The sequence below is a fragment of the Pseudomonas sp. S36 genome, from assembly GCF_016647875.1.
Classification (GTDB): Bacteria; Pseudomonadota; Gammaproteobacteria; order Pseudomonadales; family Pseudomonadaceae; genus Aquipseudomonas; species Aquipseudomonas parafulva.
This window is the reverse complement of record NZ_JACVVG010000010.1, coordinates 1-113,945: the sequence shown is the minus strand read 5'-3', so window position 1 is coordinate 113,945 and position 113,945 is coordinate 1. Positions and strand designations below refer to the sequence as shown.

Here is a 113,945-nt window from a genome sequence, read left to right as displayed (position 1 = left end):
TGTGGTGGGGCCTTGGCAAAGCAGGGGTTGATGAGGTGGCATCTGTTCGTGCGTCATGCTTGCGCTCCTGGCCGAAGGAAGGTGATGGTCAGGCGTTCACGCCCCAGGTAGGTATTGGCCACTTGTTGCAGGGTGGTTGCGTCGATGGCTACCAGCCGAGCTGCTTCGCTGTCGACCAGGCTGGCGGGTTGACCGGCCGCCGCTACCGAGCCAATGCGCTCGGCCTGCGAGGCGGGGTCTTCAAGGGTGAATAGCCGCCGTGCCAGCATGCCCAGCTTCAGGTGCTGCAGTTCACTGCTGGTCAGCGTCAGGCTGCGTAGCTGGTCAATTTTCTGGTACACCGCCTCGGCGGCCTGCTCAGGGGTGGCGTGGGTGGTATTCACATAGGCAGCAACGGTAAGCAGCGTGTCCCCGCGTACCAAGGGGTCATAATTCACTCTTACACCTGTAAGTACACGCTGGTCCCGCACCAGTTCGCTGTAGAGCCAAGAGCTGGCGCCTTGCCCAAGCAGCTCACCGATCAGTTCGAGGGCCGCGGTGGTGGTTTCGTCGGGTGCCGTGGCGCAGCCAGGAACGTTGAACGACATGAACAGGCCATGGGCGAGCCCCGGCAAGCTGACGGTGTGCGTGCGCGCCTGTAGCGCGTCGTCGTGCCTGGGTGCCGGGCAGTCTGTGACAGGCCCACTGATCAAGGGTGAAAAGTACTTGTCCACAGGCCCGCGCAGCGTTGCCAGGTCGATATCGCCGACCACCACCAGGGTGGCGTTGCTCGGGCGATACCAGGTGCGGTACCAGGTACGCAGTTGCTGCAGGTCTAGGCTGCCCAGGTCGGCTGCGTTGCCGAAGCTTGGGGCTGCATAGGGGCTGTTACCGTGTGCCAGTGCCTGGTGGTGGTCGAGTGCTTGCTGGGCTGGCTGTGTATCGAGCTTGAGGCGGCGTTCGTCGACGATCGCCTTGGCAGCCCGGGCCAGGTCAGAGGCGTCGAAGGTGGCGCTGTGCATGGCATCGGCCATGATCTCCAGCGCCACCGGCAAGCGTGTTACGGGTAGCGAGATCTCGTAAGCGGTCGCATCCAGGCGGGTGCTGGCATTGGCCCGGCCGCCCAGCCGTGCGACGACGCGGGAATAATCCCCGGCCGCGAGCTTGCTGCTGCCTTCGAAGATCAGGTGTTCGAGCAGGTGTGACAGGTTGGTGTGGCCTGCCGGTTCGTGGCTGGTGCCCACGTGGTACCACAGTTGCACAGCGGCAAGCGAGGTTCCGTGCTGCTGGCGAAGGTAAACGGACAAGCCGTTTTCCAGGGTGAAATGCTGAAGAGGGGAAGGGGTGGCAGCTGCAAGAGACGCAAGTGCCTCGGGCACCCCTTCGAGAGGGGCCGGCGCAGGTGAGGGTAGTGGCATGGCTGAAGTGCTCGGGTGGTTGGAAACCCCAACAGCTTCAGCCAATGGCGCGCCCTGCCTGCGCTAGATAACTAGCCCCGCTGCCACAGTGCGTAATGCACCTGGCCGGTTTTTTTCTCACGGTGCAGGCGCCAGCTGGCAGGCAGTTGCAGGCTGGACGGCGCCGCTTCGCTCTCGGTGTACACCCATGCCTGCTCGCGCAACCACTGGTTCTGCTCCAGCAGGTTGCAGGTTTCAGCCAGCAGTTGCTGGTGGAACGGCGGGTCGAGGAACACCACATCGAATTGCTGTTTGGCCGGTGCCTGCAGGTAGCGCAGGGCGTCGGTCTGCAGGATCTGCCCCCGTGGGCAACGCAGAAGCTCCAGGTTGTTTTTCAGGTTGGCGATGGCGGCCGGGTTGCTGTCCAGCGCCACGGCATCCTCGGCCCCGCGTGACAAGGCCTCGAGCACCAGGGCGCCGCTGCCCGTGAAGGCATCCAGTACCCGGGCCCCTTCGATGTAGGGCGCCAGCCAGTTGAACAGGGTTTCACGTACCCGGTCGGGGGTTGGGCGCAGGCCTTCGCCGTCAGGCACCGCCAGGCGCCGGCTGCGCCATTGGCCGGCGATAATGCGCAGGTGGCCCGAGCCTTTGCTCTGGCCCGGCTGCGGGCGGGAGGGGTGGATCTTGGCATTAGTGCTCCGGTACCCCGAGGGCTGGCTCGGTGGGTTTGTCGGTGGGGGCAGGCAACGGCTTTTGCGGCACGTTCGGGCCGACGGTGACGATCACCAGCTTGTCAGCGGCCAGGTGCCGGTTCATGGCGGCCTTGACCTGCTCGACGGTCAGCGCCTGGGACTGCTGCATGAAGTCCTCCAGCCAGGTCAGTGGCAGGTTGTAGAAGCCAATGGCGCCCAACTGCCCGACGATGCTTTCGTTGCTGGCATTGGACAGCGGGAAGCTGCCGGCCAGCTCGCGTTTGGCGTCGTCCAGCTCCTGCTGGGTCGGGCCCGTGCTGAGGTAATCGGCAAGAATACCCTGAACCAGCTTCAGCGTCCCTTCGCTAAGCTCGGCACGGGTTTGCAGGTTGATCATGAAGGGCCCGCGCACCTGCATCGGGCTGAACGCTGAATACACGCCGTAAGTCAGGCCACGTTTTTCCCGCACTTCGCTCATCAGCCGCGTACCGAACGCGCCACCGCCCAGGATCTGGTTGCCCAGCGAAAGCGCCGGCCAGTCCTTGTCCTGGCGGTCGATGCCCAACTCGGCCAGCATCAGGTGGGTTTGCTTGGAGGGGAAGTCGATGTGGGTGAGCCCGGCCTTGGCGTCGGCTGGCTGGGCCGGGGCGGGCAATGCAGGGCCTTTCGGCAGGCCGGCGGACACCTGGGCGGCGATGGCTTCGGCTTCGCTGCGGCTCAGGTCGCCGACCAAGGCGATGACCGCGTTGCCTGGGGTATAGGCCTTGGCATGGAATGCACGCAATTGTGCAAGGCCAAGGCTGTTGATGCTCTCAGGGCTGCCGTCGCTCGGGTGCGCGTAGGGGTGGGTACCGTAGAGTTTTTCGAACAGCGCCTTGCCCGCGATTTTACCCGGGTTCTGCTTGTCGTACTCGAAGCCCGCCAGCATCTGGTTCTTGATGCGTTTGAGGGCCTCTTCAGGGAAGGTGGGCTTGCCCGCGACCTCAGTGAACAGCTTCAGTGCAGGTTCACGCTTGTCCTTGGCACTGAGGCTGCGCAGCGAGGCCACGGCCATGTCGCGGTAGGAACCATTGCCGAAGTCCGCGCCCAGGCCCTCGAAGCCCTGGGCGATGGCGGTCACGTCCTTGCCGGCCACGCCTTCATTGAGCATGGCGTTGGTCAGAGCTGCCACCCCGGGGGTGGCGCCATCCTGGCTGCTGCCAGCGGCGAAGGTTACGCGCAGGTCGAACATGGGCAGTTCGCGGGCTTCGACGAACAGCACGCGTGCGCCCTCGGCCGTATTCCAGTGCTGAATGTTCAGCTGACGACGGCTGGGGGCCTTGCCGTCGAGCTCAGCCAGCGATTGCAGCGTATTGGCCGGGCGGGCCGCCGCGGTGTCGGGCTTGGCCGCCTGGTCGGCCAGGGCCGGGGCGGCCAGCACGGTCGCCAGCGCCAGGGCACGTATGCCCGTGGCCAGCAGGGTGGGGCGTGATGCGCGGCGGTCACTCATGGGCGGACTCCTCGGGCAGTACATGGGCAACGCTCAGGCGTTCGCGGGTGAAATAGGTGCGCGCGGCGTTCTGGATGTCCTGCGGGGTGACGCGCTTGAGCTCGTCCAGCTCGCTGTCGATCAGCTTCCAGGACAGGCCGACGGTTTCCAGCTGGCCAATGGTGGTGGCCTGGCTGCTGATGGAGTCGCGGTCGTAGACCAGGCCGGCAATGACCTGGGCGCGTACCCGCTCCAGTTCCTCGGCGGTCGGCGGGGTGGTCTTGAGTTCATCCAGCAATTGCCAGATGCCTTTTTCGACGTCGGCCAGGGTCTTGTGCTTCTGCACGTTGGGGGTGGCCGAGATCAGGAACAGGCTGTCGCCGCGGGTGAAGGCGTTGTAGCTGGACGATGCGCCAGCCACCAGCTCCTGGCCGCGCTCCAGGCGGGCAGGCATGCGCGCACTGTAGCCACCGTCAAGCAGCGCCGAGATCAGGCGCAGGGCATGCACCGTGCGCGGGTCCTGCGCGGTGGGCAGGCCTGGCACGTTGAAGCCGTAGATCAGGCTGGGCAACTGGGTGCGCACATGCAGGGTCAGCTGGCGCTGGCCAGGTTCGGCCAGTTCCAGTGGCAGCTTGGCGGCGGGTACGGTGCGCTTGGGGATGGCGCCAAAGTACTTCTGCGCCAGGCCTTTCACCTCATCGGCGGTGACATCGCCCACCACCACCAACGTAGCGTTGTTGGGGGCGTACCAGGACTCGTACCAGTGGCGCAGCTCTTCGACCTTCATGCGCTCAAGGTCGGCCATCCAGCCGATGGTGGGGGTGTGATAGCCGCTGGCAGGGTAGGCCATGGCGCGGAACAGCTCGAATGCCTTGGCATTGGGCTGGTCGTCGGTGCGCAGGCGGCGTTCTTCTTTGATGACCTCGATTTCACGGCTGAACTCGTCGGCCGGCAGGCGCAGGCTGGCCAGGCGGTCGGCTTCGAGTTCCAGGGCCACCGGCAGACGGTCGCGGGCCAGCACCTGGTAGTAAGCGGTGTAGTCGTCGCTGGTGAAGGCGTTTTCTTCGGCACCCAGGTCGCGCAGGATACGCGAGGCTTCGCCCGGGCCGATTTTGGCACTGCCCTTGAACATCATGTGCTCAAGCGCGTGGGACAGGCCTGTCTGGCCGGGGGTTTCGTAGCTGGAGCCAACCTTGTACCAGATTTGCGAAACCACCACCGGGGCACGGTGGTCCTCACGCACGACCACTTTGAGGCCGTTGTCGAGGATGAATTCGTGGGTGGGTTGCACATCGGCGGCGAAGGCCGCGAGCGGCAGGCACAGTGTGCCGAGCAACAGGCCTGCGGCGCGGCGGGCTAGAGCATTCATACGGTGTTTAACCTGTTCGGCGGCCCGCTGGGTTTAGCGTCGGCAGGCCAGGAGGTGCTAGGATACTGATCCGGTTGCCTGGCGACCATGCCTGTCGCCGTTCTGGCTTGCAGGACATCAAGACAAAACGTTGCGCATGAACCAGCCGGCTTCAAGATAGTCTGTTCTGCGTAGAAAGAATTCCCGATGCGCCATAGCTGGCCCATCGCTACCCTGAGATAGCCGTCTCCATGTTTGGTTCCAACGACGACAAGAAAGCGCCGGCCGAGGCCAGCGAGAAGAAAGGCCTGTTCAGCTGGTTTCGCAAGAAGCCGCAGCAACCTGTCGCCGAACAGCCGCAAACCCCAGAACCGCCGTCCGCCGAGCCGCATGCTGGCGAGCCGGTAGCGCCTGCCCCGGTTGCCGAGCAGCCACAGGAAGCGCCGGCCGAGCCCGTCGCCCCGGCGCCGCAGCCTGCCACGCCCGAACCGCAACCTGTCACCCCCGCACCGGTCGTTTCACCGCCTGCGCCAGCGCCCGTGGCACCTCCCAGCGTGCCCGCCGAGCCTGAGCAGGCTGCACCCGTTGTGCCTGCGCCGGTTGCCCTGCCAGCTGTCGAAGCGCCTGGCACGCAGCCCGTCGAGCAGGCCGCGCCCGTCAGCAACCTGGTGTTGCCCGTGGCCGAAGAGCCTGTGGCGCTGGTGCCGGACCTCGAGCCCAAGGCCCCGCCTGCCATCCCCGAGCGCCAGGCCCCCGAGCCTGCCGCCCCCCTTGCCGTCGAAGTGGCTGAAGCCCAGGTAGATGCGCCTGCCGAAGTGGCAGTGGCTGCCCATGTGGAAGCCGCGAAGCCCGGCTTCTTCGCCCGCCTCAAGCAGGGCCTGTCCAAGACCAGCGCCAGCATTGGCGAAGGCATGGCCAGCCTGTTCCTGGGCAAGAAGGTGATCGATGACGACCTGCTGGATGAAATCGAAACCCGCCTGCTAACGGCCGACGTGGGTGTGGAAGCCACCTCCACGATCGTGCAGAACCTGACCCAGAAGGTCGCCCGCAAGCAGCTGGCTGACGCCGATGCGCTGTACAAGTCGCTGCAGGAAGAGCTGGCTGCGCTGCTCAGGCCGGTTGAGCAGCCGCTGGTGGTGCAGGCGCAGAACAAGCCCTACGTGATCCTTGTGGTCGGTGTGAACGGCGCCGGCAAGACCACCACCATCGGCAAGCTGGCCAAGAAGCTGCAACTGGAAGGTAAAAAGGTCATGCTGGCGGCGGGTGACACCTTCCGCGCCGCTGCCGTGGAGCAGCTGCAGGTGTGGGGTGAGCGCAACAAGATCCCGGTCATCGCCCAGCACACTGGTGCCGATTCAGCTTCGGTGATTTTCGATGCCGTGCAGGCTGCCAAGGCCCGTGGCGTCGACGTGCTGATCGCCGATACCGCCGGCCGCCTGCACACCAAAGACAACCTGATGGAAGAGCTGAAGAAAGTGCGCCGGGTCATCGGCAAGCTTGACCCCGAAGCGCCTCACGAGGTGCTGCTGGTCCTCGATGCCGGTACCGGCCAGAACGCCATCAGCCAGGCCAAGTACTTCAACCAGAGCGTCGAACTGACCGGCCTGGCCCTGACCAAGCTGGACGGCACGGCCAAGGGCGGCGTGATCTTCGCCCTGGCCAAGCAGTTCAAGCTGCCCATCCGCTTCATCGGTGTCGGTGAAGGTATCGATGACCTGCGCACCTTCGAAGCCGAGCCGTTCGTCAAGGCTCTGTTCGCCGAGCGAGACTGACCATGATCCGATTCGAACAGGTTGCCAAGCGCTATCCCAATGGTCATGTGGGGCTGCATGAGCTGAGTTTCCGGGCGCGCCGGGGCGAATTCCTGTTCGTCACCGGCCATTCGGGCGCCGGCAAGAGTACCTTGCTGCGCCTGCTGCTGGCCATGGAGCGCCCCACCAGCGGCAAGCTGATGCTGGCCGGCCAGGACCTGGGCCAGATCAGCAACTCGCAGATCCCGTTCCTGCGCCGCCAGATCGGCGTGGTGTTCCAGAACCACCAGTTGCTGTTCGACCGCACGGTCTTCAACAACATCGCCCTGCCGCTGCAGATTCTTGGCTTGTCCAAGCCCGAGATCGCCAAGCGTGTGGATTCCGCGCTGGAGCGTGTTTCGCTGTCCGACAAGGGCGAGCTGTACCCGGCGGACTTGTCCACGGGCCAGCAGCAGCGTGTAGGCATCGCCCGCGCCATCGTTCACCAGCCAGCCCTGCTGCTGGCCGACGAACCCACCGGTAACCTCGACCCGCGCCTGGCGGCAGAAATCATGGGCGTGTTCGAAGACATCAACCGGCTGGGCACTACTGTTTTGATTGCCAGCCATGACCTGGCACTGATTGCGCGCATGCGCCACCGCATGCTGACCCTGCAGCGCGGCCGCTTGATCGGCGATGGGGAGGCCGGGCAATGAGCACTACACGTACGCCGAAGGTGTCCGAACGGGTGGCGCCTAAACCGGCCGACCCGCAAGCGCCTAAAAAACGCACCGCCGACGATGACGGGCCAGACCTGCGCACGCTGATGCATGCCTGGCTGGAAAGCCACCGTGCCAGCCTGGCGGACAGCTTGCGCCGCCTGGGCAAGCAGCCGATTGGCAGCTTTTTCACCTGCATGGTGATGGCGGTGGCCCTGAGCATGCCCATGGGCCTGTCGTTGCTGCTCAAGAACGTGGAACAACTGGGCGGCTCGTGGCAGCGCGCGGCGCAGATTTCCCTGTACCTCAAGCTCGATGCCAACAGCCGTGATGGCGAGGCGTTGCGCGATGAGATCAAGGGCATGCCCGGCGTAGCCGAAGCCCAATACGTCAGCCGCGAGCAGGCACTGCAGGAATTCCAGCAGCAGTCCGGGCTGGGTGAAGCCCTGCGCGAATTGCCCGATAACCCACTGCCCGGTGTGGTGGTGGTCACCCCTACCGAAGTCGACAAGCCAGCCCTCGAAGCGCTGCGCCAGCGCCTGTCGGAGCTGCCGCGCGTTGACGTGGCCCAGCTTGACCTGGTGTGGGTGGAGCGCCTGGCGGCCATCCTCAAGCTGGGCGACCGGTTCGTGTTCGGGCTGGCGGTGATGCTGATTTCTGCATTGTTGTTAGTAATCGGTAACACAATTCGTCTACATATCGAAAACCGCCGTATCGAGATCGAAGTCATCAAGCTGGTCGGCGGTACCGATGCCTACGTGCGCCGGCCCTTCCTGTACATGGGCGCCCTGTACGGGCTGGGCGCGGGCCTGCTGGCGTGGGCCATCCTGGCGTTTGGCCTGAGCTGGCTGAACGAGGCCGTGGTTGGCTTGTCCGGCCTGTACGGCAGTGACTTCGCCCTGGGCGGGGTACCGCCGTCCGATGGTCTGTCGCTCTTGATCGGAGCGGTGCTGTTGGGGTATATCGGTGCATGGATCGCAGTGGCCCGCCACCTGAACGAGCTGGCACCGCGATAGTTTTCTGTGCCTCATTGACGTGCTGTTCACGCAGGAACTTGTACCGTGGTTCCAGGTCAATGTAGGCAGCGCCCAAAAGGCGCGAGTTTAGTAAGTCGGAGGTTCTTGAATGACCACATCGTTGCAACCTGCCTATGCCCTGGTACCCGGTGCAAACCTGGAAGCCTACGTGCACACGGTCAACAGCATCCCGCTGCTGACGGTCGAGCAGGAGCGTGATCTGGCCGAGCGTCTCTACTATGAGCAGGATCTCGAGGCCGCTCGGCAGATGGTGATGGCCCACCTGCGTTTCGTCGTACACATTGCCCGTAGCTACGCAGGCTACGGGTTGGCCCAGGCTGACCTGGTGCAGGAAGGTAACGTCGGCCTGATGAAGGCCGTGAAGCGCTTCAACCCCGAAATGGGCGTGCGCCTGGTGTCGTTCGCCGTGCACTGGATCAAGGCTGAGATCCACGAGTTCATCTTGCGTAACTGGCGCATCGTCAAGGTGGCTACCACCAAGGCGCAGCGCAAGCTGTTCTTCAACCTGCGCAGCCAGAAGAAGCGTCTGGCGTGGCTGAACAACGACGAGGTGCATCGGGTGGCCGAAAGCCTCGGCGTAGAGCCGCGGGAGGTGCGCGAGATGGAAAGCCGCCTGAGCGGCCACGACATGGCGTTCGACCCGGCTTCCGAGGCGGATGACGACAGTGCCTTCCAGTCGCCTGCGCACTACCTGGAAGACCACCGTTACGACCCGGCCGTGCAATTGGAGGATGCTGACTGGAGCGACAACTCCACCAGCAACCTGCATCAGGCCCTGCAAGGCCTGGACGATCGTAGCCGCGATATCCTGTACCAGCGCTGGCTGGCCGAAGAGAAGGCCACCCTGCACGAGCTGGCAGACAAGTACAGCGTATCGGCCGAGCGTATTCGCCAGCTGGAGAAGAATGCGATGAACAAGGTCAAGGCGTTGATCGCTGCCTGACCCTGGTTCACGTCGCAAAAAAAGCCGCTGCCCTGTAAGGGACAGCGGCTTTTTCATGGCAGGTGTCAGAGCTTGCGGGAAGTGTTCAGTTGCATCAGGTAGCTGGGGCCGCCCAGCTGGCTCATCTGCCGGCTGATCCAGCCTGCACGGCTGGCCACATAGGCACTGGGCCGGCCCGCGTTCCATTTGATCGGGCTTGGCAGCACCGCCGCCAGCTGAGCGGCCTGCTGGCGGCTCAGGCGGCTTGCGTCCACACCGAAGTGATAGCGTGCTGCAGCCTGCGCGCCGAATACCCCTGGGCCCCACTCGGCGCTGTTCAGGTACACCTCAAGGATGCGCTCCTTGGACCATAACAGCTCCATCAGGGCGGTGAACCATGCTTCCAGCCCCTTGCGCAACCAGCTGCGCCCCGACCACAGGAACAGGTTCTTGGCCACCTGCTGGGTGAGCGTGCTGGCGCCACGGATGCCGCCGCCGCGTTCGTTATAGGCCAGCGCAGCCTGGATGGCCGGCAGGTCGAAGCCCCAGTGGGTGGCGAACTTCTGGTCTTCGCCGGCGATTACCGCCACTTTCAGGTCATCGGAAATGCGCGCCCACGGCACCCACTCACGCTGCAGGTCAATGGGCTCACCGTCTACCCAGGACTCCACCTTGCGCTCCACCATCAATGCCGTACCCGGTGGCGGTACCCAGCGGAACACCAGCACCAGCACGATACTGCCGGCGGCGAACCAGAGCAGGGCGCGGTACAGGCGGCGTAAGAGGTTTGGCAGCATGGGGATGGCTTGGCCGTACGGATGGAAGGGGCCATTATACAGACCCGATACGAGGAGTCGTCCCATGCTTCGCAGCTTCCTGATGCTTGCCGCCTTTTTCGGCTTTACCGGTGTCGCGCTGGGCGCCTTCGCCGCGCACGGCCTCAAGAACAGGCTCAGTGCCGATTACCTGGCGATTTTCCACACCGGTGTGACCTACCAGCTGGTGCATGCCCTGGCGCTGTTCGGGGTTGCACTGCTGGCAGCGCACTTGCCCGGACGGCTTGTCGGTTGGGCAGGCGGCCTGTTCGTGCTGGGTATCGTGCTGTTTTCCGGCAGCCTTTACCTGCTCACCCTCAGTGGCATCGGCAAGCTCGGCATCATCACCCCTATCGGCGGTGTGTGCTTCCTTGCCGGCTGGCTGTTTCTGGGGCTTGCCGCGTGGCGGCTGGGCTGACTGAGCGGCCCGCAATCGCGACTAATGGCGTGTGGCGGCCTTGGGTTGCAGGCCCTTTCGGGGCTAGAATGCGGGCCCCAAAGAACAATGGTGGCCTTGAGCATGCACATTCAACTCAATGGTGAGCCTTACGAATTGCCGTCGGGCGAGAGCGTCGCGGCCCTGCTGGCCCGCCTGGACCTGGCCGGCCGCCGCGTGGCGGTAGAGCTCAACCAGGACATCGTGCCGCGCAGCCAGCACGACAGCACTGCGCTGCACGAGGGTGACCAGGTCGAAGTGGTGCACGCCATCGGCGGCGGCTGATCGCTGCCGGCGAACCCCCTGCAAGCCCAGCAACCTTTTCCCGAGGAACAACCATGAGCAACGTTCGCAGCGACAAGCCCTTCACCCTGGCCGGCCGTACGTTCCAGTCGCGGCTGCTGGTCGGCACCGGCAAGTACCGTGACATGGAAGAAACCCGCCTGGCCATCGAAGCCTCGGGTGCCGAAATTGTCACCGTTGCCGTGCGCCGCACCAACATCGGCCAGAACCCGGGTGAGCCGAACCTGCTCGATGTGCTGCCGCCAGATCGCTATACCATCCTGCCGAACACCGCAGGCTGCTATGACGCTATCGAGGCCGTGCGCACCTGCCGCCTGGCCCGTGAGCTGCTCGATGGCCACAACCTGGTCAAGCTGGAAGTGCTGGCCGACCAGAAAACCCTGTTCCCCAACGTGATCGAAACCCTCAAGGCCGCCGAAGTGCTGGTCAAGGATGGTTTCGACGTGATGGTCTACACCAGCGACGACCCGATCATCGCCCGTCAGCTCGCCGAAGCCGGCTGCATTGCGGTCATGCCCCTGGCAGGCTTGATCGGCACCGGCCTGGGTATCTGCAACCCTTACAACCTGCAGATCATCCTTGAGGAATCGAAGGTACCCGTGCTGGTCGACGCCGGTGTGGGCACCGCATCGGATGCCACCATCGCTATGGAAATGGGCTGCGAGGCGGTGCTGATGAACTCGGCCATTGCCCACGCCCAGCAGCCGGTGCTGATGGCTGAGGCCATGAAGCATGCCATTGTCGCGGGCCGCATGGCCTACCTGGCCGGCCGTATGCCCAAGAAACTCTATGCCAGCGCGTCTTCACCGCTGGAAGGTCTGATCAAGTAAGAGCCCCTGATGACTGAATCGCACGATACGCCGACCACCCCTGACGGCGACGCCCGCCCACACCGCCGCATCAAGAGCTTCGTGATGCGCGCCGGGCGCATGACCGAAGGCCAGCAACGTGGCCTGGACCAAGGCGGCCCGCAGTTCATCCTGCCGCTGGCCGACAGCCCTGTGGACTACGACCAGGTGTTTGGCCGGTCGGCGCCGCGCACGCTGGAAATCGGTTTTGGCATGGGCCATTCCTTGCTGGAAATGGCGGCGGCCGCCCCAGATCAGGATTTCATCGGTGTAGAGGTTCATCGCCCGGGTGTGGGTGCGCTGCTCAACGGTGTGCTCACCCAGGGGCTGCAGAACCTGCGGGTGTATGACTGCGATGCCATCGAAGTGCTGAACCGCTGCGTGGCCGACAACAGCCTCGACCGCCTGATGCTGTTCTTCCCCGACCCCTGGCACAAGGCGCGTCACCACAAGCGCCGTATCGTGCAGCTGGAGTTTGCCGAGCTGGTGCGCCGCAAGCTCAAGCCCGGTGGGGTGTTCCACATGGCGACGGACTGGGAGCCCTACGCCGAGTACATGCTGGAAGTGATGAACGCCGCGCCGGGCTATCGCAACCGCGCGGCGGATGGCGCCTATGTGCCCCGCCCGGAAGAACGCCCGATCACCAAGTTCGAACGCCGCGGCGAGCGGCTGGGGCATGGGGTGTGGGACTTGAAGTTCGAGAAGGTTGACTGATCGGCTTTCGCAAGCTGTGGGAGCAACTGTCTTCCCCAAGATCTCAAAGCTGGCGCAATCACTGTGGGAGCGGGTTTACCCGCGAAGCAAACAGCGCGGTGTATGGCACCGGCTTTGCCGGTGTTCGCGGCTGAAGCCGCTCCCACAAGGTGGATTGCGCCAGCATTCAGACTTTGTGGAAGACAGTTGCTCCCACGGGTTGGTGCTGAATCACAAGATTATGTGCACTTGCGTGAGCATCAGCTTCGCGTGCCGACCAACTGCAGACCGCGCCTGACTGGTCAATCACCCGCGCCGATCAGCAACCACCCCAATCAGCACCAGCACCACCAGCAACACGGGCGCCAGCGCATAGTTGTTGAACTGGCCCAACCCTTTCACCACCCACGGCGTGGCATAGATCAGTGCCGCGCCGCTGCCGATCATCACCAGCAAGGCCATCAGGGGTACCCGCAGGGCGCCTGCCAGGCTGCCCAGGCGTTGCTCCACCCAGGTCTTGATGTCGGTGCCGAACAGCACCAGCAGGCAGCCCACCAAGGCGAGCGAAATTTCTGACAGGTTGCTGCGGCTCCAGCGGGAAACCGTCGCGAGCAGATCAAGTACCAGATCCATGGGTCATCCTTAGGTCAAGAAATACTGCAGCAGGTCGTTGAGGAACAACTGCCCCCGGGGCGTTGCGGCCAGCCGATCCGGTTCGACCTGCAAAAGGCCCTTTTGTTCGGCACTGCGGCGGGCCTCGGCCAGTTGCGCGAGGGGCAGCCCGGTGCGTTCGGTGAACAGCCGGGCTTCAACGCCATCAGTGAGCCGCAGGGCGTTCATCAGGAACTCGAACGGCAGTTCCGCGACCGGCAGCAGCTTTTCCCCCGCCTTGAATGGTTTGGCCAGGTTCAGGTAGTCCTTGGGCAGGCGCGTCTTCCAGGTGCGCAGAATGCGGCCATCGGCAAAGGTGAGCTTGCCATGGGCGCCGGCGCCGATGCCGATGAAGTCGCCAAAACGCCAGTAGTTCAGGTTATGCCGGGCAGCGCGGCCAGGTTGGGCATAGGCGGACACTTCGTACTGGGCAAAGCCGTTGGCGGCCATGAGGTGCTGGCCGGCTTCCTGGATATCCCAGAGGATATCGTCCTCGGGCAGCGCTGGCGGCTGGTTCCAGAACACGGTGTTCGGTTCCACCGTCAGCTGGTACCACGACAGGTGCGTCGGGCCCAGGTCGATGGCCTGGCGCAGGTCGCCGAGCGCATCATCCAGCGACTGGTCGGGCAGGCCGTGCATCAGGTCCATATTGAAGTTGTCGAAGCCGGCGGCGCGTGCCATACCTGCTGCGCGTACCGCTTCGTCGCCGTTGTGGATACGCCCCAGCGCCTCCAGTTTGCCGGGCTGGAAGCTCTGCACGCCGATGGACAGACGGTTGATGCCCGTTTGCCGGTAGGCCTTGAACTTGTCCTGTTCGAACGTACCCGGGTTGGCCTCCAGGGTTATTTCGATGTCCGGTGCAAACGCAATGCGTTGTTCCACACCGCGCAGCAGCCGGCCCAACGCGGCGGCGCTGAACAGGCTGGGCGTGCCGCCCCCGAAGAAGATCGAGCTGATGGGGCGGCCCTGTACGGCGGCCAGCTCCTGGTCAAGGTCGGTGAGCAGTGCCGCGACATAGGCTTCCTCCGGCAGCTCAGGCCCGGCCGCGTGGGAATTGAAGTCGCAGTACGGGCATTTGCGCACGCACCAAGGGATGTGGATGTACAGCGACAGCGGCGGCAGTTGCTGGAAGCCTGCCGCAGCGGGGGAAAACTGCGGTGGGATCATGCCAGACCCAGACGTTGACGCAACAGGGCCATGGCGCGGGCGCGGTGGCTAAGCTGGTTCTTGTCCGCTGGCGCCAGGTCGGCGCTGGAGCAGTCACGTTCGGGCACCCAGAACAGCGGATCGTAGCCAAAACCATGGTCACCGCTGGCCTGGAACAGAATACGGCCGTGCCACAACCCTTCGCACAGGATCGGCAGTGGGTCGTCTGCATGGCGCACCAGCGCCAGCACGCAGACGAACTGGGCGCCGCGCTCGGCTTCAGGCACGTCTTTCAGTGCATCGAGCAGCTTGGCGTTGTTCGCCGCGTCACCTTGGCCATTGGCATAACGCGCCGAATAAATCCCCGGAGCACCCCCCAGGAAGTCCACGGCCAGGCCCGAGTCATCGGCCAGCGCCGGCAGGCCGGAGATGCGCGCTGCATTGCGGGCCTTGAGGATGGCGTTTTCAACGAACGACAGGCCGGTTTCTTCCGGTTCGACCTGGCTGAACTCGCCAATGGACCGCAGTTGCACGCTCTGGCCGAGCATGGCTTGCAGTTCCTTGAGTTTGCCGGCGTTGTGGCTGGCCAATACCAGTTGCTGGAAATTCATCATTCGCCTGGGAACACTTCCTGGTTGAAACTGAAGGAGTTGCCGATGCCGCCGGTTTCGACATTCAGGTCGAACGTGACGGTTTCGGGCTGTTCGATCTTGAACTGGGCCACGTACGACACCGTGCCCTGGTCGGTAACCTGCCTGAACGACAGGGGGCTGCTGCGTCCGGTGAGGTCCTTGACCGTACCGCTGACCACTGCCGTTGCCGGTTTGCCGGCCTTGAGCGCAGTCAGGGTGAGTACCCCCAGGTTCTTGCTGCGTACCAGGCCCGTAGCCGCAGCTACCTGGGGTGTGAGCATGCTCGAGGTGAAGGCGCTGTAGTGCACCGTCACGTTGCCGAATACCTCTTTGCGATCGGCGCGGGCAGTATCGGCGGCCACCGCCGGCAAGGCCAGACACAAACTGACGAGAAACAGTGCAAGGCGACGCATGGTGCGATCCCTCCGAAAAAAATCAGACTGCGAGCTGGTGTTCCTGCAGGCCGGGGCTGCTGACCCGGTAGATGCCGATTTCACCCAGAAGATTAGGCCAAAGCCGGCCACCCCACCCATTGCGGTGCAGGTTATCGACAGCCAGGCGGTCCAGCACCTTGGCCTTGCGCTCGTGCACCAGCTCTTCGAAGTCGGCGAAGGTGCAGAAGTGGATGTTCGGCGTGTTGTACCAGGTATACGGCATGAAGTCCGACACCGGCATGCGGCCTTTGGTCGCCAGGTACCAGCGGCAGCGCCAATGGCCGAAGTTGGGGAAGGTGATGATGCACTGGCGGCCCACGCGCAGCATCTCGTCCAGGATACGGTCAGGGTATTCCACGGCCTGCAAGGCCTGGGTCATGATCACCACGTCGAAACTGTTGCTGGCGAAGTTGCCCAGGCCTTTGTCCAGGTCTTGCTCGATGACATTCACGCCCTTGGCGACGCACGCAGCGATATTATCGGCGTCGATTTCCAGGCCGTAACCGGTGACCTGCTTGCGATCGCGCAGCGAAGCCAGCAGTTCGCCGCTACCGCAGCCCAGGTCGAGGACCCGGCTACCGGCGGGGATCCAGTCGTGGATGATTTCCAGATCGGCTCTCATGCTGTCCTCAGATGGCAATGCGGTTCATGTAGTTCGAGAAACCCTGCATGTAGCGAGGTGTGGGGATCAGGAAAGCATCGTGCCCATAGGGCGAGTCGATTTCCAGGTAGCAGACGTTCTTGCGGGCGGCCATCAGCGCGTCGACGATTTCCCGCGAGCGGGCAGGGGAAAAACGCCAGTCGGTGGTGAACGACATGATGCAATAGTTGGCCTTGACGTCGGCCAGGGTTGCCGCCAGGTCGCCGCCGTGGGTGGCTGCAGGGTCGAAATAATCCAGCGCCTTGGTCATCAGCAGGTAGGTATTGGCATCGAAGCGACCGGAAAACTCTTCGCCCTGATAGCGCAGGTAGCTTTCTACCTGGAACTCGACACTGTGGAAGTCGTAGTTGAGTTTGTCGCTTTTCAGCTCACGGCCGAATTTCTCACCCATCGAGTCGTCGGACAGGTAGGTGATATGGCCGACCATGCGTGCCAGCATCAGGCCGCGTTTGGGGATCACCCCCTGGTCCTGGAACGAACCGCCATGGAACTCGGGGTCGGTCAGAATCGCCTGGCGCGCCACTTCGTTGAAGGCAATGTTCTGCGCCGACAGCTTGGGCGCCGATGCGATGTCGACGCAGTGGCGCACCCGCTCGGGGTAGGTGATGGTCCACTGCAGTGCCTGCATGCCGCCCAGGCTGCCACCGACCACTGCCGCCCACTGCTCGATGCCCAGGCGCTGGGCCAGGCGCACCTGGCTGTGCACCCAGTCTTCCACCGTGAGCACCGGGAAATCGGCACCGTAGGGCTTGCCGGTGGCGGGGTTGAGGCTGCTGGGCCCGGTGCTGCCGTTGCAGCCGCCCAGGTTGTTCAGGCTGACCACGAAGAAGCGGTTGGTGTCGATTGGCTTGCCTGGGCCGATGCAGCTGTCCCACCAACCCGGCTTGCGGTCGCTGGCGTCATGGTAGCCGGCAGCGTGATGGTGGCCGGACAAGGCATGGCAGATAAGCACAGCGTTGCTCGCGCTGGCGTTCAGGGTGCCGTAGGTTTCGTAGACCAGCTCGTAGCTGATCAGGGAGCGGCCGCAGGCCAGGGCCAGCGGTTCATCGAACCTGGCGGTTTGCGGTAATACCAGACCGACGGAATCTTCGGGAAAGACAGTGGACATCGACCCTGCTCACGCTTGACGGAGGCGTAAGTCTAAAGAGCGCTACCCCCAGCGGCAAGCAAAGGCTTGCTGCCGGGGGTGGGCCGGGTCAGATCATGCGCCACAGCTCTTGCGGCATGCCGGCATAGGCGGCCAGCGGTGGCATAACGAACGACTGGATCACCTGGATCGCCAGGAAGGCGAAGATCGGCGAAATATCCATGCCGCCCAGGTTGGGCACGATGCGGCGGAAGGGCGCCAGTACCGGCTCGCTGATCTGGTAGGCAAGCTCTGCCGCCGGGTTGTTCGAGTTGGGGGCCACCCACGACACGATCACCATCACGATCATCGCTACCCAGAAGATCTTCAGGAACAGCGAGGTGATGCCGATGATGGCCCACATCAACAGGTGCAGCACGTCACCGAAGGTGTCGTAGGTGACCATCAGCACAAAGCCCATCAGCAGCGCCTGGATGACCACCGCCAGCAGCAGCGACGAGGTATCCAGCCCGGCAATGCTGGGGATGACCCGGCGAATCGGTTTGAGCAGTGGCTGGGTGGCGCGCACGGTGAACTGGGACAACGGGTTGTAGAAATTGGCCTTTACCAGTTGCAGCACGAAACGCAGCAGCACGATCACCAGATACAGGCTGACCAGGGTTTGCACCACGAAGATCGCGGCGCCGGACAGTGCATTCATCTAAAACTCCTTATTGGCCCAGTTGTTCGGCCAGCTCTGCGGAACGCTTGGCGGCGGCCTGCAGTGCCTGCTCGACGATGGCTTCGAAACCGCTGGCCTGGAACGACGTGATGGCGGCCTCGGTGGTGCCCGCGGGCGAGGTGACGCGACGGCGCAGTTCGGCTGCATCTACTTCGCTGGCCACCGCCATGCGGGCGGCACCCAGTGCGGTGTGCAGAGTCAGCTGAGAGGCGGTTTCACGGGGCAGGCCGAGTTTCTCGCCTGCAGCCGTCATGGCCTCAATCAGCAGGAAGAAGTACGCCGGGCCACTGCCGGAGACAGCCGTTACTGCGTCCAGTTGCTGCTCCTGCTCAAGCCACAGCGCGGTACCCACTGCCGACAGCAGCTGCTCGGCCTGCTGACGCTGCTCGGCAGAGACCTCGTGGGTGGCATACAGGCCGCTGACGCCCTGGCGCAGCAGGGCCGGGGTGTTGGGCATGCAGCGCACCACCGGCCGGGCACCGAGCCAGCTTTGCAGGCTTGCGCAGGTAATGCCCGCAGCAATGGACACAATCAACTGACCACCCTGCAGGTTGGGTTGCAGGGCCTGGCAAACGGCTTTCATCACTTGTGGCTTGACCGCCAGCACGATCACGTCGGCGTCAGCGATGGCCTGGGCGTTGTCTTCGAAGGTTTCGATGCCGTGATCGGCCTGGATGCGGGTGCGGGTGTCGGCGCCAGGGTCGCTGGCGCGGATCTGCGAAGCCTCCAGGCCCTGGGCACGCAGACCACCGATCAGGCTGGCGGCCATGTTGCCGGCGCCAATAAAGGCAATACGTGTCTGGCTCATGTCAGGTCCTTGTGGGGAAGAGTGAGTAAAGCATGGAATCAGGCGTTGCCGTAATCGCGTGCACCGAACAGGGCGGTGCCAATGCGCACCCAGGTCGCTCCCTGGGCAATGGCGGCTTCCAGGTCGTGGCTCATGCCCATGGACAAGGTGTCCAGGCCAAGCCCCAGGCCTTCCTGCAACTGGCGCAACCTTGCAAAGGCGGCCTCTTGGGCGGTGCGGTCTTCGGTGGGCTCGGGGATTGCCATCAATCCGCGTAGCTGCAAGTTGGGCAGTGCCGCAATCGCTTCGGCCAACGCTGGCAGGTCGGTGGGGGCACAGCCGGCCTTGCTGTCTTCGCCACTCACGTTCACCTGCAGGCAGATATTGAGTGGCGCCAGCCCGGCGGGGCGTTGCTCCGACAGGCGTTGGGCGATTTTCAGGCGGTCCACGGAATGTACCCAGTCGAAGTGCTCGGCGATGGCTTTGGTCTTGTTCGACTGAATGGGGCCGATGAAGTGCCAGATCAAGGGCAGGTCGCCCAGTTGCTGCTGCTTTGTCAGCGCCTCTTGTAGGTAGTTTTCCCCAAAGTCGCGCACACCTGCAGCGTGAACCTCGCGGATCGCGCTGGCCGGCTTGGTTTTGCTCACGGCCAGCAGATGCACGCTGGCGGGGTCGCGCCCGGCAGCCTGGGCACCCTTGGTGATGCGGGCGCAAATCGTGGAAAGGTTGTCTGCTAGGGTGGACATTGATTCGATGCCGGCAACGGAGAGGTTGCCGCATTTTACCTGGTTGAACGCCGAAGGGGAGTCTCATGGACGTGACTGACCTGCTGGGCAGGGCCGTGGCAGCGGGGGCGTGCGACCTGCACCTGGCTGCGGGCCAGGTACCCATGCTGCGCAAGGACGGCCAATTGCAGCGCTTGCCGGGCACCGCCTTGCAGGGGGCCGAGCTGGCTGAGGGTATGGCCTGCATGCTGAGCGAGGCCCAGCTGCACCAGTGGCAACACGGCGATGAACTGGACATGGCATTGGCACTGCCGGCGCTGGGGCGTTTCCGGTTGAACCTGTTCAGGCAATTGAACGGCCTTGCACTCACGTTCCGCCTGATACCCGGGCGTATTGCCGGGTTGGACGAGCTCGACCTGGCAGGCATTTTCAACACCATCGCAGGCTGCGACGATGGGCTGGTGCTGGTCGGCGGCCCTACCGGCTGCGGCAAGTCCAGCACCCTGGCCACGCTGGTGGATCAGTTGAACCGCGAACGGTCCTTGCACATCATCACCCTCGAAGACCCGGTGGAAGTTATCCACAGCAGCCAGCGCAGCCTGGTGAACCAGCGTGAAGTTGGCCGGCACTGCACCGGCTTCGCCCAAGGTTTGCGCAGTGCCCTGCGCCAGGACCCGGACGTGATCATGATCGGCGAGTTGCGCGACCTGGCCACCATCCGCCTGGCGCTGCGTGCGGCCGAGACCGGTCACCTGGTACTGGCCACGGTGCACACGCGCTCTGCAGTGAACAGTATCGACAGGTTGGTGGAGGTGTTTGCTGCCGAAGAAAAACCCCTCGTACGCGCCATGCTCGCGCAATCGTTGCAGGTAGTGGTGGTGCAGCGGCTGGTCAGGCGGGCAGGCGGGGGCAGGGTGGCTGCGCGGGAAGTGCTGGTGGCCACCCCGGCTGTGCGCAACCTGATCCGCGAGGGGCGCATGGCGCAGTTGCATTCGGTGATGCAAGCCGGTGCGGCAGAGGGGATGCAGACGATGGAGGGGGCAATGCGCAGGCTGCGGGACAGGGGGTTGGTTGAGGCGGATTAGTCGAGGCGGGGTGACGCCCGTGCTGCCCGTTGCGTAGGGATGACGCCAGGCAGGCAGCACGTAAGTGCAGCCGTGGTTTCAGCGCTTGGCCAGGTTCAGCTGTTGCTGCTCCTTGGGCAATACACGCTTGGCGACAACGTAATGCTTTTGCCAGTAAGGCTTGCTCAGGTTGTCGATGCTAACCCGCTTGCCCCGGCGAGGCGCATGGATGAAGCGGTCGTTGCCCAGGTAGATCGCAACGTGGTTCACCCGGCGGCTCTTGATGTTGAAGAAAATCAGGTCGCCCGGCTTCAGGTCACCCTTGGCCACCTTGGTGCCGTGGCCCTGGGCCATGGCGCTGGAGGTGCGTGGCAGGTTGACGTCGGCAACGTCGTTGAAGGCGTATTGCACCAGCCCGCTGCAATCGAAACCTTTTTTAGGGTTGCTGCCGCCCCAAACATAAGGGGTACCCAGCACGTTGACGGCCCGGCTGAGCACGTCGCTGCTCTGCTTGGCAGACATGGCGACAGCGGGCCTGCCATGTTTGCTGCTGGCGGCATTGCCAGGGCGAGCATGCAGGGTGGCCTGTTTGACAGGGGCACGCTTCACTGCGGCATTGGTGGTATAGCCGGTGAAACCGTTGGGAAGACGTTGCTCACGGTTGGTGGCGTGAGCGGCCAGGGGCAATAATAGGCAGAGGGTCAGCCATGTCTTGATCAAAGGCGGCATAGATGAAGCTCTTATGAATAGTTGTGTGTTGGGCGCGCAACTTTATAACAGCTTTTTGATCAATCTTTGATCCGTTGGTCGATTCTTCACGTACCGTATGTCGGCCCGGGCGAAAAAAGTCACAACTTTTTTTAGAAAAATTTCATCCGCAGCGCACGAGGTTTATGCATGAACAGTTATCAACAGGGCGCACCCCTGCACGACACCCACAGCAAGGTGATCGGCTACCTGCTGTGGATCCTGGGCTTTACCGGGTCCCATCGCTTCTACTACGGCAAACCTATCACCGGCACCCTCTGGTTTTTCACCTTCGGCTTGTTCGGCATCGGTTGGCTGATCGACCTGTTCCTGATTCCGTCCATGGACCGTGAGGCGGACCTGCGTTTCGAGTCCGGGCGTATCGATTACAACATCGCCTGGATCCTGCTGACCTTCCTTGGCGTGTTCGGCCTGCACCGCCTTTACCAGGGCAAATGGGTCACCGCGATCATCTACTTCCTGACCGGTGGCCTGTTCCTGTTGGGTGTGCTGTACGACTTCTGGACCCTGAACACCCAGGTGTCCGAGCGCAATGCGGGGCGGGGTTGAGGCGCGGCCCGGGTGGGAGCACCTGTGCAAGGTTGCTCTCACCCGGGCCTGAAAGGCCGCTTACTGGCGGGTTTGGCGCTGTTGCAGCAGCAGGTTGCTGAAGCCCGCGCCGGCCAGTTGCTTCTGCGCGACGGTCAGTTGTTCGCGGTTGCTGAAGGGGCCGACCAGTACCCGGTACCAGGTTTCTTCTTTGACCGTGCCCGACTCAACCTTCACCGCCTGGCCCAGCAGAATGATCTGCGCGCGCACCTTGTCGGCGTCCGCCTGCTTGCGGAATGAACCCGCCTGCAGGAAGAACTGCGTGGTCGCTGCCGGCTTGATTACAGGCGGTGCCGGTGGCGGCGTTTGCCCAAGCAGCGCCGCCTGGGCCCGGGCGGTGTCGATCTTCGCGGCTTCGGCCGGTGTCACCGGCGTGACCGGCTGGGCCGGTACGGGTGGCGTCTTCTCCGGCACCGCTTCGGGCGGCACGATCACTTCCGATTCGGGCAGCAGGGTATAGAAGTCATACTTCGGCTTCACCGGCTGCTGCACGGTGGGGGCTTGGGTCGATTTGCCCGCTTCGGCCGCTTTCTCGGTTTTCTGCTGCTCGGGCTTGGCGCGCTTGATATCCGCACCGCCGGGTTCGAGCTTCATCAGAAACACGATGAACGCGCCCACGGTAAGGCCGACCGCCAGCCATACCCAACCCGGGATAGGTTTTTTGGCCGGCGCTGTCTGGCGGCTGGCGCCGCGCTTGGGGGCAGGTTTCTTCTTGGCAGCCAACTTACATGCGCTCCAGGGTTTCCAGGCCGAGCAGTTCCAGACCTTGTTTGAGGGTGCGGCCGGTCAGGGCAGCCAGGCGCAGGCGGCTTTGCTGCTGCTGCGGGGTTTCGGCGGCCAGAATCGGGCAGTTCTCGTAGAAGCTGGAGAACAGCCCGGCCAGGTCGTACAGGTAGCTGCACAGCACGTGCGGCGTGCCTTTCTCGGCCACGTTGTTGAGGATTTCCCCGAACTGCGCCAGGCGTGCGGCCAGGTCCTGCTCATGGGCGGCTTCCAGTACGATGCTGCCCTCGACTTCCTCGAAGCCCTTGCCCAGCTTGCGGAACACGCCGGCCACGCGGGTATAGGCGTACAGCAGGTACGGCGCAGTGTTGCCTTCGAAGTTGAGCATCTGTTCGAAGTTGAAGCTGTAGTCGCTGGTGCGGTGCTTGGACAGGTCCGCGTACTTCACCGCACCAATGCCCACCACTTCACCGATGTGGCGCAGGTCGTCGTCGGCCAGGGTCGGGTTCTTTTCCTTCACCAGCGCGTAGGCGCGGTCCTTGGCTTCGGTGAGCAGGTCGATCAGCTTGACGGTGCCACCGTCGCGGGTCTTGAACGGGCGGCCGTCGGCGCCGTTCATGGTGCCGAAGCCCATGTGCTCCATTTGCATCGGGTGGCCGACGAAGCCGGCACGGCGCGCTACCTCGAACACCTGGTTGAAGTGCAGGGCCTGGCGCTGGTCGACAAAGTACAGGGCGCGGTCAGCCTTCAGTACGTTGCTGCGGTAGCGCACGGCAGCCAGGTCGGTGGTGGCGTACAGGTAACCGCCATCGGCCTTCTGCACGATCACTGGCAGTGGCTCGCCTTCGCTGTTCTTGAATGCTTCGAGGAACACGCACTGGGCGCCCTGGTCCTCGACCAGCAGACCTTTGGCCTTCAGCTCGCGGACGACATTGGCCAGGTCGTCGTTGTAGGCACTCTCGCCCATGACGTCGGCCATGGTCAGCTTGACGTTCAGCAGCTCGTAGGTTTTCTGGCAGTGCGACAGGGAGATGTCCTTGAAGCGCGTCCACAGAGCCATGCACTCCGGATCACCCGCCTGCAGCTTCACCACCAGGCCCCGGGCGCGGGTAGCGAAGGCCTCGGATTCGTCGAAGCGCTTTTTGGCAGCGCGGTAGAAGTTCTCCAGGTCTGACAGCTCGTCGCTGGTAATCGGGTTTTCTTCCAGGTACGCCAGCAGCATGCCGAACTGGGTGCCCCAGTCGCCCACGTGGTTCTGGCGGATCACCTGGTCGCCGAGAAACTCCAGCACACGCGCCACGCTGTCACCAATGATGGTGGAGCGCAGGTGGCCGACGTGCATTTCCTTGGCGAGGTTCGGCGCCGACAGGTCGACGACCACTTTCTGCGCAGGGCCGGCCTTGCGTGCGCCCAGGCGGGCATCGCCCAGGGCGGCATCCAGGCGGCTGGCCAGGGCTGCGGTGTTCTGGAAGAAATTCAGAAAGCCCGGGCCGGCGATTTCGACCTTGGTGATGTCGGCACTGGCCGGCAGGGCATCGATCAGCTTCTCGGCCAGGTCGCGCGGCTTCATGCCGGCAGGCTTGGCCAGCATCATGGCGATGTTGCTGGCGAAGTCACCGTGGGTCTTGTCCCGGGCGTTTTCCACCTGAATCGCCGGCGACAGGCCGTCAGGCAGCACACCGTCGTTGACGAGTTGGGTGAGGGCTTGCTGGATCAGCTGGCGAATGGTGTCTTTCATGGAAATCTCTTTTCGACCGCAAGCGCGGTGAGCGCCTGGATGCGCAGGTGGAAAAACTGGGCATTATCCGTGGCTGGGAGCAGGTTGCCAACCTTTGAGCTGCAAGCGGCAAGCTGCAAGCTGCAAGAAGAAGCGATACCGCGCTGGCGCTGCTTTTTTTTGCAGCTTCGAGTTTGTGGTTTGCTTTGGGCTGCAAGCCGCAAGCTGCAAGAAAAAGCAATATCGCGTCGGCGCTGGTTTTTCTTGCAGCTTGTAGCTCGTGGTTTGCTTTGAGCCACAAGCCACAAGCTGTAAGAAGAAGCCATGCCACACGCGCACTGCTCTTTCTTGCAGCTTACAGCTTGCAGCTCAGTACAGGTCGAGGGGGTCGACGTCCAGGGACCAGCGTACCTGGCGGCCGCTCGGCATCTGCTCCAGTACCAGCAACCAGGCGCTGATCAGCCGGTGCAGGGGCGCACGGGTGGCGGCCTGTAGCAGCAGCTGGGCACGGAAGCGCCCGGCGCGGCGTTCCATGGGGGCGGGCACCGGGCCGAGCAGTTCGATGCCCGGCAGGCCTTGCTCTGCCACCAGGCGCTCGGCGGCTGCGCACGCCTCATCGAGAAACGCTTCGGCCTGGCCGGGCTTGTGCGCCTCGGCCCGCAGCAACGCCAGGTGGGAAAAGGGGGGCAGCCCGGCGGCGCGGCGCTCGTCCAGCGCCTGCTCGGCGAAGGCAAAGTAGCCCTGTTCGGTCAGTTGTACCAGCAGCGGGTGGTCTGCCAGGTGCGTCTGGATGATCACCTTGCCAGGGTCCTCCGCACGCCCTGCGCGCCCGGCCACCTGCACGATCAACTGGGCCATGCGCTCGCTGGCGCGGAAATCGCCAGAGAACAACCCGCCGTCGGCATCGAGGATGGCCACCAGGGTCACCCGGGGAAAGTGGTGCCCCTTGGCCAGCATCTGGGTGCCGACCAGGATGCTCGGCTGGCCGCGCTGGATGGTGTTGAACAACTGCTGCATCGCGTCCTTGCGCGAGGTACTGTCGCGGTCTACCCGCAGCACCGGGTAGTCCGGGAACAATACCTTCAGGCGCTCTTCGGCACGCTCCGTACCGGCCCCCACCGGGCGCAGGTCCACGTGGTTGCACTGTGGGCAGTGGTGCGGCAGGCGCTCGTCATAGCCGCAGTGGTGGCAGCGCAGCACCCCGGAGCGCTGGTGCACCGTCATGCGCGCATCGCAACGCGGGCACTCGGACAACCACCCGCAGTCGTGGCACAGCAAGGTGGGCGCGAACCCGCGGCGGTTGAGAAACACCAATACCTGCTGGCCGGCTTCCAGTGTCTGGCGGATGGCCTGCTGCAACGGGCCGCTGATACCGCTGTCCAGCGGCAGGCTCTTCACATCCAGGCGCAGCATGCGCGGCGGGCGGGCACCGCCGGCACGCTGGTTCATGCGCAGCAGGCGATAGCGCCCGGTCAGGGCATTGTGCAGGGTTTCCAGCGAAGGCGTGGCCGAGCCGAGCACAATGGGCACGTTGTCCTGGTGGGCGCGAACCAGAGCAAGGTCGCGGGCGTGGTAGCGCAGGCCTTCCTGCTGTTTATAGGAGCCGTCGTGCTCCTCGTCGATGATGATCAGCCCAGGGTTTTTCATGGGTGTGAACAGCGCCGAACGGGTGCCGATGATGATATCTGCCTCGCCGTCGCGTGCAGCCAGCCAGGCGTCAAGGCGCTCGCGGTCGCTCACCGCCGAGTGCAGCAACGCAATGCGGGCGTTGAAGCGTTGTTCGAAACGCGCCAGGGTCTGCGGGCCGAGGTTGATTTCGGGGATCAGCACCAAGGCCTGCTTGCCGGCCTCCAGGGTTTCGCGGATCAGTTGCAGGTACACCTCGGTCTTGCCGCTGCCGGTCACGCCTGCCAGCAGAAACGCGCCAAAGTGGCCAAAGCCTTCCAGTACGGCATCGAAGGCATCGCGTTGTTCGTCGTTGAGCGGCAGTTCCGACTGGGCCAGCCAATGCTCGCGGCGTTCCTGGGGCAGGTGGCGGCGAACCTCCAGCTGCACCAGGTCCTTGGCCAGCAGCAGGTCAAGGCTGTCCTTGTTCAGGTTGAGCTTGCTCAGCAGGCTGTGGGGCACGCCGTGGGGGTGCTGGGCCAAGGTCTTGAGTGCGTCACGCTGGCGCGGCGCGCGGGCAATGCGCGGGTCTTCCAGGCGTGCGCCGGGGGCTACATGCCAGAAGCGCTCCTGGCGCATCTCTGCCGGCTCGCCTTGGCGCAACAGGGTAGGGAGCGCCCAGCTCAGGGTGTCGCCCAGGCTGTGCTGGTAATAGTGCGCCGTCCACAGGCACAGCTTGAACAGCGATGGCGGTATCGGCGATACCGGGTCGAGCAGGGCGCTGGCGGGCTTGAGCTTGTCGGCGGGCACCTCGCTCTCGGCGCAGACGTCTACCAGCACGCCGATCATTTCCCGGCGACCGAACGGCACGCGTATGCGCATGCCTGGGCTCAAGGCCTGGCGTGCGATGCTGGCCGGTGCCTTGTAGTCGAACAGCCGACGCAGCGGGGAGGGCAGGGCAAGGCGCAGGATGACGTCGGGCACGCGGAAAGTCTCGGAGGGCGTTTCAAGAACTGGCGAGCCTAGCAGACGACGGTCGGTACACGCGACAACTTGCACTGGCGCAACGCTCTGGTATTATTCGCCGCCTAATTACGTGCGGTATTCAACAATTGGTGTTGGGTGGCGGCACGCAGCTCGAGGAAGTGACCATGAAAGCAGATATTCATCCAAACTACGAAGTAGTTGCAGTCACCTGCAGCTGCGGCGCCAAATTCGAGACCCGTTCGACCCTGGCCAAGCCGCTGGCGATCGACGTGTGCTCGCTGTGCCACCCGTTCTACACTGGCAAGCAAAAAGTCCTGGACACCGGTGGCCGCGTACAGAAGTTCGCCGACCGCTTCGGCATGTTCGGTACCAAGAAGTAATCATGCGCAAGGCGAACCCTTCGGGTTTCGCAGTGCTGCTGAAAAAGGCGCCCCTTGTGGGCGCTTTTTTTATGGCCCTGTCTTGGCACCTCCCGGCACAGGCATTTTGCCCGCTGCCCCAGCGCCCGCAGCAGGTCGCGGTGCGGTACGTGGTAGATGGCGATACCGTGCGCCTGGTCGACGGCCGCAGTGTGCGCATGATCGGCATCAATGCCCCGGAAATCGGCCGCAAGGGCCAGGCCAGCGAGCCTTATGCCGAGGCCGCCCGGCGTCGCCTGCAGGCCTTGGTCAAGGCCAGTGACGGGCGGCTCGGCCTGGTGCCGGGCGTGGAAAAGAAAGACAGATACGGCCGCACTTTGGCGCATCTGTACAGCCGTACCGGCAACAATCTGGAAGCACAATTGCTCAGCGAGGGCCTGGGCTATCGCATTGCGTTCGCCCCCAATGTGCGCCTCAACACCTGCCAGCAGCGCGCTGAACAGGTTGCACGCAAGGCGGGTGCCGGCCTTTGGAAAACATCGCCGGTGGTGTCTGCACGCGCGCTCAGGCAACCCGGGTTCGCGGTTGTCAGTGGGCGTATCAAGGCTGTACAGCGCCACCGGGGCGGTATCTGGCTGAACCTTGACGACGCAGTCACGCTGCAGGTGCCCGCTCGTCTGCAACGTACTGTGCCTGCTAGCTTCTTCGATAACCTGAAAGGGCAGCGAGTCGAGGCGCGCGGCTGGGTGAGGGATCGATCCCGTAAAAGCTCGGGCAGGCCCGGGCCCCGACGCTGGTTCATGCAGTTGACCGATCCGAGCATGTTGGGGCGGGTTGGGGGCCAAAAGATGTAGACATTTCGCTATTGGATTGTACACACTGTAAGGCGTATGCCCCGTGGGTTATAGCGTAAAGTCTTAGGCTAAAGGCCTTGACACTAGTGACCGACCAGTCTTGTGACTCCCCGGCTCTTTGCGTATCCTCGGCGGTCCGTCAGAACAGCCAATAGCGGAATGCCCACCATGTCAGACCTGAAAACCGCCGCTCTCGAATACCATGCCAAGCCTCGTCCGGGGAAACTGAGCGTGGAACTCTCCAAGCCCACCGCCACCGCCCGTGACCTCGCCCTGGCCTACAGCCCAGGTGTAGCAGAGCCTGTGCGTGAAATCGGCCGTGATGCAGAGCTGGCCTACAAGTACACCGGTAAAGGCAACCTGGTTGCGGTGATTTCCGACGGTACTGCCATCCTCGGTCTGGGTGACCTCGGCCCGCTGGCCTCCAAGCCGGTCATGGAAGGCAAGGGTGTTCTGTTCAAGCGTTTCGCCGGCATCGACGTGTTCGACATCGAAGTCGAGTCGGAAAGCCCGCAAGCGTTCATCGACACCGTACGCCGCATCTCGATCACCTTCGGTGGCATCAACCTCGAAGACATCAAGGCCCCCGAGTGCTTTGAAATCGAGCGCACCCTGATCGAGCAGTGCGATATCCCGGTCTTCCACGACGACCAGCACGGCACCGCCATCGTGACGGCTGCTGGCATGATCAACGCCCTGGAAATCGCCGGCAAGAAGCTCGAAGACGCCAAGATCGTGTGCCTGGGGGCCGGTGCTGCCGCCATCTCCTGCATGAAGCTGCTGGTGAGCATGGGTGGCAAGGTCGAGAACATCTACATGATCGACCGTAATGGCGTGATCCACGCTGGCCGTGACGACCTGAACCAGTACAAGGCGCAGTTCGCCCACGCCACCGACAAGCGCACCCTGGCCGATGCCCTCGACGGCGCCGACGTGTTCGTTGGCCTGTCCGGCCCGAACCTGCTCAGTGCTGAAGGCCTGAAGTCGATGGCTGCCAACCCGATCGTGTTCGCCTGCTCCAACCCGGACCCGGAAATCGCCCCGGAACTGGCTCACGCCACCCGCAACGACGTGATCATGGCCACCGGTCGCTCCGACTACCCGAACCAGGTGAACAACGTACTGGGCTTCCCGTTCATCTTCCGCGGCGCCCTGGACGTACGTGCCAAGCGCATCAACGAAGAAATGAAGATCGCCGCGGCCATCGCTCTGAAAGACCTGGCCAAGCAGCCGGTGCCCAAGGAAGTCTGCGAAGCCTACGGCGTGGAAGGCCTGGAATTCGGCCGTGAGTACATCATTCCGAAGCCACTGGACGCTCGCCTGATCACCGTGGTGTCCGACGCCGTGGCCAAGGCCGCCATCGAGTCCGGCGTAGCCACCCTGCCGTATCCGAAGCACTATCCGCTGACCAGTGTGGATGACGTGTTCAACGGCTGATTGCCGCTGTCGCGACATTAAAAAGCCCCGGCTCGTGTGAGCCGGGGCTTTTTGTTGGGCGGTATCTTTTGGCGCCTGGGCGGCGCTTGATCTACGCGCCCAGGCAAGCCTTGATCACCCACCCTGCCTCAGAACAGATCCATCGGCGCGGCTTCGTCTGCTGGCAGAGGGCTGCCAGGGGCTACACCATTGCCCAGCTCATCGTTGGACGGCGGCGAGTCCTCGGCCTTGAACAGCTCAAAGTAGGCATTTGGCGTGCTTGGCGTGGCAGCGCGGCCACTGACCGGGTCCACGCGCAGGCTGAGGATGCCTTCGGGCTCTGCAGGGGGGTGTTCCGGCATGCCCTTCAGGGCCGCGCCCATGAAGCCCATCCAGATCGGCAGGGCAGCAGTGCCGCCGTATTCCCGGCGGCCCAGGGTTTCGGGCTGGTCGAAGCCTACCCAGACCGTGGTCACGTAATCGGCGTTATAGCCGGAGAACCAGGCGTCCTTGGATTCGTTGGTGGTACCGGTCTTGCCGGCCAGGTCGGTACGACCGAGGGCCAGCGCCCGGCGCCCGGTGCCGCGCTTGATCACATCCTGCAGCATGCTGGTGAGGATGTAGGTGGTGCGGCCGTCAATGATCTTTTCTGCCACGGCTGGCACCTGCGCAGCCTGCTCCGGCGCCGTAGCGCCTTCACCCGGCATCTGCGTGGTGATCGGCTGCTCGGGGGCGGCCAGGCCAGCCTGGTCTTGGGCACCTTGGGGTACGCGGGCCGGGTTGGCGGTGAACAGCGTTTCGCCGCTGCGGCTCTCGATGCGGTCGATCAGGTACGGGGTGATCTTGTAGCCGCCGTTGGCGAACGTGCTCCAGCCGGTGGCGATCTCCATGGGCGTGAGCGTCGCAGTGCCCAGCGCCAGCGACAGGTTGCGCGGCAGGTCCTGCTTGTTGAAGCCGAACTTGGCGATGTAATCGATGGTGCGGTCGACACCCATGGCCTGCAGCAGGCGGATCGATACCAGGTTACGCGACTTGTACAAGGCTTCGCGCATGCGGATGGGGCCGAGGAAGGTGTTGGTGTCGTTCTTCGGCCGCCACACTTTGTCCACCGACTCGTCGACGAACACGATCGGCGCATCGTTCACCAGGCTTGAAGCGGTGTAGCCGCTGTCCAGCGCGGCGCTGTAGATGAAGGGCTTGAAGCTGGAGCCTGGCTGGCGCTTGGCCTGCATGGCACGGTTGTAGTTGCTTTGCTCGAACGAGAACCCCCCCACCAGCGCACGGATCGCACCGCTGGTCGGGTCCAGCGTAACCAGCGCGCTCTGCGCCCCTGGCACCTGGCTGAACTTGAGTGCGCCATCGTTCAGGCGCTGCAACCGCACCAGGTCGCCCACCTGGGCCACATCTGCCGGCGACTGGGGCGCGCGGCCTTGGGCATTGGTATTGATGAACGGGCGAGCCCACTTCATGGTGTCCCAGGCGACGGACTGCTCCTTGCCACTGCGGGTGAGCACCTTCAGGCCGGTTTTATCTACTTGGGTGACGATGGCAGGCTCCAGGCCACCCAGCGTGCGCTGCTTGGCCAGCTCTTGCAGCCAGGCAGCCTGTGTGCGGCCCGGGAAGCGTGCCTCCGGGCCACGGTAGCCGTGGCGTTCGTCGTAGTCGGTCAGGCCCTTGAGGATGGCCTGGTTGGCCATGTCCTGGGTGTCGCTGGGCACCGTGGTGGTAACGCGGAACCCTTCGGTGTAGGCGTCGCTGCCGTAGCGGCCGACCATTTCGGCACGGGCCATTTCGGCGATGTAAGGGGCATTCACTTCGGGCGTGGGCACGTGGTAGCTGGCGTTGAGCGGCTCGGCCAGGGCGGCCTGGTAGCTCGCTTCGTCGATTTTGCCCAGCTTGTACATGCGGCCGAGAATCCAGTCGCGACGCTCTTTGGCGCGCACCGGGTTGGCCAGCGGGTTGAAGCGCGAGGGGGCCTTCGGCAGGCCGGCGATCATCGCCATCTGCGCAAGGCTTACGTCGCGGATCGACTTGCCGTAGTAAACCTGTGCGGCGGCATCGATGCCGTAGGCACGGTTACCCAGGTAGATCTTGTTGACGTACAGCTCGAGGATCTCGTCTTTGGTCAGTTCGCGCTCGATCTGCAGGGCCAGCAGAATCTCGTTGGTCTTGCGCGAGAAGCTGCGCTCGCTGGTGAGGAAGAAGTTCTTCGCCACCTGCATGGTGATGGTGCTGCCGCCGGTCTGGATATGGCCGGTCTTGACCAGCTGGGTGGCGGCGCGCATCAGGCTGCTCGGGTCTACGCCGTAGTGATTGAGGAAGTTGTCGTCCTCGGCAGACAGAAGCGCCTGAATGAGCTGTGGTGGAATTTCCGCGAAACGGATGGGCGAGCGGCGCATTTCACCAAACTCGGCGATCAGCTTGCCGTCGCTGCTGTACACCTTGAGGGGGATCTGCAACTGGATGCTTCTGAGCGAATCGACCGAAGGCAGGTTGGGACTAAGATACAGAAACGCACCGCTCACACCGAGTACGAGCGCGCAGATGACTGCGACGGAAGACCACCAGAAGAACTTAAGCAGACGTATCAAGGCTTTTCGGTGTCCAGTTTGTGAGTGAATTGCACGCGGGTCCGGCGGACCAAAACGCCGGGCATTATAAGCATTTTTCCCCTCTCCGGGTTACCGCCCAGGTGGCTGGTCGTCGTTCTGGCCAGCGCGCATCCGGTCGCAAACCGAAGGGGGCGGCAGGCAACAGGAACGCCGCGATGATAGGACGCTTTGGCAAGGATGCCGGTTCATTTTCAGGGTTGGAAATTACCGCGGGGAGCGTTCGAGCCCTGCAGTTACGGCGGCGCAAGCGGCATTACCACGTGGTGAGTTGGGCAGAGGAGCTGTTCGACCCGCCAGCCGGCACCCACTGGATGGCGCAGCCTGCCTCGGTGGTGGCTGCCCTGCAGCGTATGCGCAGGCGCAGCGGGTTGCGCAAGGTGGCCATGGCGCTGCCAGCCGATCAGGTCATCTGCAAGTATTGCCAACTCCCTCTGGGGTTGGGTGAGGGGCAGATGGAGGCGCAGTTGTTGGCCGATGCCGAGCGGCTGTTTCCTTTTCCGCTCGATGACCTGGCACTGGACTTCCAGGTGCTCGGCGCTTGTGCGGCGCAACCGGGTTTCGCGCAAGTGATGGTGGCCGCCTGCAGGCAGAGCACCCTGGCCTCGCTCGAGGCGCTGGTGGCGGAAGCGGGGCTGCAGCTGGAGGCGGTTGAAGTGGACACGCTCGCCCTGCGGCGGCTCGTGCCCGCGGCCAGTGATCGGGATGTGGCCCTGCTGCGACTGAGCCCGGACGCTGCCACTTTGCACCGCCTCGAGCCTGGCGGCGGCTGCCTGCGGCGTGAGCTGTTGCTGGATGCAGGCCCTACGCCCGAGAGCATCCAGCGGCAGTTGAATGACGAATGCCTGCCCGCTCACCTGTGGGTCGTCAGCGCCGAGCCTTACCACCAAGCCTGGCTGGCCGAGCTGCAAAGCAGCCTCAACGTGCATTGCAGCCCGGTGCCCGGGCTGGCTGGCCTCGCTCCGTTCAATGGCGCCATGCTCCTGGCTGGCGCACTGGCCATTGGGGGGGTGTACAGGTGATCCGGCTCAACTTGCTGCCTTGGCGCGAGCGGCAGCGCCAAGCAGCGTCGCGGCGTTTTTATGGCCAGCTTCTGGCAAGTGCCGTGCTGGCCCTGTGCGCGGTCCTGGTCGTGGACCAACTGGCCCGCCAGCGCGGGGAGCAGCAACGGCTAAGCAACCTGCAGCGCGAGGTTGCAATCTCGTTACAGCACCAGCAGGCGCAGGCCTTGGCTGAGCTGCGTGACCGGCATGCTGTGCTGGCGGCCAGGTCGGCCGAACTGGAAGGCCTGCGCGGTCACCCTGATGTGCTGGCAGGCCTGTTTGCCGACCTGGAGGGTGCGCTGCCCGGCGAGATGCAACTGCTGGGCCTGCACATGCAGGCTGGGCACCTGCGCTTGACTGGCGTGGCACCCTCCGGTGCGGTGGTTGCCCAGTTCATGCGTGACCTGCAGCGTTCCGGCGTGCTGGCCGACCTTGAGCTCAAGTCCATCAAGAGCCTGCCCGGCGCAGACGAGTTCGTGCTGACGGCTCGAGTGACGGCATTCTGGTCATGAACACCACGGCGTTATTGGGCAGCCTGGCCATCATCGGCCGTACGCCATGGTTCAGGCGGCTGGCGCCATGGTTGCTGGCATCTGGCTTGTTCACCCTTGGTTGCATGGTCCGCCTGCCCGCGGCGATGCAGCAGCAAAGGGGTGAGAATGCCCGGTCTGCCGAATTGGAGGCGCAACACACTGCGGCGGTGCAGCAACTGGCGAAGCTGGAGGCTTTGAGGGCGAAGGTGGCAACTGCCGAACGGTATATTCAGGAGGCGCTGTGGTACCTCGATGCAGGGCAGGGGATGAGTGACCTGCTGGAGCGGCTGTCAGCCTCGGCGGGTAGCCACGGCGTGTTGATCGAGCAGTTGCAGGTGCGTGATGCCGAGCAGCAGGCGGGGGTGCAACGGGTACCGCTGGAATTGCAGGTCACAGGGCCCTACATGGCTGTGCGTGTGTGGCTGAACGAGTGGTTTGCGCAGCCGGCGGTATTTCGCAGCGGTGACCTGGCGATTGCAGGTGTCGATGGCCAGCCAGCGATTGTGCGCCTGCGACTGCACGTAGACACCTACCAGGCAAAAGCGCCGCCGCCCTCGGCTGAGTTTCTGGCGCGCTTGCCTGCCAGGCAACTGGCCGCAGGGCCTTGCGCTGATCCCTTTGCACCCAGGCTCGCGCCCTGGCGAGGGAACAGGCTGACCGGCGTGCCGCTGAAACAGGTGCAGATGGTTGGCCACCTGTCACGCGGCGATGCGCACGAGGCCTTGGTCGTGGTTGCCGGCACCCTGTATCGCCTGCGCGCAGGTGACCGGGTGGGGCGCGACAATGGCGTGGTGGTGCAGGTCACCCCAGGCCAGGTCGAAGTGCACGAACGGCTTTTCATGACGGGGGTGTGGCACCCGCGCACCGCCTTCCTTTCTCTGCAGCGACGTACGGGCAAGGAGGCCCCGGTTCAGGATGAAAACAGTAAGCAAATGGCTGCTGACGTTACTGCTGCCGCTCCAAGCGGCAGCGTCGACCTATCAGGGTGAGGCCTTGTCGCTGAACTTTCAGGATGTGGAAGTGCGGGCCGTTTTGCAGGTGCTGGCTGATTACGCCGGTATCAATCTGGTGGCCAGCGATGCCGTGCAGGGCAATGTCACCTTGCGGCTGCAGGATGTGCCCTGGGATCAGGCGCTGGACCTGGTGCTGCGCAGCAAGGGGCTGGGGCGACGCAAAGATGGCAATGTGCTGCTGGTCGCGCCCCTGTCGGAACTCAGCTCGGCACCGCAGGTGGCGCCCGGCGGCCTCGGGCTGAAGGCGCAGTGGCAGCCCATGCAGCGCGAACTGTTGCCTGTGCATCATGCCAAGGCCGCCGACCTGGCGGAGTTGCTGCTGGCCAGCCTGGCCGAAGACGGCATTCTCAGTGGCCGAGGCAGCCTGAGTGTGGATGCCCGCACCAACACGCTGGTGGTGCATCAACCCGCTGATCGCCTGGCCGAGGTGCGAGCGTTGGTGGCCCAGCTGGATGTGCCGGTGCGTCAGGTGGCCATCGAGGCACGGATCGTCGAGGCCAATGTCGGTTATGAGAAAGGCCTGGGGGTGCGTTGGGGCGGGCGCCTGTACAGCGAGGCACCGCGGCTGGGCAAGGAGCTGTTCGTCGACCTTGGCGTGGAGCGGGCCGGCAGCAGCCTGGGGCTGGGCCTGCTGCGCGGTGGGGTGTTGCTTGACCTCGAACTCAGCGCCATGGAGAAGAGCGGCAAGGGCGAGATCATTTCGCAGCCCAAGGTGGTTACCGCCGACAAGGAAACTGCCCGCATCCTCAAGGGCACCGAGGTGCCCTACCAGCAATCCAGCAAAAGCGGCGCCACCTCGGTTGCGTTTCGCGAGGCCTCCCTGTCGCTGGAAGTGACCCCGCAGATCACCCCGGACAACCAGGTCATCATGACGGTGAAGGTGACCAAGGACGAGCCGGATTACGTCAATGCCTTGAACGACATTCCGCCCATTCGCAAAAACGAGGTCAATGCCAAGGTGCGCGTGGCAGATGGGGACACCATCGTGATCGGCGGTGTGTACTCCACCTCGCAAAACAATATGGTCGACAAGGTGCCATTTTTGGGCGATCTGCCGTATGTTGGGCGGCTGTTTCGACGCGATGTATTACAAGAGAAAAAATCCGAGCTGCTGGTCTTCCTGACTCCGCGTATCATGAGTGACCAGGCGATTGCTGTGAGTCGTTGATTCTGTGCGAAATTTGATACTTGTGGGGCCCATGGGTGCTGGCAAAAGCACCATCGGGCGCCTATTGGCCAAAGAGCTGCGCCTGCTGTTCAAGGATTCCGACAAGGAAATCGAACTGCGATGCGGCGCCAACATCCCGTGGATCTTCGACAAGGAAGGGGAGCCGGGCTTCCGTGACCGCGAGCAGGCCATGCTCGCCGAGCTGTGCGAACTCGACGGCGTGGTGGTTGCCACCGGCGGCGGCGCGGTGATGCGTGAAGCCAACCGCCTTGCCCTGCACCAGGGCGGGCGGGTCATCTACCTGCACGCCTCGGTCGAGCAGCAGGTCGGGCGCACCGCCCGCGACCGCAACCGCCCCCTGCTGCGCACCGCGAACCCCGAAGCCACCCTGCGCACCTTGCTCGAAACCCGTGACCCGCTCTACCGGGAGATCGCGGACCTTGTGGTGGAAACCGACGAACGGCCGCCGCGCATGGTGGTAATCGACATTCTCGAACGCCTGCAGCAGTTGCCCCCCCGTTAACCCGGGACTATTCTCGGCCTCCTGCGTCGAGCGAGGTCAAACGTTACCGCGTGGCTTGCCCGAACGGCGCCGCGCCCAAGATCATTGTGGGGATACATGCAGACACTGAAGGTCGACCTGGGCGAGCGTAGCTACCCGATCTACATTGGCGAAGGCCTGCTGGACCAGCCTGAGCTGCTGGCGCCGCACATCGCCGGGCGGCAGGTGGCCATTGTCTCCAACGAGACCGTTGCCCCTCTGTACCTCGAACGCCTCACCCGTACCCTGGGTGCCTACACTGTGCTGCCGGTGGTGCTGCCCGATGGCGAGGCGCACAAGAACTGGCAAACCCTGCAACTGATCTTCGACGGCCTGCTGACGGCACGGCACGACCGCCGCACCACCGTGATCGCCCTGGGCGGCGGCGTGATCGGCGACATGGCCGGCTTTGCCGCTGCGTGCTACCAGCGCGGCGTCGATTTCATCCAGGTCCCCACCACCCTGCTGTCCCAGGTGGATTCCTCGGTTGGCGGCAAGACTGGCATCAACCACCCGCTGGGCAAAAACATGGTCGGCGCGTTCTACCAGCCCAATGCGGTGCTGATCGATACCACCAGCCTGAGTACCCTGCCGGCACGCGAGCTGTCCGCCGGCCTGGCCGAAGTGATCAAGTACGGCCTGATCTGCGACAAGCCCTTCCTGGAATGGCTCGAAGACAATATGCAGGCGCTGCGTGGCCTTGACCCTGCAGCGCTCACCCAGGCCATCAGCCGTTCCTGTGCAGCCAAGGCCGCGGTAGTGGGGGCGGATGAGCGCGAGTCAGGCGTGCGCGCCACCCTGAACCTGGGCCACACCTTCGGGCATGCCATCGAGACCCACATGGGCTACGGTGTATGGCTGCATGGTGAAGCGGTTTCGGCGGGTACGGTAATGGCCCTGGAAATGTCCATGCGCCTTGGCTGGATCACCCAGGCCGAACGTGATCGCGGCATCCGCCTGCTGCGCGATGCAGGTTTGCCGGTGGTGCCACCACAGGAAATGACCCCGGCGCATTTCATGGAGCACATGGCGGTCGACAAGAAGGTGCTGGACGGCCGTCTGCGTCTGGTGCTGCTGCGCCAGATGGGCGAGGCCGTCGTCACCGACGACTATCCTAAAGAGATTCTTCAGGCCACCTTGTCCGCGGATTACCGCGCGATCGTGGCCCAGCTTTGAGGTTGTGACAGCGCAATGACCAGTTTGCATGCCGATGAGGCCTTTCTCGACCATTACCAGTTGAGCCACGACCCGTTCGCACCCCGTGTGCCCGGTTTCAAATTCTTCCCTGCCCAGCGCAAGCCGGTGTTGGGCCAGCTGCACCATCTGGCCCGTTACAGCCAGCTGATGCTGGTGGTCAGCGGGCCGTTGGGCAGCGGCAAGACACTGCTGCGCCAGGCCTTGGTGGCCAGCACCAACAAGCAGTCGGTGCAAAGCGTCGTGGTGTCTGCCCGCAGTGCCGGCGATGCCGCCAGCGTGCTGGCGCACATCGCCCAGGACCTGGGCGTTGCCCAGCCCGAAGTGCAGGCCATCCTGTCCAAGGTCGTGCAGCTGGCACTGACCGGCCAGGAGGTGTACCTGCTGGTGGACGATGCGGAACAACTTGGCGAGTCGGCACTCCAAGCGTTGCTGGAGTTGGCAGCAGGCGTGCCGGAAGGCCGCCCGCATGTGTTCCTGTTCGGTGAGCCGTCGCTGATTGCAGGGCTGGACGAACTCGAGATCGAGGAAGAACGTTTCCACATCATCGAGCTTGCCCCCTACAGCGAAGAGGAAACCCGCGAATACCTGGAGCAGCGCCTGGACGGTGCTGGCCGGGGCATCGAGGTGTTCAGCCGTGAACAGATTGCCGACATCCATGAAAATTCCGACGGTTGGCCTGGCAACATCAACCAGGTCGCCCGTGACACGTTGATCGAAGCCATGATCGCCAGCCGTTCGACGGTCAAGCGACCATCCATGGGGTTCAAAATGCCGAAGAAACATGTGCTCGCGCTGTCTGCTGTGGTCGTTGTCGCCGTCGCGGCTGCCGTGTTGATGCCCAGAAAGGGCGACAAGGCCCCAGCCGAAGCGCCAGCGGCCCAGGCGCAGCTGCCGCTGGGCGATGGCAAGGGTGCGGCCATCGAATTCTCGGGCTCCTCGCAGCCCACGCCATTGCCGCTGGTAGGGCAGTCGCAACCGGTGATGCGCGAACCCCTGGCCCAGGCCGCTGGCATGGGTGAGGGTGAAGAGGGCAGCCCTGCCGGTGACACCGCACTGCAGCCAGGCAACCCACCGCCTACCGTGACCACCATCGCGCCGCCCCAGGGCGTGGCGGCGGGCCCTGCGCCAACGCCCGCCCAGCCCGTGCAGCAGGCGGCGGCGCCCAAGCCTGCCGCCACCCAGCAGGCCAAGCCTGCTGCACAGGCCAAGGCCGAGCCTGCACCTACCCAGGTTGCCGTTGCCAAGCCAGCACCCAAAGCGGTCGAGAAACCGGCTGCCGGTGGCAGTGGCAATGGTGGCTGGTACACCGGGCAGAAGCCGGGTAACTACGTGGTGCAAATCCTAGGCACCAGCTCCGAGGCGTCTGCCCAGGCGTTCGTCAAGGCGCAGGGCGGCGAGTACCGCTACTTCAAGAAAACCTTGCAGGGCAAGCCGCTCTACGTGGTCACTTATGGCAGCTTTGCCAACCGTGATGCGGCCGTTGCGGCCATCAAGAACTTGCCAGCGAAGGTCCAGGCTGGTAAACCTTGGCCACGTACCGTCGCCAGCGTCCAACAAGAGCTGGCCTCGGCCCGCTGATACCTTCCGGGCGGCATCACCCCGCCGCCCAGTAGCCAAGCGAATTCTAGCGTTCGACTAGCCTGCTGCGCCCAAGCGCGGCAGGCTTTTCTGTCCCGGACTGCCGGCCACAAGCCTACGTTGCAGTCATGGCTGAAACGCTTCAGACTCAAGTCATGCCGCTACCACGGCAGTTGACGCAAAAACATTCAAAATTGCGACATAAATTTTCAATGGTGAGACATGAAAATTTGTGGGCGCGACTGTCGCTGTGCAACAATGGTTTTCCATGGCCACCGCAAAAAGCTGGCATTTGATCGGCGTGGATGGTAAGTGGTTGTTAAAAAAGAGATTTGCCTCCGTTGAGGGGTGAACCTGGTGAGAAAGTGTCTATGAAAACAGGTCTGTACCATCCCGAAGAATTCAAGGACAACTGTGGTTTTGGCCTGATCGCCCATATGACGGGCGAACCCAGCCACCACCTTCTGCAAACCGCCATGCAGGCGCTCACGTGCATGACCCACCGTGGCGGTATCAACGCCGACGGCAAGACCGGTGACGGTTGTGGTCTGCTGATGCAGAAGCCCGACCAGTTCCTGCGTGCCGTGGCCCAGGAGCATTTTGCCGCCGAGCTGCCAAGGCAGTACGCCGTGGGCATGGTGTTCTTCAACCAGGACCCGGTCAAAGCCGAAGCCGCCCGCGCCAACATGGACCGCGAAATCATCGCGGCTGGCCTCAACCTGGTCGGCTGGCGCAAGGTGCCGATCGATACCAGCGTGCTCGGCCGCCTGGCCCTGGAGCGTCTGCCGCAGATCGAGCAGGTGTTCATCGGCGGCGAAGGCCTGAGTGACCAGGAATTCGCCATCAAGCTGTTCAGCGCACGTCGCCGTTCGTCGGTGGCCAACGCCCACGACGCCGACCACTACATCTGCAGCTTTTCGCACAAGACCATCATCTACAAGGGCCTGATGATGCCGCGCGATCTGGCGGCCTTCTACCCGGACCTCGGTGATGAGCGCCTGCAGACCGCCATTTGCGTGTTCCACCAGCGCTTCTCCACCAACACCTTGCCCAAGTGGCCGCTGGCGCAGCCGTTCCGCTTCCTTGCCCACAACGGTGAAATCAACACCATCACCGGTAACCGCAACTGGGCGATGGCACGCCGTACCAAGTTCGCCAATGACCAGATCCCCGACCTCGATGAGCTCGGCCCGCTGGTCAACCGCGTGGGCTCCGACTCGTCCAGCATGGACAACATGCTCGAACTGATGGTGACCGGCGGTATCGACCTGTTCCGTGGCGTGCGCATGCTGGTACCGCCAGCCTGGCAGAACGTCGAGACCATGGACGCCGACCTGCGCGCCTTCTACGAATACAACTCCATGCACATGGAGCCGTGGGATGGCCCGGCCGGTATCGTCATGACCGAAGGCCGCCACGCGGTGTGCCTGCTCGACCGCAACGGCCTGCGCCCGGCGCGTTGGGTCACCACCACCAACGGCTACATCACCATCGCCTCTGAAATCGGCGTATGGGGCTATCAGCCGGATGAAGTGCTGGCAAAAGGCCGTGTGGGCCCGGGCCAGATCCTGGCCGTGGACACCGAAACCGGTCAGATTCTCGACACCGACGCCATCGATGACCGCCTCAAGTCCCGTCACCCCTACAAGCGCTGGCTGCGCCAGCACGCCACGCGTATCCAGGCGACGCTGACCGACGACCAGGGCGTGGCCAGCTACGACGCTGACCAGCTCAAGCAGTTCATGAAGATGTTCCAGGTGACCTTCGAGGAGCGCGACCAGGTACTGCGCCCGCTGGGTGAACAGGGCCAGGAAGCGGTCGGTTCGATGGGGGATGACACCCCCATGGCGGTGCTGTCGCAACGGGTGCGTTCGCCGTATGACTTCTTCCGCCAGCAGTTTGCCCAGGTCACCAACCCGCCGATCGACCCGCTGCGCGAAGCGATCGTGATGTCGCTGGAAATCTGCCTGGGTGCCGAGCGCAACATCTTCCAGGAATCCCCCGAGCATGCCTCGCGGGTGATTCTCAGCTCGCCGGTGGTCTCGCCTGCCAAATGGCGCTCGCTGATGAGCCTGGAGCGTGAAGGCTTCGAGCGCCAGCTGATCGACCTGAACTATGAAGAAAGCGTCGGCCTGGAAGCGGCCATTCGCAACATCGCCGACCAGGCTGAAGAGGCCGTGCGGGCTGGCAAGACCCAGCTGGTACTGAGCGACCGCCACATCGCACCCGGCAAGCTGCCGGTGCATGCGTCGCTGGCCGTGGGCGCTGTGCACCACCGCCTGACCGACAAGGGCCTGCGTTGCGACAGCAACATCCTGGTGGAAACCGCCACCGCCCGGGACCCCCACCACTTCGCAGTGCTGCTGGGCTTCGGCGCCTCGGCGGTGTACCCATACCTGGCTTACGAAGTGCTGGCCGACCTGATCCGCACCGGCGAAGTGCTGGGTGACCTGGACGAAGTGTTCAAGTACTACCGCAAGGGGATCTCCAAGGGCCTGCTGAAGATCCTGTCGAAGATGGGGATCTCCACCATCGCCTCCTACCGGGGTGCGCAGCTGTTCGAAGCCATCGGCCTGTCCGAAGAAGTGGTCGGCCTGAGCTTCAAGGGCGTTTCCAGCCGCATCAAGGGGGCGCGCTTCCAGGACCTGGAAAGCGACCAGAAACTGCTGGCCGCCGAAGCCTGGAGTGCGCGCAAGCCGATCCAGCAAGGCGGCTTGCTGAAGTTCGTCCACGGCGGCGAGTACCACGCCTACAACCCGGACGTGGTCAATACCCTGCAAGCCGCCGTGCAGCAGGGCGATTACGCCAAGTTCAAGGAATACACCTCGCTGGTCGACCAGCGCCCGGTGTCGATGATCCGCGACCTGTTGAAAGTGAAGGTGGCCGACCAGCCACTGGCGCTGGACCAGATCGAACCGCTGGACGCCATCCTCAAGCGCTTCGACTCGGCGGGTATCTCGCTGGGTGCACTGTCGCCTGAGGCCCACGAAGCACTGGCCGAAGCCATGAACCGCCTGGGTGCGCGTTCCAACTCAGGTGAAGGTGGCGAAGACCCGTCGCGCTACGGCACCATCCGCAGTTCCAAGATCAAGCAGGTGGCGACCGGCCGTTTCGGCGTTACGCCCGAATACCTGGTCAACGCTGAAGTGCTGCAAATCAAGGTTGCCCAGGGCGCCAAGCCCGGCGAGGGTGGCCAGTTGCCCGGTGGCAAGGTCAATGGCCTGATCGCCCGCCTGCGTTACGCGGTGCCGGGGGTGACGCTGATTTCGCCACCGCCGCACCACGATATCTACTCCATCGAAGACCTGGCCCAGCTGATCTATGACCTCAAGCAGGTCAACCCGCAGGCGCTGGTGTCGGTGAAGCTGGTGGCTGAAGCAGGCGTAGGCACCATCGCTGCCGGCGTGGCCAAGGCCTATGCCGACCTCATTACCATTTCCGGTTATGACGGTGGCACCGGCGCGTCGCCGCTGACGTCGATCAAGTACGCTGGCGCCCCGTGGGAACTGGGCCTTGCCGAAACCCACCAGACCCTGCGCGGCAACGACCTGCGCGGCAAGGTGCGGGTGCAGACCGACGGCGGCCTCAAGACTGGCCTGGACGTGATCAAGGCGGCGATCCTGGGGGCCGAGAGCTTCGGCTTTGGCACCGCCCCGATGATCGCCCTGGGTTGCAAGTACCTGCGCATCTGCCACTTGAACAACTGCGCTACCGGCGTGGCCACCCAGAACGACAAGCTGCGCAAGGACCATTACATCGGCACCGTCGACATGGTGGTCAACTTCTTCACCTTCGTCGCTGAAGAAACCCGTGAGTGGCTGGCCAAGCTGGGCGTACGCAGCCTGGGTGAGCTGATTGGCCGCACCGACCTGCTCGATGTGCTGCCGGGCGACACCGAGCGCCAGCAGTACCTCGACCTGACGCCGCTGCTGGGCAGCTCGCACATCCCGGCAGACAAGCCGCAGTTCTGCGAAGTCGACCGCAACCCACCCTTCGACCAGGGCGAGCTGGCCGAGAAGATGGTCGAGATGGCCATGCCGGCTATCCGCGACCAGGCCGGCGGTGAATTCAGCCTGGACATCTGCAACTGCGACCGCTCCATCGGTGCGCGGGTATCGGGCGAGATTGCCCGGCTGCATGGCAACCAGGGCATGGCCAGCGCGCCGATCACGTTCCGCTTCAACGGTACCGCCGGCCAGAGCTTCGGCGTATGGAACGCCGGTGGCCTGAACCTGTACCTGCAGGGCGACGCCAACGACTACGTGGGCAAGGGCATGACGGGTGGCAAGTTGACCATCGTGCCGCCCGCGGGCAGCCCGTTCAAAACCCAGCACAGCGCCATCGTCGGCAACACCTGCCTGTACGGTGCCACTGGCGGCAAGCTGTTCGCTGCCGGTACTGCAGGCGAGCGCTTCGCTGTACGTAACTCCGGCGCCCATGCCGTTGTCGAGGGCACCGGCGATCACTGCTGTGAATACATGACCGGTGGCTTTGTCTGCGTGCTGGGCAAGACCGGTTACAACTTCGGTTCTGGCATGACGGGCGGCTTCGCCTACGTGCTCGACATGGACAACAGCTTCGTCGACAAGCTCAACCACGAGCTGGTGGAAATCCAGCGCATCAGTGGTGAAGCGATGGAGGCTTACCGCACCCACCTGGCGCGGGTCCTTGCCGAGTATGTGGATGAAACCGACAGTGAGTGGGGGCGCGAGCTCTCCGAGAACCTGGACGACTACGTGCGGCGCTTCTGGCTGGTCAAGCCCAAGGCCGCCAACCTGAAGCAGTTGCTGTCCAGCACCCGTGCCAACCCGCAGTAATACAGCTGCAAGCAGGCAAGCCCCACGCTGCAGATAGAAGCAGTACGGGGTTTGCCAGGCTTACGTGATCGTCTTGTGGCTTGCAGCTAAACGCTTGCAGCTGCTGTTAAGAGGTTTTGAAAAATGGCTGAACGTCTGAATAACGACTTCCAGTTCATCGAGGTGGGCCGCAAGGACCCGAAGAAAAAGCTGCTGCGCCAGCGCAAGAAGGAGTTCGTGGAAATCTACGAACCGTTCAAGCCGCAGCAGTCTGTGGAGCAGGCGCACCGTTGCCTGGGCTGTGGTAACCCGTACTGCGAATGGAAGTGCCCGGTGCACAACTTCATCCCCAACTGGTTGAAGCTGGTGTCCGAAGGCAACATCCTGGCGGCGGCGGAATTGTCGCACCAGACTAACACCCTGCCGGAAGTGTGCGGGCGGGTGTGCCCACAGGACCGCCTGTGTGAAGGTGCCTGCACGCTGAACGACGGCTTTGGCGCGGTGACCATCGGTTCGGTGGAGAAGTACATCACCGATACCGCCTTCGCCATGGGCTGGCGCCCGGACATGTCCAAGGTCAAGCCCACCGGTAAGCGCGTTGCCATCATCGGCGCCGGCCCGGCAGGCCTTGGCTGTGCCGATGTGCTGGTGCGCGCCGGCGTAACCCCGGTGGTCTTCGACCGCAACCCGGAAATCGGCGGCCTGCTGACCTTCGGCATCCCCGAATTCAAGCTGGAAAAAACTGTGCTCAGCAACCGCCGTGAAGTGTTCACCGGCATGGGCATCGAGTTCCGCCTGAACACCGAGGTGGGCAAGGATGTAACCCTTGAGCAACTGCTGGCCGAGTACGATGCAGTGTTCATGGGCATGGGCACCTACACCTACATGAAGGGGGGCTTCCCCGGCGAGGACCTGCCAGGGGTGCACGATGCCCTGGACTTCCTGATCGCCAACGTCAACCGCAACCTGGGCTTCGAGAAGTCGCCGGAAGATTTCGTCGACATGCAGGGCAAGCGGGTGGTGGTGCTCGGTGGTGGTGACACCGCTATGGACTGCAACCGCACCTCCATTCGCCAGGGCGCCAAGGCCGTGACCTGTGCCTATCGCCGTGACGAAGCCAACATGCCCGGTTCGCGCAAGGAAGTTAAGAACGCCAAGGAAGAGGGCGTGAAGTTCCTGTACAACCGCCAGCCCATTGCGATTGTGGGTGAGGAAAAGGTCGAAGGCGTGAAAGTGGTGGAAACCCGCCTGGGTGAACCCGACGCCCGTGGCCGCCGCAGCCCGGAGCCAATCCCGGGGTCTGAAGAGATCCTGCCGGCCGATGCCGTGGTCATCGCCTTCGGCTTCCGCCCAAGCCCGGCCCCCTGGTTCGAGCAGCACGGCATCCAACTGGACAGCCAGGGCCGTGTGGTGGCGCCGGAGCAGGGCAAGTTCAAGCACCAGACCAGCAACCCGAAGGTGTTTGCCGGCGGCGACATGGTGCGCGGGTCCGACCTGGTAGTGACCGCCATTTTCGAAGGGCGCACCGCTGCCGAAGGCATCCTGGACTTCCTGGAAGTGTGAGGTTGGCTGCCGGCTCCTGCAAGGTACGCGGTATCTGCAGGGGCCGGCTTTGTACGCGACACGGTTTGACCCAACGCATCCAATAGACAAAACGCATGGTCTCAGCCGTGCCTTTTGTGCTGGCGTCTGAGAAAATGCCCCCACTTTTTTTCCGGATGCCGACATGACTGCCCTGAAGAACGATCGTTTCCTGCGTGCACTGCTCAAGCAACCCGTAGACGTCACCCCGGTGTGGATGATGCGCCAGGCCGGCCGCTACCTCCCGGAATATCGCGCCAGCCGTGCCAAGGCCGGTGACTTCATGAGCCTGTGCAAAAACCCGCAGTTCGCCTGCGAGGTCACCCTGCAGCCACTGGACCGCTACCCGCTGGACGCCGCGATCCTGTTCTCGGACATCCTTACCATCCCTGATGCCATGGGCCTTGGCCTGTACTTCGAAACCGGCGAAGGCCCGCGTTTCAGAAAGGTGGTCAGCACCCCGGCCGACATCGAGGCACTGCCCGTGCCCGATGCCCAGAAAGACCTGGGCTACGTGATGGACGCCGTCAGCACCATCCGCCGCGAGCTCAATGGCCGGGTACCGCTGATCGGCTTCTCAGGCAGCCCGTGGACGCTGGCCACATACATGGTCGAAGGCGGCTCGTCCAAGGACTTCCGCAAGACCAAGGCCATGGCCTACGACAACCCCCAAGCGCTGCACCTGTTGCTGGACAAGCTGGCTCAGTCGGTCACCACGTACCTCAATGGCCAGATCCTGGCCGGCGCACAGGCGGTGCAGATCTTCGACACCTGGGGTGGCAACCTGTCGGCTGCGGCGTACCAGGAGTTTTCCCTGGCCTACATGCGCAAGATCGTCAGTGGCCTGATTCGCGAGCACGAAGGGCGCAAGGTGCCGGTCATCCTGTTCACCAAGAACGGCGGCCTGTGGCTCGAAAGCATTGCTGAAGCGGGTGCCGATGCACTGGGCCTGGACTGGACCTGCGATATCGGCGATGCGCGCCGCCGTGTGGGTAACCAGGTGGCCCTGCAAGGCAACATGGACCCGACCGTGCTGTACGCCCGGCCCGAAGCCATCCGCAAAGAAGTGGCGCGTATTCTGGCCAGTTACGGCCAGGGCAGTGGCCACGTGTTCAACCTGGGCCATGGCATCACCCCGGAAGTCGACCCGGAGCATGCCGGTGTGTTCATCAACTCCGTGCACGAACTGTCAGCGCAGTACCATCAGTAAAGACCAGCTCGCGGGCATGCCCGCGAGCCCCTACGCCGCCTTTGGCGGTAGCTTGCTCAGGTGCAACGCCACCAGCAGCGCTACCGCCAGCAGGCTGCCGATGAACAACCCGATGCCGTTCCAGCCCCACTGGTGCCAGAACACCCCGCCTGCCGTCCCGGCCACGCTCGACCCCGCGTAGTAGCAGAACAGATACAGGGATGATGCCTGCCCCTTGGCCCGCAAGGCGCGGCGGCCGATCCAGCTGCTGGCCACCGAGTGTGCCCCGAAGAAGCCGAAGGTGAACACCAGCATGCCCAAAATCACCATGAACAATGGGCTGGTCAGGGTCATCAGCATGCCCCCCGCCATGACCACGATACTCGCCCAGAACACCTTGCGCCGGCCCAGCTTGTCGGCCAGTGCGCCCACCTGCGCCGAGCTGTAGATACCCGACAGGTACACCACCGACAGCAGCCCCACCAGCGCCTGGTTCATGTGGTAAGGCTCCGCCAGCAGGCGATAGCCAATGTAGTTGAACAGGGTGACGAAGGCGCCCATCAGCAGGAACGCTTCGAGGAACAGCCAAGGCAGCCCGGCATCCTTGAAATGCACCACGAAGCCGTCCAGCAGGCTGCGCGGGTTCATGGCCTGGGGGCGGAAGTTGCGCGACTCGGGCAGCACTTTCCAGAACACCACCGCCGCCAGCAATGCCAGGCCACCCACCGTGAGCATCGCCGTGTGCCAGCTGACGAAGTCGATCAGCACGCCGGTAATCAGCCGGCCGCTCATGCCGCCAATGGCATTGCCGCCGATGTACAGGCCCATGGCCAGGCCGATGTGCTGCGGGTGAATCTCCTCGCTCAGGTAGGTCATTGCCACCGCTGCCAGGCCGCTCAGGGACAGCCCGACCAGTGCGCGGGTGGCCAGCACCAGCTCCCAGCTCGGTATCACAGCGCTGGCGATGGTGCACAGCGCCGCGCACACCAGCGCGAACACCATCACCGGCTTGCGTCCAATGCGGTCGGAGACGGGGCCGGTTATCAACAACCCGAACGCCAGCATGCCGGTTGCGACCGACAGCACCAGGCTGCTCTGCGCGGCATTGATGGCAAATTCCTTCGACAGCAGCGGCATCATCGGTTGCACGCAGTACAGCAGGGCAAAGGTGGCAAAGCCGCCACTGAACAGCGCCAGCACGGTTTTCATGAAGGCTGGCGTGCCTTTCTCGATCCACAGGTCGTTGAGCGAGGCAGTTTCAGGTTCGGCAGGCAAGGGAACAGCGGCGGTTTTCACTGGCGGGTACCTCAGGCGCAATGGAAAAAAGCATATAGCTGCCTAATGATTAGATCCAATATATTGTTCGACCTATTTAAGACGTTTCACGACCTGTTGGAGGCTGCCCTTGGAGCTGCGTCACCTGCGCTATTTCGTTGCCGTTGCCGAAGAACTGCACTTTGGCCGCGCCGCCCAGCAGCTCGGCATTTCACAGCCGCCCCTGAGCCAGCAGATCCAGGCGCTGGAGCAGGAGCTGGGCGCCAGGTTGTTCGAGCGTACCAACCGTCGGGTGGAACTCAGCGAGGCCGGGCGGCTGTTTCTGGAGGAGGCCCGGCTGGTACTGGCCCAGGTCGAGAAGGCGGCCGATGTGGCCAGGCGTGCCCAGCTGGGGGAGCTGGGCGAGATGAAGATCGGCTTTACGTCCTCTGCGCCGTTCACGTCGAAGATCCCCCAGGCGATCCATGCGTTCCGCCAGCGCTTTCCGGCAGTGCACCTGAACCTCAAGGAAATGAGCAGCCGCGAAGTCGCCGAAGGGGTGTTCGATGAGTCCATCGAAGTGGGCCTGATGCGGCCGATGCCGCTGCCCCAAGGGCTGGTTGCCACGGAGCTGTTCCGCGAGCCACTGGTGGCGGTGATCAATGCCTCGCATGCGCTGGCTCAGGCCACGGAGCAAGGCGTGCATCTGGCAGCGCTGGCCCAGGAACCTTTTGTGTTCTTCCCGCGCAGCTATGGCAGTGGTTTGTATGCCCAGCTGCTCAGCCTGGCGCGTCAGGCAGGCTTCAGCCCGCACTTTGCACAAGAGGCAGGGGAGGCGATGACGATCATCGGGCTGGTGTCGGCGGGGCTCGGGGTATCGGTGCTGCCGGCTTCTTACCAGCGTATGCGCATCGAGGGCGTGGTGTACCGCACGTTACTGGATACCGAAGCCACGTCTGCCGTGTGGCTGGTACAGCGCCAGTGCCAGCAGTCGGCGATGGCCACAGCCTTCGCCGAACTGCTGACCGGGCAGGTTCAGGCCTGACGCCAGCCTGCCCCGGTTGCGCCTGGGTATCAGTCTACGCGGGCCAGGTCGCCCTTGATGGCAACACCGGCGATGACCGCGCCGGCATGGCACTCGTAGGTGGCCGGGTCTTTGCGCTCGTTGCGCTTGTAGTAGCTGACGATGTTGGTCACGGCATTGGCGTTGGCCTTGCGCGCAGCGTCCTGCATGGTCAGCAGGGCCGACTGCAGGGCCCATTCGCAGGCCACTTCGTCACTCTTGTTGAAGGCGTTGGTCTTCTTGTTGGTCACGGCATTGGGGCTGACCACCTTGACCTTGCCGCGTGGCTGTACGCCCGCCAGGTAGAACTTGACCGAGCCATCGAGCTTTTTCTCGGCCAGCATTTGCTGCACTACCTTGTCGAATGGCAGGAACAGCGCGGTGTCACGGGCCTGGCTCAGGCCTGGCAGTGCAGCCAGCAGCAGGGCAGTGGCGGCGGTAAGGGTCTTCAAGCGCATCGGTTCTTCCTTGGTCGGTGGTTAGGGGGTAACGCTGCTTTGTTGCAACAGGCTCTGGCTGCTCACTGTGTTGAGCTGACGCACGATGCTGCGGTCCAGGTTGTAGACCCAGCGGTTGTAGTTGCGGTGGATCTTGCCGTCCTTGTACCCCAGTTCGCGGCTGTCGCGGTAGGCGATGCGGAACTGGCTGGCGCTGTAGTGGATATCCACGGCAGCGAAGAAGGTGTTGCGCACGGTGATGTCGGCCTGGATCACGCTCGGGTTTACCGAGCGAGCCGTCCAGCCTCGGTCGGCAATGGCCTTCAGAATGGCCTGTTGCACCTGCTGTTGGGTGTAGGGTGTCGCGGAGGCCAGCTGTTCAGCCGGGTTCAGCACCGGCTTCGACGTACAGCCGGCCAGGCCGGTGAGTACAAGGCCCAGGGCCGCTGCGCGGATCAGAGGGGACATTCCATGCTCTCCAGGTTTGGGGTTACGGCCAGCGGCGGAAGATCAACGACGTGTTGACCCCACCGAAAGCAAAGTTGTTGTTCATCACGAACTGGTGGTTCATGGTGCGGAACTCGCCGCGCAGGTAGTCCAGTTCGCCACAGCGCGGGTCTACTTCGTCCAGGTTCAAGGTGTGCACGTAGCGGTCACTGTTCATCATTTCGATGCTGAACCACGACTCCAGTGCCCCGCACGCCCCGAGCGTGTGGCCAAGAAAGCTCTTCTGCGAACTGATGGGCATGTGGGTGCCGAACAGGCTGCTGGTCGCCAGGGTCTCGGCGATGTCGCCCTGCTCGGTGGCGGTACCGTGGCCATTCACATAGCCGATTGCTGCGGGTGCCAGGCCGGCATCCTCCAGCGCCAGCTCCATGGCGCGGCGCATGGTCGTCTGCTCGGGGCGGGTGGTGTGCTGGCCATCGGCGTTGCTGCCAAAACCGACGATTTCGGCGTGTATCCTGGCCCCGCGGGCGCGGGCGTGTTCAAGTTCTTCAAGCACCAGCATGCCGCCGCCCTCGCCAATCACCAGGCCATCACGGCGGCAGTCGTAGGGGCGTGGGCTAAGGTGCGGGGTGTCGTTCATCAGGCTGGTGGCGTACAGCGCATCGAACACCATCGCCTCAGTGGGGCACAGCTCTTCGGCGCCCCCCGCCAGCATCATCGGCAGGCGCCCGTACTTGATCGCCTCATAGGCGTAGCCGATGCCCTGGCTGCCGCTGGTGCAGGCACTGGAGGTGGGGATCAGGCGCCCGGTGAGGCCGAAGAAGATGCTGATATTGGCGGCGGTGGTGTGCGGCATCATGCGCACGTAGGAATTGGCGTTGAGGCCGTCGGCCACCGAGTTGAGCAGCATGTTGCCGAACGCCTTGATCTCGTCCGTGCTGCCGGTGGACGAGCCGCAGGCCACCCCCATGCGCCCATCGCGGATGCTCGGGTCATCCAGCAGGCCTGCATCGACCAGTGCCCGCTCGGCCGCGGCCACCGCCAGGCGTGATACCCGGCCCATGCTGCGCAGTTGCTTGCGGGTCCAGTGGGCGGGCACCTTGAAATCATCGACGGGGCCGGCCAGCCGCGTATTCATTTCTTCGAAGCGGTCCCATTCGTCCATGCGCCGGATGCCACTGCGCTGGCTGGCGAAATGCCCGGCGATGGTCGCCCAGTCGCTGCCCAGCGAGGTGATGCCGGCCATGCCGGTGACGACAACCCGGCGCATCAGCACAACCCCCCGTTCACGGCCAGCACCTGGCGGGTGATGTAGGCAGCCTCCGCCGACATCAGGAAGTTGACTGCACCGGCCACTTCTTCAGCGGTGCCCATGCGCCCGGCAGGGATCATCTTCATCAGCTCGTCCACAGGCACGTGCTCGTCGAGCATGGCCGTGTCGATCAGCCCAGGGGCCACGCAATTGACGGTGATGCGGCGTTTGCCCAGCTCGATCGCCAGCGCCTTCGCCGCGCCGATCAGCCCCGCCTTGGAGGCGCTGTAGTTGACCTGGCCACGGTTACCGATCAACCCCGATACCGAGGTGATGCAGACGATGCGCCCGGGTGCCCGGCGGCGGATCATTGGCATGGTCAGTGGCTGCAGAACGTTGTAGAAACCGTCCAGGTTGGTACGCAGCACCTGGTCCCAGTCTTCGTCGGTAAGCGCCGGGAAGGCGCCATCGCGGGTCAGCCCGGCGTTGCACACCACGCCGTAATACGCCCCATGCTGCTCCACATCGCTCTCCAGGGCGGCGCGGCAGGCGGCACGGTCGGCAATGTCGAACTGCAGCACCCGTGCCTGTTGGCCCAGGGCCCGCACGTTTTCGGCCACGGCGTCGGCCTCGGCGCGGCCGCTGCGACAATGCAGGACCAGGTCGTAACCGGACCGGGCCAGGCGCAGGGCGATGGCGCGGCCAATGCCGCGGCTCGAACCGGTGACCAGAATGGTGTCAGTCATGGGGGGACTCCTCAGGGCCCGCTTCGGCCAGGTAGCTGGCCGCTTGCGGCGGGCGATACACGTTCAGGCGCGCACTGGCATGGATGCCGGGGCCGCGCAGGTGGCATTCGAACACGCCCATGCCGTTGTCGTCTTCGAGCGAACGCTGGGCGTGGATGTGCAGTTCGGCGCCGGCGGGGAAGTGCTCGACATCGCATTCGTATTTGCGTGCACCCAGCAGGAAACCCAGTTCGACTGCCTGGCCGTTGCGCCGGGCGCGGCAGCCGGCATAGGCCGCGACGCTCTGGGCCATCAGCTCGATGCCCAGCCACGCCGGCAGGCTGCCGTCGGCGCGGTTGAACAGGCCGCCAGGCTGCACGGTGGTGCGGGTGAAGATCTGCTCCTCATCGCAGCGCTCGATCTGGTCGATCAGGATCATGTCGCCGGCGTGGGGCAGCAGCTCGGCCAGTGGCCAGGGGTTCATGCGGTGTCTCCGAGAATCAGGCTGACATTATTGCCGCCGAAGGCGAACGAGTTGCTCATCAAACGGCGTGGGCCATCAGTACCCAGGCGCTGGCGGCCATCCACCAGGGCCAGGCCGGGCAGCGCCGGGTCGCGCTGCTGGTCCCACACATGCGGTGGCAGCAGGCCCAACGGGTTGTGCTCGCTCAGGCTCAGCCAGCAGAACGCTGCTTCCAGCGCGCCGGCCGCACCCAGCGTGTGGCCGGTCATGGGCTTGCTCGACGAACACGGCAGCGTGGCACCGAACAGGGCATGCACGGCCAGGCTTTCCATGGCGTCATTGTGCGCAGTGGCGGTGCCATGCAGGTTCAGGTAGTCGATTTGCGCGGGCGCGAGGCCGGCATTGTCCAGTGCTTTGCCCATGCACCGCAAGGCGCCGGCACCGGTCGGGTCGGGCGCGGATATGTGGTGGGCGTCCGAGCTGGCACCGGCACCCAGCAGTGCCAGGGTGCGGCCTTGCGCGTTGCGCTGGCGCGTCATCAGGAACAGGGCCGCCGCCTCGCCAATGTTGATGCCATCGCGGTTGGCCGAGAACGGGTTGCAGCGCTGCTCACTGACCGCTTCCAGGGCGCTGAAGCCATTGAGGGTGAGGCTGCACAGGCTGTCGACGCCGCCGCACAGCACGGCGTCGCACACGCCCAGCTGCAGCAGGCGCCGGGCGCTGAGCAAGGCGCGGGCACTGGAGGTGCAGGCCGTGGAGATGACGTAGGCCGGGCCGCTGAGTTGCAGCCAGTCGGCGAGGAAGTCGGCCGGCGCGCTCAGTGCCTGCTGTGCGTAGTGATAGTCGGCAGGGAACTGCCCGCTGTTGATGAACTGGCCGATGGCGGCACTGCCTTCGGCAATGCCGGACGTACTGGTCCCGAGAATGACGGCAACACGATGCCCACCATACTGGGCGATCGCCTGGCGGATGGCCGGCTCGATCTGCAGGGCGGCCGCGTACAGCAGCTGGTTGTTGCGGCTGTGCTGCTCGGGCAGCGGTACTGCGGGCAATGCCGCGGCGACCGCACCCACGGGCGGGCAGCGGTCGGGGATCCAGCCTGACGCGGGCTGCATGCCGGAACAATCGCCGGCGAACAGGCCGGCCGCCACTTCGGCCTGGCCCTGGCCAAGGGCGCAGATCAGGCCTAGGGCATTGAGGTAGGCGGTCATGGTCGGTTCTCGTGAGGCAGGGGGTCGATTACATAACGCAGGCCTTCACCGAGGTTCAAGTCGAAGGCATCCTCGCCCCGATAGGTGACGTGCCAGCGGTCACCCAGCCAACGCTGCCCCGCTTGCTCGCGGGCCTGTGGATAAAGCTGGGCCAGCTGCGCGGGCGGGGTAAGGGCGAACAATACGGCAGCGAACAGCTCCCGGGCTGCCGGGTTGGGCGGCAGCAGCCCATCGGCCTGCCATTGCTGGCCGTCCAGCAGCTGCCGGGCCTGGGGGATGCCCAGCAGGTCGAGCAGCGACCAGCGCAAGCGCTGGTGCTCGTCCTGGATCACCAGCAACCAGTCCTGGCGCTGGCCGGCCTGTTCGCGCTGCACATGCAACTGCTGCGGCAGGGTCAGCCCCGGCAGCCGCTCAGGCAGGGGCGGGCGCGCCGCGCAGGCGCTCAGCAGCAGGCACAGCGCGCATGCCAGGAAGGCTTTCATGCGGGCTCCAGCGGCTTGCGCGCAACCACGTTGACCAGCGTTTCCTCGCGTTCGCCCACCGGTGGCGGCTTGCGCAGGCCCAGGCGCTCAAGCAGGCCGAAGTCCTTGGCCCGGCTCCACCACAGGTAGGGGTAGGAGACATTGGCAGGGCCAAACTCGAAGCCCTGGCTGCGCAGCATCTGCAGGTAGCCCTCGGCACTCTTCTGCACGTGCATGGGGTGGCGGAAAAACCAGCGGATCACCCAGGTATCGATGTACGCCTCGGTGGACTCGGCGAACAGCAGGTAGCCGCCCGGCTTGAGTACTCGGTAAAACTCGGCCAGGGCTTTTTCCTGTTCCACCAGGTGGTGAAAGGTCTGGTGACAGAACAGCAGGTCGATGCTGGCGTCAGGGTAAGGCAGCTTGGCGCAGTCGCTGCCGCACAGCTCCACATTGATGCCCAGGCGCTGGGCCTCGGCTGCGCTCAGGTCAAGGCTGTGCGGGTCGGCATCGGTGCCCAGCAGGCGAGCGGGCGCAAATACCCGCTGCAGGTGCTTGAACGACCTGCCCTGCCCGCAGCCGGCATCCAGCAGCACTGCGCCCTGGGGCGGTGCACCGTCGAACAGCCGGCGCAGGTCTTCGATGGCCACCCGCAGCACGTGGTGCTGCCAGGTGTGACTGGCGAGAAAACGAAAGCCTATGCGCGTTTCCTCGACATAGGTGTCGCTCAGGAACGGGCGCTCACTCATGCCGGCGCCCTCGCGCACAGTTCGGCCAGGGTGCGCAGCCGGCGCCGGGGTTCGGCCACGAACGGGTTGCGCGTGTCCCAGGCATAGCCAGCCAGGATGGAGCTGATCATGGCGCGGATTTCCGGCGAGCTGCCTGGGTGGTAGATCACGTCCTGGAAACTGCCGTCGTACCAGCCTTCGACATAGACACGGAAGGTGTCGACGCCCTGCTGAAGGGGTTCGGCAAACTCGGTCTGCCAGTTCACCGTTTCACCTTGCAGTTGGCGGTGCAGCAGGCCGGCGGCCATGCTCGCCGAGCGCATGGCGATGGTGACGCCGGAGGAGAACACCGGGTCGAGGAATTCGGCGGCGTTGCCGAGCAGGGCATAGCCCTTGCCGTGCAGCGCCTTGACGTTGGCCGAATAGCCCCCGATGGTGCGCGCCGGGGTATCCCACACTGCATTGGCCAGCACCTTGGCCAGGCTCGGCGCCTGTGCCACGAAGTGCTTGAGGCAGGCGTCGAGGTCCTCGGGGGCGTTGGCATAGTGTTCTGCGGCCGCCACCACGCCCAGTGAGGTGCGGCCGTCGCTGAAGGGGATGGTCCAGAACCAGATGTCACGGTGCTCGGGGTGGGTGGTGATGAGGATCTTGTCGCGGTCGAAGCCTGGGTGGTCGATACGGTCTTCGATGTGCGTGAACACGGCCCGGCGCACCGGGAAGGCCGACGGTGCTTCGAGGTCCAGCATTCTTGGCAGTACCCGGCCGTAGCCGCTGGCGTCCAGCACGAAGCCGGCCTGCACGGTGTACTCGCTGCCGTCCGGGCGGCGCACGCGCACCTGGGGCTGCTCGCCATTCATGTCGGCGCTGACGATCTCGTGCTCGTAGCGTATCTCCACGCCCTGGGCTTCGGCCTGGTCGGCCAGCAACTGGTCGAAGCGGGCCCGCTGCACCTGGAAGGTGCTGGGTTTACCCTGGGTGAAGGTCTGGCCGAAGTCGAATGCCGTGTACTCGTCGCCCCAGGCGAAGGCGGCGCCATTCTTGTGCTGGAAGCCTGCGGCTTGCAGGGCCTCAAGCATGCCGGCCTCCTCGACGAAATCCAGGCAGTGGGACAGCAGACTTTCGCCGATTGAAAAACGCGGAAAACGCTGGCGTTCGATTACCAGCACATCGTGCCCCTGGCGCTTGAGCAGGGCCGATGCGATGGCGCCGGAAGGCCCGGCACCGATCACGAGGACTTGGCGTTGTTGTAGGTCAGCGTTTGGCATGCGGGCTCCTTGCCATGGATGGGGCGTTGAGTGGAAGACGGTGCAGGCCGGCCAGCGCCGGCATCAGGGTGGCAACCAGGCTCATCAGCATCAGCGCGAAATACACTGCAGGGCTGATCAGCTGCTGCGACAGCAACAGGTTGAGGAAAACGATTTCGCTGAGGCCACGAATGTTCAGCAGCAGGCTCTCGCGCCATCTGCTGGCCCCGGGGAATGACGGGGTGGCCCAGCACAGGCCCAGCCAGTTCCCCAGCAGCTTGCTGGCGATCGGCAGCGCGACCAGCGCGCACAGTTGCCAGCCGTCCAGGCTGTCGAGGGCGTGGTGTGCATCGATCTGTATCACGCCGTAGGTCAGTATCAACGGCACGGCGAGGCTGTGTTGCACTCGGCGGTTGCAGGTATCGGGCAATGGCAGCGTGGCCGGTATCCTGCGCCAGGCAAGGCAGGCCAGGTAGCCCATGCCGAAGACCAGGGCATTGAGCTTGTAGTGTTCGGCAACGAACAGCAGCGCCAGAAACAGCGCCCCATAAGCCTTGGGTGCGCGCAGGCCCAGTGCATGAAGCGGCAGCGGCAGCAAGGCAGCCAGCAACGGCAACGCCAGTGTGCCCGGGTGCAGGCTGCCTTGGCCCAGGCCCAGCAGCAGCCAGCAGGCCACGTCGATGAGGATGGCCGCTTGCAGCAACCGCCGGCTGGCGGCAGCGGGGTAATCGATAGCCCGCAGGTACAGGTACAGCACAGGGATTGCGGTAATGGCGAAGACCAGGCCCAGGGCCAGGGCAGCGACGCCGCTCAAACCCATCAGCCCTTTCGCGCAGGCCAGGCCGCAGGCGAACGGCAGCAGAAAGCTGGGTAACGCCAGTTTGACAGCCTGGCGGTCTGGCCGCAGGGCCAGCACATCGGTGAGGATGTGCCCGAGCAGCAGGGCGAAGCTGGCGCCGTACAGGGTCTTGACCCAGACCGGTGCGATCAATGCGGGGCCGTCCAGCTGCCAGTGCGGGGTTATCCACAGCCCCATCACCGCAGGCAGCACCAGGGTGGCCAGCAGCAGCTGGCTGACGATGGGGATCAGGCCCAGGCGTTTGCCCAGCTGGCTGGCGAGGGCAAATGCTGCCAAGGCCAGGCCCCAGAACAGAATGATCGTCATGGTGGCGTTGGCGCTCCGTCGCGAGGGGCGGCCCAGGGCGCCAGCAGGAAGCTGAAGACCAGGCCCAGGCTTACCGCTGCGCCGAAGTTGCTCACCGCCGGGGTGCTGGACAGGGCCAGCAGCCCGAACGACAGCCAGGTGGTGAGCGCGGCCAGCAGGGTACCCAGCAGGCTCACGGCCGCCCCGCCTATGCGCTCATGCATGAGGATGGCGTAGTCGACGCTGATGGCAGTGACCAGCAACAGCCCGAACAGGCTGAACAGCGTCAGGGGTTGGCCCAGCCAGCCCAGGCTTGCCAGGCTGCACAGCGCGGCGAGCAGCGGCAGTGCAACGATGCGCAGCGAACCACGCAGGCCGAAGGGCATCACCAGCAACACCAGGATCAGCACGCAGGACAGCAGCTTGAGTTCCGCTGCGCTTACCTGGGTCGCCGCAAACAGCTGGTTGAGTTCGCCCAGCCGGTCCACCAGTTGCACGCCGTCCAGGTCCTGGGTCTGCAACTGCAGCAACGCTGCATCCGACAACCCCTGAAGGCTGACGATGGCAGCTACGCCCTGAGCATCGGCGCCCAGCCACAACGGCCGCCATGCTTCGCCCAGGGGGCCTGCCAACACCTGTTCGATGGCCTGCACAGGTAATGCCTGCAACTGCTGGATCTCGGCCTGCAAGGCCGCTTCGGGTACGCCAAGCGCCACCAGCGGCTGCCAGTGCTCGGGCAGCACCTCCAGCGCCTTGCGCGCCTGCTGTTGCTCGGCGGGGCTGGCAACCAGCTGGCTGAGGCTCATGAAGCCCTTGAGCTTGCCCAGTTCCACCAGTTCCGTGAGTTTGGCCCCCAGCGCCTGGGTGCGCGCCAGCAGTTGTTGCTGGTCGGCAGCGCGCACCAGGTAGAACTGGCTGGTAGGTTGGTAGCCAGTGATGCGCGCCACGGCCTGGGCTTGCTGCAACAGTTGCGGCGGCGTACCGACCCACTGGCGGATGTCGTTGCGCGTCTGCAGGTGCCAGAGGCCGCCGGCGCAGAACAGCAGCACCAAGGCCAGCAAGGCGCCACTGGGCACCCTGCGCAGCAGCGCTTCACGCCACTGTGTCAGGGCCTGGGTGATGCGCAGCGGCCATAGCGCCGGCCTGAGCTGCGCCGACGCCAGCAACGCGGGCAGCAGGCACACTGCGCTCAGGTAGGCGCCCAGCAGGCCGGCGGCGGAAAACGCGGCGATCTGGGTCAGGGCCGGGAAGGGTGTGAAGGCCAGGGCCAGGTAGCCAATGCAGCTGGTCGCCAGGCTCAGGCTCATGCCCGGCAGGGTGAGGCGCACCGCCGACCAGCTGTGCCAGGGTTTCAGGCTCCAGCTCTTGGACAGGTAGTGCAGCGGGTAGTCCACTGCCACACCGATCAGGCTGGAGCCGAGCACCAGGGTCATGACGTGCATCTGGCCGAACAGGGCCGCGCACACCACCGAGCCGAACAGCATGCCCACCAGCACTGGTACGAACGCCAGCAGTGCCCGCCAGTTACGGAAGGCCAGCCACAGCAGCAGCAGAATACCCAGCGTGGCGCCACCGCCTACCCAGCTGATTTCGCGGCTGGCCTGCTGCTGGCCGGCAGCAGCGTGCAGCAGGCCGCTGGCCGCCAGCAGCTGGGCACCGAGCGGTTCGGCCTGCTGGCGGGCGTTGGCCAGAAGGTCGGCCACCTGCAATGGCAACTGCATGTCGAATGCGTTGCCCAGGGTACGGGCACGCAGCAGCACCCAATAGTGGTCATCCGCTTGGGCAATCAGCGCGCCGCTGGCCGTATCCAGTTCGACATTGGAGGGCTTGGGCTGGCTGTTCTGGACACGCCCCGTGAGCCCCAGCCAGTCGTCCTGGTTGGGCACCAGGCTGAACCCGGCAAACGGGTCGAACAGGCTTTGCACCCGTTGCGCCACGAACGCATCGGGTTGCGCTTCCAGCTGTTGCCGGTCTGCGGGCGCCAGCATGGCCAGCCGGCCCTGCAACAATTGCGTGCGCACAGCCTGCAGGTCGGTCTGCAGGCTCCACTGGACCTTTTCGAACAAGCCGCTGGCCTGCCACTGCCCGGCCAGCTTCTCGGCCAGGGCCAGCGCCTGCTGGCGTTGCGGGTGCCCTACCAGTACCAGCAGTTCGCGGTTCAGCGGCTCCTGCATGCGCTGCTCGGCACGCTGCACCAGTGGGTCCTGGGTGGCGCCAGGCACCAGCGACATCAGGTCGGCCGACAGCGGCGCGCCCCGGTGCCACTGCCAGCCGGCCACGGCAAGCATGGCCAGCAGCAGGCAGACGAACAGGCGCGGCAGCAGGCGTTCAGTTGGCAAAGTCGCTGCGCTCCGCGTCGCTCAGGTCAGCAGCGCCGCTGCTTTCGGGCATGCGCAGCACCGTGCTGTCGCCCTGGGTTTCGCTCAATTCGATGCGTTGTACATAGCGCCCACCGGTGATGTCGATGCGCTTGAACACCTGCTTGAGCAGCAGCGAACGGGGGGTGAGCTGCAACTGCCAGTGGGCGGCGTCCCCGGTGAGGGCCAGCTCGAAGTCACGTTGCAGGCCGGTGCTGTCGCCTTGCAGCACGGCGAAGAACAGGCGGTTCTGCTCGGCACCGGCGCTACGGTTGGGCAGGGCCTGCCAGCCGCTCGGGTCGCGCCGGGCGATGCCATGGGCATCGATGCGGTAGTCCTGGCGCAGCGGGGTTTGCAGCAGCCACAGCAGCCCGTGGTCGCGGGCCAGCACGAACTGCCCCTGGCTCAGCAGTGGCTGGGGCAGGGCACGTAGGTGCTTTTCCTGCACGAACGGGCCTTTGACCACGGCGGGGGCGCTGAGCTGCTTTTGCAGGTCGTCGAGGGTGAAGGCGAAGGTGAGGGGGCTGATAAGCCACAGCAGCAAGGCCAGGACGAGCGGGCCTGCTTTGCAGGCTATCGCCGGCAAGCCGACGCCTGCAGTACGCCGGAGGGCGCGGTTACCGATGGGGTTCATGCAAGCACCTGCTGGACGGCATCGAGCACTACCTGGGGCGAGGCCAGCTGCATTTCGCCACTGGCAATGTGCACGGCGACCTGCACGGTGCTGGCCCGGGTCATGCGCTCACCGGTTTCGGCATCGCTGATCAGGTAATGGATTTTCAGGCGGTTTTCCCACTCCACCAGGCTGGCCCTCACGCTCAGGCGCTGGCCGAAGGTGGCGCCGCGCATGTAGCGCAACTGCAGGTCGATCACCGGCCATGCGTAGCCGCTGGCCTGCATCTGCACGTAGTTGTGCGAGAGGCGGTCGAGCAGGGCGCAGCGGGCCACCTCCAGGTACTTCACGTAATGGCCATGCCACACCACGTGCATGCTGTCGACGTCGAAGAATGGCACGACCACCTCGCTGTCGACGTGGAATACCCCGGCGCTACGCATGCAGCCTCCAGTGGCGCTGGCCGATCCGTTGCAGGCAGTGGCGCAGGTCTTGCTCCAGGGCCCTATCTTCGATCACCGGGGCAAACTCACCCAGCAGCGCTTCGTGCATGTGCGCCAGCGCAGGCGGCAATGGGCGTGCATCGGCATGGCGGCTGCGCAGCCACACACCCTGGTTGGCGGCCAGCAGCGCGGCGGCAGCCACCTGTTCGGTCAGTTCCAGCACGCGCAGGGCATCGCGGGCAGCGATTGTGCCCATGCTCACCTTGTCCTGGTTGTGGCACTCGGTGGAGCGCGAGAACACGCTGGCGGGCATGGTCTGCTTGAGGGCTTCGGCGGTCCAGGCGCTGGTGCCAATCTGCACGGCCTTGAAGCCGTGGTTGATCATCGCCCGGTCGGCCGGCGCGCCAGACAGGTTGCTCGGCAGGCCATGGTTGTAGCGCACGTCCACCAGCAGTGCGAGCTGCCGGTCGAGCAGGTCGGCGACATTGGCCACCAGGGTTTTCAGGCTGTCCATGGCAAAGGCGATATGCCCGCCGTAGAAATGCCCGCCGTGCAGCACACGTTCAGCGTCACCGTCGATGATCGGGTTGTCGTTGGCGCTGTTCAGTTCGGTTTCGATGAAGCCGCGCAGCCAGCCCAGGCTGTCGGCCAGTACCCCCAGCACGTGCGGCGCGCAGCGCAGCGAGTAGCGGTCCTGCAGGCGGTGCAGGGTCGGCAGCGGGGCGTCGATGGCAAGGTCCTGGCGCAGCCAGGCGGCGACTTGCGCCTGGCCGGGGTGCGGCTTGGCGGCGAACAGCCGTTCATCGAAGTGTTCCGGGTTACCCTGCAGGGCGATCACGTTCAGGGCGGTGATGCGGGTGGCCAACTGCAGCAGGTAGTCGGCGCGGCTGTAGGCCAGGCACGCCAACCCGGTCATCACCGCAGTGCCGTTCATCAGCGCCAGGGCTTCCTTGGGCCGGAGCACCAGCGGTTGCCAGCCCAGTTCGCGGTGCACGTCGGCGCTGCTGCGGCGCACGCCCTGGTACATCACATCGCGCTCGCCTGACAGCGTCGCGGCCACATAAGACAGCGGCGTAAGGTCACCGCTGGCGCCCACCGAGCCTTCTTCGGGGATCAGCGGCAGGATGTCGTGCGCGAGGAAGTCGCGCAGGCGCTCCAGAAGCTCAAGGCGCACGCCGGAAACACCATGGCTGAGCGAGCGCAGGCGTGCGGCCAGCACCGCGCGGGTGGCAGGGGCATCCAGCAGCTTGCCGAGGCCGCAGCCGTGGAAGGTGTACAGGTGCTGTGGCAGCGCCTCCACATGTTCCAGTGGTACAGCCACCACGCAGGAATCACCGTAGCCGGTGGTGACGCCGTAGATCACCCCTTCCTTGTCGAGCAGGGTGTCGAGAAACCTTGCACCCCGGGCGATACGTTCTCGGTAGGCGGCGTCGTCCTGCAGGTGCACCTGGGCACGGCGTTCTGCCAGGGCCACCACCTGTTCGATTGCCAGCGGCGCTTCGCCGAACGTGACAGCTTCATGCGGATGCATCGTCATCGGTCTTCCAGAAAGGGTAGAAATTGAACCACTGCAGGGGCGCCTGGGTGCAGTAGTGGCCCAGGCGGTCGGCGTAGCGTGTGGCCCACTCGGCGATTACCTGATCGCGCTGGCCGCGTCGCCATTGCAGGCGCTCGGCAAAGGGTTCGAGGGTGACGTGGTAGCGCCCCTGGTGCTTGAGGCAGAACAGCAGGTTGAGCGGGCATTCGAGCATGCCCGCCAGCAGCCACGGGCCTTGCGGAAAGGCTGCCCGGTGGCCGAGGAAATCCACTTCTACCGTGCGCCCGCCGTGCAGGGGCACACGGTCACCGGCAATCGCCAGCCATTCGCCACGCTCCAGCCGTTCGGACAATTGCAGCATGACAGCTGGGTCCAGTTCGCTGACCTGGATCAGCCTCAGGTTGGTAGCCCCCGCTTCACCCAACAGGCGGTTGAAGCGCTCGGCATGGCGGGTGTGCACCAGCACGTTCATGGTGACCTGCTCGCCGATTTCGGCGAGGGCGCGGCACACTTCAAGGTTGCCCAGGTGCGCCCCTACCAGCATTTGCCCACGGCTGCCGCGCAGTTGCCGGCGCAGTTGGGCCGGGTCGTGGATCTCGATGTCTTCGATACGCAGCTTGCCGTTCCACACGTCCAGCTTGTCCAGCAGGGCCTCGGCGAAGGCCATGAACTGGCGGAACACCTGCCATTGGCTGGGGGCGGTGGTCTGCCCGCCGCTCCATTGGCGCAGCCGCTGCTGGTACTGCCAGGCGCTGCGCCGGGCGCGGCGGCCAAACAGGAAGAAGTAGGCGACGATGAGGTGGATCAACGGGCTGAGCATGCGCCGGCCCAGCAGGCGCACCAGGGTGGCTGTGAGTTTCATCAGCCAGAAGCTGCCGCGCTCCTGATGTTCGGCCCAGTGCTGCGACGGTTCGCTCATGCCCGCCACCTGCGCCAGAGTATTGCCGGTGCCCGCAGCAGCATGCCGAAGAACAGCTTGGCGTGCATTTTCGAGATCAGCGCGTTGTCATGGAACAGCCTGAAATGTGACAGGCCGTCCTGGGGGTAGTGCACCCGGGTGGGCAGCCAGCGCATCGGCTGGTTGCGCCAGGCCAGGCGCACCAGGATTTCAGGGTCGAAGTCCATGCGCTTGCCCAGTTTGACGCTGTCGATCATCGCCAGGGTGGCAGGCAGGGGATACACGCGAAAACCGCACATGGAGTCGGGGATCTGCAGCGACAAGCTGTTGATCCACACCCACACGTGGGTGAGGTAGCGGGCATACAGCCTGCCCTTGGGCACACTGGCATCGTACTGGGGGTAACCGCACACCAGTGCCTGTGGGTGGTTGCGCGACTGGTCGATGAACAGCCCCACATCGAGCAGGTTGTGCTGGCCATCGGCGTCTACCTGCAGCGCATGGCTGAAGCCAAGGCGTGCAGCCTCTCGCAGGCCAGCCATTACCGCGCCACCCTTGCCCTGGTTCACGGCCAGGGTGACCAGATACACATCACGCTGGCTGGCCAGGTGTGCGAGCACTTGCGCGCAGGCGGGATGGCTGGCGTCATCGACCAGCACGCAGGGCAGGCCCGCTTGCTGCAGTTCGGCTACCACAGCCGGCAGTGCCTGCTCGTGGTTGTACACGGGGATGACCGCGCAGGGCTTATGCACAGGTGTTCTCCAGCAGGATACGGCCGCTGGAGCAGGGCTGCCCCGCGCAGGTGAAGGCGAAGTACAGTTTGCTGCGTGCCCGGTCCAGGCGAAGGCTCAGTGCCAGCTGGTCGCCGGGGCGCACCAGCTGCTGGAACTTCAGCACTTCCATGCCGGCGAAGTGCAGCCCGGCCTGCAGGTGTTCGGTTGCCAGCGCGATGGCCCAGTCGATCTGCACCACGCCCGGCAGCACTGGCGTACGCGGGAAATGCCCGGAGAAACACGCCAGGTCCAGCGGCACGGCGAGGTTGAACTGCAGTTCGTCGCCCGCGCCCTGCTGTGCCAGCACCTGCGGCGCCATGCTGCGTGGTGCCTCCAGCAGCGTGTGCAGGGCCGCCTGGGGTAGCTTGCCCTGGCTGTTGAGTGGCAGTTGCTGCATCAGCCGCCAGCGGCGCGGCAACGCCAGCGCCTCGCAGTGGCCCGCCAGGTGTTTACGCAGCGTATCCAGCAGTACCCGGCGGCCCTGGTTGCGCAGCGCGTGCAGGCCTGCCGCGGTTGGCACCAGCAACGCGGCCAGGTACGCCCGGCCTTGTTCGATCATGCCCAGGCGCGCTTCAGCCACCCAGGGGTGGGTGCACAGGGCCTGCTCCAGCATGGGCAGGGAAATGCGCTTTTCTTCCAGCTTGACGATGCGGTCCAGGCGGCCCAGCAGGCGGAAACGCCCGTCTTGCGAGAACTCCGCAGCATCCGCGCTGTGTTCCACATGCCCAGCAGGCAGGTAAGGCGAGGCGATACGCATCGCGCCATCGGCGCCGTGGCTCAATTGCACGCCGGCAAAGGGCTGCCACAGGGCTTGCCCCTGGCGCCAGGCGATACCGCCGGTTTCCGAACTGCCGAGAATTTCTGCAGGCCACTGGCCAAGGCGTTGCTGCAGGCGCTGGGCGGCATCGGCCGGCAGCTCGCCACCGGACGAAAATACCTTGCGCACCGGTTGCAGGGCAGGCCAGTCCAGGTTCTCGCCCATGCGCTTGAGCAGGGCAGGGCTGGCCACCCAGGCGAACGCAGGGTGCTCACGGCTGGCCCGTTGCAGGTCTTCGGGGAAGGGCAGCTGGCGCCGCTCGAAGCCGCGCCCGGCGCACAGGGGCCACAGCACACGGAACAGCAGGCCGTAGATGTGCTGGGTGGCGACACTGCCGATGATCCAGGCCCGGCCCAGGTCGGCTCCCCAGAGTTGCTCGAGTGCCTCTACCTCGTTGGCCAGCTGGCGCAGCTGCTTGTCGATGCGCTTGGGTTCGCCACTGGACCCGGACGTGCACAGGCTGATGCGGCACAGGTCCAGGTCCAGCGCGGCGGGGGGCATGGCTTGGCCCATCAATGCCTCGAACGGCGTATCGCCGGGCTGGTCGCTGAGCCACAGGTCGACATGGCTGTGCCAGCGCTCACGGGTGGCGGGCTGCAGGTCGGCGGGCAGCAGCACCTCGACGCCCGCCCGCCAGGCACCCAGCAGGGCGGCGGCCAGTTGGGCCGCGTCCTCCAGGTGAATGGCCAGGCGCCGGGCACCGCGCTGGTGCAGGCCCCCCGCCAGCCGCAGGGCCTGTTGGCACAGGCCAGCATGGTTCAGGGCGGGGGCCTGGGTCACCGGCCGCGACGCGTCCAGCGCCAGCAGCAGGTGTTCGAGGTTGATCCAGTTCATGAGCGTCCTCGCACACGTTGTCTTATCAGCCATTCCAGGGCGAACAGCACGCCCATGGCGGCGTAGGCGATGATGCCGTTGTACAGCGTCCACCACGTCAGGGGTGCCCATAGCGTGAGGCTGGCGGCGATCAGGCCGTTAAGCAGAAAAAACAGGCACCAGGCCTGGGTGACGTGCCGCGTATAGCGCACCGCTCGCGGCGGCAGCTGTGGGTCGCGCAGGCGTGCAAGGCGCTCGGCCACCGGCATGCCGTGCAGCAGGCTGGTACCGAACAGCGCCAGCATGAAGGCACTGATCAACACCGGGTACCAGCGCAGCAGGGCCTGGCTGTCGGACAGCCCCAGTACGCAGCAGAATGCCAGGGCGGCCACGGCCATCCACAGGCTGCCGGGGCGGCGCGGCGCGCTGAGCACACGGGCCAGCCACAGGCTGCCAAGCAGCAGGCCGAATTGCCAGGGGGCGAAATGGGCCATGCCGAAGTGCACCGCAAACGGGTACAGCAGGCCGGCCACCAGCAGGCCCAGGCCAATCAGCTGTTTCATGCCGCCGGGTTTACCAGGCGGAACACAGCCTCGACCACGTCGTTGACGGTGCGCACCGACTTGAATTCGTCAGCGGCGATTTTTTTGCCCGTCTGGCGCTTGATGTGATCGATCAGGTCGACGGCGTCGATGCTGTCGATTTCCAGGTCCTGGTACAGGTTGGCGTCGAGGCTGATGCGGGCCGGGTCCAGCTCGAACAACTCGACCAGGGCGTCGCGCAGGATGTTGAAGATGTCTTCACGGGTTTGCATGGTGCGGTCTCAGGCGGCCTGACGGGCAGTGACGAATGCCGCCAGGGTGGCGACGTTGCTGAAATGGTTGCGGGTGTCCTTGGCATCGGCATCGATCTTGATGCCGTAGCGCTTCTGGATCGCCAGGCCAAGCTCCAGCGCATCGACCGAATCCAGGCCCAGGCCTTCGCCGAACAGGGTCTGTTCGTCGTCGATGTCCTGGACGCTGATGTCCTCGAGGCCCAGGGCGTCGATGATCAGCTGTTTGAGGTCACGGTTGAGGTCTTGCTGTGGCGCGCTCATCGGCGGCGAGCTCCTTGAGGAAGTAGTCATGCAGGTAATCGTTCAGCAGGCGAGAGGCCTTGGGCGCCGGGCCCAGGGCGCTGAACACTTGGGGATCGATATCGGCCCCTACCTTGAAGGTAAGGTGCACGCGGCGGCTGGGGATGCGGTACCAGGGTTCGTTCTTGGTCAGCGTGGTGGGGCTGACCCTGATGGTGACGGGGGTGACCATTTTCGCGCCACGCAGGGCGATGGCGGCGGCCCCGCGATGGAAGGCCGGCGCCTGGCCTGGCGGGGTACGCGTGCCTTCGGGGAAGATCACCAGCGTTTGGCCCTGCTGCAGCGAGTCGACGGCGGCGTCGAGCATGTCCATGCTGCCGTTGTTGCCGATGTACTGGGCTTCGCTGACCGGCCCGCGGGTGAACGGGTTGTCGAAAAGGCTTTGCTTGACCACGCAGTTGGCCTGGCGCACCAGGCCAATCAGGAACACCACATCGATCAGCGAAGGGTGGTTGGCGATGATCATCTGCCCGGGCCGGCCCAGGCGCTCTGCCCCGTCGATCTGGTAGGTGAGTACACCGGCGGCGCGCATGAAGCGCACGAAGCGCCAGAACAGCCAGCTGATGGTGCGCCGCGCACGCAGGCGATGGCGGCCGCTGCCCCCAGGCAGGCACGCCAGCAACGGGAACACCAGCAGGCGCAGGGCCAGGCAGCCCAGGCCAAATACAAAGAAGCTCGCGGCGGTTGCCAGCAGGCGCCAATGGTAGGCGTCGCGGGGCCTGCTCACAGCTGACGGTGCCAGTTCCATGTACGACGCATCCATGTGTGGTTGAAAGAATCGCAGCCAGTCAACATGGCCTTGAGCCAACTGAGGCCATGGGGCAATGCCCCGTGCGGTGACGGTTCAGCGGTGGTTGCGGGTGCCAGTTGCCACTGCTTGCCCGGGGTCAGCAACAGGCCCAGCGCGTAGGCGAAGGGCACGTCGTCTATCCACGGCCCATACACCTGCGGTGGTTGCTCCTCGGTAACGATCAGCAACACGGCTGGCGCACCTTCGGCCAGCAGCGCGGCCGCTTCCAGGATGCCTTGCTCAAAGCCGTCGCCGGCGGCGGCCAGCGCGGTCATTTCGCACGTGGACCCGCGCAGGATCGACCACAGGCCGATTACCGCGTTGTGTACCGACAGGCTGAACTGGGTAGGGGACAACGGCTGATTCGCCGCCAGCTCGCTGAGGATCGAGAACGTACGCGGTGTTTCACCATGCCGTGAAACGAACACCAGTGGCAGTTGCGGCTGGCCCTCGGCCAGGGGCCAGCCCACGGCGAACGCCATCCGCGCCATGTGGCTGAGCCGCCGCCGCTGCATGGCGGGCAGGAAGGCCACGTCGGGTGCCCCGGCATCGCCGGCGGGTGGCTGCTGCCCACAGGCCCAGGCCTGCCAATCAGCAGGCGCCGAAAGGCCCGGAGCCCAGGCACGCCATTGGGTGATATCAAAGGTGATCACAGTGGTTTCTCTTTCCCGCCCCGAGGGACTTCCATGCCGAGGGAATGACTCGGCGCATGCCTGCAAGGGTGGGTGCGTTCGTCGAGTGGCGCGCATTATCCCGGTGCGGCGTGCATGTAGCAATGGATTCGGATCCAAACAGACAACGCCTTCAATCGCGTGTGGCATCGTCTGATCGAATAGTTGCCTGTTTCCGACAGCCGGTGCTGCGTGCTGGCAGGCTGCTATTGCCTGCGACGGTGCTGGTTATTGTCACGTGGCCCGCACATACTCGGGCACTCGTCTACACACGGAGATCAGCCATGCGGCGCGTGGTATTCAATCAGAAAGGTGGCGTGGGCAAATCGAGCATCGCCTGCAACCTGGCGGCGGTGAGTGCCCATGAAGGTTACCGTACCCTGCTGATAGACCTGGATGCCCAGGCCAATTCCACCCAGTACCTCACCGGCCTGACCGGCGACGACATCCCCATGGGCATTGCCGACTTCTTCAAGCAGAGTTTGTCCAGCGGGCCGTTCGCCAAGAAGAACAAGGTGGACATCTACGAAACCCCGTTCGACAACCTGCATGTGGTCACTGCCACGGCGGAGCTTGCCGACTTGCAGCCCAAGCTCGAGGCCAAGCACAAGATCAACAAGCTGCGTAAGCTGCTCGAGGCGCTGGACGAGGACTACGACCGAATCTACATCGATACGCCGCCAGCACTGAATTTCTATGCGGTTTCAGCGTTGATCGCTGCCGATCGGGTGCTTATCCCTTTCGACTGTGACAGCTTCTCGCGCCAGGCCCTTTACGGCCTGTTGGCGGAAATCGAAGAGTTGAAAGATGACCACAACGAAGACCTGCAGGTCGAAGGCATTGTGGTCAACCAGTTCCAGGCCCGCGCCAGCCTGCCCCAGCAGATGCTCGACGAGCTACTGGCCGAAGGCTTGCCCGTGTTGCCGGTTTACCTGGGCAGCTCGGTGAAAATGCGCGAATCGCACCACGCCAGCCTGCCGTTGATCCACCTCGAACCCCGGCACAAGCTGACACAGCAATTCGTGGAGTTGCACGATTTGCTGGAGCGGGGGGCGTAGCTGGCTTGGCGAGAGCTTGGTGCGGCGGTAAACTCTCGGCATAATCTCCCAAAAAGGGAGATTGGCCCGGATGCGTATTATTGCCAAGAGCAGTTTGGTGAAATTTTGGGAGTCGCCTGGCCGTCAAGACGCCAAATCGGCCTTCGAAAGCTGGCATGACATCGTGCTCAAGGCAGAATGGCGAACGCCACAGGATGTGAAGAATCAAATGGGTAGTGCCAGTGTCTGTGGCAATAACCGCGTTGTCTTCAACATTGGAGGCAATAAGTATCGGCTAGTCGTGGAGATTCAATACCGTGCGGGTGTTGCATGGGTTAAGTTCATCGGTACGCACGAGCGGTATGACGAAATCGACGTGGAGACAGTCAATGGATATTAAACCGATCCGCAATTATGATGATCTGCGAGCGGCATTCGAGAGGCTAGAAGCTATTTTCCAAGCAGAGGCTGGCACGGCTGAGGCCGATGAAATGGAAGTTCTAGTCACGCTGATCGAAGTTTACGAAAGCAAGCACTACCCAATCCATCCTGCTACCCCGATTGAAGCCATTAAATTTTGCATGGACCAACAGGGACTTACTGCACGGGATCTTGAACCCTATATCGGCGCAAGTGGCCGAGTATCGGAAGTGCTAAATGGTAAACGGGGCTTGAGTCTCTCGATGATCAAGCGTCTCCATGATGGCCTCCGCATTCCTTACGAATCATTGCTGGCAGGCGCGTAAGAAGTCACACGTATAGGGCAGTGTTTCAGTAAGCAAGGCCTATTCACTGTGGGGTTTATCCGCGAAGCAAATAGCGCGGGGTATGGCCCCGGCTTCGCCGGTGTTCGCGGCTGAAGCCGCTCCCACAAGGTGGATTGCGCCAGCGTTCAGATTTTGTGGAAGACAACTGCTCCCACGGGTTCTTTTCAGATCAACCCATTGTGTGCAGCCCTACCCACAACGCCTGAATCAGGAAGAGCAGCTGATTTCCAGGTGTTTGCCCCACTCCGGCGGGCGTTGGGCATAGGCTTCCATCCCTGGCTGCTCTTCGAACGGTTTGCAAAGCACTGCATGCAGGCGCCGCACCTCCGTGTAATCCCCGCTTTCAGCCGCTTCGATGGCCTTCTGTGCCAGGTAATTGCGCAGCACATAAAGCGGGTTTACCGCATGCATGCGCGCGCGCCGGCCTTCGGCGTTGGCAGGTTCGCGGGCGCAGCGTGCCAGGTAGTCCGCCGCCCAGCCGTCGAAGCCGGCCAGGTCGATGAAGTCGTCCCTTACCCGCTGCAACGCCTCGGCCACCGGCTGGTCGCCCAGGGTACGGAAGAACAGGTTGTAGTCCACGCCGCCGCTCTGCATGCGCTGCAGCAAGCGCTCGACCAGCGCCATGTCGTCATCCTCGGCAGTGGTCAGCCCCAGGCGCCGGCGCATCAGGTCCAGGTAGTGCGCCTGGTACAGCGGCAGGAACAGCCCCAGCGCGTCCTTCAGCGGCTCCACTTCGATCACCGTGGTCAGCGCCTGGGCCAGCGCGCTGAGGTTCCAGTGGGCGATGGGTACCTGGTTGTCATAGCTGTAACGGCCCCGGTCATCGGAGTGGTTGCAGATGAAGTTGGCATCGAAATCATCGAGGAACGCGAACGGGCCGAAGTCGAAGGTGATGCCCAGGATCGACATGTTGTCGGTGTTCATCACCCCATGACAGAAGCCATAAGCCTGCCAACGGGCGATCAGCTCGGCGTTGCGTTCCACGATGGTGCGGAACATGGCCAGGTAGGGCTGTTCGGCCGTCAGGCACTCGGCGTAGTGCTGCTGCAACACGTGGTCGATCAGCTGGCGCTGCTGTTCGGGCTGCTTGGTGTAGTAGAAGTACTCGAAGTGGCCAAAGCGCACGTGGCTGTGGGCTAGGCGCGTCAGCATTGCAGCGCTCTCGCGGGTTTCGCGCCACACCGGGGTGCTGGAGCCGACCACGCACAGCGCCCGGCTGGTGGGGATGCCCAGGGCATGCAGGGCTTCGGACGCGAGGAACTCGCGAATGGATGAACGTAGCACGGCGCGGCCATCGCCCATGCGCGAATACGGGGTTTGGCCGGCACCCTTGAGGTGCAGGTCCCAGTGCTCGCCGGCATCGTTGACCACTTCGGCCAGCAGCAGGCCACGGCCATCGCCCAGGCGCGGGTTGTAGCTGCCGAACTGGTGCCCGGAATAGACCATTGCCCGTGGCTCGGCCTGGTCCCACAGGCTATTGCCGCTGAATACCTCGGCAAAAACCGGCAGCTCGGCCTGAGCCGGGTCCAGGTCCAGCAAAGCCATGGCTGCCTGGCTTGCCACCACCAGGCGCGGCTCTGCAATAGGCTCTGGCAGCACCTCGGTGGAGAAGGCGTCGCCCAGGCGGGCGAAGCGGTTGTCGAAGGTCAGTTGGTCGAGTGCTTTCACAGGCGGCTCCTGAAGTTCAGCGAAGCATAAGGCATTCGAGCCTGCTACACCGCAGCAGTGCCATCGGGTTTGGGTGTGTCCTGCGGGATCAGCTGCTGCTTGCCACCCTTGGTGTCCATCAGGAACACCTCCACCTGACGTACCGAGATCTTGATGTCGTGGGCCTTGAACTCACGGTTGATGTAGCGGTTGATCTCGTCCAGCGTCGGGTTGCGGTCGCCCAGGTCGCGCACGTGCATGCGCAGTTCGTGGTCCAGCGAGCTTTCGCCAAATTGCAGGAAGTACACCAGCGGCTCCGGGTCCTTGAGCACGCGCGGGTTCTCGTGGGCACCCTTGAGCAGCAGGTCGCGCACCAGGTCCAGGTCGGAGCCGTAGTCGATGCCAAGCTTGAGCGTCACGCGGGTGACCGTGTCGGTCAGCGACCAGTTGATCAGCTGGCCGGTGATGAAGGTCTTGTTGGGGACGATGATGTCCTTGCGGTCGAAATCGGTGATGGTGGTGGCCCGGATGCGGATCTTGCTGACCGTGCCCGACAGGTTGCCGATGGTGATGGTGTCGCCGATGCGCACCGGGCGTTCGAACAGGATCATGATGCCGGAAATGAAGTTGGCGAAGATTTCCTGCATGCCGAAACCCAGGCCCACCGACAGTGCCGCTACCAGCCATTGCAGCTTGTCCCAGCTCACCCCCAGAGTGGACAGGGTGCTGACGATACCCACCCCGACGATGGTGTACGACAGCAGCGTGGTGGTGGCGTAGGCGCTGCCCTGGGCCAGGTTCAGCCGTGACAGCACCAGCACCTCCAGCAGGCCAGGGAGGTTGCCGGCCAGGGCGAAGGTAATGCCCACGATCACCAGCGCGCCCAGCAGGTCGCCGAGGCTGATGGGGACCATGCTGGCGGCCGCGCCGGTACCGCTGGTGTACTCGTACAGCACGAAATTGTTGAGGTAGGCGAACACCGATATCAAGTCTGCCCATACCCAGTACAGGCCGGCAATGAACCCGCCGAGCAGGGCCAGGCGGATCAGGCGCAGGGATTGCTGGTTGACCTGTTCGATATCCAGGGTGGGCTCTTCGATGATGACCTCACCGTCCAGCCCCTCCTTGGCGGCCGCCCGCTTGCTCAGCGCACGCTGGTAGGCCAGGCGCCGCGCTGCCACCGAGAGGCCGCGCACGAAGGCGGCTTCGATCACCAGCCAGAACAGCAGCAGGTAGAGTGTGTAGATCAGCCGGTCGGTCAGCTTCAGCGCGGTGTAGTAGTAGCCGAAGCACACGGCCATGAACAAGGCGATGGGCAGCGCGGTGAACGCCACACCCACGGCTTTGCGGAACAGCGAGGTGTCACGGTGTGCCGGGCTGCTCAGCAGCAGGCGGCTGAGCAGCCACGCCATCAGCGCATAGCAGGTCAGCACCACGCCGATGCCCAGTACATCATCCGCCAGCGCCGAGGGCTGGTGCTCCGCCACGGCCACCACGCCTACCAGGGCCAGCACCACGGTGCCCAGGCGGCGCACCCAGCCACGCAGGAATTCGACCTGAGGCTTGTGCCAGCGGAAGTGCACCTCCGCCACCCCGCCTGGCGACAGGATGCGATAGGCGGTGTAGAACACCAGCCAGGCCTGGGCCAGTTGCCACAAGGCGGCGCCCAGGTTGGCGTTCTGCCCACGGGCGTCGATCTGCAGGGCGTAGCTGCACAGGGCCAGGCCCAGGCTCACCGGCATCGCCAGCAGGATGTTGATCAGGATTGCCCGCGGCGTATGCCACTGGCTGTCGCGGCGGAAGTGGCCGATGTCCTGGTGGACCTTGTCGATGCTGGCGTACAGGTTCTTGCGCCGCCACAGCAGGCCACCGATCACCAGCAGCAGCGGCAGGAACAGCAGCGGGCGCTGCACCAGGCCGTCCGCCAGCTCGTTCAGCCCCGAGCTCCAGGGCAGGTTGGCTACCTGGTCGGCCAGGCGCTGGGGCACGTAGGTCAGCCAGTCCCAGTCCAGGGGCTTGTTGCTGGGGATCCAGAACATCTGCTCGTCCAGCGTGGTACGCAGGCTCTGTGCCGTACCCAGCAGTTGCTTCTGGTTCAGCTGCAGGGTGATGGACTCGTTGAGCAACGCCGACAGCTCGCGGTTAAGCCGCTCCAGCAGGTCGCTGCGGGTGATCGCCACCTCCAGCAGCGCCTTGCGCAGCTGGGGCGTCACCTCTTCCTGGGGTTGCCCGGCCAGCAGCTTGTCCACATAGCTCACCGGGCTGCTCATCTGTTCGCGCTGCTGGTTGACTTCGAACTGGTACAGCCGCGTGTCGGCAATCTGGTCAGCCAGGTCACGGTCCAGCTTGAGGTGGGGCAGGGTCTGCTTCTGTTTGTAGAGGATCTTGGACAGCAGCAGGCTGCCCTTGAGCACGTTGATCTGCTCGTCCAGTGCCTGGTCGGCCTGGGTCAGGCTGTCCAGCTGCTGCTTGGTCCGCAGGTTCTGCTGGGTCAGTTCGTTGAGCCGGTCGGTGCTTCTGAGCAGGTAGTCGGACAGTTGCAGGTTGGTCGCGCTCTCGGTTGCCAACAGGCTGCTGCCACCGGCTTTTTGCGCCTCGATCGACTGCTGGGTCACGGTCTCCTGTGACTGGGCCAGGCGTTTGCTGTTGATCAGGGTCTGCAAGTCCTGAATTTCCTGCTCAAGGCGTGCGGCGCGTTCGATCAGCAGGTCATGGCGGGCATTGCCCAGGTCTTGCAGCAGGCTGTTGCCAGCCAGCTCCTGGCGGCGCAGCGTGGTCATCGCATTGAGCGAAGCCAGTTCGGCATTGAGCTGGTTGCGCAGGTCGGCGCTGATCGGTTTACCGGCGTCCTTGCCGCTTTTGAGGGTGCTATTGATCTGCTGGGTACGTGCCTGGCTGCTGCTGATCTCGGCCTGGGACCGCTCCGGGCGGGTCTGCGAGTTGATGATCAGGCTGTTGGCTTCGGACAGTGCCTTCTGCAGCTCGCCCTGCTGGGTGGTGCGCTCGCTGAGCATCTGTTCAAGCTGTGGCACGGACAGGCTGGCATAGCGCTGCGCTACCGGTTGCGCCGGGCTTTGCTTGAGCCGGGCCAGTTCTTTCTGGCTGTCGCTGGTTTCCTTCGGGGCATTGGCCAACTGCTGCTTCAATGCGGCCAGCTTGCGTTCGCTGTCTTCCTTGCTGGCCAGCAGGTTCAGGGTCTGTTCCAGCACCTGCTGCAGAGCCTTCTGATCCGCTTCGGGCAGCTTGCGGTCGGCAATTTTGTCGAGGCTGTTCTGCACGCTGGCGGTGGTCGGGGCTTCTGCCGCAGCGGCTGCGAAGGAAAGGGACAGGCACAGCCCCAGCAGGGCTGTGCGCAGGTACACGCGAAAGGACATAGGCAGGCTACTTATGGATCAGGCAGAAACGAAGTTTAGAGGAACAATCCTGGTCCTGGTCGCGTTCCTTCGGGGAATCTGACGCCCACTTTCTGGATGTTGTTCCCGTCCATGGTCGCCACGGTCCAGATCGTGCCGTTCCATTCCACCTGGTCGCCTACCACTGGCGCGCCTCCGACCTTCTGTCGGATGAACTGCGCCAGCGGCATTTGCGCGTCGAGTGTGTCCACTTTCAGGCCGTACAGGGACGCCACCGCGCCCAGCTCTGCGTCACCTTCGAGCACAAAGTCACCGAAGAAGCGCAGGTCCAGGCCGCGCTGCGGCGCCTGGCTGAACAGTTTGCCCAGTGCGGGCAGGTTATGCTCGTGGCCGATGACGCAAAGCATGTCGTCCACCTGCAGCACGGTGCTGCCGGTGGGGTGCAGCAGCTGTTCGCCACGGAACAGCGCGGCAATCCGGGTGCCCTCGGGCATCTTGAGTTCACGCAGGGCTGCGCCGATGCACCACTTTTCTGCGCCCAGGCGGTACACGAACATTTCCCACTCGCTGGTGATGTGCACCTCCAGCGCCGAGCGCGAAATGGGCGCCGGGTCTGGCGGCACGGTCACCTTCAGCAGTTTGGCCATCCACGGCAGGCTGGTGCCCTGGACCAGCAGCGATATCAGCACGATGAAGAACGCCAGGTTGAAGAACAGCTGGGCGTCGGGCAGGCCGGCCATCAGCGGGAACACCGCCAGAATGATGGGGACTGCGCCGCGCAGGCCGACCCAGGCAATGAAGCCCTTTTCACGCCCGTGGAAGGCCTTGAACGGCAGCAGTGCAGCCACCACCGACAGCGGGCGTGCCACCAGGATCATCCACAGGGCCAGGCCCAGTGCCGGTACCGCGATGGGCAACAGGTCGTGGGGCGTCACCAGCAGCCCTAGCACCAGGAACATGCCGATCTGGGCCAGCCAGGCCATGCCGTCGAGCATGTGCAGGATGCCATGCCGGCTGCGGATTGGCTTGTTGCCCAGCACCAGGCCGCACAGGTACACGGCCAGGAAGCCGCTGCCGTGCAGCGCGTTGGTCAGCGAGAACACCACCAGGCCGCCGGCCACCACCAGAATGGGGTACAGGCCGCCAGCCAGGTTGATACGGTTGACCAGTTGCAGCATCAACCAGCCACCGCCCAGGCCCAGCAGCCCGCCGATACCGAACTCGCGCAGCAGGTGGCCCAGCAGGCTCCAGTGCAGCCCGGTCTGGCCACTGGCAATCATGTCGATCAGGGTGACGGTGAGGAACACCGCCATGGGGTCGTTGCTGCCCGATTCGATTTCAAGGGTGGCGGTTACCCGCTCGTTCAACCCCTTGCCGCCCAGCAGCGAGAACACCGCTGCGGCGTCGGTGGAGCCGACGATGGCACCGATCAGCAGGCCCTGGATCAGGCTGAGGTTGAACAGCCAGGCGGCGACCATGCCGGTCAGCGCCGTGGTGATCATGACCCCCACCGTGGCCAGCGACAGCGCTGGCCACAAGGCGACGCGGAAGCTGGCAACCCGCGTGCGCAGCCCGCCGTCGAGCAGGATGACGGCCAGCGCCAGGTTGCCCACCAGGTAGGCGGTGGGGTAGTTGTTGAAAATGATGCCGCCGCCGTCCACGCCCGCGACCATGCCGACGGCGAGGATGATGACCAGAATAGGGATGCCCAGGCGCGATGACAGCGAGCTGACCAGAATACTTGCGCCCACCAGCAATGCGCCGATCAGGAACAGGCTGTTGATGGTGCTGGCATCCAAAGGCAGGTACTCCGGGATATTGCGGGAAGAATGAGGCTTGACTGGCAAGTCGCGTGCCAATCGATTCTAACCCGATGAATTGCCAGCATGTAAAGCGTTTCTGCAGATGTACAAAAGGCACCTCAGTGGGTGCCTTTATCCATGCTGCCTATGGGCGGGCTTCACAGGTGAACCCGCGGCCACAGGCTGGTCACAAGGACCGAAGGGGATACGCTACCCGTGGGGCCGGCTTACGCCTGCTTCACTTCACGCATCGGCGCGCCTTTCACCGGCGCATCGCCCGCCACGTAATACCGGGCAGTGCTGCGCGGCAATGGCTGGCGACCACGGATCTTGTCCGAGATTTTCTCGGCAATCATGATGGTGGTGGCGTTGAGGTTACCGGTGATGATGATCGGCATGATCGAGGCGTCGACCACGCGCAGGCCCTGCATGCCATGCACGCGGCCCTCGCCATCGACCACAGCCATGTCGTCGGTGCCCATCTTGCACGAGCAGGACGGGTGGAACGCCGTTTCAGCGTGCTCACGGATGAACTTGTCCAGTTCTTCGTCGGTTTGCACGTGCGCGCCCGGGCTGATTTCGCGGCCACGGTAAGGGTCCAGCGCCGGCTGGGCCATGATTTCGCGGGTCAGGCGGATACCGTCACGGAATTCCTGCCAGTCCTGCTCGGTGGCCATGTAGTTGAACAGAATGCTCGGGTGCTGGCGCGGGTCCTTGGATTTGGCCTGCACGCGGCCACGGCTTGGCGAACGCATCGAGCCCATGTGCGCCTGGAAACCGTGCTCCTTCACGCCGTTGGAGCCGTTGTAATTGATGGCCACTGGCAGGAAGTGGTACTGGATGTTCGGCCACTTGAACTCGGGGCGGGTGCGGATGAAGCCACCGGCCTCGAACTGGTTGCTGGCGCCGATGCCGGTGCCATTGAACAGCCATTCGGCGCCGATGGCCGGCTGGTTCCACCACAGCAGCGACGGGTACAGCGAGACCGGCTGGGTGCAGGCGTACTGCAGGTACAGCTCCAGGTGGTCCTGCAGGTTCTCACCCACGCCTGGCAGGTCGTGCACCACCGGCACACCCAGGGTTTCCAGCAGGGCGCGCGGGCCCACGCCGGAGCGCTGCAGCAGTTGCGGCGAGGCAATGGCGCCGGAGCTTACGATCACTTCCTTGCGCGCGCGTGCTTCGACGCGCTCTTCGCTATCGCCCACCAGGTAGGTCACGCCCACGGCACGCTTGCCGTCGAACAGCACGCGGTCGCTAAGGGCGTGGGTGACGATGGTCAGGTTGGGGCGTTTCTTGGCCTGGTCCAGGTAGCCGCGGGCGGTGCTGGAGCGGCGGCCGTTCTTGGTCACCGAACGGTCCATCGGGCCGAAGCCTTCCTGCTGGTAGCCGTTCAGGTCTTCGGTGCGCGGGTAGCCGGCCTGCACGCCGGCCTCGACCATGGCGTGGAACAGCGGGTTGTTGCCAGCCTTGGGCGTGGCCACGCTGACCGGGCCTTCGCCGCCGTGGTAATCGTTGGGGCCGATGTCGCGGGTTTCGGCCTTGCGGAAGTACGGCAGGCAGTCCAGGTAGGTCCAGTCCTGCAGGCCAGGCAGCTCGGCCCAGCCGTCGAAGTCCATGGCGTTGCCACGGATGTAGCACATGCCGTTGATCAGCGACGAACCGCCCAGGCCTTTACCACGGCCGCACTCCATGCGGCGGCCATCCATGTGCGGCTCGGGGTCGGTCTCATAGGCCCAGTTGTAGCGGCGGCCCTGCAGCGGGAAGGCCAGGGCGGCGGGCATCTGGGTGCGGAAGTCAAAACGGTAGTCGGGGCCACCGGCTTCGAGCAGCAGCACGGTGGTGCCGGCATCTTCGGTCAGGCGGGTGGCCAGGGTGTTACCGGCAGAGCCGGCACCCACGATGATGTAATCGTATTCCATGGGGCTTCCTCCGGAAGCAGTGGCGAGCTTCAAGCTGCGAGCTGCAAGAAACAGCAGCCGTGCGAAGCTCACGGATGGACGAGGCCTGCAAGGGCCGGTTGGCAGGTTGCCAGCCGGCGCTTTCTTGCAGCGAGTAGCGAGCGGCTAGACGCTGTGGATCAGAAGACCGAAGCGTAACCGCCCAGTTCGACTTGAACCGACTTGATGCGGGTGTACTGGGCCAGCGAGCTGATGCCGTTCTCACGGCCTACGCCCGATTGCTTGTAACCACCCACCGGCATTTCGGCCGGCGACTCGCCCCAGGCGTTGATCCAGCAGATACCAGCTTCGAGCTGGTGGATGATGCGGTGGGCGCGGCTGATGTCGTTGGTGCACACGCCCGCTGCCAGGCCATACTCGGTGTCGTTGGCGCGGCGTACCACTTCTTCCTCGGTCTCGTAGCTGAGGATGCTCATTACCGGGCCGAAGATTTCTTCCTTGACGATGGTCATGTCGTCGGTGCAATCGGTGAACACGGTCGGTGCCACGAATGCGCCCTGGGCGAACAGGCCGTCGGTCATGCGCTCGCCGCCACACAGTACGCGGGCGCCTTCTTCCTTGCCCTTGGCAATGTAGCCCAGCACGCTTTCCATGTGCTGGAAGCTGACCAGCGGGCCGAAGTTGGTGTTTTCATCTTCCGGGTTGCCAGCACGGATACGTGCCACGCGCTCGACGATCTTGGCTTCGAAGGCAGCTTTCAGCTCGGCCGGGATGAACACGCGGGTGCCGTTGGTGCATACCTGGCCCGAGCTGTAGAAGTTGGCCATCATGGCGATGTCGGCGGCCTTGTCCAGGTCGGCGTCGGCGCAGATGATCAGGGGCGACTTGCCGCCCAGTTCCATGGTTACTTCCTTGAGCGACGAGCTCGAGGCGCTGGCCATGACTTTCTTGCCGGTGGTGGTACCGCCGGTGAAGGAGATTTTCTCGATGCGCGGGTGCTCGGTCAGCCAGCCGCCGACTTCGCGGCCGCTGCCGGTCAGTACGTTGAACACGCCATCAGGCAGGCCAGCTTCGGTATAGATCTCGGCCAGTTTCAGGGTGGTCAGCGAGGTCACTTCCGACGGCTTGAAGATCATCGCGTTGCCGGCGGCCAGGGCCGGTGCGGATTTCCACAGGGCGATCTGGATGGGGTAGTTCCAGGCGCCGATGCCTGCGGTAACGCCCAGGGGCTCACGGCGGGTGTAGACGAAGGACGATTCGCGCAGCGGAATCTGCTCGCCCTCGATGGCTGGCACCAGGCCTGCGTAGTATTCCAGCACGTCGGCACCGGTCACGATGTCGACGTAGCGGGTTTCGGAGTACGACTTGCCGGTGTCCAGGGTTTCCAGCATGGCCAGTTCGTCATTGCGTTCACGCAGGATGTCGACGGCACGGCGCAGAATGCGCGAGCGCTGCATGGCGGTCATGGCCGCCCACACTTTCTGGCCACGCTCGGCGCTGGCGACGGCCTTCTCGACGTCAGCCTCGGTGGCACGCTGCACGTGGGCAAGCACTTCGCCGGTGGCCGGGTTGATGGCTTCGAAGGTGGCATCGCTGCCAGCATCCACGTAACCGCCATCAATGTAGAGTTTTTGCGTTCCGAAACGGGCCATAGTGTCCTCGCAAGTGCAGTGTGTGGGTTGGCCTGGGGTCACGCTCCCGCCGGGTTGGCAAGGGCTGCGCGCCGTTTTTCAGCCCCTGGGTCAGTGCCCAGGGTGTGCTGCTTGGCCAGTTGTAGATCCATGTATTCGTAAGCAATCCGTATTGCCTGGTCGGTGTCGAAGGCATCCCCCGACAGGGCGCCACGCAGCCACAAGCCATCGATCAGGGCCGCCAGGCCGCGGGCTGCCTTGCGCGCATGGTAAAGCGGCAGGGCGCGGCGGAACTGGCAACACAGGTTGGAGTACAAACGGTGGTCGTTGATCCGTTGCAACCTGTGCAGATCGGGCTGGTGCATGCTGGAAGCCCAGAACGCCAACCAGGTTTTCATCGCCGGGCCATTCACCTGGCTGGCATCGAAGTTGCCCTCGATGATCACTTTCAGGTGGGCGCGGGGCGTATCGTCGGTCAAGGCTTGGCGGCGTGCCCGCACGCCCTCGTTGAGCATGCTCATGATGTAGCCCATCGTCGCTGCGATCAGGCCATTCTTGTCCCGAAAGTAGTGACTGATGATGCCGTTGGACACCCCGGCCAAACGGGCAATCAGCGCAATGCTGGCATCCCCCAGGCCGACCTGATCGACAGCCTGCAATGTGGCTTCGATCAACTGCTGACGGCGGATGGGTTGCATACCGACCTTGGGCATCTTGCTATCTCCTCAGGCCTGCGAGCAGACGACAGGCGGCTGACTCGGCGAAGACCAGTCTATTTTGTTTTGATTGAACGTTCAATCAATAAAGAATAAGCTCTGCGACAATTTGTGCCATTGACAGTTTTTCAGGCCGTCGAGCAGGCACGAATTGTCACCCCAGAAAATCGCGAAGCCCCCGGCTGGTAAAGCCTGCGCGGATGCTAGCGATGCAAGACGCAGATGCTGCCGTGCGGTGCTGGACCGTGCGGCAGGCCCTTGGAGCGGGCGGTGTACCTGTGACCAATGCGCGCACCGCAAGCCGGCGCGGGGCATTTGCAGCAGGGCTACCTGTGTGTGTTTTGCAGCGGATCGGTTCGGAACCGCGATTCCCAGGGTGCTTTTATAACACCTGATGCAGTGGGGATATTCCACCAATTGCTCGGGAAAAACAGATTAGCCTCCACAGCCGTACTGCCCGGAGCATTCGTGCAATGACTTCTGCCTCACTCACAAACCCTCCTGCCGAGAGGGTACGGGTCAACCGCGTGGTGTTCTTCACCTCCGCGCTGATGATCCTCGTTCTGACTGCCTTGCTCATCGCTGTACCCGAAACTGCCGGCCAAGTACTGGGCGTCGCCCAGCAGTGGCTGACGCGCACCTTCGGCTGGTATTACATGCTGGTGATCTGCGGCTACCTGCTGTTCGTCGTGTACCTGGCGTTTTCCGACTACGGCAAGCTCAAGCTGGGCGGCAAGGACGACCAACCCGACTTCAGCTACGGCGCCTGGGCCGGCATGCTGTTTTCGTCGGGTATCGGCATTTCGCTGCTGTACTTTGGTGCATCCGAACCGCTGGACCACTACTTCAACCCGCCCGAGGGCACCCCGGCCAGCCTGGAGGCTGCGCGCCAGGGCCTGCAACTGACCTTCCTGCACTGGGGCCTGCACGGTTGGGCGATCTACGCACTGGTCGGCCTGGCGGTGGGTTACTTCGCCTACCGGCACAACCAGCCGCTGGCCCTGCGTTCGGCGTTGTACCCGCTGGTGGGTGAGCGTTGGGTCAAGGGCGCCGCGGGTAACGCCGTGGACATCTTCGGCATGTTCGTGACCCTGCTGGGCCTGGTGACCAACCTGGGTATCGGCTCGATGCAGGTGGCCTCGGGCCTCGAGTACCTGTTCGGCATGGACCACAGCAAGACCAACCTGCTCGTGGTCATCCTGGTCATGGCCGGGGTGGCTACCGTGGCAGCGGTGTCGGGTGTGGAGAACGGCATCCGCCGTCTGTCCAACCTCAACATCGCCCTGTTCAGCGGCCTGCTGATGTTCGTGCTGCTGGGGGGTGAAACCCTGCACCTGCTCAATGGCCTGGTACAGAACGTGGGCGATTACCTCAACGGTATCGTGCTGAAAACCTTCGACCTGTATGTGTATGAAGGCGAAGCCGGCAAGTCCGAGCGCTGGCTGGGCCTGTGGACCGTGTTCTACTGGGCCTGGTGGATTTCCTGGGGCCCGTTCGTGGGCATGTTCATTGCCCGTATTTCCAAGGGCCGTACCGTACGCCAACTGGTCAGCGGCGTGCTGCTGATTCCGCTGGGCTTCACCCTGGCCTGGCTGTCGATCTTCGGCAACACCGCCCTGGACCTGGTTATCAACCATGGGGCGGTGGAACTGGGCAAGACCGCGCTGGAACAGCCGTCCATGTCCATCTACCAACTGCTGGAGTACTTCCCGGCGGCGAAGGTGGTGATCGGTGTGGCGGTATTCGTTGGCTTCGTGCTGTTCCTGACCCCCGCCGACTCTGGCGCGGTGATGATGGCCAACCTTTCCTGCAAGGGCGGCAAGGTGGACGAGGATGCGCCGCACTGGATGGTGGTGTTCTGGTCGGTGATCATCACCCTGGTCACCATCGGCCTGCTGCTGGCGGGCAACTTCGAAGCCATGCAGACCATGGTGGTGCTGGCTGGCCTGCCGTTCTCGGTGGTGCTGGTGCTGTTCATGTTCGGCCTGTACAAGGCCATGAAGCAGGATGTGGCCGTTGAACAGGAGCGCGCCGAGCTGGCTGCCCGTGGCCGCCGCGGCTTCAGCGAGCGCCTCAGCCAGCTGGAGCTGCAACCCACCCAGGCCGTGGTGCAACGCTTCATGGACAAACAGGTAAGCCCGGCACTGAAGGAAGCCGCCGCGCAATTGCAGACACTGGGCTTCGAGGTAGAAACCCGTGTCGGCCAGTCGCGCAACATGATGGGCCTGCGGGTGATGATGGAAGAGGGCAACCCGTTCGTCTATGAGGTCAGCCTTGACGGCTACATGGCCGCACCGAGCGAAGCGCCGGTGGAAGGCGAGCCGGAAGTCAGGCAGCGCTTCTACCGTGCCGAGGTGTACCTGCACGATGGCAGCCAGGAGTACGACCTGATGGGCTTTGCACCGGAGCAGATCGTACGCGACGTACTGGACCAGTTCGAAAGCCACCGCCAGTTGCTGGGGCGTGTCTACAGCTGATCTGACCTTGCCCGTCGCCGGGCCTGCAAACCTTGTTTGCGGGCCCGGCGCGGGGCGCGGGTACCTGTAGGCAGCAATATGTACACCCCGCTGCCAACCCGCTGAAGGCAGGCTCACCCTCCGCTCATCCAGGAGGCGTGACCATGCCAGACCCCTACGCACTACCCACCGATTTCAAAGCCCTGGTGGCTGCCCAGTTCGCCAGCCGCCCCACCCTGCGGCAGGTGCTGAGCACGCAGATCATGCAGCTGCTGATTCAGCACTACCCACTGATCAAGGCGCACCGCCCTGAACTCACTGATGCCGATCGCCTTGGCCTTGCGCTGCCCAGTGCCGATGGGCAGCGCATATCGACCACGCCCCTGGTGGATGTGGCGTTACAGGCCCTGTACGCGGGTACACCGCTGAATTTTTCGCAGGTCGCGGGGCAGAAGCAGTACCTGAAGCTCGATGCTCGACGCTTTTTCGCCATCCCCGACCCGCTGCAGACCGCAGAAGGTGACCAGATCGAACTGGCGCCGCTTACCCAGGCATTCAATGACTTGCTGCTGATCATCTGGGGCTGTTTCAACCAGGCCCAGGTCGACTACTGGCGCGCCGATGGCGGTGCAGGTGTCAGCCGTGATCGCTGGTTGCAGCAGATGATCAGGTCGGCCACCCTGTACAACCTGCCATTGCAGGGGTTGGGGCCCCAGCAACAGGCGTGCGTACGCGGCTTGTTACGCGGGGCAGGGCAACGTCCCAGCGTGTTTTTCGTGCAGATCGAAACCACCGTCGACGGCAAGTCGACCAGCCGTTTTCTGCCCGATTTGCTGGTCTATGGCCAATGGGATGAGGCCGATGTCGTGCTGTGGTGCAAGCCGGCCGGAACCGTGTGGGGCTACCCGGGCTTCGATGCGTTTGCCCAGGCGCTGCAGGCTGAATACCCAAGCCTGGCTAGCCACGACAGCATCAGCTGGCACCGGCATGAGCTGGAAGGTGATCCGTTTTCCCAGCAGACGGCAATGCTGCTGGAGTGCATGCTGGAGCAGGTCGGCAGCCTGCGCCGCAGTGCGTTGAACGGTGTTGCCGACCTGGAGCAGGCCTGCCTGGCCCTGACCGACCCTGCACAATGGTTCATCGAGGGCTACGTTCACCAGCCCGCGCTGGATGGCAAGCCGCCCCGTGGGCTGCTCAGTGTGGCGGCCCCGGACAGTTTTGCCTGTCAAAGGGCCTTTTATGAGCTGGCCCTGGCCCAAGCTGAATCCGATGGTGTTGCAGCCCTTGATGGCGTACTCGACCTGCACGGCTACGCTAGCCAGCAGTTGCGTGAGCAGTTGCTGCACGATCACCCGGTGGATGCCAACTACTTCCCCGACGACCTGCAACTGGAGCTGACCTCGGCATTCGGTGTGCCGGGTGGTGCCGGGGTGGGGGCCGGTGATGGCGCGCTCGAGAAGCGCACCCTCAGCCTGACCCAGTTCGCCATTGCCAACCTCAGCTCGCTAGAGGGTGCGACCATAACGTCCATCACCCACCGCGAAGGCCAATTGATAATGGGCTGGATGACCGCCGACTACGCAAAGACGCTGGTAGAGCGTGTGGACGTGGGGGGTAATTATCCAGCCTATGTGGCCAGCAAGCTGAACGAGCCGACGGGGTTGGCGCAGCGGGTGCAGCACTTCGCCCGGGAATGGCGCTGCGATTTCATGCTGCGCGCACTGCGGGCCAAGCTGCATGGCAGCTTGAGCGAGGCAGCCTTGCAGGCGATCTGCGACTATTGCAGCGGGCAAGTCGACCCGTTGCTGCCGGCAAGCATGCTGATGCCGTTCGCCCTGCGCCGTGACCCTGACAGCCAGGCTTCCGATGTGGTCCGTGGCATGTACGTGTTGTTCAACGCGGAGCCAGGCAGCGTCGTGCTATACCGGCCGCTTTATGGCAACGCGGCCGTTCTGGCGTTCGCCAGCATCGAAGCCATGATGCAGGCAGTGCGCGATGACCAGGCGCTGCAGGCCAGCCTGCTGGCCTGGCTGGCGCCAGAGGCCCGGCATGTGTATGCCAACGGTGGGTTCACTGAACCTCACCTGGGCGGCGCCATCGTGGACACGTCGATCTTGCCCGCCCCGGTGGCGCCCGCGCAGTTCTGGCCGCGCTTCTGGCGCAGCGATGTCGACCTGCAGATGTACACCGCCAATCGCGACCTGCTGGTGGAGCTGGCGGATCGCAACTCGGTATCCAACGCAGAGAGCCGCTGGGCAATCCTTACCCAGGGGGCCTGGTTGCTGTTCGACGTGGCAAGCCTGGTGGTGCGTGGCCCGGCTGCTGTCGCGCTGTGGCTGGTGCAAATGTTCAATGCCGCCAGCGCAGACCTGCAGGCCATTCGCGAAGGCAGCGACTTCGAGCGGTCTGCGGCGGTGGTCGACATGCTGCTCAACCTGGTGATGGTCGTTGGCCATGCTTATGCACCCAGGTTGACTCGCCACCCGGCTACCCTGCCAGACGCCATGCCCAGCGACAGCCCTGGGCCTGGGTCGGTACGCCCAGTGCCGGCAACTGGAGCCCAGATGCTGCAAGGTAAGGTCTACCTGCCGGGCGCATTGGAAAAAAGCGGTGCACTGCTCGATTTTTCCTTCAGTGGTGGCGAGGGTTTCAACGTGCTACCGGCCCAAATGCGTAAACGATTGGAAGCCATGCGCGTCGATGCATCGCTCGAAGGCGTCGAGCCCCTGCAGGCGGGTGATGCGGCAGGGCTTTACAGGCAGCATGGCCAATACTACGTAAAGCTTCGGGGTGACACCTATCGCGTTGCGCCCGACGAGCACGGCGTGCGCATTGTAGATGCACTGGGCAACCCCGGCCCTTGGTTGCAGCACACAGCAGGGGTATGGCGTATCGATCATGGGCTGCGTTTGAGTGGGGGTATGCCCAGGGGGCGCGTGGAACTGATGCGCGAGCAGAATGTGCGGCAGGAGGCGCGCATGCGTGATGAGGATGCTCGCCTGACCGAGCAGCGCAAGGGCCTCGTCGAGGCCTATGAGCGGCACAAGAACGAGGTAGACAGGTCCACCGCCAGGATCGAAGAGCTGGAGCGCCTGGCGCAGCCCGACGAGCACCAGCAGGAAATGCTCAGCCTGCAAAAGCAGCTGAGGAGGGGGCAGCGGCAATACCTGGCCAACGACCTCAAGCAGCTCGTTGCGCAGGACACCGAGCACGACAGGGTATTGATGGAGCGCGGGCGCATACGGCTTTCCAGCCAGGTCGTGGAAGACGCCATTCGCCGCCAGCGCAGCACGATCCGGGAAGGCCTCATCGCCACCTGCGAGACGTACTACAACTTGCTGGCCACCATGATCAACGAAGAGGATATCGACGGCCAGCACAATGCAATTGCACTGCTGCCCGAAACCGATGAGGAGAAACAGCAGTACCAGCGGTTGGTCAAATCCCTGGAGCGCGTGTGGCAATGGGGCAGTGACATGGTGGCGCTGTCGGCACAATTCGACCCGTTGCTGGAGAGTACGCTCAAGGACAACGACATCGTCTTCAGGGATGAAAATGGGCGGCAGGTCAACAAGCACCATGAGTTGAGCCGCGTCATCCAGGACCGCCGCCTGAATGCCATCGACCTGGAGTTCAGGTTGCTCGAGGACTTGGGTGAGCTGGCGCTCAACCGTTTGAACGGCACCAGTGAAGCGCAGCTGGATGAATATTACGAGATGCTCGCCGGTGACAACTTGCGCAGCGCCGGCAGTGCGCATGGCGAGCTGGCAGGCAGCGGTTTGACCGATGAAGAGCGCGTGGCGGTGCTCAACGATGTGATCGACAGCTATGAAGAAACCATTGGCCGGGCGGAGTACCTGGCCAGTGTCGAGCCGGCTGAGATTCGCCCGGACAAGCTCCAGCTGTTCCTGCAGGTGCTACGCAGGCTCAAGGACCTGGCCAGCGAAGAAATGGCGGCCAGTGTCCGCGAACTGGAGCAGGTCGAAGCTGCTCGCCCCCGCACACCCGTGTATGCGGCACGGGGCGGTGTACGTCGCCTGGTGCGCACGCACCGTGGCCGTAGCGTGGTGGGTATCGAGGCGGTGGGCGATGACGGTGTGGCAGAGGTGCAGCAGCGCGACAGCCACGACAAGGTGCTGCGCACGTTCCGCAGGCAGAACAGCCAGTGGTGGGAGGTACAGGGCGCCCCGCAGCAGGAGCTGGCACCTGCCAGGCCGCATGCGCCTGAGGTGCTGCGAAACAGGCTTGGCAGGCTGATCGACAGCGTGGGTACAACGTTGGTCATGGCCAAGCGTTTTTTCAGCAAGGATGAGCCTTTGGGGCTGTCCACCGTGATCGATCAACATATCAAGGACCTGCGTGACACGCGGGCGTTGTTGCCGCGCACTGCGTCGGACAAGGCCTTGGCCGAACGTGCACAGGCCGCCGTCGATGAGCTTGAGGACAGCAAGCAGGAACTGCTCAAGACCCATTACCTGACCAGCAAGGCGCCGACGTTGAACGCCCTGAAATTTCTACACGGCATTGGCGAATTAACGGTGGCGAGAGTTGAGCGTCGGGTGGAATTGTCACCCACTGACTACCTGGACACTTACGAAATCAAGCGTGTTTCAGGTAAACGATTGTGGGAGGCGCACTTCCACTACCCTGGCGCGGACACCCCTGACAGAAACTTCCAGCGCGGGCACCTGAAGTTGTGGGAACAACGCAAACTCGGGCATCAGGCAGTGTTGCGCGCGGCCAGGCGCAATGAGGTGCTGCGGGTGTATCGCGGGCAACTGCGCAAAGGCGACGTCGAGGGCATCATCCCCTTCGAATGACGTGCGTCAGCGGTTGCTGTACCTGCCGTGTCGGCCATGGGCCGGCATGGCCTGGTTGCCACGCTCGGCAACCATCTGCTGCAGCTCGATCAGCTCGACACCCTGCTGTTTCAACCGGGGTATCTCGCGTTCGAGCACTTCCAGTGTTTGCGGGTAAGGGTGGCCGATGAGCACGGCCGACCCTTGCCGACGCGCCAGCGCCACGCCCTGTTGCAGCTGCCCCGCTATAGCCTCGGTGGTGCGCACATCGTCGAGGAACACGTCCCGCGACACATGGGCCACGCTTTGCGCCTGGGCCTTGGCCGCTGCCACGGTGGCGGCGCTGGTGCGGCTGTCGACGAAGAACAGCCCGCGCTGCTGCAATTCCCCCATCAGCCAGGCCATGGCCTCGGGCTGCGAGGTCATGCGGCTGCCCATGTGGTTGTTCACCCCCGTTGCGAACGGCACCTTCAGCAGCGCAGCGTCCAGGCGCGAAGCCAGCTCGTCCATGGCAAGGCCGGGGTGCCACGCGTAGGGGCCCGTGGCTGGGTCCATGGGCATGTGCAGGATCACCGTTTTACCGGCCTTGTGCGCCTGGCGGGCGAAGCCGGTGGCGTGTGGAGTGTCGGGCATGATCGCCATGGTCACCGGCCCGGGCAGGGCCAGGGTACGGTTGTCACGCTCGGTGCTCTGGCCCAGGTCGTCGATGATGATGCTCATGTACGCCTTGGCCGGTGGGGCCGCTTGCGCGGCACCGGCCAATAGGTACAGCAACAGGCACAGCAGATGCCGCATGGGGCTCATCAATTGCCTTTGGTGATGTTGAGGCCCTTGAGCAGGCTCAGGGCCTGGCTGAGCTGGAAGTCGTCATCCTGTGGCCGCTCCTTGCGCTTGCTGCTGCCGGTGGGGCGGTCGGCGCCGCCGTTGCCGTTGCCCAGGTGGCCCTGCAGGTCGGCTTCCTTGAAGTTGTCGTTGTCGGCCTCGGCCGTGAGTTTGGCCTGGCGCACTTCGATGTCCGGCACGATGCCCTGGGCCTGAATGGAGCGGCCGTTGGGGGTGAAGTACAGGGCGGTGGTGAGCTTGAGTGCGCGGTCGTTGGCCAGCGGCAGCACGGTTTGTACCGAGCCCTTGCCGAAGCTGTCGGTGCCCATCAGCACGGCGCGCTTCTGGTCCTGCAGGGCGCCGGCAACAATTTCCGATGCCGAGGCGCTGCCGCCGTTGATCAGCACCACCAGCGGCACACCCTCGCTGGCGTCGGCCGGGTCGGCCGAGAAGCGCAGTTCGGAGTTGGCGATGCGGCCCTTGGTGTACACGATCAAGCCTTTGGTCAGGAAGTGGTCGGCCACTTCCACCGCCGATTGCAGCACGCCACCGGGGTTGTTGCGCAGGTCCAGGATGACGCCGCGCAGCTTCTTGCCGTTGTCCTTGCGCAGCTTGGCCAGGGCTTTGCCCACTTCCTCGCCGGTCTTGACCTGGAACTGGGTGATGCGGATGTAGCCGTAGTCGTTTTCCAGCAACTGGCTCTTCACGCTCTTGACCTGGATCACCGCGCGGGCCAGCGTCACGTCGAACGGGTTGCCGCCGTCGCGGATCAGGGTCAGGGTGATCTTGTCACCCACCTTGCCGCGCATCTTGTCCACAGCCTCGGTCATGGTCTGGCCACGGGTAGGGGCACCGTTGATCTTGACGATCAGGTCGCCTGCCTGCACGCCGGCGCGGGAGGCGGGCGTGTCATCGATGGGCGAGACCACCTTGATGAAGCCGTCTTCTTGGCCAACCTCGATGCCCAGGCCGCCGAATTCGCCGCTGGTGCTTTCCTGCAGCTCTTGGAAGTCTTCTGGCCCCAGGTAGGCAGAGTGCGGGTCCAGGTTGCTGAGCATGCCCTTGATGGCGTTCTCCAGCAGGGTCTTGTCATCCACCGGCTCGACATAGGCGGCCTTGATCCGGTCCATGACCTCGGCGAAGGTGCGCAGCTCTTCCAGCGGCAGCGGCGCCTTGCTGGTCATCTCGGTGGCCGGTGCTGCTGCCGCCTTGGCCGGCTCTGCGGCGAGGGCCAGGGGCGTGCCGACCGCCAGGGCGATGGACAGGGCCAGCTGGGTAAGACGAGGCGAGTGCAGCATGTCGAACGAACTCCTGATCCTGTAAGCGCTCCCTGCGGAGCATCGGCGTAGCACCCAGGCTACGCCGCATAAGTTTGACTAGCCACGGCACCATTGCGAAGGGTCGGTAGGCCGGCCCTGCTGGCGGATGGCGAAGTACAACCCGGCAGCCTCCTGGCCGCCGCTGTCACCGACCGTCGAGATGGCCTCGCCGGCCTTGACGATGTCCCCGGCGTTCTTCAGCAGGCTCTGGTTATGGCCGTACAGGCTCAGGTAACCGTTGCCGTGATCGAGAATGACCAGAAGACCGGCGCCGCGCAACCAGTCGGCAAACACCACGCGCCCGCCGTGTACGGCGCGCACCTGGGTACCGGGGCTTGCCCCGATCATCACCCCGTCCCACTTGGCCCGGGCATCCGTACCGCGTGCATCACCGAAGCGTGCCAGCAATCGACCATTGACTGGCCAGGGAAGTTTTCCACGGGCTGCAGAAAATGCACCGCCGTAGCTGGCGCCATCACCGGACACCATCGGCCCCAGGGTGGCACGGGCCTTTTTCGGCGGCTCGACCGGTTCGGCAGGCTGATTGCGGGCAGCGGCGGCAAGGGCCTCCTGCTGACGGCGTTTTTCTGCTTCCTGCTGCGCTATGAGGGCCCGCTGGCGCGCTTCTTCGGCTTCGCGGGCCTGGCGAGCCAGGGTTTCCTCGATGGTTTTCAGGACCTTGGCCAGGTCGGCCTGGTCTTGCTCGCGGGCGCGCAGCTTCTGGTCGCGGTCTTTCACGTCGCCGTTCAGCTTGGCCAGTACCTGCTGGCGCTTGCTGCGCTCGGTTTCCAGCGCCTGACGGCGGGTGTCGAGGTCTGCTTGCTGGGCCAACAGCTGCTGCTGTTGCGTGCCGATTTCGCGCTCCACATTGGCCAACTGGCGAAGTGTTTCGTTGAAGGTGCGCAGTTGTTCAAGGCGCGCCTTGCTCAGGTAATCGTAATACGTGAGGGTGCGGGCGAATTTCTCGGGGTTCTGCTGGTTGAGCAGCAGCTTGAGGTATTCCTCGCGCCCGTTCTGGTAGGCGGAACGGGCCTGAATGGCGATCAGCCGTTGTTGTTCAACGCGGGCGCTCTGGAGTTTTTTTTTCTCGGTATCAAGGCGCTCCAGCTCGCCCTCGGTCTTTTTTAGTTCTTGCTGCAGGGCCTCCACCTGCCTTTCGAGCTTGCCGATGTCGGTCTCGGTCGTTTTCAGGTCTTTTTGCACACCGGCCTTTTCTTCCTGGAGCTTGCCCAAGGTCTTCTTGAGCTCGGCAATATCCTGGCGGGTGGCGTCCAGTTGCTGCTGGGTCTGTGCGCGCTCATCGGCGAAGGCCGGGCTGAGCAGGCAAGACAGGGCTAGAAGGATCAGGGCGCGAAGCATGAGGTTTGGCGTACCGGGGATGGAGACTGGCCTAGTATGAAGGAGCTGCAAGCTACAAGCTACAAGCTGCAAGCCGAGCGCGTGTGGCTCTTGATCTTGCTTTTGCTCTTTCTTGCAGCTTGTAGCTTACAACTTGCAGCTGTTTCTCAAGCGTCGAGGAGGATTGAGGTGCCGGTCATTTCCACGGGTTTTTCCAGGCCCAGCAGCTTGAGCATGGTCGGCGCAACATCGGCCAGCACGCCGCCTTCACGCACCTTGAGGGAGCGCTTGCCCACGTAGATGAACGGCACCGGCTCGGTGGTGTGGGCAGTGTGGGCCTGGCCGGTGGACTCGTCTTCCATCTGCTCGACGTTGCCGTGGTCGGCGGTGATCAGCGCCTCGCCGCCGACTTTGTCCAGTGCTTCCACGATGCGACCCACGCAGCTGTCCAGGGCCTCAACTGCCTGCACGGCCGCCGAGAACACACCCGTGTGGCCCACCATGTCGCCGTTGGCGTAGTTGACCACGATCACGTCGAAGCGCTGCTGCTCGATGGCCTCGACGATGCGGTCGGTGACTTCGGGGGCGCTCATTTCCGGCTGCAGGTCGTAGGTGGCAACCTTCGGCGAAGGGATCAGGATGCGTTCCTCGCCTTCGAACGGCTCTTCACGCCCGCCCGAGAAGAAGAAGGTGACGTGGGCGTACTTTTCGGTTTCGGCGATGCGCAGCTGGGTCTTGCCGTTGTTGGCCAGGTACTCGCCCAGCACGTTGTGCAGGCTGGCCGGGGCGAAGGCCGCAGGGGCTGCGATCTTGGCCGAGTACTGGGTCAGGCCGATGTAGGCGGCAACCTTGGGCAGGCGCGCCCGTGGGAATTCATTGAAATCCGGCTCGACGAACACCCGCGACAATTCACGGGCGCGGTCGGCGCGGAAGTTCATGAAGATCACGGCATCGCCGTCTTCTACCTTGACCGCCTGGCCAATGCGGGTGGCCTTGACGAATTCGTCGCTCTCATCGCGTGCATAGGCGGCTTCGAGGCCTGCCAGGGCGCTGTCGGCGGTGTATTCGGCGGTGCTGTCGACGATGAGGTTGTAGGCGGCGCTGACGCGATCCCAGCGGTTGTCACGGTCCATGGCGTAGTAACGGCCGATGAGGCTGGCGATGCGGCCCTTGCCCAGCTTGGCGAAGGTGGCATCCAGCAGCTCGATGGACGACTGTGCGCTGCGTGGCGGGGTGTCGCGGCCGTCGAGAAACGCGTGCAGGTAGATTTTTTCGGCGCCGCGCTGGGCGGCCAGTTCGGCCATGGCCACCAGGTGGTCCTGGTGGCTGTGTACCCCACCATCGGACAGCAAACCGAGAATGTGCACAGCCTTGCCAGCATTGGCGGCTTTGTCCACGGCGCCGGTGAGCACGGGGTTGGTGAAGAATTCGCCGTCACGGATGGCCTTGGTCACCCGGGTGAAGTCCTGGTACACCACGCGCCCGGCGCCGAGGTTCATGTGGCCGACTTCAGAGTTGCCCATCTGCCCGTCCGGCAGGCCGACATCCATGCCCGAACCTGAAATGAGGCCGTGCGGCTGGGTGGCGCGCAGGCGGTCGTAGACCGGCGTATTGGCCGAATAGATAGCGTTGTATTCGGGGCTTTCGCTGTGGCCAAAGCCATCAAGGATGATCAGGACCAGGGGTTTGGGCGTGCTCGTCATCAATCAAACTCACGGTTGTTCAAAGATGATAAAGACACGCATTTTAGGGCAAATGCGCCAGCGCGGGCGAATAATCGTCCCTTGCGCCGACCGGCGCACCTGGCCTGGCCCCATGAAAGCGCTTTGATGGCCGGGCCGTCGGGCTTTGGTGCCACACAGGGGGTGTGTATACTGGCCGGCATTTTCTATCGCGTGGAACACCCCAGATGGTTGCTAACCTGATTCAATTTGCGACAAACCACTACCTACTGGTGGCGATCTTCGTTGTTCTGCTGGTCGCTTTGCTGGTCAATGAAATCCGCCGTGGCGGGCAGAGCCTGAGCAATGGCCAACTCACCGCCCTGGTCAACGCCGACAAGGGCCTGGTCATTGATATCCGCCCAGCCAAGGAGTACACCGCCGGCCACATCGTCGGTGCGGTGAACATCCCCCAGGACAAGCTGGCCAGCCGCATGACCGAGCTGGACAAGCACAAGGAAAAAACCCTCATCGTGGTCGACGCGATGGGCCAGCAGTCCGGCACCGTGTGCCGCGATCTGCTCAAGGCTGGTTACAACGCTGCCAAGCTCAGCGGTGGCGTGTCCAGCTGGAAAGCCGATAACCTGCCTTTGGTGAAGTGATATGAAACCCGTCATCGTCTATTCCAGCGACTACTGCCCCTACTGCATGCGCGCCAAGTACCTGCTCGAGAGCAAGGGCGTTGCATTCGAGGAAATCAAGGTCGATGGCAAGCCGCAGCTGCGCGCCGAAATGGCCCAGAAGGCTGGCCGCACATCGGTGCCGCAGATCTGGATCGGCAGCACCCACGTCGGTGGATGCGATGACCTCTACGCCCTGGAGCGCGCCGGCAAGCTCGACGCACTGCTGGCGGCCTGATTTGCACTGCACTCCAAAACACTAGGATAAGGATCTGCCATGACTGACCAACAGACCAACGGCGCTGCTGCAGAAGACAACAGCCCTCAGTTCTCCCTGCAGCGCATCTATGTGCGTGACCTGTCGTTCGAAGCCCCGAAAAGCCCGCAGATCTTCCGTCAGACCTGGGAGCCGAGCGTTGGCCTGGACCTGAACACCAAGCAGAAAGCGCTGGAAGGTGACTTCCACGAGGTGGTACTGACCCTGTCGGTTACCGTCAAGAACGGTGACGAAGTGGCGTTCATCGCTGAAGTGCAGCAGGCGGGTATCTTCCTGATCAAGAACCTGGATGCCGCTTCCATGAGCCACACCCTGGGCGCATTCTGCCCGAACATCCTGTTCCCCTACGCGCGCGAAACCCTGGACAGCCTGGTAACCCGTGGCTCGTTCCCGGCCCTGATGCTGTCGCCGGTCAACTTCGACGCCCTGTACGCGCAAGAAATGCAGCGCATGCAGGAAGCGGGTGAAGTGCCTGCTGCGCAGTAACAGCTGCTGCTTCTGGAAAAGCGCCTCTCGGGGCGCTTTTTTATTGCCTGTCCCGGCCTCTTCGCGGGTAAACCCGCTCCCACTGGAATGGTGCTACCCAGGAATTTCTGTGGGAGCGGGTTTACCCGCGAAAGGGCCCTTGCAGGCTAACCATCAGCTTCCGGCAAACCCATTCTGCCGCCACGCCTCGTAAACCGTCACCGCCACGGTATTGGACAGGTTCAGGCTACGGCACCCCGGCCGCATCGGCAGGCGCAGGCGTTGTTCGGCGGGCAGGCTGTCCAGCACCTCGCCCGGCAAACCTCGGCTTTCTGGCCCAAACAGAAACGCGTCGCCAGGCTGGTAGGCCACCTCGTGGAATGGGTGCGAACCCTTGGTGGTGAAGGCGAACAGCCTCGGGCCGCCCAGGCTCTCCAGGCAGGCCTTGAGGCTCGGGTGGCGCTTGAGCGTGGCATACTCGTGGTAATCGAGCCCGGCACGGCGCAGGCGTTTGTCGTCCAGCTCGAAACTGATGGGTTCGATCAGGTGAAGGTGGCAGCCGCTGTTGGCACACAGGCGGATGATGTTGCCGGTATTCGGCGGAATTTCGGGTTGAAAAAGGATGACGTGAAACATGCACGGCTCCAGGCATGAAGATGACGGGCATTCTACCCCTGAACCGGATGTACGTTCGAAAGCGTTCCCGCGGGTGATGCTGTCGCTGGCGATTGTCGGCGTCATGGTGGGGCTGATGATCGGCCGCCTCACCGCGCCGCAAGCGCGCGAACTGCAGCAGATCGAGGTTGTGCAGGATGGCCTGGCATTGTGGTTCAACGAAGAACCCAAGCTGCATGGCGAGAACGTCGAGGGCACTGTAGCGCTGCTGTTTCAGGCCACGGGCAAGGCCGGGCAGGGGCGGCTTACGGTACACGGCAAGCCGGCGAGCTGGCGGGTGCAGCAGAGCCAGGAAGGCTTGCTGGTCACGGTGGTGGCTGCGCGTGCCCTACACGGCGAGTGGGCCGGCGCACCGGCCGGGGGGCGGTGGCGGCTGCAGGTGACCCTGCACGAATAAAAGAGGGGATGTCTCGGCCTGCCTGTACCAAGGTCCCCCGAAAAACAGCATGTCGCGAATAAAAGAGGGGTCACCCGGCCTGCCTGTACCAGGGCCCCCGAAACCAGAGTTACCAAGGCTATTGCAGGGGTCGTGCCAGTTTTGAGAAGCCCGTGAATACTGGGCTTTCAGGGGGAATCTGCCAGGTTTTGAGGGGGATCGTGCCTTGGTGCGGTGCACGGGGCACAGGATCGGTGCAGGCGGGTGCCGGGGCTGCGCAATGGCCCCGGCAGGTGGGTTTCAGTGCTCGTCGCCTTCCTCGTCGTCGGCACCGGCCACGTTCATGCCCAGTTCCTTGATCTTGCGGGTCAGGGTGTTGCGCCCCCAGCCCAGCAGCAGTGCGGCATCACGGCGGCGACCTGCGGTGTGCTTCAGCGCTGTCTCGATCATGATCCGCTCGAAGCTGGGCACGGCGCTGTCCAGCAGGTTCGACTGCCCACGGGCCAGGGCCTGGTCGGCCCACTGGCGTAGCGCCTGCTCCCAGTTGGTGACCGGCGCAGCATCCTGCGGCAGGTTCAACAGCTCCGGTGGCAGGTCGCCGATCAGCACTTCACGGCTGGAGGCCATGACCGTGATCCAACGGCAGGTGTTTTCCATCTGCCGCACATTGCCGGGCCAGGGCAGGTTGCGAATGAACTCCTCGGTTTCCGGCTTGAGCACTTTCGGCTCCACCGCCAGTTCCTGGGCAGCGCGGGCCAGAAAATGCCTGGCAAGGGCCGGGATGTCTTCACGGCGATCGGCTAGCCGCGGGATGTGGATGCGGATCACGTTCAGGCGGTGGAACAGGTCTTCACGAAACTTCCCGGCTTGCACCAGCGATTCCAGGTTCTGGTGGGTAGCCGCGATGATGCGCACATCGACCTTGACCGGTATGTGGCCCCCCACTCGGTAGAATTCGCCGTCCGCCAGCACCCGCAGCAGGCGGGTTTGGGTGTCGGCTGGCATGTCGCCGATTTCGTCGAGGAACAGGGTGCCCCCGTCGGCCTGCTCGAAGCGGCCCCGGCGCAGGTTGGCCGCCCCGGTGAACGCGCCTTTTTCGTGGCCGAACAGCTCGGACTCCATCAGGTCCTTGGGGATGGCTGCCATGTTCAGGGCGATGAACGGTGAGGCAGCCCGCGGGCTGTGGCGGTGCAGCGCGTGGGCAACCAGTTCCTTGCCAGTACCCGATTCGCCGTTGATCAGCACCGTGATGTTGGAGTGGCTCAGGCGGCCAATGGCGCGAAACACCTCTTGCATCGCCGGCGCTTCGCCGATGATTTCAGGGGTGCGGGCCAGGCTCTGTGGCACGTCCAGCCCATGTTGTTCCTGGGCGTGCTGGTTGGCACGCTTGACCAGCGCAACCGCTTCGTCCACATCGAATGGCTTGGGCAGGTACTCGAACGCACCGCCCTGGTACGACGCCACGGCGCTGTCCAGGTCGGAGTGCGCGGTCATGATGATCACCGGCAGGCGTGGGTGCTGTTCGCGAATCTGGGCGAGCAGTTCCAGGCCGCTGGAACCGGGCATGCGGATATCGGAAATGATCACGTCGGGCTGCTGGCGTGCCAGCCGGCCCATCACCCCATCGGCGCTGTCGAAGCTCTGGGTCGTCATGCCTTCTTGTTGCAGGGCTTTTTCCAGCACCCAGCGAATGGAGCGATCATCGTCGACGATCCATACGGTTTCACTTCGGCTCATGAGGCGTTGGCTCCTTGTTCCAGGGGCAGGTAAATGGAAAATGCGGTATGGCCCGCGTGGCTTTCGCACTCGATCAGCCCCTGGTGCTGGCTGATGATGTTCTGGGTAATGGCCAGGCCCAGCCCGGTACCGTCCGGGCGACCACTGACCATGGGGTAGAAGAGGGTGTCCTGCAGTTCCGCTGCAATGCCGGGCCCGTTGTCGATGATCTCGACCCTCGCCACCAGCCTATGGCGCACATGGCCGATGGTGAACTGGCGCAGGGCACGGCTGCGCAGGGTGATGCGGCCCAGGCGCAGCTCGTTTTGCGAACTGATCGCCTGCATGGCGTTGCGCACGATATTGAGCACTGCCTGGATCATCTGCTCGCGGTCGATCAAGACGTCCGGCAGGCTCGGGTCATAGTCGCGCACCAGCGTGATGCACCCCTGGCTCTCGGCATCCACCAGGCTGCAGACCCTTTCCAGTACTTCGTGGATGTTGGTCATGGCCAGCGACGGCAGCTTGTTGGAGCCCAGCATGCGGTCAACGAGGTTACGCAGGCGGTCTGCTTCTTCGATGATCACGTTGGTGTAGTCGCGCAGGCTCTCTTCAGGCAGTTCGCGCGCCAGCAACTGCGCGGCCCCCCGGATGCCGCCCAGCGGGTTCTTGATCTCGTGGGCCAGCCCGCGCACCAGCAGTTTGGTGGTTTCCTGCTTGCTTAGCTGGGCTTCTTCCTTGGTGATGCGCAGCAGCCGGTCACGGGGGTGCACCTCAAGCAGCAGCAGCGTCTGGCCCAGGTGCAGGATGGGGGTGACGGCGTAGTCCACGGTAATGGTCTGGCCGGTCAACGAGGTGAGCTGGGCTTCGCGCTTGGTGAACGGGTGAGCCTGCTCTACCGCTTGGCGCAGCGAGCCCAGGGCTTCGGCAGACTCGGTGAACAATTCGCTGATGAACTGCCCATGGCTGCGCTGGCCGCTGACGGCCAGCAGCATCTCGGCGGCCGGGTTCATGTATTCCAACCGCAACTCGGCATTAAGCAGCAAGGTGGCGGTGGTGAGGTTGTCCAGAAGCAGACGGTGCTGTGCATCACTGATGGTCATAAGGCGTCGTCGACCTCTTTCGGGGCTGTCTGGCAAAACGTGGACCGGGCAAGGCACGGGGTTTCCACTGTTGCAGTCGCCATGAAAATGCAAGAAACAAACCAAGGCCCCGAAAAGAAGCGGAATAAGCCGAAAAACGCCTTATTAGGTTCGACTACGCACCAAGATGTTCGGGTTTATCGTTTCAGACGACCTTTTTTGGGCGACCGCGAAGTACAACGGCACTTAGCGCGCACCATAATGGAGCATAGTGAGTTCACGGCCGATCGCATAGCTGGCCGGTAGCGCGGATCAACGCATGTTGCGCCGCTGGCAGCAGCGGCCTGTTGACGATGGCAACGGCCAGCTGCGCCGCGCAGCCTGGTATAGGGCGTTGGTCGAAGGCGGCCAGCTTCGCCAGCAAGTCAGCCTGCAGTTCGTCCAGCCGTGGGCGGATGACTTCGGTCAGGTCCGGGCGCTGGGTGTCTGGCGCCTGGCCCGCCAGGTGCCATTGGGACAGCAAGGTGTATTGCACCAGCTTGTTGGCTTCCATCTGGTCGGTGAAGAACGCCTCGGCGCGTTGTGGCGCCAAGCCCAAACCCGGCGAGGCCTGGCGGACACTGGCCAGTACTTGCTGCTCACGCTCGGTCGCTTGAACGGGCTGTTTCTTGTCCCATTTATGTAAAGCAACTGCCTCAGCGGTTGTCAGGCGTTTCTCCACCAGATCGAGGAGTGCATTCAGAGCGGTGTTTTCAGCCGGTCGTTGAGCTGGGCATTGCGCTTCCGGCGTGGAGAACGCCAACGTCTCATCAGCTGCGTGAAACACCATTACCGTCGCTGGTTGCCCCGCCGTGTGCCCGCGATGAACTTCCCCAACCAGCTCAGCCAGCGTGTCGCCCGCGTTCAGGTGGATTCGTTTTCCATCGCGGGTTTCCACTTCCAGGCTGCCTTCAGCCAGGTAGCCGAGGTTGAGCGCTTTGTGGCAATGCCAGTCTAGTGTCGTGTTGGCAGGTATGGTCAGCCTCACCAGGGACAACACAGGTGGCCCCGCCGGGTATTGACGGTAAGGGGTGCCGTCCCAGCTGCCTGTTGCCCGGTGGAGAACCTGTGATTTGACGGCCTCCTGGCCGTGGCTGACGCATCCAGTGAGCAATGCTGCGGTGAGTAGCGCGGGTAGGATTTTTTGCATGGTGACGCCCGTTGAGGAAATGGCCGTCTACCTTGCTGCTGCGTGACACCGCAAAATGTCAGCTGTGTCTGCCTGCCGTGTAGGACACAGTGTGAAATGCAAAAAAAATGGCCTCCATCAAGGAGGCCATCTCGTTTTCCGTATCGGCAGGATGTGCCGATCAGATCAGCAGCTGTAGTACAGCTCGTATTCCAGCGGGTGAACGAAGGTGCGGACCTTGATCTCTTCTTCGCTCTTCAGTTCGATGAAGGCATCGATGAAGTCGTCGGAGAACACGCCGCCCTTGGTCAGGAACGCGCGGCCTTTGTCCAGCTCTTCCAGGGCTTCTTTCAGGCTGCCGCACACTTGCGGGATGTCCTTGGCCTCTTCGGGCGGCAGGTCATACAGGTTCTTGTCCGCTGCATCGCCTGGGTGGATCTTGTTCTGGATGCCGTCCAGGCCAGCCATCAGCAGGGCTGCAAAGGCCAGGTACGGGTTGGCCGATGGGTCCGGGAAGCGCGCTTCGATACGGCGAGCTTTCGGGCTGCCGACGTAGGGGATACGGATCGAGGCCGAGCGGTTGCGTGCCGAGTAGGCCAGCATCACCGGGGCTTCGAAGCCTGGGACCAGACGCTTGTAGGAGTTGGTGGACGGGTTGGTGAAGCCGTTCAGGGCCTTACCGTGCTTGATGATGCCGCCGATGAAGTACAGGGCGGTGTCGGACAGGCCGGCATAGCCTTCGCCCGCGAAGGTGTTCTTGCCTTCCTTCCAGATCGACATGTGCACGTGCATGCCCGAACCGTTATCGCCGTACAGCGGCTTGGGCATGAAGGTAGCGGTGCGGCCGTAGGCGTCGGCAACGTTGTGCACGACGTATTTCAGGGCCTGTACTTCGTCCGCCTTCTTCACCAGGGTGTTGAACTTGACGCCGATTTCGTTCTGGCCAGCGGTGGCCACTTCGTGGTGGTGAACTTCGACGGTCTGGCCCATTTCTTCCAGTGCGTTGCACATGGCAGTACGGATTTCGTGGTCGTGGTCGAACGGCGGAACCGGGAAATAGCCGCCTTTCACGCCTGGGCGGTGGCCTTTGTTGCCGCCTTCGATATCGGCACCGGTCATCCACGAGCCTTGCTCGGAGAAGATCTTGAACATCGAGCCGGAAATGTCCGACTGGAACTTCACTTCGTCGAAGATGAAGAACTCAGGCTCCGGGCCTGCGAAGACGGTGTCACCAATGCCGGTGCTCTTGAGGTATTCCTCGGCGCGCTTGGCGATGGCGCGTGGGTCACGGTCGTAGCCCTGCATGCTCGACGGGTCGACGATGTCGCAGGTGATGATCAGGGTGGGCTCTTCGGTGAACGGGTCGAGCACGGCGGTTTCGTCGACCGGCATCAGGATCATGTCGGAGGCTTCGATGCCTTTCCAGCCAGCGATGGAGGAGCCGTCGAACATCTTGCCGACTTCGAAGAAATCGTCGTCCAGCGCATCACGCGCCGGCATGGTCACGTGGTGCTGAGTGCCTTTGGTGTCCGTGAAACGCAGATCAATCCACTTGACGTCATGATCTTTGATGAGTTGAACCGACTTCGACATGTTGTCCTCCGGATGGTCTAGGGCACGGTTGGCCGCGGCCCTGGAAAAAGGGTGTTGCCGGGCGCGGATAGTCGGCCAAGCTTACCTGCCTCACAAGGGAGCAAATTGCATGCCAGTGCCCGAAAATGGCGAGGTCTGGACATAAGGAGGCGTTCTTGGGCATCTGGAGACAGGCTTAGGGCAAGCTTTGCACTATTAAAATGCGTAATTTTTCTATGTTGCACCGAAATGGTGCGTTACGGCTTTATGTAGGAGCGAGCGCAGCTCGCGATTGCGTTCTCCAGGGCGATCGTGTGAGGGCCATCGCGAGCTGCGCTCGCTCCTACAATAAAGGGGCGTTGCATTAATATTGGCGCTTCTGACCAAAAGTTGGTCAAAAGCTGAGCAACTTCCGCTATAATTCGCGCCCCTCATTTTCGGCAGGCCCAGTGCGCGCTGTAGACCAATGAAACTTATCGTCAAAGTCTTCCCAGAGATCACCATCAAGAGCCGGCCGGTGCGCAAGCGCTTCATCCGCCAGCTGGCCAAGAACATCCGCAACGTGCTCAAGGACCTCGACCCTGAGCTCGCGGTCGATGGTGTCTGGGACAATCTCGAAGTGGTCACCCGCATCGAGGACGAAAAGGTCCAGCGCGAGATCATCGAGCGCCTTACCTGCACCCCGGGTATCACCCACTTCCTGCAGGTCGAGCAATACCCACTGGGTGACTTCGACGATATCGTCGCCAAGTGCAAGCACCATTTCGGCCACCTGCTGGCCGGCAAGCACTTCGCCGTACGCTGCAAGCGCGGTGGCCATCACGATTTCACCTCGATGGACGTCGACCGTTACGTCGGCAGCCAGCTGCGCCAGCAGTGCGGTGCGGCCGGTATCACGCTGAAGAACCCCGAAGTACTGGTGCGCATCGAAATCCGCGACCAGCGCCTGTACGTGATTCATAGCCAGCACCAGGGCATCGGCGGTTATCCGCTGGGTGCGCTGGAGCAGACGCTGGTGCTGATGTCCGGTGGTTTCGACTCCACCGTGGCGGCCTACCAGATGATGCGCCGCGGCCTGATGACCCACTTCTGCTTCTTCAACCTCGGCGGCCGTGCCCACGAGCTGGGGGTGATGGAAGTGGCCCACTTTCTGTGGAAGAAGTACGGCAGCAGCCAGCGCGTGCTGTTCATCAGCGTGCCATTCGAGGAAGTGGTCGGCGAGATCCTCAACAAGGTCGACAACAGCTACATGGGCGTGACCCTCAAGCGCATGATGCTGCGCGCTGCAGCGCGCATGGCCGAGCGCCTGGACATCGACGCGCTGGTGACCGGCGAGGCGATTTCCCAGGTGTCCAGCCAGACCCTGCCCAACCTGTCGATCATCGATTCGGCTACCGACAAGCTGGTGCTGCGCCCGCTGCTGGCCACCCACAAGCAGGACATCATCGACCAGGCCTACGCCATCGGCACCGCCGATTTCGCCAAGCACATGCCCGAGTACTGCGGCGTGATTTCGGTGAACCCGACTACCCATGCCAAACGCCACCGCATGGAGCACGAAGAAAAGCAGTTCGAGATGCAGGTGCTGGAGCGCGCCATCGAGCGCGCCAAGTTCATCTCCATCGACCATGTGATCGACGAGCTGGGCAAGGACATCGAAATCGAGGAAGTGGCCGAGGCTCTGCCGGGTCAGATCATCATCGACATCCGTCACCCCGATGCCCAGGAAGACGAACCCCTGGTCATCGACGGGATCGAAGTCCAGGCCATGCCGTTCTATGCCATCAACAGCAAGTTCAAGCACCTGGACCCCACGCGCCAGTACTTGCTGTATTGCGACAAAGGTGTGATGAGCCGTTTGCACGCACACCACCTGCTCAGTGAGGGACATGCCAATGTGCGTGTTTATCGTCCGGCATAAGACGCCAGGGCTGTATGGCGGCAGCATCCGCCATCGCCCTCCCGACCTGCGGGCCCGCTGAGCCGCAAAGCATACCTATTCGCCGCCTACACTGGCGGCAACCGAATCCTCTGATCGAGATACAGTTGTGATCGAAAATCTGCGTAACATCGCCATCATCGCCCACGTTGACCATGGTAAAACCACCCTGGTCGACAAACTCCTGCGCCAGTCCGGCACCCTGGAGCGTAACGAGCTCAACGACGAGCGCGTGATGGACTCCAACGACCAGGAAAAAGAGCGCGGCATTACCATTCTGGCGAAAAACACCGCCATCAACTGGAACGGCTACCACATCAACATCGTCGACACCCCCGGCCACGCCGACTTCGGTGGCGAGGTTGAGCGTGTGATGTCGATGGTCGACTCCGTGCTGCTGCTGGTCGACGCCCAGGACGGCCCTATGCCGCAAACCCGCTTCGTGACCAAGAAGGCCTTCGAAGCCGGCCTGAAGCCGATCGTTGTGATCAACAAGGTCGACCGCCCGGGCGCGCGTCCTGACTGGGTTCTGGACCAGATCTTCGACCTGTTCGACAACCTCGGTGCCACCGATGAACAGCTTGACTTCAAAGTCGTCTATGCCTCGGCCCTGAACGGCATCGCCGGCCTGGACCACACCGAAATGGGCGAAGACATGACTGCCCTGTACCAGTCGATCATCGACAACGTGCCCGCGCCTTCGGTTGACCGTGACGGCCCGTTCCAGATGCAGATCTCCGCACTGGACTACAACAGCTTCCTCGGCGTAATCGGCGTTGGCCGCATCGCCCGTGGCCGCGTCAAGCCGAACACCCCGGTTGTGGCCATCGACACCGACGGCAAGAAGCGCAACGGCCGCATCCTGAAACTGATGGGTCACCACGGCCTGCACCGTGTTGACGTCGAAGAAGCTCAGGCTGGCGACATCGTCTGCATCAGCGGTTTCGACGAGCTGTTCATTTCCGACACCCTGTGTGCACCGGACGCGGTAGAGGCGATGAAGCCGCTGACCGTTGACGAGCCAACCGTTTCGATGACCTTCCAGGTCAACGACTCGCCGTTCTGCGGCAAGGAAGGCAAGTTCGTCACCAGCCGTAACATCAAGGACCGTCTGGACAAGGAGCTGCTGTACAACGTAGCCCTGCGCGTTCAGGAAACCGACTCCCCAGACAAGTTCAAGGTGTCGGGCCGTGGTGAACTGCACCTGTCGGTACTGATCGAAACCATGCGCCGCGAAGGCTTCGAGATGGCCGTGGGCCGCCCTGAAGTGATCATCCGCGAAGTGGATGGCGTGAAGCAGGAACCGTTCGAAAACGTGACCATCGACATCCCTGAAGAATCCCAGGGCAAGGTCATGGAAGAGATGGGCCTGCGTAAGGGCGACCTGACCAACATGGTGCCGGATGGCAAAGGCCGTGTCCGCCTGGAGTACAACATCCCGGCCCGCGGTCTGATCGGTTTCCGTAACCAGTTCCTGACCCTGACCAACGGTGCAGGCATCCTGACCTCGATCTTCGACCGCTACGACACCATGAAGTCGGGCCAGATGTCTGGCCGTCTGAACGGCGTTCTGGTTTCGGTCGAAACCGGCAAGGCACTGACCTACTCGCTGGAAACCCTGCAGGCGCGCGGCAAGCTGTTCGTCGAGCACGGCCAGGAAATCTACGGTGGTCAGATCATCGGCCTGAACAGCCGTGACAACGACCTGGGTGTGAACCCGACCAAAGGCAAGAAGCTCGACAACATGCGTGCTTCGGGCAAAGACGAAGTCATCGCCCTGGTGCCGCCGGTTCGCCACACCCTGGAACAGGCCCTGGAATTCATCCAGGATGACGAGCTGTGCGAAGTGACGCCGAAGTCGATCCGTCTGCGCAAGAAGATCCTGGACGAAGGCGAGCGTACCCGCGCTGCCAAGAAAGCCAAGAACTGAGTTAGCTCAGGCTGAATGAAAACGCCCCCGGTCGAAAGGCCGGGGGCGTTTTTTGTGCCTTCAGAAATTGTGCTGTCGGGGCTGGCCTCTTCGCGGGTAAACCCGCTCCCACAGTGGCCTCACAGGCTCTGGACATTGCAGAGATCCTGTGGGAGCGGGTTCACCCGCGAAGAGGCCGGTCCAGGCTAACGATCAGCGCCCAACCACCTTGGGTTTGTACGCGCAATACCCCGGCCGCGGCCCAACCTTGGGGTGATTGCGGCAGGTGTCCGGGCGCTTGTCATAAATGGTGCACAGGCGGCTCTTACGATCCAGATACATGCAGTCATCATTGCTCATCCGGGTCAGGGTGAAGATCCCGGACTTCTGGTTGAAGCGCTCGATGATGCCTTCTTTCTGCAGGCGCTTGGCCACGTTCTTGGGAGGTTCGTCTTTTTCGAACTCATCCACCACACCGATACGGATCAGATCCTTGATCTTGACCTCTACCGGCAAGGTGCAGCAGGTGGAGTGGCAGCCACCACACATGTGGCTGGCATAGCGCTGCCAGGTTTCCAGGCGGTCGACTTCGGCAGCGGCGATCAGGGTCGTTTTCATCGTTTTATAGGGTGGATCACGGTCTTGGGGCGCGCGATGATACCGGAATCGCTCAATTTATGAACAACCTTTTGACCAAATGCAGTGTGCCTGATGAAAATCGCGAACACTGGCCGTGGTGTTCGGTCGAAGCGTCTAGGCTCAACATTTGCATTCCGCTTTCGTCTACTCGCCCGAGGATGCCGCATGTCCCAGGAACCCAACGCTCGAGACGCTGAAGTCGCGGATTTCCGCGCCGCCGTGCTGGATAAACTCACCTACGCGGTCGGCAAAGACCCGGAGCATGCCTTTGACCATGACTGGTTCGAAGCCATTGCCCTGGCGGCGCGCGACCACATGGTCGACCATTGGATGGACCACACGCGGCAGTCGTACCGACGCAGCCAGAAGCGGGTGTATTACCTCTCCCTCGAGTTCCTCATCGGCCGCCTGCTCTACGATAGCCTGAGCAACCTCGGCCTGCTGGACATCGCCCGTGATGCCCTGGAAGGGCTGGACGTGGACCTGGAGCGCATTCGCCTGCTGGAGCCGGATGCCGCGTTGGGTAACGGCGGCCTGGGCCGCCTGGCAGCGTGCTTCATGGAAAGCATGTCGACCCTGGGCATCGCTGCGCATGGCTATGGCATCCGCTACGAGCACGGGTTGTTCCGGCAGGCGATGGTGGACGGCTGGCAGCAGGAGCAGACCGAGAACTGGCTGGATTTCGGCAACCCCTGGGAGTTCGAGCGCGCCGAAGTGATCTACCCGATCAGTTTTGGTGGCAGCGTCGAAACGCTGCACGACGCCCATGGCAATGCGCGCCAGGTGTGGACGCCGGGTGAAACCGTGCGGGCAGTTGCCTACGACACCCCCGTGGTGGGCTGGCGCGGTTCCAGCGTCAATACCCTGCGCCTGTGGCGTGCACGGGCGCTGGAAGAGCTGCACCTGGAGCGCTTCAATGCCGGTGATCACCTGGGTGCAGTGGCCGAAGTGGCCCGCGCCGAAAGCATCTCGCGGGTGCTTTACCCGGCCGACAGCACCGAAGCGGGGCAGGAACTGCGCCTGCGCCAGGAATACTTCTTCGTATCGGCTTCGTTGCAAGACCTGCTGCGCCGCCACCTGAACATGCACGACAGCCTGCTCAACCTGCCCGATGCCGCGGCTATTCAGCTGAACGACACCCACCCGTCCATTGCGGTTGCTGAATTGATGCGCCTGCTGGTCGACCAGCACGAGATCCCGTGGGATACCGCCTGGGAACTGACCGTAGGTACCCTGGCCTACACCAACCACACCTTGCTGCCCGAGGCGTTGGAAACTTGGCCGGTGGCGCTGATGGAACGCATGCTGCCGCGGCACATGCAGATCATCTACCTGATCAACGCCTACCACATCGATGCCCTGCGGGCCAAAGGCACCCATGACTTCGACGTGTTGCGGGCCGTGTCGCTGATCGAGGAAGACAACGGCCGCCGGGTGCGGATGGGCAACCTGGCGTTCTTGGGCTCGCACAGCGTCAACGGCGTGTCGGCGCTGCACAGCCAACTGATGAAGAGCACGGTGTTCGCCGAGCTTCACAAGTTGTACCCCGACCGCATCAACAACAAGACCAACGGCATCACGTTCCGCCGCTGGCTGTACCAGTCCAACCCGCAGCTGACCGGCATGCTGGTGGAGGCACTCGGCCCCGAGCTGCTGGACGACCCCGAGGGGCGCCTGGCCGGCCTGGTGCCCTTTGCAGACAAGCCCAGCTTCTGCCGGCAGTTCGCCGCCCAGCGGCTGCACAGCAAGCGGGCACTGGCCAGCATCATCCAGGACCGCCTCGGCATTACCGTGAACCCCGAGGCCATGTTCGACGTGCAGGTCAAGCGCATCCACGAGTACAAGCGCCAGCTGCTCAACCTGCTGCACACCGTGGCGCTCTACCAGGCCATGCGCAACGACCCCAGCACCAACTGGGTGCCCCGGGTTAAGATTTTCGCCGGCAAGGCCGCTGCCAGCTACCACCAGGCCAAGCTGATCATCAAGCTGGCCAACGACATCGCCCGGGTGGTGAACAACGACCCCACGGTGCATGGCCGGCTCAAGGTGGTGTTTCTGCCCAACTACAACGTCAGCCTGGCCGAAAGCATCATCCCGGCGGCGGACCTGTCCGAGCAGATCTCCACCGCCGGTTACGAAGCGTCCGGTACCAGCAACATGAAGTTCGGGCTCAACGGTGCCCTGACCATCGGCACGCTGGATGGCGCCAACGTGGAGATGAGTGAGCAGGTGGGGGCCGAGAACATGTTCATCTTCGGCCTTACCGCGCAGCAGGTGGAGGCACGCAAGCGTGCCGGAGACTTTGGCGCGGAGCAGGACATTGCAGCATCCGGCCGCCTCGGCAATGTGCTGGAGGCGATCCGCGGTGGGGTGTTCTCGCCGGATGATCCGTCGCGCTATGTGGGGTTGATCGATGGGCTGGTGGGTTACGACCGCTTCCTGGTGTGCGCCGACTTCGATGCGTACTGGGATGCGCAGCAGCGTGTCGAGGACCTGTGGCACCAGCCGCAGCAGTGGTGGCGCATGGCTGTGCTGAACACGGCGCGCATGGGCTGGTTCTCGTCGGACCGCACCATCAGGGAGTACGCGACCGAAATCTGGAAGGCGCTGGAGTGATCGGCTACTGCCCCGGCCCTTTCGCGGGTGAACCCGCGAAGGCCCGGATGCCGACCACCGGCCTGGCGGCCGCTGAACTACCGACCTGATGTGCCGTCTGACAGCCGTGGCGAGTCTCATGACTCGCTAGCCTGTCACTCTCCCTGTAAACTGCGTGGGTTTTCATCCCCAATCCATTCGGAGCCATACATGTCCCGCGTTACCCTGAGTCGCTATCTGATCGAGCAGACCCGCAGCAACAATACCCCTGCCGATCTGCGCTTCCTGATCGAAGTGGTGGCGCGTGCGTGCAAGGAAATCAGCCACCACGTGTCCAAGGGCGCCCTCGGCGGCGTGCTGGGCAGCATGGGCACCGAAAACGTGCAAGGCGAAGTCCAGAAGAAACTGGACGTGATTTCCAACGATATCCTGCTTGAAGCCAACGAGTGGGGCGGTCACCTGGCCGGCATGGCGTCCGAAGAAATGGACAACGCCTACCAGATCCCGGGGCGCTACCCCAAGGGCGCTTACCTGCTGGTGTTCGACCCGCTGGACGGCTCGTCCAACATCGACGTCAATGTGTCGGTGGGCACCATCTTCTCGGTACTGCGTTGCCCAACCGAGTACCTGAGCCAGAACGAAACCCTGAACGAAAACGCATTCCTGCAACCAGGCACCCAGCAGGTTGCGGCGGGTTACGCCATCTATGGCCCGCAGACCATGCTGATCCTGACCTTGGGCAACGGCGTAAAAGGCTTCACCCTGGACCGTGAGCTGGGCAGCTTCGTGCTTACCCACGAGAACATCCAGGTGCCTGAAACCACCGCGGAGTTCGCCATCAACATGTCCAACCAGCGCCACTGGGAAGCCCCGGTACAGCGTTATGTGGACGAGCTGCTGGCGGGTGAAACCGGGCCGTTGAAGAAGAACTACAACATGCGCTGGATCGCCTCGATGGTTGCCGACGTGCACCGCATCCTGACCCGTGGCGGCCTGTTCATGTACCCGCGTGATGCCCGCGACCCAAGCAAGCCGGGCAAGCTGCGCCTGATGTACGAAGCCAACCCGATGTCGTTCATCATCGAACAGGCCGGCGGCGCTTCCACCAATGGTTACGACCGCATCCTCGATATTCAGCCAGACAGCCTGCACCAGCGTGTGTCGGTGATCCTCGGCTCGAAGCAAGAGGTCGAGCGCGTAACCGCCTACCACAAGGAGTAAGTCATGCTCGCACCTTGGCAGCCGTTGCTGGAGTGGTGGTTCGGTTGGGGCAGCAATGCCCAGGCCGTGGCTGACGAGAAAAGCGCGCAGTGGTTCGGCAAACAGCACGATGCCGAGGCGCACGCGCTGTTCGGCGAACTCGTGGAGCAGGCCCTGGCGGGCGGGCTCGACGAGTGGCAGCAAAGCCCGCAGGGCTGGCTGGGGCTGCTGATACTGCTGGACCAGTTGCCACGCATGCTCTACCGCGACACGCCGCGTGCCTTCGAGGGCGATCGTCGTGCCCAGGTGGTGGCCATGCAAGGCTTGCAGAAGGGCTGGGACTACCAGTTGCTGCCTATCCAGCGGGTGTTCGTGCTGCTGGTGCTGGAGCATGCCGAAGTGCTGGACTGGCAGAACCTGTGCGTGGAGCGTTATCAGATGCTGCTGGAAGAGCAGCCTGAGCCCAGCCGCCGCCTGTTCGAAGGCTTTCTGGATTACGCCGAGCAGCATCAGCGTGTGATCGAGCGCTTTGGCCGGTTCCCGCACCGCAACCTGGTGCTGGAGCGGCCGAGTACCAGCGAAGAGATGGACTTCCTGCTGGAGCCCGGCTCCCGCTTCTGACCCCCGCCGTCGTAGGAGCGAGCGCAGCTCGCGATGGGGCGCACAGCGCCCCCTTTCCCATAAAAAGCGCCGATATCGCAGGGCCTACCGCGCACCCCGTCGCGCCCAGCGCACAGCGCCCACCTACCTGGTGCCCACCGCAGCACTGCATCAGGGAACCTGGGACCGTTTTTCCCGTCGAAGGCCACTGCAGGCCACTCGCCTGTGTCCATTGTCAGGAGTGTCCCTCATGTCGTTGCGTTCCCTCGCCCTGTTGTCGCTGTGCGTCGTTCTGGCCGCCTGCAGCAAGATCAACCAGGAAAACTATTCCAGGCTCAAGGCCGGTATGAACAAGGCCGAGGTCGAGCAGTTGCTCGGCACGCCTACCGAGTGCTCCGGCGCGCTGGGCATGAGCAGCTGTACGTGGGGCGACGAGAAGAGCTTCATCAGCGTGCAGTACGCCTCCGACAAAGTGCTGATGTATTCCGGGCAGGGTCTCAAATGAGGCGTCTGTACCTGCTGATCGGTGTCTGCCTGGCCATGCTGCTGGGGGGCTGCGCCGGCTCTGCGCATGATCCGCTGGCACCCAAGACAGCTGGCAACGTCGACCTCAAGCGTTACCAGGGCAAGTGGTATGAGCTGGCGCGCCTGCCCATGCGCTACCAGGCAGGTTGCGAGCAGTCCGAAGCCCATTACAACCTGAAGCCGGACGGCACCTTTGGCGTACTCAACCGTTGCCGCACGATGGGCGATGAGTGGCTGCGCGCCGAGGGCCATGCCACGGTTCAGGAGCCCGGCCACACCGACAAGCTGTGGGTAGAATTCGACAACTGGTTCACCAAGCTGGTGCCGGGCGTAGCCAAGGGCGACTACTGGATTCTGTACGTAGACGACCGCTATCGCACCGCCATCGTCGGCAGCCCGGACCGCAAATACCTGTGGATTCTGTCACGCACGCAAAGCCTGCCGGCCTGGCAGCGGGAGAGCTTGCTGGCCAAGGCACGCCAGCAGGGTTATGACACCAGCCGGCTGGTCTGGCGCGCTTCCGATCAGCAGATCGTCAAGATGCATTGACGGGGTGGGGCTGCCAGGCAGCCCTGCTGCATTCAACCCAACAGTTCGCGCAACACCTGGGTAAAGGCCTGTGCACTGACCTCTTCTTGGGCGTGATGGCCCTGGCGCACCACCCACTGGCCGTTGACCATCACGTCCTGTACCTGGCGGTCGCCACCCGCGAACACCCAGCGGTTGAGAATGGCATCGCCGTTCGCGGTTGCGATGTAAGGGTCGTGCCCATCCAGTACCAGCCAGTCGGCGCGTTTGCCTACCGCCAGTTCGCCAACGGGTTGCCCTAGCGCCTGGGCCCCACCTGCAAGCGCCGCGTCGTACAGTGTGCGGCCCACCATGGGTTGTTCGCGGCCATACAGGCGGTTGCGCCGTTGGTCACGCAGGCGTTGGCCATATTCCAGCCAGCGCAGTTCTTCCACCACGCTCAGTGATACGTGGCTGTCCGAGCCGATACCCAGGCGCCCGCCCTGGGCCAGGTAATCCACCGCCGGGAATAGGCCGTCACCCAGGTTGGCTTCGGTGGTCAGGCACAGCCCGGCCACTGCGCCGCTGCGGGCCATGGCGGTGACTTCGTGGGGCTCGGCATGGGTGGCATGCACCAGGCACCAGCGCGGGTCCACCTGCACATGCTCATGCAGCCATTGCAACGGCCGCAGGCCGCTCCAGGCCACGCAGTCGTCCACTTCTTTCTGTTGTTCGGCGATGTGGATATGTACCGGGCAGTGCGGGTCGCTGGCGGCCAGTACATCGGCGATTTGCCCGGGCGTTACTGCCCGCAGCGAATGGAAGCACAGGCCCAGGCGCTGCGCGGGTTGCGCTGCCATCAGCGGGGCCAGCTGCGATTGCAGTTCCAGGTAGTGCCCGGTGGTGTTGATGAAGCGCCGCTGCCCCTCGCTCGGTGTCTGGCCGCCGAAACCTGCGTGGCTGTAAAGCACCGGCAACAAGGTAAGGCCGATACCGCTGTCGGCTGCCGCTGCGCTGATACGCCGCGACAACTCGGCCGGGTCGTCGTAAGCCTGGCCGGATGGGGCATGGTGCACGTAGTGGAATTCAGCGACCGAGGTATAACCGGCTTTGAGCATTTCGATGTACAACTGGCACGCGATGACCTGCAACTGCTCGGGGCTGATCTGCCCGACCAGGCGGTACATCAGGTCGCGCCAGGTCCAGAAGCTGTCATTGGGGTTGCCTGCCACTTCCGCCAGGCCTGCCATGGCCCGTTGAAACGCGTGGGAGTGCAGGTTTGGCATGCCGGGCAGCAGCGGCCCCTTCACCTGCTCGGCACCCGCGGGCGATGCCCCTGCCTCGATGCGGGCAATGTGGCCAGTGCTGGCCACCTCGATCAGCACGTCGCGGGCCCAGCCGGTGGGCAGCAGGGCGCGCTCGGCAAAGTAGGTGGACATCGGCAGGAATCCTGTTGTTATTAGCTTGTATATACATATACAGCTGTTTGCCTGCCGGGTAAACTGCGGCAAGCTACCGTTCATTTCTATCGACAAGGATCCACGCCGTGCCGACACCTCCTGTCTCCGCGCTCGTTGCCCAGATGGGCGAGGGCCCGGCGCCGCTGTATGCGCGGGTCAAGCAGATGATCGCCCAGCAGATCGACAATGGCAGCTGGCCGCCGCATCACCGCGTGCCTTCGGAGAGCGAGCTGGTCAACCAACTGGGCTTCAGCCGCATGACCATCAACCGCGCCTTGCGCGAGCTTACCGCCGAGGGCCTGCTGGTGCGCATGCAGGGCGTGGGCACCTTCGTGGCCGAGCCCAAGGGGCGTTCGGCGCTGTTCGAAGTGAACAACATTGCCGACGAAATCGCCGCCCGTGGTCACCAGCACAGCTGCCAGGTGATTACCTTGGCCGAAGAAGCAGCGGGTTCCGAGCGGGCGCTGGCCCTGGATATGCGTGAGGGCCAGCGGGTGTTCCACTCGCTGATCGTGCATTTCGAGAACGGCACGCCGGTGCAGATCGAGGACCGCTACGTCAACGCGGCCATCGCGCCGGACTACCTGAAACAGGACTTCACCCGGCAGACGCCTTACGCCTATTTGTCGCAGGTCGCGCCACTGACCGAGGGCGAGCACGTGGTGGAGGCGATTCTTGCCGAGCCTGAGGAGTGCCGCCTGTTGCAGATCGAGCGTGGCGAACCTTGCCTGCTCATTCGCCGCCGCACCTGGTCGGGTCGGCAGCCGGTCACGGCTGCACGGCTGATTCACCCCGGCTCACGTCATCGCCTGGAAGGGCGATTCAGCAAATGATCCGCTTGCAGGTGTTGCGCGCACGCGACTACCCCCGCATGCCGTGGAAGAACGGCGGCGGTTTCACCGAAGAAATCGCCCGCGACGATGGCGAGGGCCTGGAGGGGTTTGGCTGGCGGCTGTCGATTGCTGATATCGAGGCGTCCGGTGGTTTTTCTGCCTTCGCCGGTTATCAGCGGGTCATCACCGTGCTGCAGGGCGAGGGCATGCGCCTGCTGGTGGACGGGCAGGCCAGTCGACCGCTGTTGCCTTTCGATGCGTTTGCTTTCAACGGCGCCAGCCAGGTGAGTTGCACGCTGCTGGGTGGCGCTATCCGTGACTTCAACCTGATCTATGCCCCGCTGCGGTATCAGGCGCGCCTGCAATGGCTGGAGGCCACTACCCGGCTGTACAGTTCGGCGTCTGTGATATTGCTGTTCGCCGCCGCCAGTGGGGTGGAAGTGGCGGTCACGGGCGCGGACACGCAGCGGTTGGATTTGTACGACTGCTTGCGGCTGGAGCCTGGGGAAGGGTTGCAGGAGCTGGAAGTGCAGGGCCGGTGTTGCTTGATCGAGCTCACCAGGCGTGAACACCTTTGCGTACAACCCCAAAAGCAATAATTGGCCCGAAACAAACGTAGGAGCGAGCGCAGCTCGCGATGCGCCG

102 protein-coding genes and 1 pseudogene (1 of these 103 running past the window's edge) are annotated in these 113,945 nt (G+C 63.7%); 42 read left to right on the top strand and 61 right to left on the bottom strand.

What is annotated here, in order from left to right; genetic code table 11:
• The 5 genes and pseudogenes from IAE36_RS08370 to IAE36_RS08350 form a co-directional block, all read right to left on the bottom strand.
• Positions 1–57 carry the start of a M16 family metallopeptidase gene (locus IAE36_RS08370; RefSeq protein WP_201211763.1) on the bottom strand. 1,344 nt of this gene lie to the left of the window's left edge, so 57 of the gene's 1,401 nt are visible here — the first part of the coding sequence; the start codon lies at positions 55–57; its stop codon lies off the left edge, out of view.
• A complete protein-coding gene (locus IAE36_RS08365) occupies positions 54–1,286 on the bottom strand; it encodes a M16 family metallopeptidase (protein WP_201211761.1) in 1,233 nt (410 codons plus the stop codon). Before IAE36_RS08365 ends, IAE36_RS08370 begins: the two co-directional genes overlap by 4 nt.
• Before the next feature lie 182 nt (positions 1,287–1,468).
• Positions 1,469–2,059: a 16S rRNA (guanine(966)-N(2))-methyltransferase RsmD gene (rsmD, locus tag IAE36_RS08360; RefSeq protein WP_201211800.1), complete on the bottom strand. Its 591-nt coding sequence runs from the start codon at positions 2,057–2,059 to the stop codon at positions 1,469–1,471.
• Positions 2,060–2,066: 7 nt separating this feature from the next.
• Positions 2,067–3,419, bottom strand: a pseudogene (locus IAE36_RS08355) (M16 family metallopeptidase); the annotation flags it as partial.
• 130 nt (positions 3,420–3,549) lie between these two features.
• Positions 3,550–4,905, bottom strand: a complete 1,356-nt coding sequence (locus tag IAE36_RS08350; protein WP_201211759.1) for a M16 family metallopeptidase — start codon at positions 4,903–4,905, stop codon at positions 3,550–3,552.
• A 230-nt stretch (positions 4,906–5,135) separates the two neighbouring features.
• Here IAE36_RS08350 and ftsY point away from each other — a divergent pair, with 230 nt between their 5' ends.
• From ftsY to rpoH, 4 genes are all read left to right on the top strand, one after another.
• Positions 5,136–6,656, top strand: a complete 1,521-nt coding sequence (gene ftsY / locus IAE36_RS08345) for a signal recognition particle-docking protein FtsY (RefSeq protein WP_201211756.1) — start codon at positions 5,136–5,138, stop codon at positions 6,654–6,656.
• Between the two features lie 2 nt (positions 6,657–6,658).
• On the top strand, positions 6,659–7,330 hold the full coding sequence (ftsE, locus tag IAE36_RS08340; RefSeq protein WP_028632059.1) for a cell division ATP-binding protein FtsE: 672 nt from the start codon (positions 6,659–6,661) through the stop codon (positions 7,328–7,330).
• A complete protein-coding gene (gene ftsX / locus IAE36_RS08335) occupies positions 7,327–8,349 on the top strand; it encodes a permease-like cell division protein FtsX (RefSeq protein WP_028632058.1) in 1,023 nt (340 codons plus the stop codon). The genes ftsE and ftsX overlap by 4 nt, the downstream gene beginning before the upstream one ends.
• A 109-nt stretch (positions 8,350–8,458) precedes the next feature.
• Positions 8,459–9,313, top strand: coding sequence for an RNA polymerase sigma factor RpoH (gene rpoH / locus IAE36_RS08330; protein ID WP_028632057.1), 855 nt, complete (start codon positions 8,459–8,461; stop codon positions 9,311–9,313).
• Positions 9,314–9,378: 65 nt separating this feature from the next.
• On the opposite strand, the gene mtgA is transcribed toward rpoH, so the two are convergent.
• A complete protein-coding gene (gene mtgA / locus IAE36_RS08325; protein ID WP_201211792.1) occupies positions 9,379–10,089 on the bottom strand; it encodes a monofunctional biosynthetic peptidoglycan transglycosylase in 711 nt (236 codons plus the stop codon).
• A 64-nt stretch (positions 10,090–10,153) separates the two neighbouring features.
• Between mtgA and IAE36_RS08320 the strand changes: the two genes are divergently transcribed.
• From IAE36_RS08320 to trmB, 4 genes are all read left to right on the top strand, one after another.
• Entirely contained in the window at positions 10,154–10,525 is a 372-nt protein-coding gene (locus IAE36_RS08320) for a DUF423 domain-containing protein (RefSeq protein ID WP_201211754.1), read from the top strand.
• A gap of 102 nt (positions 10,526–10,627) precedes the next feature.
• Positions 10,628–10,828 (top strand): sulfur carrier protein ThiS, encoded by a 201-nt coding sequence (gene thiS, locus IAE36_RS08315; protein WP_201211752.1) that lies wholly within the window; start codon positions 10,628–10,630, stop codon positions 10,826–10,828.
• Between the two features lie 53 nt (positions 10,829–10,881).
• Positions 10,882–11,676, top strand: coding sequence for a thiazole synthase (locus tag IAE36_RS08310; protein WP_028632053.1), 795 nt, complete (start codon positions 10,882–10,884; stop codon positions 11,674–11,676).
• Between the two features lie 9 nt (positions 11,677–11,685).
• Positions 11,686–12,408: a tRNA (guanosine(46)-N7)-methyltransferase TrmB gene (trmB, locus tag IAE36_RS08305; RefSeq protein WP_028632052.1), complete on the top strand. Its 723-nt coding sequence runs from the start codon at positions 11,686–11,688 to the stop codon at positions 12,406–12,408.
• 285 nt (positions 12,409–12,693) lie between these two features.
• On the opposite strand, the gene IAE36_RS08300 is transcribed toward trmB, so the two are convergent.
• From IAE36_RS08300 to IAE36_RS08260, 9 genes are all read right to left on the bottom strand, one after another.
• On the bottom strand, positions 12,694–13,020 hold the full coding sequence (locus tag IAE36_RS08300; RefSeq protein ID WP_060480817.1) for a DUF3392 family protein: 327 nt from the start codon (positions 13,018–13,020) through the stop codon (positions 12,694–12,696).
• A gap of 9 nt (positions 13,021–13,029) precedes the next feature.
• Positions 13,030–14,205, bottom strand: a complete 1,176-nt coding sequence (gene hemW, locus IAE36_RS08295; RefSeq protein ID WP_201211750.1) for a radical SAM family heme chaperone HemW — start codon at positions 14,203–14,205, stop codon at positions 13,030–13,032.
• On the bottom strand, positions 14,202–14,798 hold the full coding sequence (gene rdgB, locus IAE36_RS08290) for an RdgB/HAM1 family non-canonical purine NTP pyrophosphatase (RefSeq protein WP_201211740.1): 597 nt from the start codon (positions 14,796–14,798) through the stop codon (positions 14,202–14,204). The genes hemW and rdgB overlap by 4 nt, the downstream gene beginning before the upstream one ends.
• The gene (locus IAE36_RS08285) at positions 14,795–15,229 is read right to left on the bottom strand and encodes a DUF4426 domain-containing protein (protein WP_028632048.1); all 435 of its coding nucleotides are present in this window, start codon (positions 15,227–15,229) and stop codon (positions 14,795–14,797) included. Before IAE36_RS08285 ends, rdgB begins: the two co-directional genes overlap by 4 nt.
• 22 nt (positions 15,230–15,251) lie before the next feature.
• A complete protein-coding gene (gene metW, locus IAE36_RS08280) occupies positions 15,252–15,872 on the bottom strand; it encodes a methionine biosynthesis protein MetW (protein ID WP_028632047.1) in 621 nt (206 codons plus the stop codon).
• A gap of 7 nt (positions 15,873–15,879) precedes the next feature.
• On the bottom strand, positions 15,880–17,019 hold the full coding sequence (gene metX / locus IAE36_RS08275; protein ID WP_201211732.1) for a homoserine O-succinyltransferase MetX: 1,140 nt from the start codon (positions 17,017–17,019) through the stop codon (positions 15,880–15,882).
• Between the two features lie 88 nt (positions 17,020–17,107).
• Positions 17,108–17,698, bottom strand: coding sequence for a YggT family protein (locus tag IAE36_RS08270; RefSeq protein WP_201163024.1), 591 nt, complete (start codon positions 17,696–17,698; stop codon positions 17,108–17,110).
• Positions 17,699–17,708: 10 nt separating this feature from the next.
• Positions 17,709–18,527 (bottom strand): pyrroline-5-carboxylate reductase, encoded by an 819-nt coding sequence (proC, locus tag IAE36_RS08265; protein ID WP_201211731.1) that lies wholly within the window; start codon positions 18,525–18,527, stop codon positions 17,709–17,711.
• Positions 18,528–18,565: 38 nt separating this feature from the next.
• A complete protein-coding gene (locus IAE36_RS08260; protein WP_201211729.1) occupies positions 18,566–19,252 on the bottom strand; it encodes a YggS family pyridoxal phosphate-dependent enzyme in 687 nt (228 codons plus the stop codon).
• A 65-nt stretch (positions 19,253–19,317) separates the two neighbouring features.
• Between IAE36_RS08260 and IAE36_RS08255 the strand changes: the two genes are divergently transcribed.
• The gene (locus IAE36_RS08255; protein WP_201211727.1) at positions 19,318–20,316 is read left to right on the top strand and encodes a type IV pilus twitching motility protein PilT; all 999 of its coding nucleotides are present in this window, start codon (positions 19,318–19,320) and stop codon (positions 20,314–20,316) included.
• Between the two features lie 78 nt (positions 20,317–20,394).
• Here the strand turns inward: IAE36_RS08255 and IAE36_RS08250 are convergent, their stop codons facing one another.
• Positions 20,395–21,024, bottom strand: coding sequence for a C40 family peptidase (locus IAE36_RS08250; protein WP_201163028.1), 630 nt, complete (start codon positions 21,022–21,024; stop codon positions 20,395–20,397).
• Between the two features lie 168 nt (positions 21,025–21,192).
• On the opposite strand from IAE36_RS08250, the gene IAE36_RS08245 reads away from it, so the two are divergent.
• Positions 21,193–21,612: an NINE protein gene (locus tag IAE36_RS08245; protein ID WP_028632040.1), complete on the top strand. Its 420-nt coding sequence runs from the start codon at positions 21,193–21,195 to the stop codon at positions 21,610–21,612.
• A 60-nt stretch (positions 21,613–21,672) separates the two neighbouring features.
• Here IAE36_RS08245 and IAE36_RS08240 read toward each other — a convergent pair whose 3' ends face one another.
• The 4 genes from IAE36_RS08240 to IAE36_RS08225 are packed head-to-tail and all read right to left on the bottom strand — an operon-like array spanning position 21,673 to position 26,680.
• Positions 21,673–22,374, bottom strand: a complete 702-nt coding sequence (locus tag IAE36_RS08240; protein WP_201211725.1) for an SPOR domain-containing protein — start codon at positions 22,372–22,374, stop codon at positions 21,673–21,675.
• A 1-nt stretch (position 22,375) separates the two neighbouring features.
• Positions 22,376–24,112 (bottom strand): arginine--tRNA ligase, encoded by a 1,737-nt coding sequence (gene argS / locus IAE36_RS08235; protein WP_028632038.1) that lies wholly within the window; start codon positions 24,110–24,112, stop codon positions 22,376–22,378.
• Positions 24,109–24,417, bottom strand: coding sequence for a hypothetical protein (locus tag IAE36_RS08230; protein ID WP_201211723.1), 309 nt, complete (start codon positions 24,415–24,417; stop codon positions 24,109–24,111). The genes argS and IAE36_RS08230 overlap by 4 nt, the downstream gene beginning before the upstream one ends.
• A gap of 43 nt (positions 24,418–24,460) precedes the next feature.
• On the bottom strand, positions 24,461–26,680 hold the full coding sequence (locus IAE36_RS08225; RefSeq protein WP_028632037.1) for a primosomal protein N': 2,220 nt from the start codon (positions 26,678–26,680) through the stop codon (positions 24,461–24,463).
• Positions 26,681–26,847: 167 nt separating this feature from the next.
• On the opposite strand from IAE36_RS08225, the gene rpmE reads away from it, so the two are divergent.
• The 3 genes from rpmE (at position 26,848) to IAE36_RS08210 (ending at position 29,333) form a co-directional block, all read left to right on the top strand.
• Positions 26,848–27,063, top strand: coding sequence for a 50S ribosomal protein L31 (gene rpmE, locus IAE36_RS08220; protein ID WP_028632036.1), 216 nt, complete (start codon positions 26,848–26,850; stop codon positions 27,061–27,063).
• 2 nt (positions 27,064–27,065) lie between these two features.
• The gene (locus tag IAE36_RS08215; RefSeq protein ID WP_201211721.1) at positions 27,066–27,896 is read left to right on the top strand and encodes a thermonuclease family protein; all 831 of its coding nucleotides are present in this window, start codon (positions 27,066–27,068) and stop codon (positions 27,894–27,896) included.
• A 168-nt stretch (positions 27,897–28,064) separates the two neighbouring features.
• A complete protein-coding gene (locus IAE36_RS08210) occupies positions 28,065–29,333 on the top strand; it encodes a malic enzyme-like NAD(P)-binding protein (protein ID WP_028632034.1) in 1,269 nt (422 codons plus the stop codon).
• A gap of 128 nt (positions 29,334–29,461) precedes the next feature.
• Here IAE36_RS08210 and IAE36_RS08205 read toward each other — a convergent pair whose 3' ends face one another.
• Positions 29,462–31,903: a penicillin-binding protein 1A gene (locus IAE36_RS08205; RefSeq protein WP_201211713.1), complete on the bottom strand. Its 2,442-nt coding sequence runs from the start codon at positions 31,901–31,903 to the stop codon at positions 29,462–29,464.
• 176 nt (positions 31,904–32,079) lie between these two features.
• Between IAE36_RS08205 and pilM the strand changes: the two genes are divergently transcribed.
• The 10 genes from pilM (at position 32,080) to hemE (ending at position 46,581) form a co-directional block, all read left to right on the top strand.
• A complete protein-coding gene (gene pilM, locus IAE36_RS08200) occupies positions 32,080–32,943 on the top strand; it encodes a type IV pilus biogenesis protein PilM (protein WP_201211712.1) in 864 nt (287 codons plus the stop codon).
• Positions 32,940–33,476, top strand: a complete 537-nt coding sequence (locus IAE36_RS08195) for a PilN domain-containing protein (RefSeq protein WP_201211710.1) — start codon at positions 32,940–32,942, stop codon at positions 33,474–33,476. The genes pilM and IAE36_RS08195 overlap by 4 nt, the downstream gene beginning before the upstream one ends.
• A complete protein-coding gene (locus IAE36_RS08190) occupies positions 33,473–34,486 on the top strand; it encodes a pilus assembly protein PilP (protein WP_201211708.1) in 1,014 nt (337 codons plus the stop codon). The genes IAE36_RS08195 and IAE36_RS08190 overlap by 4 nt, the downstream gene beginning before the upstream one ends.
• A complete protein-coding gene (locus tag IAE36_RS08185; RefSeq protein ID WP_201211706.1) occupies positions 34,413–35,678 on the top strand; it encodes a type IV pilus secretin PilQ in 1,266 nt (421 codons plus the stop codon). The genes IAE36_RS08190 and IAE36_RS08185 overlap by 74 nt, the downstream gene beginning before the upstream one ends.
• A 4-nt stretch (positions 35,679–35,682) precedes the next feature.
• Positions 35,683–36,201 carry a shikimate kinase AroK gene (gene aroK, locus IAE36_RS08180; protein WP_028632028.1) on the top strand — a complete coding sequence of 173 codons (519 nt, stop codon included), beginning with the start codon at positions 35,683–35,685 and terminating at the stop codon, positions 36,199–36,201.
• A gap of 96 nt (positions 36,202–36,297) precedes the next feature.
• Positions 36,298–37,395, top strand: coding sequence for a 3-dehydroquinate synthase (aroB, locus tag IAE36_RS08175; RefSeq protein WP_201211704.1), 1,098 nt, complete (start codon positions 36,298–36,300; stop codon positions 37,393–37,395).
• A gap of 15 nt (positions 37,396–37,410) precedes the next feature.
• Positions 37,411–38,994, top strand: coding sequence for an SPOR domain-containing protein (locus tag IAE36_RS08170; protein ID WP_060480802.1), 1,584 nt, complete (start codon positions 37,411–37,413; stop codon positions 38,992–38,994).
• A 371-nt stretch (positions 38,995–39,365) separates the two neighbouring features.
• The gene (gene gltB, locus IAE36_RS08165; protein ID WP_201163040.1) at positions 39,366–43,811 is read left to right on the top strand and encodes a glutamate synthase large subunit; all 4,446 of its coding nucleotides are present in this window, start codon (positions 39,366–39,368) and stop codon (positions 43,809–43,811) included.
• A 123-nt stretch (positions 43,812–43,934) separates the two neighbouring features.
• The gene (locus IAE36_RS08160) at positions 43,935–45,353 is read left to right on the top strand and encodes an FAD-dependent oxidoreductase (RefSeq protein WP_201211702.1); all 1,419 of its coding nucleotides are present in this window, start codon (positions 43,935–43,937) and stop codon (positions 45,351–45,353) included.
• Positions 45,354–45,516: 163 nt separating this feature from the next.
• On the top strand, positions 45,517–46,581 hold the full coding sequence (gene hemE / locus IAE36_RS08155) for a uroporphyrinogen decarboxylase (RefSeq protein WP_201211700.1): 1,065 nt from the start codon (positions 45,517–45,519) through the stop codon (positions 46,579–46,581).
• A gap of 30 nt (positions 46,582–46,611) precedes the next feature.
• On the opposite strand, the gene IAE36_RS08150 is transcribed toward hemE, so the two are convergent.
• A complete protein-coding gene (locus tag IAE36_RS08150) occupies positions 46,612–47,856 on the bottom strand; it encodes an MFS transporter (protein WP_201211698.1) in 1,245 nt (414 codons plus the stop codon).
• 109 nt (positions 47,857–47,965) lie between these two features.
• Here IAE36_RS08150 and IAE36_RS08145 point away from each other — a divergent pair, with 109 nt between their 5' ends.
• Positions 47,966–48,859 carry a LysR family transcriptional regulator gene (locus IAE36_RS08145; RefSeq protein ID WP_201211696.1) on the top strand — a complete coding sequence of 298 codons (894 nt, stop codon included), beginning with the start codon at positions 47,966–47,968 and terminating at the stop codon, positions 48,857–48,859.
• 29 nt (positions 48,860–48,888) lie between these two features.
• Here the strand turns inward: IAE36_RS08145 and IAE36_RS08140 are convergent, their stop codons facing one another.
• The 22 genes from IAE36_RS08140 to IAE36_RS08035 are packed head-to-tail and all read right to left on the bottom strand — an operon-like array spanning position 48,889 to position 67,818.
• Positions 48,889–49,335 carry a hypothetical protein gene (locus IAE36_RS08140; protein ID WP_028632020.1) on the bottom strand — a complete coding sequence of 149 codons (447 nt, stop codon included), beginning with the start codon at positions 49,333–49,335 and terminating at the stop codon, positions 48,889–48,891.
• Between the two features lie 21 nt (positions 49,336–49,356).
• Positions 49,357–49,782: a hypothetical protein gene (locus IAE36_RS08135; protein WP_060480798.1), complete on the bottom strand. Its 426-nt coding sequence runs from the start codon at positions 49,780–49,782 to the stop codon at positions 49,357–49,359.
• Between the two features lie 22 nt (positions 49,783–49,804).
• Entirely contained in the window at positions 49,805–51,031 is a 1,227-nt protein-coding gene (locus IAE36_RS08130; RefSeq protein WP_201211694.1) for a beta-ketoacyl-ACP synthase, read from the bottom strand.
• Positions 51,031–51,759, bottom strand: a complete 729-nt coding sequence (fabG, locus tag IAE36_RS08125) for a 3-oxoacyl-ACP reductase FabG (RefSeq protein ID WP_028632017.1) — start codon at positions 51,757–51,759, stop codon at positions 51,031–51,033. Before fabG ends, IAE36_RS08130 begins: the two co-directional genes overlap by 1 nt.
• On the bottom strand, positions 51,752–52,222 hold the full coding sequence (locus IAE36_RS08120) for a hotdog family protein (RefSeq protein ID WP_028632016.1): 471 nt from the start codon (positions 52,220–52,222) through the stop codon (positions 51,752–51,754). The genes fabG and IAE36_RS08120 overlap by 8 nt, the downstream gene beginning before the upstream one ends.
• Positions 52,219–53,412: a beta-ketoacyl-[acyl-carrier-protein] synthase family protein gene (locus IAE36_RS08115; RefSeq protein ID WP_201211692.1), complete on the bottom strand. Its 1,194-nt coding sequence runs from the start codon at positions 53,410–53,412 to the stop codon at positions 52,219–52,221. The genes IAE36_RS08120 and IAE36_RS08115 overlap by 4 nt, the downstream gene beginning before the upstream one ends.
• Positions 53,409–53,894 carry a hypothetical protein gene (locus IAE36_RS08110; RefSeq protein WP_028632014.1) on the bottom strand — a complete coding sequence of 162 codons (486 nt, stop codon included), beginning with the start codon at positions 53,892–53,894 and terminating at the stop codon, positions 53,409–53,411. Before IAE36_RS08110 ends, IAE36_RS08115 begins: the two co-directional genes overlap by 4 nt.
• Positions 53,891–54,622 carry a class I SAM-dependent methyltransferase gene (locus IAE36_RS08105; RefSeq protein WP_201163047.1) on the bottom strand — a complete coding sequence of 244 codons (732 nt, stop codon included), beginning with the start codon at positions 54,620–54,622 and terminating at the stop codon, positions 53,891–53,893. The genes IAE36_RS08110 and IAE36_RS08105 overlap by 4 nt, the downstream gene beginning before the upstream one ends.
• Positions 54,619–55,866 (bottom strand): NAD(P)/FAD-dependent oxidoreductase, encoded by a 1,248-nt coding sequence (locus tag IAE36_RS08100; RefSeq protein ID WP_028632012.1) that lies wholly within the window; start codon positions 55,864–55,866, stop codon positions 54,619–54,621. Before IAE36_RS08100 ends, IAE36_RS08105 begins: the two co-directional genes overlap by 4 nt.
• Entirely contained in the window at positions 55,853–57,010 is a 1,158-nt protein-coding gene (locus IAE36_RS08095) for a sodium:proton antiporter (RefSeq protein ID WP_201211690.1), read from the bottom strand. Before IAE36_RS08095 ends, IAE36_RS08100 begins: the two co-directional genes overlap by 14 nt.
• Positions 57,007–59,328 (bottom strand): MMPL family transporter, encoded by a 2,322-nt coding sequence (locus tag IAE36_RS08090; protein ID WP_201211688.1) that lies wholly within the window; start codon positions 59,326–59,328, stop codon positions 57,007–57,009. The genes IAE36_RS08095 and IAE36_RS08090 overlap by 4 nt, the downstream gene beginning before the upstream one ends.
• Entirely contained in the window at positions 59,318–59,980 is a 663-nt protein-coding gene (locus IAE36_RS08085; RefSeq protein ID WP_201211686.1) for an outer membrane lipoprotein carrier protein LolA, read from the bottom strand. Before IAE36_RS08085 ends, IAE36_RS08090 begins: the two co-directional genes overlap by 11 nt.
• On the bottom strand, positions 59,977–60,402 hold the full coding sequence (locus IAE36_RS08080) for an acyl-CoA thioesterase (protein WP_201211684.1): 426 nt from the start codon (positions 60,400–60,402) through the stop codon (positions 59,977–59,979). Before IAE36_RS08080 ends, IAE36_RS08085 begins: the two co-directional genes overlap by 4 nt.
• Positions 60,395–61,939, bottom strand: coding sequence for an HAL/PAL/TAL family ammonia-lyase (locus IAE36_RS08075; RefSeq protein WP_201211682.1), 1,545 nt, complete (start codon positions 61,937–61,939; stop codon positions 60,395–60,397). Before IAE36_RS08075 ends, IAE36_RS08080 begins: the two co-directional genes overlap by 8 nt.
• Positions 61,920–62,858 (bottom strand): LpxL/LpxP family acyltransferase, encoded by a 939-nt coding sequence (locus tag IAE36_RS08070; protein ID WP_060480789.1) that lies wholly within the window; start codon positions 62,856–62,858, stop codon positions 61,920–61,922. Before IAE36_RS08070 ends, IAE36_RS08075 begins: the two co-directional genes overlap by 20 nt.
• Positions 62,855–63,589 (bottom strand): glycosyltransferase family 2 protein, encoded by a 735-nt coding sequence (locus IAE36_RS08065; protein WP_201211680.1) that lies wholly within the window; start codon positions 63,587–63,589, stop codon positions 62,855–62,857. The genes IAE36_RS08070 and IAE36_RS08065 overlap by 4 nt, the downstream gene beginning before the upstream one ends.
• Complete coding sequence (locus tag IAE36_RS08060) at positions 63,582–65,261, bottom strand: AMP-binding protein (RefSeq protein ID WP_201211678.1); 1,680 nt, start codon at positions 65,259–65,261, stop codon at positions 63,582–63,584. The genes IAE36_RS08065 and IAE36_RS08060 overlap by 8 nt, the downstream gene beginning before the upstream one ends.
• Positions 65,258–65,803: a membrane protein gene (locus IAE36_RS08055; protein ID WP_028632003.1), complete on the bottom strand. Its 546-nt coding sequence runs from the start codon at positions 65,801–65,803 to the stop codon at positions 65,258–65,260. The genes IAE36_RS08060 and IAE36_RS08055 overlap by 4 nt, the downstream gene beginning before the upstream one ends.
• Complete coding sequence (locus IAE36_RS08050) at positions 65,800–66,054, bottom strand: acyl carrier protein (RefSeq protein ID WP_028632002.1); 255 nt, start codon at positions 66,052–66,054, stop codon at positions 65,800–65,802. Before IAE36_RS08050 ends, IAE36_RS08055 begins: the two co-directional genes overlap by 4 nt.
• 9 nt (positions 66,055–66,063) lie before the next feature.
• A complete protein-coding gene (locus tag IAE36_RS08045) occupies positions 66,064–66,336 on the bottom strand; it encodes a phosphopantetheine-binding protein (protein ID WP_028632001.1) in 273 nt (90 codons plus the stop codon).
• Positions 66,305–67,123: a lysophospholipid acyltransferase family protein gene (locus IAE36_RS08040; protein ID WP_028632000.1), complete on the bottom strand. Its 819-nt coding sequence runs from the start codon at positions 67,121–67,123 to the stop codon at positions 66,305–66,307. The genes IAE36_RS08045 and IAE36_RS08040 overlap by 32 nt, the downstream gene beginning before the upstream one ends.
• Positions 67,099–67,818, bottom strand: a complete 720-nt coding sequence (locus IAE36_RS08035) for a beta-ketoacyl synthase chain length factor (protein WP_201211677.1) — start codon at positions 67,816–67,818, stop codon at positions 67,099–67,101. Before IAE36_RS08035 ends, IAE36_RS08040 begins: the two co-directional genes overlap by 25 nt.
• A gap of 302 nt (positions 67,819–68,120) precedes the next feature.
• Between IAE36_RS08035 and IAE36_RS08030 the strand changes: the two genes are divergently transcribed.
• From IAE36_RS08030 to IAE36_RS08020, 3 genes are all read left to right on the top strand, one after another.
• Positions 68,121–68,894, top strand: a complete 774-nt coding sequence (locus IAE36_RS08030; protein ID WP_201211675.1) for a ParA family protein — start codon at positions 68,121–68,123, stop codon at positions 68,892–68,894.
• A 70-nt stretch (positions 68,895–68,964) separates the two neighbouring features.
• The gene (locus IAE36_RS08025; protein WP_201211673.1) at positions 68,965–69,273 is read left to right on the top strand and encodes a type II toxin-antitoxin system HigB family toxin; all 309 of its coding nucleotides are present in this window, start codon (positions 68,965–68,967) and stop codon (positions 69,271–69,273) included.
• Positions 69,263–69,619: a helix-turn-helix domain-containing protein gene (locus tag IAE36_RS08020; RefSeq protein WP_201211671.1), complete on the top strand. Its 357-nt coding sequence runs from the start codon at positions 69,263–69,265 to the stop codon at positions 69,617–69,619. Before IAE36_RS08025 ends, IAE36_RS08020 begins: the two co-directional genes overlap by 11 nt.
• A gap of 228 nt (positions 69,620–69,847) precedes the next feature.
• Here the strand turns inward: IAE36_RS08020 and selO are convergent, their stop codons facing one another.
• The 6 genes from selO to betI all read right to left on the bottom strand — a co-directional run bounded on the left by selO (position 69,848) and on the right by betI (position 80,684).
• Complete coding sequence (selO, locus tag IAE36_RS08015) at positions 69,848–71,308, bottom strand: protein adenylyltransferase SelO (protein ID WP_201211669.1); 1,461 nt, start codon at positions 71,306–71,308, stop codon at positions 69,848–69,850.
• 44 nt (positions 71,309–71,352) lie between these two features.
• Positions 71,353–74,661: a mechanosensitive channel MscK gene (mscK, locus tag IAE36_RS08010; RefSeq protein WP_201211667.1), complete on the bottom strand. Its 3,309-nt coding sequence runs from the start codon at positions 74,659–74,661 to the stop codon at positions 71,353–71,355.
• Positions 74,662–74,696: 35 nt separating this feature from the next.
• Positions 74,697–76,439 carry a potassium/proton antiporter gene (locus tag IAE36_RS08005; RefSeq protein WP_028631993.1) on the bottom strand — a complete coding sequence of 581 codons (1,743 nt, stop codon included), beginning with the start codon at positions 76,437–76,439 and terminating at the stop codon, positions 74,697–74,699.
• 230 nt (positions 76,440–76,669) lie between these two features.
• Positions 76,670–78,361: a choline dehydrogenase gene (gene betA, locus IAE36_RS08000; RefSeq protein WP_060480782.1), complete on the bottom strand. Its 1,692-nt coding sequence runs from the start codon at positions 78,359–78,361 to the stop codon at positions 76,670–76,672.
• A 158-nt stretch (positions 78,362–78,519) separates the two neighbouring features.
• The gene (betB, locus tag IAE36_RS07995; protein ID WP_028631991.1) at positions 78,520–79,992 is read right to left on the bottom strand and encodes a betaine-aldehyde dehydrogenase; all 1,473 of its coding nucleotides are present in this window, start codon (positions 79,990–79,992) and stop codon (positions 78,520–78,522) included.
• Between the two features lie 38 nt (positions 79,993–80,030).
• Positions 80,031–80,684 (bottom strand): transcriptional regulator BetI, encoded by a 654-nt coding sequence (gene betI / locus IAE36_RS07990; RefSeq protein ID WP_028631990.1) that lies wholly within the window; start codon positions 80,682–80,684, stop codon positions 80,031–80,033.
• A 533-nt stretch (positions 80,685–81,217) separates the two neighbouring features.
• On the opposite strand from betI, the gene IAE36_RS07985 reads away from it, so the two are divergent.
• Both IAE36_RS07985 and IAE36_RS07980 read left to right on the top strand, forming a co-directional pair.
• Entirely contained in the window at positions 81,218–83,164 is a 1,947-nt protein-coding gene (locus IAE36_RS07985) for a BCCT family transporter (RefSeq protein WP_328822857.1), read from the top strand.
• Positions 83,165–83,307: 143 nt separating this feature from the next.
• Positions 83,308–87,963 (top strand): dermonecrotic toxin domain-containing protein, encoded by a 4,656-nt coding sequence (locus IAE36_RS07980; RefSeq protein ID WP_201211663.1) that lies wholly within the window; start codon positions 83,308–83,310, stop codon positions 87,961–87,963.
• A gap of 6 nt (positions 87,964–87,969) precedes the next feature.
• Here IAE36_RS07980 and IAE36_RS07975 read toward each other — a convergent pair whose 3' ends face one another.
• The 4 genes from IAE36_RS07975 to gpmI form a co-directional block, all read right to left on the bottom strand.
• Positions 87,970–88,737: a divergent polysaccharide deacetylase family protein gene (locus tag IAE36_RS07975; RefSeq protein WP_201211661.1), complete on the bottom strand. Its 768-nt coding sequence runs from the start codon at positions 88,735–88,737 to the stop codon at positions 87,970–87,972.
• Positions 88,738–88,745: 8 nt separating this feature from the next.
• Positions 88,746–90,062, bottom strand: coding sequence for a S41 family peptidase (locus tag IAE36_RS07970; RefSeq protein ID WP_028631986.1), 1,317 nt, complete (start codon positions 90,060–90,062; stop codon positions 88,746–88,748).
• Positions 90,063–90,140: 78 nt separating this feature from the next.
• Complete coding sequence (locus IAE36_RS07965; RefSeq protein ID WP_060480778.1) at positions 90,141–91,442, bottom strand: murein hydrolase activator EnvC family protein; 1,302 nt, start codon at positions 91,440–91,442, stop codon at positions 90,141–90,143.
• 146 nt (positions 91,443–91,588) lie between these two features.
• Positions 91,589–93,124 carry a 2,3-bisphosphoglycerate-independent phosphoglycerate mutase gene (gpmI, locus tag IAE36_RS07960; RefSeq protein WP_201211659.1) on the bottom strand — a complete coding sequence of 512 codons (1,536 nt, stop codon included), beginning with the start codon at positions 93,122–93,124 and terminating at the stop codon, positions 91,589–91,591.
• A gap of 206 nt (positions 93,125–93,330) precedes the next feature.
• Here gpmI and IAE36_RS07955 point away from each other — a divergent pair, with 206 nt between their 5' ends.
• Genes IAE36_RS07955 through secB form a run of 3 tightly spaced genes read left to right on the top strand, consistent with a single transcriptional unit; the run spans position 93,331 to position 94,525 of the window.
• Positions 93,331–93,744, top strand: a complete 414-nt coding sequence (locus tag IAE36_RS07955) for a rhodanese-like domain-containing protein (RefSeq protein WP_028631983.1) — start codon at positions 93,331–93,333, stop codon at positions 93,742–93,744.
• A gap of 1 nt (position 93,745) precedes the next feature.
• The gene (gene grxC, locus IAE36_RS07950) at positions 93,746–94,000 is read left to right on the top strand and encodes a glutaredoxin 3 (RefSeq protein WP_029886544.1); all 255 of its coding nucleotides are present in this window, start codon (positions 93,746–93,748) and stop codon (positions 93,998–94,000) included.
• 39 nt (positions 94,001–94,039) lie between these two features.
• On the top strand, positions 94,040–94,525 hold the full coding sequence (gene secB, locus IAE36_RS07945) for a protein-export chaperone SecB (protein WP_028631981.1): 486 nt from the start codon (positions 94,040–94,042) through the stop codon (positions 94,523–94,525).
• Positions 94,526–94,678: 153 nt separating this feature from the next.
• On the opposite strand, the gene trmL is transcribed toward secB, so the two are convergent.
• On the bottom strand, positions 94,679–95,140 hold the full coding sequence (gene trmL, locus IAE36_RS07940; RefSeq protein WP_201211657.1) for a tRNA (uridine(34)/cytosine(34)/5-carboxymethylaminomethyluridine(34)-2'-O)-methyltransferase TrmL: 462 nt from the start codon (positions 95,138–95,140) through the stop codon (positions 94,679–94,681).
• Between trmL and IAE36_RS07935 the strand changes: the two genes are divergently transcribed.
• Positions 95,139–95,576: a hypothetical protein gene (locus tag IAE36_RS07935; protein WP_060480776.1), complete on the top strand. Its 438-nt coding sequence runs from the start codon at positions 95,139–95,141 to the stop codon at positions 95,574–95,576. The genes trmL and IAE36_RS07935 overlap by 2 nt on opposite strands.
• A gap of 279 nt (positions 95,577–95,855) precedes the next feature.
• On the opposite strand, the gene ntrC is transcribed toward IAE36_RS07935, so the two are convergent.
• The 4 genes from ntrC to glnA form a co-directional block, all read right to left on the bottom strand.
• Positions 95,856–97,292: a nitrogen regulation protein NR(I) gene (gene ntrC / locus IAE36_RS07930; RefSeq protein ID WP_028631978.1), complete on the bottom strand. Its 1,437-nt coding sequence runs from the start codon at positions 97,290–97,292 to the stop codon at positions 95,856–95,858.
• Positions 97,289–98,374, bottom strand: coding sequence for a nitrogen regulation protein NR(II) (gene glnL, locus IAE36_RS07925; protein ID WP_060480775.1), 1,086 nt, complete (start codon positions 98,372–98,374; stop codon positions 97,289–97,291). Before glnL ends, ntrC begins: the two co-directional genes overlap by 4 nt.
• 256 nt (positions 98,375–98,630) lie before the next feature.
• Positions 98,631–99,542 (bottom strand): chorismate mutase, encoded by a 912-nt coding sequence (locus tag IAE36_RS23635; RefSeq protein WP_236408724.1) that lies wholly within the window; start codon positions 99,540–99,542, stop codon positions 98,631–98,633.
• 165 nt (positions 99,543–99,707) lie between these two features.
• Entirely contained in the window at positions 99,708–101,114 is a 1,407-nt protein-coding gene (gene glnA, locus IAE36_RS07915) for a type I glutamate--ammonia ligase (protein ID WP_060480774.1), read from the bottom strand.
• Between the two features lie 445 nt (positions 101,115–101,559).
• On the opposite strand from glnA, the gene thiI reads away from it, so the two are divergent.
• Both thiI and typA read left to right on the top strand, forming a co-directional pair.
• Positions 101,560–103,014 (top strand): tRNA uracil 4-sulfurtransferase ThiI, encoded by a 1,455-nt coding sequence (gene thiI / locus IAE36_RS07910; protein ID WP_201211650.1) that lies wholly within the window; start codon positions 101,560–101,562, stop codon positions 103,012–103,014.
• A gap of 127 nt (positions 103,015–103,141) precedes the next feature.
• The gene (typA, locus tag IAE36_RS07905) at positions 103,142–104,962 is read left to right on the top strand and encodes a translational GTPase TypA (protein WP_028631973.1); all 1,821 of its coding nucleotides are present in this window, start codon (positions 103,142–103,144) and stop codon (positions 104,960–104,962) included.
• A 192-nt stretch (positions 104,963–105,154) separates the two neighbouring features.
• On the opposite strand, the gene IAE36_RS07900 is transcribed toward typA, so the two are convergent.
• A complete protein-coding gene (locus IAE36_RS07900; protein WP_016712459.1) occupies positions 105,155–105,559 on the bottom strand; it encodes a YkgJ family cysteine cluster protein in 405 nt (134 codons plus the stop codon).
• Between the two features lie 186 nt (positions 105,560–105,745).
• Here IAE36_RS07900 and IAE36_RS07895 point away from each other — a divergent pair, with 186 nt between their 5' ends.
• The 5 genes from IAE36_RS07895 (at position 105,746) to IAE36_RS07875 (ending at position 111,049) form a co-directional block, all read left to right on the top strand.
• On the top strand, positions 105,746–108,196 hold the full coding sequence (locus IAE36_RS07895) for a glycogen/starch/alpha-glucan phosphorylase (protein WP_201165438.1): 2,451 nt from the start codon (positions 105,746–105,748) through the stop codon (positions 108,194–108,196).
• Between the two features lie 189 nt (positions 108,197–108,385).
• On the top strand, positions 108,386–109,396 hold the full coding sequence (locus IAE36_RS07890; RefSeq protein ID WP_028631971.1) for a class 1 fructose-bisphosphatase: 1,011 nt from the start codon (positions 108,386–108,388) through the stop codon (positions 109,394–109,396).
• A 3-nt stretch (positions 109,397–109,399) separates the two neighbouring features.
• Complete coding sequence (locus IAE36_RS07885) at positions 109,400–109,996, top strand: DUF924 family protein (protein WP_201211648.1); 597 nt, start codon at positions 109,400–109,402, stop codon at positions 109,994–109,996.
• Between the two features lie 229 nt (positions 109,997–110,225).
• Positions 110,226–110,480 (top strand): outer membrane protein assembly factor BamE domain-containing protein, encoded by a 255-nt coding sequence (gene bamE / locus IAE36_RS07880; RefSeq protein WP_028631969.1) that lies wholly within the window; start codon positions 110,226–110,228, stop codon positions 110,478–110,480.
• The gene (locus IAE36_RS07875) at positions 110,477–111,049 is read left to right on the top strand and encodes a lipocalin family protein (protein ID WP_028631968.1); all 573 of its coding nucleotides are present in this window, start codon (positions 110,477–110,479) and stop codon (positions 111,047–111,049) included. Before bamE ends, IAE36_RS07875 begins: the two co-directional genes overlap by 4 nt.
• Before the next feature lie 32 nt (positions 111,050–111,081).
• On the opposite strand, the gene IAE36_RS07870 is transcribed toward IAE36_RS07875, so the two are convergent.
• Positions 111,082–112,446, bottom strand: a complete 1,365-nt coding sequence (locus IAE36_RS07870; RefSeq protein WP_201211646.1) for a formimidoylglutamate deiminase — start codon at positions 112,444–112,446, stop codon at positions 111,082–111,084.
• Positions 112,447–112,589: 143 nt separating this feature from the next.
• Between IAE36_RS07870 and hutC the strand changes: the two genes are divergently transcribed.
• Both hutC and IAE36_RS07860 read left to right on the top strand, forming a co-directional pair.
• On the top strand, positions 112,590–113,300 hold the full coding sequence (gene hutC, locus IAE36_RS07865) for a histidine utilization repressor (RefSeq protein WP_174435891.1): 711 nt from the start codon (positions 112,590–112,592) through the stop codon (positions 113,298–113,300).
• Entirely contained in the window at positions 113,297–113,899 is a 603-nt protein-coding gene (locus IAE36_RS07860) for a HutD/Ves family protein (protein ID WP_201211643.1), read from the top strand. Before hutC ends, IAE36_RS07860 begins: the two co-directional genes overlap by 4 nt.
• The last annotated feature ends 46 nt before the right edge of the window (positions 113,900–113,945 follow it).

Excerpts from the sequence above, each read along its gene's own strand:
- IAE36_RS07860 (WP_201211643.1), top strand. The coding sequence starts at position 113,297 with ATGATCCGCTTGCAGGTGTTGCGCGCACGCGACTACCCCCGCATGCCG.
- pilM (WP_201211712.1), top strand. The coding sequence starts at position 32,080 with ATGATAGGACGCTTTGGCAAGGATGCCGGTTCATTTTCAGGGTTGGAA.
- IAE36_RS08320 (WP_201211754.1), top strand. The coding sequence starts at position 10,154 with ATGCTTCGCAGCTTCCTGATGCTTGCCGCCTTTTTCGGCTTTACCGGT.
- IAE36_RS08140 (WP_028632020.1), bottom strand. The coding sequence starts at position 49,335 with ATGCGCTTGAAGACCCTTACCGCCGCCACTGCCCTGCTGCTGGCTGCA.
- glnA (WP_060480774.1), bottom strand. The coding sequence starts at position 101,114 with ATGTCGAAGTCGGTTCAACTCATCAAAGATCATGACGTCAAGTGGATT.
- IAE36_RS08255 (WP_201211727.1), top strand. The coding sequence starts at position 19,318 with ATGGACGTGACTGACCTGCTGGGCAGGGCCGTGGCAGCGGGGGCGTGC.
- IAE36_RS07885 (WP_201211648.1), top strand. The coding sequence starts at position 109,400 with ATGCTCGCACCTTGGCAGCCGTTGCTGGAGTGGTGGTTCGGTTGGGGC.
- IAE36_RS07935 (WP_060480776.1), top strand. The coding sequence starts at position 95,139 with ATGCACGGCTCCAGGCATGAAGATGACGGGCATTCTACCCCTGAACCG.
- betA (WP_060480782.1), bottom strand. The coding sequence starts at position 78,361 with ATGGAATACGATTACATCATCGTGGGTGCCGGCTCTGCCGGTAACACC.
- IAE36_RS08300 (WP_060480817.1), bottom strand. The coding sequence starts at position 13,020 with ATGGATCTGGTACTTGATCTGCTCGCGACGGTTTCCCGCTGGAGCCGC.
- IAE36_RS08120 (WP_028632016.1), bottom strand. The coding sequence starts at position 52,222 with ATGAACCCCTGGCCACTGGCCGAGCTGCTGCCCCACGCCGGCGACATG.
- ntrC (WP_028631978.1), bottom strand. The coding sequence starts at position 97,292 with ATGAGCCGAAGTGAAACCGTATGGATCGTCGACGATGATCGCTCCATT.
- IAE36_RS07980 (WP_201211663.1), top strand. The coding sequence starts at position 83,308 with ATGCCAGACCCCTACGCACTACCCACCGATTTCAAAGCCCTGGTGGCT.
- IAE36_RS07875 (WP_028631968.1), top strand. The coding sequence starts at position 110,477 with ATGAGGCGTCTGTACCTGCTGATCGGTGTCTGCCTGGCCATGCTGCTG.
- rpoH (WP_028632057.1), top strand. The coding sequence starts at position 8,459 with ATGACCACATCGTTGCAACCTGCCTATGCCCTGGTACCCGGTGCAAAC.
- IAE36_RS07975 (WP_201211661.1), bottom strand. The coding sequence starts at position 88,737 with ATGCGGCATCTGCTGTGCCTGTTGCTGTACCTATTGGCCGGTGCCGCG.
- hutC (WP_174435891.1), top strand. The coding sequence starts at position 112,590 with ATGGGCGAGGGCCCGGCGCCGCTGTATGCGCGGGTCAAGCAGATGATC.
- IAE36_RS08080 (WP_201211684.1), bottom strand. The coding sequence starts at position 60,402 with ATGCGTAGCGCCGGGGTATTCCACGTCGACAGCGAGGTGGTCGTGCCA.
- betI (WP_028631990.1), bottom strand. The coding sequence starts at position 80,684 with ATGCCCAAGGTCGGTATGCAACCCATCCGCCGTCAGCAGTTGATCGAA.
- hemW (WP_201211750.1), bottom strand. The coding sequence starts at position 14,205 with ATGATCCCACCGCAGTTTTCCCCCGCTGCGGCAGGCTTCCAGCAACTG.
- argS (WP_028632038.1), bottom strand. The coding sequence starts at position 24,112 with ATGAAAGACACCATTCGCCAGCTGATCCAGCAAGCCCTCACCCAACTC.
- thiI (WP_201211650.1), top strand. The coding sequence starts at position 101,560 with ATGAAACTTATCGTCAAAGTCTTCCCAGAGATCACCATCAAGAGCCGG.
- mscK (WP_201211667.1), bottom strand. The coding sequence starts at position 74,661 with ATGTCCTTTCGCGTGTACCTGCGCACAGCCCTGCTGGGGCTGTGCCTG.
- grxC (WP_029886544.1), top strand. The coding sequence starts at position 93,746 with ATGAAACCCGTCATCGTCTATTCCAGCGACTACTGCCCCTACTGCATG.
- IAE36_RS08095 (WP_201211690.1), bottom strand. The coding sequence starts at position 57,010 with ATGACGATCATTCTGTTCTGGGGCCTGGCCTTGGCAGCATTTGCCCTC.
- IAE36_RS08215 (WP_201211721.1), top strand. The coding sequence starts at position 27,066 with ATGCGCAAGGCGAACCCTTCGGGTTTCGCAGTGCTGCTGAAAAAGGCG.
- IAE36_RS08285 (WP_028632048.1), bottom strand. The coding sequence starts at position 15,229 with ATGCGTCGCCTTGCACTGTTTCTCGTCAGTTTGTGTCTGGCCTTGCCG.
- IAE36_RS08040 (WP_028632000.1), bottom strand. The coding sequence starts at position 67,123 with ATGGAACTGGCACCGTCAGCTGTGAGCAGGCCCCGCGACGCCTACCAT.
- rdgB (WP_201211740.1), bottom strand. The coding sequence starts at position 14,798 with ATGATGAATTTCCAGCAACTGGTATTGGCCAGCCACAACGCCGGCAAA.
- secB (WP_028631981.1), top strand. The coding sequence starts at position 94,040 with ATGACTGACCAACAGACCAACGGCGCTGCTGCAGAAGACAACAGCCCT.
- hemE (WP_201211700.1), top strand. The coding sequence starts at position 45,517 with ATGACTGCCCTGAAGAACGATCGTTTCCTGCGTGCACTGCTCAAGCAA.
- IAE36_RS07955 (WP_028631983.1), top strand. The coding sequence starts at position 93,331 with ATGGTTGCTAACCTGATTCAATTTGCGACAAACCACTACCTACTGGTG.
- IAE36_RS07970 (WP_028631986.1), bottom strand. The coding sequence starts at position 90,062 with ATGCTGCACTCGCCTCGTCTTACCCAGCTGGCCCTGTCCATCGCCCTG.
- IAE36_RS08100 (WP_028632012.1), bottom strand. The coding sequence starts at position 55,866 with ATGCCAAACGCTGACCTACAACAACGCCAAGTCCTCGTGATCGGTGCC.
- IAE36_RS08050 (WP_028632002.1), bottom strand. The coding sequence starts at position 66,054 with ATGCAAACCCGTGAAGACATCTTCAACATCCTGCGCGACGCCCTGGTC.
- fabG (WP_028632017.1), bottom strand. The coding sequence starts at position 51,759 with ATGACTGACACCATTCTGGTCACCGGTTCGAGCCGCGGCATTGGCCGC.
- IAE36_RS23635 (WP_236408724.1), bottom strand. The coding sequence starts at position 99,542 with ATGCAAAAAATCCTACCCGCGCTACTCACCGCAGCATTGCTCACTGGA.
- IAE36_RS07895 (WP_201165438.1), top strand. The coding sequence starts at position 105,746 with ATGTCCCAGGAACCCAACGCTCGAGACGCTGAAGTCGCGGATTTCCGC.
- IAE36_RS08110 (WP_028632014.1), bottom strand. The coding sequence starts at position 53,894 with ATGAAAGCCTTCCTGGCATGCGCGCTGTGCCTGCTGCTGAGCGCCTGC.
- IAE36_RS08185 (WP_201211706.1), top strand. The coding sequence starts at position 34,413 with ATGAAAACAGTAAGCAAATGGCTGCTGACGTTACTGCTGCCGCTCCAA.
- trmB (WP_028632052.1), top strand. The coding sequence starts at position 11,686 with ATGACTGAATCGCACGATACGCCGACCACCCCTGACGGCGACGCCCGC.
- trmL (WP_201211657.1), bottom strand. The coding sequence starts at position 95,140 with ATGTTTCACGTCATCCTTTTTCAACCCGAAATTCCGCCGAATACCGGC.
- IAE36_RS08085 (WP_201211686.1), bottom strand. The coding sequence starts at position 59,980 with ATGAACCCCATCGGTAACCGCGCCCTCCGGCGTACTGCAGGCGTCGGC.
- IAE36_RS08130 (WP_201211694.1), bottom strand. The coding sequence starts at position 51,031 with ATGCGCCGGGTTGTCGTCACCGGCATGGCCGGCATCACCTCGCTGGGC.
- thiS (WP_201211752.1), top strand. The coding sequence starts at position 10,628 with ATGCACATTCAACTCAATGGTGAGCCTTACGAATTGCCGTCGGGCGAG.
- mtgA (WP_201211792.1), bottom strand. The coding sequence starts at position 10,089 with ATGCTGCCAAACCTCTTACGCCGCCTGTACCGCGCCCTGCTCTGGTTC.
- IAE36_RS08115 (WP_201211692.1), bottom strand. The coding sequence starts at position 53,412 with ATGACCGCCTACCTCAATGCCCTAGGCCTGATCTGCGCCCTTGGCCAG.
- IAE36_RS08105 (WP_201163047.1), bottom strand. The coding sequence starts at position 54,622 with ATGAGTGAGCGCCCGTTCCTGAGCGACACCTATGTCGAGGAAACGCGC.
- IAE36_RS08025 (WP_201211673.1), top strand. The coding sequence starts at position 68,965 with ATGCGTATTATTGCCAAGAGCAGTTTGGTGAAATTTTGGGAGTCGCCT.
- IAE36_RS07900 (WP_016712459.1), bottom strand. The coding sequence starts at position 105,559 with ATGAAAACGACCCTGATCGCCGCTGCCGAAGTCGACCGCCTGGAAACC.
- IAE36_RS08250 (WP_201163028.1), bottom strand. The coding sequence starts at position 21,024 with ATGCCGCCTTTGATCAAGACATGGCTGACCCTCTGCCTATTATTGCCC.
- IAE36_RS08070 (WP_060480789.1), bottom strand. The coding sequence starts at position 62,858 with ATGAGCGAACCGTCGCAGCACTGGGCCGAACATCAGGAGCGCGGCAGC.
- IAE36_RS08350 (WP_201211759.1), bottom strand. The coding sequence starts at position 4,905 with ATGAATGCTCTAGCCCGCCGCGCCGCAGGCCTGTTGCTCGGCACACTG.
- IAE36_RS08245 (WP_028632040.1), top strand. The coding sequence starts at position 21,193 with ATGAACAGTTATCAACAGGGCGCACCCCTGCACGACACCCACAGCAAG.
- gltB (WP_201163040.1), top strand. The coding sequence starts at position 39,366 with ATGAAAACAGGTCTGTACCATCCCGAAGAATTCAAGGACAACTGTGGT.
- IAE36_RS07870 (WP_201211646.1), bottom strand. The coding sequence starts at position 112,446 with ATGTCCACCTACTTTGCCGAGCGCGCCCTGCTGCCCACCGGCTGGGCC.
- IAE36_RS08045 (WP_028632001.1), bottom strand. The coding sequence starts at position 66,336 with ATGAGCGCGCCACAGCAAGACCTCAACCGTGACCTCAAACAGCTGATC.
- IAE36_RS08030 (WP_201211675.1), top strand. The coding sequence starts at position 68,121 with ATGCGGCGCGTGGTATTCAATCAGAAAGGTGGCGTGGGCAAATCGAGC.
- IAE36_RS08135 (WP_060480798.1), bottom strand. The coding sequence starts at position 49,782 with ATGTCCCCTCTGATCCGCGCAGCGGCCCTGGGCCTTGTACTCACCGGC.
- IAE36_RS08230 (WP_201211723.1), bottom strand. The coding sequence starts at position 24,417 with ATGGCTTCTTCTTACAGCTTGTGGCTTGTGGCTCAAAGCAAACCACGA.
- gpmI (WP_201211659.1), bottom strand. The coding sequence starts at position 93,124 with ATGACGAGCACGCCCAAACCCCTGGTCCTGATCATCCTTGATGGCTTT.
- IAE36_RS08270 (WP_201163024.1), bottom strand. The coding sequence starts at position 17,698 with ATGAATGCACTGTCCGGCGCCGCGATCTTCGTGGTGCAAACCCTGGTC.
- rpmE (WP_028632036.1), top strand. The coding sequence starts at position 26,848 with ATGAAAGCAGATATTCATCCAAACTACGAAGTAGTTGCAGTCACCTGC.
- IAE36_RS08190 (WP_201211708.1), top strand. The coding sequence starts at position 33,473 with ATGAACACCACGGCGTTATTGGGCAGCCTGGCCATCATCGGCCGTACG.
- ftsE (WP_028632059.1), top strand. The coding sequence starts at position 6,659 with ATGATCCGATTCGAACAGGTTGCCAAGCGCTATCCCAATGGTCATGTG.
- ftsY (WP_201211756.1), top strand. The coding sequence starts at position 5,136 with ATGTTTGGTTCCAACGACGACAAGAAAGCGCCGGCCGAGGCCAGCGAG.
- IAE36_RS08160 (WP_201211702.1), top strand. The coding sequence starts at position 43,935 with ATGGCTGAACGTCTGAATAACGACTTCCAGTTCATCGAGGTGGGCCGC.
- betB (WP_028631991.1), bottom strand. The coding sequence starts at position 79,992 with ATGGCCCGTTTCGGAACGCAAAAACTCTACATTGATGGCGGTTACGTG.
- IAE36_RS08210 (WP_028632034.1), top strand. The coding sequence starts at position 28,065 with ATGTCAGACCTGAAAACCGCCGCTCTCGAATACCATGCCAAGCCTCGT.
- bamE (WP_028631969.1), top strand. The coding sequence starts at position 110,226 with ATGTCGTTGCGTTCCCTCGCCCTGTTGTCGCTGTGCGTCGTTCTGGCC.
- IAE36_RS08075 (WP_201211682.1), bottom strand. The coding sequence starts at position 61,939 with ATGACGATGCATCCGCATGAAGCTGTCACGTTCGGCGAAGCGCCGCTG.
- IAE36_RS08310 (WP_028632053.1), top strand. The coding sequence starts at position 10,882 with ATGAGCAACGTTCGCAGCGACAAGCCCTTCACCCTGGCCGGCCGTACG.
- IAE36_RS08170 (WP_060480802.1), top strand. The coding sequence starts at position 37,411 with ATGACCAGTTTGCATGCCGATGAGGCCTTTCTCGACCATTACCAGTTG.
- IAE36_RS07890 (WP_028631971.1), top strand. The coding sequence starts at position 108,386 with ATGTCCCGCGTTACCCTGAGTCGCTATCTGATCGAGCAGACCCGCAGC.
- IAE36_RS08260 (WP_201211729.1), bottom strand. The coding sequence starts at position 19,252 with ATGTCCACCCTAGCAGACAACCTTTCCACGATTTGCGCCCGCATCACC.
- proC (WP_201211731.1), bottom strand. The coding sequence starts at position 18,527 with ATGAGCCAGACACGTATTGCCTTTATTGGCGCCGGCAACATGGCCGCC.
- ftsX (WP_028632058.1), top strand. The coding sequence starts at position 7,327 with ATGAGCACTACACGTACGCCGAAGGTGTCCGAACGGGTGGCGCCTAAA.
- metX (WP_201211732.1), bottom strand. The coding sequence starts at position 17,019 with ATGTCCACTGTCTTTCCCGAAGATTCCGTCGGTCTGGTATTACCGCAA.
- IAE36_RS07965 (WP_060480778.1), bottom strand. The coding sequence starts at position 91,442 with ATGCTTCGCGCCCTGATCCTTCTAGCCCTGTCTTGCCTGCTCAGCCCG.
- IAE36_RS08020 (WP_201211671.1), top strand. The coding sequence starts at position 69,263 with ATGGATATTAAACCGATCCGCAATTATGATGATCTGCGAGCGGCATTC.
- IAE36_RS08055 (WP_028632003.1), bottom strand. The coding sequence starts at position 65,803 with ATGAAACAGCTGATTGGCCTGGGCCTGCTGGTGGCCGGCCTGCTGTAC.
- aroB (WP_201211704.1), top strand. The coding sequence starts at position 36,298 with ATGCAGACACTGAAGGTCGACCTGGGCGAGCGTAGCTACCCGATCTAC.
- glnL (WP_060480775.1), bottom strand. The coding sequence starts at position 98,374 with ATGACCATCAGTGATGCACAGCACCGTCTGCTTCTGGACAACCTCACC.
- metW (WP_028632047.1), bottom strand. The coding sequence starts at position 15,872 with ATGAGAGCCGATCTGGAAATCATCCACGACTGGATCCCCGCCGGTAGC.
- IAE36_RS08060 (WP_201211678.1), bottom strand. The coding sequence starts at position 65,261 with ATGAACTGGATCAACCTCGAACACCTGCTGCTGGCGCTGGACGCGTCG.